The organism is Chryseobacterium bernardetii (assembly GCF_003815975.1).
GTDB lineage: Bacteria > Bacteroidota > Bacteroidia > Flavobacteriales > Weeksellaceae > Chryseobacterium > Chryseobacterium bernardetii.
In genome coordinates this window covers 3,260,247-3,375,589 of sequence record NZ_CP033932.1, presented here as the reverse complement: position 1 = coordinate 3,375,589, position 115,343 = coordinate 3,260,247, and the positions used below count along the sequence as shown (strand labels likewise).

Sequence of the window (115,343 nt, the reverse complement as noted above, 5' to 3'; positions counted from 1 at the left end):
AAGTATCTTTAAGAAATACGAGAAAAATATGGGCGCTGTTACCATTATTGCTAGAAAAGAATGACAGGTTTTAATTCTTACTCTGAATTGCTTTGGAAAGCCATGAAAAAAATAATATTGATTGCCAGCCTTATTGCGAATAGTATCGCTTTTACACAGATCCCGACAGGAGTTAAATTTATCAGTGGACAAATTGGATATTCCAATATAAAAACTCATTCAGGGTCATCTGAAACAAAATCTTTAAAGATAATCCCGACTTTTGGATATTTCTTTGCACCCAATTGGGGAATTGCAGGAAGTTTTGGTTACAAAAAAGAAACAATCCATACAAAACAGGTGCTAAACTCATCAGCACAGCAGCATTTTGAGAATAGTTCAGCAATAGTTATCATTCCCTCTCTGCGCAAATTCTGGGTTATGGATGAGAGATTGAGTATATTCGGGCAGATGGATTTCCCTTTGGAATTCGGAAAAATAAAAAAAGAATCAGATCAGATACCTACTACTGGAGAAACTTCAGATAACTATTTCTCTTATGGCATCAGTGTAAAACCAGGAATTGATTATTTTTTAAACAGAACCTGGAAAATTGTTGCCACCATCGGAGAGATCAGTTATACATCCAATAAAAAAAATATTAATAAAGAAACAGACACAAACTTACGTCTTGGGTTCACTTTTTCATCTGTTAACTTTGGAATAAAGTATATCCTTCCCCGTAAAATAAGGTGATATAAATCAGAATAAATAAAAGACTTAAAACTCCTTTATTTTAAAAATAGATTTTATCTTTGTATAAGAAAAAGAAAAAAGTACTCCAAAACATATCAGTTCAATGATATTATTTTGTTCATGATTCAAATTATTCCCGTTCATGAAATAGTACTTGGCATAATAGTATAAGTTTAAAAAAAGCTTCCTATTTATTGAATATATAAGATCATTTCATTTCTAAAACATTCAATTAAAAGATAAAAAGGTATTAATATCTTAAATAATAAAAAATGAATCTGAACAGTAAAAATCCTATCGTGCTAATGTTACTCTGTCTGATGGCAGGTATCTTTATCACCGTCAGTTTCCTGGAAACTCCCATGAAATTTCAGGTCTCAGAAATGACACTTCCGGTAGCCCTTGAGCTGGGAATGCTAATGTTTGGAATATCTACTAAAATACAATGCGTTTTGCTGATCCTTATTATCACAGGTATGATCATCAGCCGAAAAGCATATACAAAGATGGACTTTATCATCATAGTCATTGTGTCAGCAGTTTTATTAGTGGAAAAATTCTGGATGCTGCCTGTACTGGATGACCGGGCTCATCTTTTATCAGCAGGAAAATCTGTTGCTCCGTCAGAAATGCATAACTATTTCATCTATGCAGAATCTGCCAAAGCTTTGTTCCTGTGTGCCACCATTATCTTACAGTTTAAAAGATCTACAAAGCATACTGGCGTAATTTCACACAGTGTTTACTCCAGCAGAAAGATTTAAAACCTCTTAATTATCTCATCATGAAAAAAACACTATTATTCACTGCAGCCTTAGGAGTCGTACTGATGCTCAATGCCTGCAAACAAAGTACTTCAGCTGATATATCCAATACAGCGAATACAGAGAATATCAAAACAGACGGAACCACTGAAGAATTAAAAATGCTGGCCCCACCCAATGTTCCGACCCCTGTTGGAACCCGTGCCGCCAAAAAAATTATTGTAAAACTGGAAACAATAGAAAAAACAGGAGAGCTGGCAGACGGTACGCAATATAACTTCTGGACTTTTAACGGAACAGTTCCCGGAAGTTTTATCCGGGCAAGAGTTGGGGATGATATAGAACTTCATCTGAAAAACAATGAGAACAACACTTTTCCACATAATATTGACCTCCATGCCGTAAATGGACCTGGTGGTGGTGCGGAAGCTACTTTTGTAGCCCCTGGAAAGGAAGCAATTTTTAATTTCAAAGCATTAAATCCAGGATTATACGTATATCATTGTGCCACAGCTCCGGTAGGAATGCATATTGCCAACGGAATGTATGGTCTTATTCTCATTGAACCGGAAGGTGGTCTTCCCAAAGTAGACAAAGAATTCTACATCATGCAGGGAGACTTCTATACCAAAGGAAAATTTGGCGAAAAAGGATTACAGGAATTTGATATGGATAAAGCTATTGATGAACATCCTGAATATGTAGTCTTTAATGGAAATACAGCATCACTTTTAGGCGATAAGGAACTTCAGGTGAAAACTGGCGAAACAGTAAGGTTCTTTGTTGGGAACGGTGGACCTAATCTTACCTCATCATTCCATATTATAGGTGAAATCTTTGATAAAGTATATATAGAAGGCGGAAGTAAAATTAATGAGAATGTACAGACTACTGTAATTCCCCCCGGAGGTGCTTCTATTGTGGAGTTCAAGGCAACAGTACCCGGAGAATATGTAATTGTGGACCATGCTATTTTCAGGGCTTTCAATAAAGGAGCTTTAGGAAAAATTAAAGTGACCGGGCCTGAAAATCCGGAGGTGTATAAAAAGAACCCGTAATCCATCAGAATTGATGGATCGAATAAAGATCATGAAAGCTTTTACATTCATATTATTTTTGGCAGCCTGTACAGGAATCATTTCCTGCTCTGAACAGCAAAACAGAATGGATGCAGACATTGCTCCGGTTCAAAACCAGCTCAGGCCGCTTATAAGTTCAAAGAAAATGGTTAAAATAGAAGGCGGAACCTATAAAGCTTTTATAGGAAAAGATTCCGGAAGAATTGTAAAAGTACAGACTTTTTATCTTGATGACAGCCCGGTTACGAACCGGGAATACCTTGAATTTCTTAAAACCAATCCTCAATGGACAAGAAGTAAAGTCTTACAGCTATATGCAGATAACAATTACCTGAAACACTGGAAAAGTGACTATAAAATTCCGGAAGGAATAAGCCCGGAGGCTCCTGTAACTAACGTTTCATGGTTTGCTGCTGAAGCTTATGCTAGAAGTGTAGGAAAAAGATTACCCGGAATTGATGAATGGGAATATGCGGCGCTGGCAGATGAGCATACAAAGAATGCCTCAGACAGCCCTGTTTTTACTGACTACATTCTGAAGTCTTATCAAAAAAAAGATAAAAACAAACAACCCATAAAGCAGGAACCAGCCAACTATTACGGAGTTTATAATATGTATGGAATGGTTTGGGAATGGACTCATGATTTCAATTCAGTCATGATGAGCGGAGAATCCAGGAAAGATAATACTGTTAACGACAATCTTTTCTGTGCAGGAGCTGCAGTAACTTCTTCGGACCTAAGAAATTATGCAGCATTTATCCGGTACGCATTAAGAGGAAGCATCAAAGCGAATTACTGTCTCAACAATCTGGGATTCAGATGTGCTAAAAATTAAAAATTAACCCCTTATGAAAAATATAACCCTGATCTTACTGTCTATCATGATTATCTCATGCAGTAAGAAAAATGAAGCAATAAGTCCTGATTCTATTTATAATGTACCAACAAAATGGGAAAAACAAAACGGGGAAAACATTACTTTTTCAGATCTTAAAGACAAGGTGCTGGTAACAGCAATGATCTTTACTTCCTGTAAAACCGCCTGTCCGAGACTGACTGCTGAAATGAGAACCATTTCTGAAAAAGTAGGAAAAACAGATCCGGATAAAATCCAATACCTATTAATCTCTATTGATCCGGAAAATGATACTCCGGAAGTTATGAAACGATATCTGAGTGTTAACAGGTTCAATGAAAACCAATGGACTTTCATCCGCGGAAATGAAGAAAGTACCCGGGAACTGGCCAATATTATGGCTGTGAAATATAAGGAAATCTCCCCCATAGAATTCTCTCACTCCAATATCATCACAGTATATTCAAAAAAGGGAATTCTTTCTTTTCAAAAAGAAGGACTCGATGGTGATTACGATGCCATTGTGAATGACATAAAAAAACAAATAAAACTTTAAATGGATAGATTATGAAAAAATTAATTGCAACAGCTCTGCTGTTTTCAGTCGCAGTAACGTCATGTTCAGATAAAAAAGAAACAGACACCATTCCTCCTGTACAGGAATCCAATGTAATGCTGGATGAACCTAAACCGCAAGCCTCAACTCCTGCCGCAGCGCCAGCCACAGGACCTGAAGCAGATATTGCTGAAGGAAAATCCCTTGTAGAAGGCACAGACTGCCTGTCTTGTCATAAAATCGATGCTAAACTCGTAGGACCTGCCTATCAGGATATTGCTGCTAAATATACCGATGCAAATATTGATCAGCTTGCTCAAAAAGTGATTGACGGCGGAAAAGGAAACTGGGGCGATATCCCAATGACACCCCATGCCGGATTAAGTAAAGACAATGCTAAACTTATGGTGAAGTACATCCTTTCACTAAAGAAATAAAAAATTTAAAATAATAAAAGATAAAAAGGTATTATATTATGAATATACAGACAGATTTCATAGGAAATATGGTTGCTGAAGACTTCAGAACCGCAGCTATTTTTAAAAGACACGGAATCGATTTCTGCTGTAAAGGCGGAAGAACCATAAAAGAAGCTTGCAATAATAAAAAGCTTGACCCGGAGAAAATTTATGAAGAACTGGAAGCCCTTCCTGAAAATGAGGGTGCTTCCATTGACTTCAAGAGCTGGTCACTGGATCTTCTGGCTGACTATATCGAGAAAACACACCATCGTTATGTGGAAGAAAAAACCCCTGTTTTACAAGCATTCCTTGATAAGCTATGCAAAGTTCACGGTGACAGACATCCCGAACTGTTTGAGATCAACACCATATTTAATGAATCTGCCCATGATCTGGCCGCTCACATGAAGAAAGAAGAGCTTATCCTGTTTCCTTTTGTAAGAAATATGATAAAAGCAAAAATATCAGGGGAAAGCCTGTTGCAGCCTCCATTCGGAACCGTGGAAAATCCTGTGAATATGATGCAGCATGAACATACAGTAGAAGGAGACCGCTTCAGAAAAATTGCAGAGATTACCAGTGAATATACTCCTCCTGCAGATGCCTGCAATACATACAAAGTAGCCTTTGCCATGCTTCAGGACTTTGAAAATGATCTTCACAAGCATATTCATCTTGAAAATAATATTCTTTTCCCAAAAGCAATTCAACTGGAAAAAGAATTTAGTGTTGAATTTTAAAAACTGATACCGGATGACACATAAAAAACTTTGGAGATGGCTTGCTGTAGTAATAGTTGCTTCATTTGCCGTCCTTATATTTTACGGAACTGAAATTTATAGAAAAATTCCTCCTATTCCCAATCAGGTAGTAAGCACAGATGGTACTGTGCTTGCTACGGGACAGGACATCAAAGACGGGCAGAATGTATGGCAGTCTATTGGCGGGCAAACCGTGGGAAGCATCTGGGGACACGGTGCCTATATTGCTCCGGACTGGACAGCAGACTATCTTCACAGGGAATCTCTTCTCCTGCTTGATGAGCTGGCTGAAAAAGATGGTAAAATCTATAAAGAGCTCCCAGATGATGAACAGGCAAAATATCAGGTACTGCTGAAAAAGGAACTTCGGACCAATACTTTTGATGAGAAGAAAAATGCAATTGTATTCTCCCAGGAAAGAGCAAAAGTACAGAAACAGCTTTCGCAATATTACTCAAAATTATTCATGAATGATCCTTCTATGGCTCAACTTCGTGATCAGTATGCGATTCCCAAAAATACGGTGAAAGACAGTGGAAGAATGTCGCAAATGAATGCTTTTTTTGCCTGGAGCACATGGGTATGCATTACAGAACGTCCCGGAGATAATGTTACCTATACCAATAACTGGCCTCACGATGAATCTGTAGGTAATGTTCCGCCTCCTTCCTTACACTTATGGTCAGGATTCAGTGTATTGTTACTATTGGCCTGCGTAGGATTACTGGTATTTTATCATGCCAGAAATAAAGAAGAAGAGATCAGTGGGGCTCTTCCTCTTGAGGACCCGTTGCGAAACATGAAACCTACCCCATCCATGAAAGCGACACTGAAATATATCTGGGTAGTTGCATTACTGATTCTGGTGCAGATGCTTGCAGGGGTAATTACCGCCCATTACGGCGTGGAAGGAAGCGGATTTTACGGAATTCCTCTGGATGAATTTCTTCCACAGTCAGTTTCCAGAAGCTGGCACGTTCAGCTCGCCATATTCTGGATTGCTACCTCATGGCTGGCAACAGGTCTTTATATTGCCCCGGCAGTATCCGGATACGAGCCTAAATATCAGAAACTGGGTGTCAATATATTGTTTGGAGCACTATTAATTGTTGTTTTAGGCTCATTAACAGGACAATGGCTTGGAGTAATGCAAAAGCTTGGTCTGGTAGATAACTTCCTATGGGGCCACCAGGGATACGAATATGTAGAATTGGGAAGAATTTGGCAGATTTTACTGCTTATCGGACTTATTCTCTGGCTGATTTTAATGGTAAGAGCACTTCTTCCCGCCTTAAGACGTAAAGATGGCGACCGTCATTTACTGCTTCTATTCACACTTTCTTCCGTGGCTATTGCTATGTTCTATGGGGCCGGGCTTATGTATGGAAGACAAACACATATGGCGATTGCCGAATATTGGAGATGGTGGGTGGTACACCTTTGGGTAGAAGGATTTTTTGAAGTTTTTGCAACTGTAGTTGCTGCTTTCCTGTTTACAAGATTAGGATTATTAAGATTAAAATCGGCCACCAATGCGGTATTATTTTCCACTATTATTTTCCTCGCAGGAGGTATTCTGGGAACATTCCACCACTTGTATTTCAGTGCGACACCTACAGCGGTACTTGCCTTAGGAGCTACTTTCAGTGCGTTGGAAATTGTACCTCTTGTATTGATTGGATATGAAGCTTACCAGAACTACCAGCTCAGTAAGTCGACAAAATGGATCAAAGCTTACAAATGGCCTATCTACTGCTTCATTGCTATGTGTTTCTGGAATTTTCTTGGAGCCGGTATTTTCGGATTTGCCATCAACCCTCCTATCGCTTTATATTATATTCAGGGATTAAACACAACGGCTGTTCACGGCCATGCTGCCCTGTTCGGAGTATATGGTATCTTGGGTATCGGGCTGATGATGTTTGTCCTAAGGGGACTTTATCCTGACCATGAATGGAATAATAAATTAATAGGCTGGGCTTTCTGGTTAACCAATATCGGATTGCTGGTTATGGTAACCATCAGTCTTCTCCCGATAGGAATTATGCAGTCTGTAGCCTCCATTAAAGAAGGATACTGGTATGCACGTTCCGCAGAGTTTATGCAGACGGATATTATGCATTTCTTGCGATGGATGCGGGTTCCGGGTGACATTTTATTAGCTGCCGGAGAACTGTTACTTGTTATTTTTATCATCGGGTTAAAGTTCGGATGGTCGTTGAAAGAAAAACGTTAGCAAATATTCATTAAACCTTATGGGCCTTAAGGTCTGTAAGGTTTAATATTTTAAAATTAAAAAGTCATGAAACGCAATGATAATATAGTCTGGCTTTCAAGAGATCATCATTCAGGGCTTCTTTGCAGCTGGAAGGTGAGACAGGGAGTAAAAAAAGAGATTGAACCCGGCAGAATTAAAAAGTATATACTTTATTTTTTTGAAAATCATCTTGAAGATCATTTCAAAGCGGAAGAAGAGGTTCTTTTCCCTTATCTTGAGGATGCCTATACGCTACGCATCCGGTCAGAACATCAACAGATAAAGATGTTAATATATCAAATTGAAGCCTCGGGAGATCCAAATTTATTTTCATATTTTGCAAGTTTACTTGAACTGCATATCCGTTTTGAGGAACGCCATTGTTTTCCTCATCTGGAAGAAAAATTCAATAATACTGATCTGAATAAGATTGGGCGAGACCTGAATTATATTCATACTGATAAAAAAGAAATCTATGATGATGAATTCTGGAAATAATTTATTTTAAAACAAAAAACTGCATCATAAGTCTAAAAACAATACTTTAGGAACAGTTTCTTAAAAAACCATTAAGTAGGCAGGGTTCAGCATGTACAAGGTAAAATCTAAGATTTTAAAACGAAACTATAAAAACAAAAATCCTTTATTTTGAAAGCCTTACCTGATCTTAATGGTTATATTTGCTATTATTGTACTGCCTTAATGATTGCCGTAGTAATCTGTTCTTCTTTTTTCTTTGAATAGGTAGAATCAAAAGGTTCCATTACATTAAATAGATATTGATAGAATGGGGTAATTTTCTGAATATTTTCAGATTCTTTCATCGCTTTCTCTTTATCCATCTGCTGAAGATTCTTCACGAAAGCATTAAACTTCTTATCAACCGGTTCTACAGATTTCAACAGATAGTTCTTAGCTTTATTATCCTGTCCCAATGTTCTGTAGGCTTCCGTTACTGCAGAAACCACAAGGGAATATTCCATAGGCTTGGACCTCATCTGTCTTCTGGCAGCTGCCCTGAACTCAGGGGAAAGACCCAAGTAATAATCATATTCATAAAAAACTTCTTTTTTAAGATTCTCAGCCAACTGAAGACCTTTCTGTTCCTCACCTGCAATAATAAAAGCCGTAACAATTGAACTTAATGAACGCGGATCATTGTACTTTTCTGCAGGAATTTCTTTCGAGACAAGGTTGAGTAATTCTAAAGCTTTTGCTTTTTCACCATTCCTGACCAGTGCAGACACCGCTCTGCTCACAGACATCCTGTAATTCATAATATCAGATATACCAGTATCATCGTAGTGGATACTAAGATCTTTAAAATTGCCCCATTTATAATTTTTCACTACATTATAGAGTGAGCGGGCATCTACCCTCCCTTTATCTCCATCCAGGCTTTGAGTGGTACGGATAGGAACCAGTTTATAGCTGAAGCCGTCAAACTGAAGATAGTCATCTAGATAAAAGATATTTTCACTGTCATACATTCCTCCGGACGAAAAACTGATCGGACGTTTCCAATCAAAATTAGCCAGTATGTCCAGCATTATAAGATGGCTTTTATAAAGAGTATTGGCTTCATAATTAATGGCTATCTGATTTACAGTATTCGGAAGATCGGCCTGATTAATAATTCCAGACTTCACAGCATTTTCTTTATTGACAGGTAATACAAATTTATGTACCGGAATAATATTATATTTTTCATATTCTTTTTCCCCGAAATACATTTTCAGCAACTCGTCTTTTGCCGGAGATTTATATTTCAGGAAACTGAGAGCTTCTTTTAAAGTCATTGAATCCTGGATCAGAAATTTTCTGAATTCCTGAAACTTTGTATCAGGAGCGCCCTGATCCTTTAACATGGCAAACAGGCCTTCCCAGTCTTCTTTTTTCATCAGATACACCTGGTCATTTATGCCGTCCCTGTAATCTTCATGGGTTAATTCACCCGGAACTCTCATGGCATTGTAAGTTCTTCTTTTTACCTGATCAATGTTCCACGGAGTCGCCAGCAGGGTAAAATTTACTGTTTTTACATCATCCCGGAATCTTTCCGTTTCCTGTAATCCCCAAACCGGATAAGTATCATTATCGGCATAAGTAAAAACTATATCATTTTTAGGCAGGGAAGCCAGGAAGGAATAAGCTGAATCATAAGCAGCGGATTTATTGCTACGGTCATGCGGAACATAATTCTGGAAGCCCATCATGAAAGGAATTCCCAATAAAATGATCCCGGATATAATGTTGGCAACGTTAGATTTTATTCTGGACTGAATAAACCATAGAATACATCCTGCTCCCAACCCGATCCAGATCGCAAAAGCATAAAATGAACCTACCATAGCATAATCTCTTTCTCTTGGTTCAAAAGGCTTCACACCTGTATAAAAAACAATTCCGATACTTGTAAGAATAAATAATGACAGAAGTGCATAAAATCTTCCAAAATCCCTGTTTAATTGGAAAAAGAAACCAATCAGACCTAATATTAATGGCAGGAAAAAGAATTTTACGGTACTTTCATTTTTAAATTGAGCCGGTAAATTATCTTGGTTTCCCAATAGAGCATTATCGATAAAAGAAAATCCGGAAATCCAGTTCCCGTGGGTATTTTCCATATGCCCTTGCAGATCATTCTGTCTTCCAACAAAATTCCACATCAGGTATCTTACAAAATAATAGCCGTTCTGAAAGGAGAAGAAATAGTCCATATTCTGAGCAAATGAAGGTTTTTGCACATTGATAAGATCATAGGGCTTTACTTTCATATAATCTTCAACCGTGATGGAATCATCTTCATATTTGGCTCTTAAATCATCAAAGATCTGCTTGGCCTGCGGATTATCTGCCACATCTTCATTATCATAATTAAATGTAAAATCGGGAGCACCGTACATCGATATATAATTAGCCATCACCTCTTTATCTTCACTGAACATTCTGGGCATAAAGCTTAGGTGCGATTTATTATAGACATAATTAAACCTTTCACCTGTTTTTCTGTAGGTCCCGGTTTTTTCATCCTTTTCATAAATATCTCCTGTAATTTCCCTTTTATAACTTCCATCTTCATTCTTTTCCAACCCTTTTCTGTCAAGAGCAGCGGTATAATTTTGTCCATAAGCCGTAGGCCAGTCTCCATATTGCACTCTGTTGTAGTAATCCTTCATCCCAATAGCTGTATCAGGATTATTAAGATTCATAGGTGGATTGGCATTTGCTCTGATCGGGATTACCATCCAGCATGAAAAACCTATGATCATATATACAACCGATAAAACGATAGTCTGATAAATATTTCTTTTTGTTTTTCTGGCATATTTAATCATGAAATAACAAACAGCAACCATCAGAACAAAGGCTGCAACGGTTCCGGAATGGAAAGGAAGGTCTAAGCCGTTTACAAAGAAGATTTCCAATTGCCCGAACATCGTCATAATCAACGGGAAAATAATTTTAAAGACAAGGGCAAGAACACCCAATGTGATAAAATTGGCGATCATAAAACTCTTCCAGGTAAATGTATACTTTCTTGCATAATAAACCAGACATACTGCTGGAATGGCCAGCATACACATCATATGAACTCCAACAGAAAGCCCAACAATAAAGAAAATAAAAATGATCCACCTTTCGCTATCTGCTGCCCTATATTCATCTTCCCATTTGGTAATTAACCACACCAGAAGGGCAATAAACAGGGAGGCCATAGAATATACTTCTCCTTCTACCGCTGAAAACCAAAATGTATCTGAAAACGTAAAGCATAAAGCTCCCACAGCTCCAGCAAACAAGACTGAAATCGCCTGAGATCTCGTAAGGTCTTCGAAATTTTTATTTAAAAGTCTTCTTAAAAAATGAGTAATGGTCCAGAACAGGAACAAAATGGTTAACGCGCTGAATAGTGCTGACATGGCATTAATCACGATAGAATAATTGCTGCTGTTTCCCAATGCAAATATACTGGCCACTGCTCCTACAATCTGAAATAAAGCTGCTCCCGGAGCATGTGTTACTTCAAGCTTGGCTGCTGAAGAAATATACTCCCCACAATCCCAGAAGCTCAAAAAATGCTCCATAGTGGAGAAATAGGTGATGAATGCAATAATGAAAAGGAACCCTCCCAATACGGTGTTCCATTTTTTAAAAGACCAGTTTTTCATATTATATTTTCCAATAGTAATATGACAACTGGTGAAAAAAGAATATTACATCAATCTGTGACTTTTTTTTTGATAAAATTGGCTGGAAGCTGGAAAAGATAGGCTGGAATTACTGTTAAGCTAAATAATAATGAAGTTTATATTTAGAAAATTTCAATAACTAAATTACAGCTATTCTCCGGACACTTTCCTCTTCCAGCTTCCCTTCTTATACTTTAATACGTATTATTCAGCCCGCCATCCAGAGGAATATTGGCTCCGGTGAGATAAGACGCATATTCTGAAGCAAGAAAAGCTACCAGATGTCCATATTCTTCAGGCTTTCCGAACCTTTTCATCGGAATTTTATTTTCTCTCGTTTGTCTGATCTCATCTTCAGGTATACCTGTTTTTTGAGCATCATGATGGATCAGGTTCTGAATGCGTGCGGTATCAAAATATCCTGTTAAAATGTTATTCACTGTAATATGATGCTGAGCAACTTCATTGGATAATGTTTTTGCCCATGCCATTACGGCCGAACGGATAGTATTGGAAAGAGTCAGATTGCCTATAGGTTCTTTCACAGAAAGTGAAGACACATTGATGATACGCCCGTTTTTCTGATCTATCATATGAGGTAAGGCCAATAAGGTGGTTTCACAAACCGTTTTGAACAAAAGGTCGAATGCATTCTGATAATCTGCTGCACTTTTATCAACAGCAGGCCCAGGTTCCGGACCATTGGTATTATTCACCAGGATATCTATGGAATGGGTATTAAAATACTCTGTAATGATTTGTTTATAGCTCTCAAAATCGGAAAAGTCAGCAACAAGATATTCATGTTTCTGACCTGGATCCACTATTGGTAATGCAGCCATGAAACCCTTAAGTTTTGTCTCGTTTCGGGCCATTACCGTAACATTAGCTCCACATTTTGCCAGTTCAATGGCAATTCCTGCCCCAATTCCCTGTGTAGCACCACCTACCAGTGCATTTTTTGAAAAAAGTTGAATATTCATACACTCTATATGATTACAGATTAGTTATATAAAGGTAAGAAAAAAGGAACAGCCATCTTGAGTGCAGGCTCAAAGTCCGCGAACATGGTTCAGAAAAGCAGTGAAGAGCCCTGTTTATTTTATTTTGAAGGTTCTTCACTGCTCTCTGAATGACAGATTTCATCTCGAAGATTGGGCTGATCTGGCAGATCATTAAGGTTAAAAAATCTGCGTAATCAGTGAGATCTGCAGGAAACTTTACTCTTTTGAGATAATTTCTTAGTTTACCAGATTATTTCACAACTGTGGCTTCCAACTCTACTTTCAGTGTTTCAAATAAACCATTTACTTCAAGCATGGTAACAGCCTGCTCAATATGGTGCACTGCAATCCAGTTCTGAAGAATAGGAAAATGAGGCCATAATTCCTGTGCCGAAGTGGTATAAATATTTAATCTTACAATTCCTTTACACTCATATCCTGCTGTTTTAATAACTTCTTCAAGATTTGCGATTGCCTGTTTCAACTGGCTTTTCATATCCTTATTACTTGAAGTTCCATCCGGATCAATTGCTGCCTGTCCTGAACAATATAAAGTAGCTTCTGCATTTCTTACTTCTACAGCCTGTGAGTAGCTTCTTTCTTCCTGCCATTTCCATGGGTTTACGGTTCTTTTTTCCATTGTTGAATTTTGTTTGTTATTACCTTACAAAATTGCAGAACCGATATTGCAAAACCCTGTGACCGCGATCACGATTATCGGGTGATCGGGATCACAGTTTACAATGGTAAACGGCTCAGTGTTTCTCTGGAAACTCCCAGATAAGCAGCCAGTAATGATTTGGGAACACGCTGTACCAGAGACGGGTATTTTTCCAACAGCTGCTCATACCGCTCTTTTATTCCTGTTGTCATGGTAGAAATAATGCGTTGTTGTGCAGAAATAAAGCCCATATAGGCTTTTTCCAGAAAGAAATGCTCCATTTTAGGATGAATACTGCATATTTTTCTATAGTCTGCAAGAGTCAGGCACAGTACCTCTGTATCTTCTATGCATTCTAATGACATTGTTGCTTTTTGGTTCTGGTAATAAGCAGAAAAATCGGTCTCCCACCAATCTTCCATAGCAAATCCTACAATATGTTCCTTTCCGGCTTCATCGGTATATACTAATTTCAGAAGGCCTTTCAGTACAAAGTAATTATAGGGTACAGCTTCTCCTTCCTGTATTAAAAACTGATGTTTCTTATATTTTTTATAAGTAAAACAGGAAGATATGTATTCAAACTCTTCATCACTGAGAGGAAGTATTTTTTCGATATGGGTTCTCAACCGATCCGGCATATTCTAGTTCTTAGTGTATAAAAATAATGCTTTTTTCATGAAGGAAAGCACACCTGCTATTTCATATATATAATTGCTCAATTCAATATTTTCGTTGTATCTTGAAGAAGCAAACGATCTTAATTTACTGTTTTGACTAAAATTAAACAGTAAAGGGGTAAATCTCATTTAATCCGGGATGAATGGTATGTAATGCTTCATAAAACTTTTGTCTCAGGGGTTCTGATATATCATAATGTTCTTCAAGATACAGATCCAATTGCCGGATAACCGATGCCATCTGCAGCCATTGCTCAAAGCTGATATTCATAGGTTCAGGTTTTTCATCATAATCATGGTCATAAAAGAAGACTTTATTATTTTTATTCAGAAACCACCGGTCTCCCTGTCCGTTTCCTGCAAAACACCAATAATCCGGCAGTATAAACTCTTTATTTTCATTCACTGCTTCAGCAGCATTGTATAAAACAGCTTCAGAAGCTATCTCGGTTGATTTTATGACAGTAACCAGCTTTTTATAACCTTCAGAAAACGGAAAGTCTATAGTTTTAGGGAAATTCTGTACATTTTCTTTTTCTTTTAAAACCTCAGCTTCTATTTCTTCAATGGATGGTATTTTAAATGAAATCATGTTCAAGCTTTATCTTGGGTTTGCGGTTTACATTCAATTTTCAGATCGTATTTTTTCACAAGGTCTACAAAAGCCGGGGTAACAAATTTAACTCCTTTATTTTTATCCTGAACGGCATACTTCACATCTAATACAGAGGGATCTTCAAATGTAAACCCCATTCCTTCAAAGTCTTTTACAATAGAAGCTGTTTTCATGAATAATGCAGCATAGACAGGTATTGGCTGACCTTTCAGCATGCAGGGAATAAATTCAACTTCTTCCTGAGTTTCTGTCTTCAGGGCTATAACTGCCCTCTCCGAAAACAAATCCCCTACGCCACCTGTATAGCAGGTATAGAGATCATAATCTTCTAAAAAATCATTAAGATTCAGGGAATATTCTTTGGTAAATTCTTCTTTAATGGGAATGATATTGTTTCTGATTGGGATCTGCCTACATTCAGGAAGTTGAAATTTATCAAAAATAGTTCCCTGTTTATCAATGACTGAGAAATAATAATCTTCTTTCGGATGAAAGGAAAATAAGGTATACCAATTCATATTTCCGGTTACTCAAAGTATTTATGTATAGTTGTTTTTTTATTTCAATAATGCATCAATCTCCTTATAAAAAGAATCTTTACTGTAATCTGCCACTCCGGTGTGATGAAGCCGGATTGCTCCTTTTCTATCCAGTACAACGGTAGTTGGCAATGAGCCGTTATAAAGATCCTCCGGGATATTGCCTGCTGGAGTTATAAAAGGAACAGTAAAACCTTTTTCTTTTAAATAGGTCTTTCCCAGACCAGGATTATCATCAAGGTTTACCGTAAGGAATACTATATCAGGATTGGTTTTGTATTTTTTATAAAGCTTTTCAACAGATGGAAATTCTGCCCGGCATGGAGGGCACCATGACGCCCAGAAGTTAATAAATACAACTTTATTTTTCAGATACGAGGGATCAATAAGGGCTCCGTATTCGTTTTTCAGTATCAAACCTGTATAAGCAGCTGTAGAGCCAGGTTTCACCTTCGCTTCGGAAATGCTGGAATTGAGAATTCCTGTAGAAGCAACCTGCCTCATGAGCCATGCCTTAGCGTCCGGATTAACCAATATGATGATAAACAAAACCGTTAATACTATCGTGGAAAGATTACTCATAACCCACTTTCTAAGATTTTCCATAGTCTTCTAAACATTCTTCCGGGAAAGATAGCTTTAATATTTGAATTGGAAAGTTTTAAAAAAGGAAAAACATGTATCTCAAATAGACATCCCGAACCATTCAATATGAAATTATTAAGCAATTTATCCTATTTTCAAATAAAAATTAAATCGACAGATAAAAAAACACGGATTTTATTCATTTTTGTTTTTTACCGTCATGATCGCTTTTAATCCAACAAAAACATAACATTCTAAAAGCCAATGAAATTCCCACAGCAACTTTCCTATAATTTTTAATATTACAATTCCGAAAACATTGATTAACAATAGAAAAAGTAATAATTTTTCAAAAATACAGGGATTTTGTGTGTAACTAATTCCTTATTCGTTCAACTAATCAACTGGAAACAATAAACTCCGGTTCAATATAGAAGAGATTTACTACTTTAAAAAAAACTAATGCAAACATCTTTTTTCAAAATTACCGCAGCCACTGCTGCGCTCTGTTTCAGCACACTGATGATGGCCCAACAGCAATCCCGTTCCGTAAGCGGAACAGTAAAGGATAAAAAAAACGGCGAATTGCTGATTGGTGTAGCGGTAAAAGTAAGCGATGATCCTTCAATTAACGTGGTAGCAAATGAATATGGATTTTACTCCCTGTCACTGCCGGAAGGAAACCATACTATTATTATCTCTTATCCGGGGTACAAGGATTTTGAACAACAAATTAATGTTGACCAGAACATGAAGCTGGATCTTTTTCTTAGCCAGGAAGAGCAAAAATCCAATACCATAGATGAGGTAGTTGTATCCGGAGTTAAAAAAGATAAAAATCTTTCCAGTGCCCAAATGGGAACGGAAACATTAAGTATTAAAAATATAGAGAAGCTTCCTGTATTATTTGGTGAAAAGGATGTTATGAAAACCATACAGCTTCTGCCGGGCATTAAAAGTAACGGAGAAGGAAGCAGTGGGTTCAGTGTCCGCGGCGGCGCTACAGACCAAAACCTGATTCTTCTGGATGAGGCACCGGTTTATAATGCTTCGCATTTACTTGGGTTTTTCAGTACGTTCAACAGTGATGCCTTAAAGGATGCCAGTATTATCAAAGGAAACAGCCCCGCCCAATATGGAGGCCGCCTTTCTTCTGTGATGGATGTAAAAATGAAGGACGGAAACAATAAAAACTATAACATCAACGGGGGAATCGGGCTGATCAGCAGCAGATTGAGTGTAGAAGGTCCTCTGCAGAAAGAAAAATCTTCTTTTATTGTATCCGGAAGACGAACGTATGCAGATCTATTTCTTAAGTCTTCTAAAGACTACAAAGACAACAAATTATATTTCTATGATCTCAACCTGAAGGCTAATTACCAGATCAATGAAAATAACCGTATTTATCTTTCAGGATATTTCGGAAGAGATGTTTTGGGACTGGGTGACACTTTCAATACAGATTGGGGGAATACTACCGCGACATTACGATGGAACAGTATCATCAATAGCAAGCTGTTCTCCAATACTTCCCTTATCTACAGTAATTATGACTATAAAATCGGTCTAAAAAACAATGGCAGTGAATTCAATTTAAATTCGAAGATACAGGACTGGAATCTTAAGCAGGACTTTACCTGGTTTGCAGGAAACAAGCATTCTGTACGTTTTGGCCTACAGTCTATTTATCATACACTGACACCTAGCAGCGCTTCGGGAACAATCGTTAATTCCTTCCCAAGAAATCCAAGATATTCATGGGAAAATGCATTGTATATTAATGATGATTTTAAGGCTACCGATAAGCTTACCATTAATTACGGAGCAAGACTTTCCCTGTTCAGTATATTGGGTGGAGATACGTTCAACACTTATGAAAATGGAGTGCTTACAGAAAGTCGGTATTTAGAAAAAGGAAAATTCGGGAAAACGTATACCAACCTTGAACCGCGTATTACAGCAAACTACCGCATCAATGAAGTGAGCAGCGTAAAAGGGGGCTATTCCAGAAATACTCAGAATCTTCATCTTCTAAGCAACAGCAGCAGCGGAAATCCCACAGACCAGTGGATTGGAAGCAGCTATTCAGTGAAGCCTGAAATTGCAGATCAGATCAGTGTAGGATACAGCAGAAACTTCAATAACAATAATTATGAACTGAATGCTGAGATCTACTATAAATCCATGCAAAATCAGATCGATTTCAAGAATGGAGCCCAGATAGGTTTCAGTACTGCGGCAGATGTAGAAAGTGAATTGCTGTTCGGTAAAGGAAGGGCGTACGGGTTGGAACTTATCGCTAAAAAGAAAAGCGGAAAGCTGACAGGCTGGATCTCCTATACCCTATCCAAAACAGAAAGAAAGATCAACGGAATTAATGATAACCAATGGTACAATGCAAGAATGGACAAAACCCACGACCTTTCTGTAGTGGCCACTTACCAGCTTAATCCCAAATGGACTCTTTCAGGGTTATTCCTTTACAGTACCGGGAATGCGGTAACCTTCCCAATTGGAAAATATGAACTGAACGGGCAGACCATATTCCAATACAACAGCAGAAATGCAGACAGAATGCCTGCTTATCACAGAATGGACCTTAGCGCTACCTATGAACCGGAATCCAATAAACGTTTCCGTGGATCATGGACTTTTGGAATTTATAATCTTTATGGCCGTCAAAATGCGTATACCATTACCTTCGAAGACAATCCAAACAATCCTGGAACAACCCGCGCCATGCAAACCTCCCTATTCCGTTGGGTACCTAACATCACTTACAATTTCAAATTTTAAATCATGAAAAAAGTATTTTTTATCATATTATCTGTATTTGCATTACACTCTTGCCAAAAGGAAATAGACCTGGATCTTGCCGACCAGAGCGGAAATATTGTTATTGAAGGCAATGTTACAGATGTTCAGGGCCCATACACTGTAAAAATTACCAAATCTGTTGGTTTTGCTCAACCCAATCAGTATCCGGCTGTTACAGGTGCTCAGGTTATTTTAAGCGATAACACAGGACAAACGGAAACCCTGCAATATACAGGAAGTGGGGAATATATTACAAGTACCTTTCAGGGAATCCCTGGAAGAACCTATACCCTTAAAGTTCTTGCAGAAGGAAAACAGTATAACGCTCAAAGCACCATGCCTCAAGCTGTTGAACTGGAAGGCCTCGCACAGGACTCTTTTAAAATAGGAAATAAAACAACCTATACCCTGCTCCCGATCTTTACAGATCCTGCTGAACTGGGAAATCGTTATCTGTTTAGTTTTACCATCAATGATCTATCAAAAAAATACATCAGCGTACTTTCTGATAATTTAAATAACGGCCAGCCGAATCAATGGAGCTTAGGTCTTCCTAATGATGACAATAAAGGAAGAGACCATGAGGTTGTACCGGGAGATGTCATCCATGTTAAAATGCAATCTATTGACACTAATATATTTACATATTACAGTGCGCTTCTTCAGATCTCTGACGGTTATGGCAGCGTTACTCCTGCTAATCCGCCAAGTAATATCAGTAACGGTGCATTAGGATATTTCTCTGCACATACTATAAGATCGCTTGATTTTCAGATTCAATAAGCTTTCTTCTACGATAATAAAAACGGTTATTCCAAAACTATAGGAATAACCGTTTATTTTTATAAATTAAAAGACAGTGCACATTATCTCAGTTTTCGTTTCAAAGCATAATATCTATATAAAAGCTTATCATACCGGATGATTCCGAAAAGAAGTGCTGCGGCCAGCAATAGTGTCCTTAGGTCTAAAATTTTATACAGAAAGCCGCCCATGATACATCCTGAAAAAAAACAGGCAATAATAGCAAGCTTCAGGGCAATATTCTTTTTAAGCTGTCTGTATTCACTTTCTCTCTTCTGGAAAAACATTTTAGACAATTCTATTCCCAGGTCTGTAAAAATTCCGGTCAGGTGGGTAGTTCTTACTACAGACTGGGAAACCCTGGTTACCAGGGAATTCTGAGCACCCATCGCAAACAGTAAAAGCCCGGCAATCGTATAGTCTGATATTGAGATATTCAATGACCGGATACCGGATAATCCTACCAATCCTAATATAAGGATCTCCAACAGCAAAGGAATAAGATGGGGCCTCAGCCTCTTATCCCGGGAAGAAAATTCAACAATAAAGCTTGAGCAAAAAGCACCTGCCAGAAAACAGATGATAAAAACGAGATATACAAACGCTTCACTATACTTTTTAAGGAATATCTCTTCTGAAAAAAAAGCAAAGTGCCCGGTTATATTGGTAGTAAGGATCTTTACTGCTAAAACCCCGACAATATTCACTACTCCGGCAACAAAAGAGAGCGCTGAAGCCAATTTTAAATTATGGAAATAAGTCCTGTTCTTTCCTCTGTGTCTGAACATATCAATTAATCCTTTTTTAAATGCACATTCAAAATATTTTACCTTCGAATTCGGTTACAAGATGTCATCTTATTCCTAAATATTATTCATAAATGTCTGGATTAAATGATTCTGGTTTTGCATATGCCCAGCAGAATTTTTAATGCTGGCAGGTGTAAAAACAACTGGATAAAATAAATAAGTAAAAAAAAATAATTTAGAACGTCAGCAACCGCTGTGAAAAACATATCGACTTAAATTTTTATCCAGTACTGTCTTACATTATTAGGAGTACAATTTCATACTCTTATCATATTATTAAAGCCAGTTGCATAAATATCATCTTTTTAAAATAATCATCATCCTTTATTTATCGGCATTTACGGCTTGTCTATAAGAATCAGAATCATCATGTACTACAATTCAGAATCTATTTTATTACTTTTGTAAAATTAATTCGTTCAGGCAGAAAATCTGGTGATTTATATTGGTTTAAAATGTGATTTAAGTTACAAACTGAACGTTTATTCAATAGCCTGCATAGAAAAATTATGATCTCAAAATTTATTTTCAATAATCAGTATCTTTTTGATGAACTTCCTGAATATGACAAGGATTTGCTTCTAAAAGCCATGAAAACCAAAAACTACCGTAAAAATGAGGCTATATTTACTGACGGTACAAAGCCCAACGGCATTTACTACCTTAATGCAGGGAAAATAAAAAAATATAAGGTAGATAATGATGGCCGGGAACAGATCATCTATATCTACAGTTCCGGAGAATTTTTCGGATATTCGGCTATTTTGAGCCAGGAATCTTATGGAGATACCACCTCCACACTTGAAAATTCTGTGATCTCTTTTATTTCAAAAGACAATTTTCTTGAAATCCTTAGCCAGTCTTCTGTTTTTTCAGGACTTTTATTGAAATCTTTGAGTCATGAATTTAGTGTAATGGCCAATCTTATTGCTGTTTTATCACACCGCACCGTAAGAGAGCGGGCAGCATTGAGTTTACTGATCCTTCACAGCAAGTATAAATCTAATGACATCCCCGGAGAAGAAGTATTAATTTCTCTATCCCGCGTAGATCTTGCCAATATGGTAGGAACAGCCAGGGAAACCCTGACCCGTATTCTCAATGATTTTAAGCAGGAAAAATTAATTAAATCGGAAGGACGAAAAATACAAATCCTCGACTTTAAGGAGTTAATGAATATTGCTAACTTTTATTAAAAAACAGCTCCCATTTCAAAAATCTCCTGACATCCTGTTGTCATCAACTGCTCTTAATTTTGTATCAAATTATTTTAATACAGAATTATATGAAATTAACATCACTAAGAATCATTGCAAATGATATCAGGCAGTCTGTTGAGTTTTATGAAAAAACAATGGAAGTCGCGGCTCAATGGTATACTGAAGATTTTGCAGAACTTGGCACCAACTCCATTACTATAGCTATCGGCAGTACCCGTACCATGAAAATGTTCGGTAATGAACATCCTACAGAATTCCAAAGCCCTGGTAATATCATCATCGAATTTATGGTTTCTGATGTAGACCGTGAATATGAGAGAATTAAAAACCTGACAGATCATATCGTACAAGAGCCTACAACAATGCCATGGGGAAACCGTTCTCTTCTGTTCTGTGATCCGGATGGGAACCTGATTAACTTTTTTACTCCGGTAAGTCCGGAAGCTGTTCAAAAGTTTAAATAAAATCAAGAGTCCGGGTAAATAACCCAATATAAAAAAATAGGCCGCAAAAGGTAGAATTGACTTATAATAATAGGATTTATATCAATTTAGAACATAAAAAAAGGAGGCTTTATTGCCTCCCTTTTCTTTTGTACTATAACCAGACCTTGAATTTCTTTATATTAATTTGTGTTTTTTTTCTTATCATTTGGTTTTTTAAGAAATCCACGTTTAAGGTTAATCATACACTTCTATTAATTTCATCACTTGTTTTAATTCTTTCTCATCATTTGTGTTTTGCACAACTATAAATTATTATTTTTATAGTTATTTCATTTACCTGTTTTGATGAATTGAAAAACTAAAAAAAGCATTAGCAATTCATTCGGTAAATTTTATACTACAAAGTAACGACATTGAAGGATAATATCATCTATAAATACCATCGATACATATCAGATCCGATATAGATATTTATCGATAAAACAAATGAAATAATAAAGAAGTGTAGAACAGCCGGCAGGAATTCTATATTTTATGATGTGTTTTGATAAGATCAATTAATTCTACAAGGTTTTCTATTTTCAGCTTTTCAAAGATATTTTTTTTGATTGTACTTACTGTATTTTGCTTTATATTTAAATTATTCGCAATTTCCAGATTTCCAAGTCCGTCTGCATAGAGTTCTGCAATCTGCAGTTCTCTCTTGGTTAAGCTGCTCAATGGGCTTATTACATTGGGATCGTAAATGAACTGTACCAATAAATTCCTTGTGAGGTCAGAAAAATATTCTCCTTTTTCAATAAATTGGGTAATAGCTTCTCTAACTTCTTCTTCTTCACTTAGTTTGCTAAGATATCCGTTGGCTCCCGCTTTTATAAACTTAAGAGCATACAAATCCTCTTCAAGCCCTGTAAAGACGAGAATCTTAATATCAGGGTTTGCACTTTTCATTTGTGGTAAAATGTGCAAACTGTTTCCTTCTGGGAAGTGAGCATCAATAATGGCTATTTCAATTCCTTTGGTCTCTACGAGTTCTACAGCCTGCTGTAAAGACGAGGTATGATATACTATTGCATTGGGAACAATATCGCTAATAACAATTTCCATTCCCTGTCTTACAATACTGTGGTCATCTGCTAAAAGGAAAATGATTTCCCTGTTTTCAATTGGCATTTCCATTATTTATTATTGATATTTAAGTTGATCCTGAATGTTACCTGCGTTCCTTTGTGAAGCTTACTGGAAACTGAAATTTCTCCATCAAACAGTTCCACAATTTCCTTTACAAGGTTCAGTCCTAATCCTACTCCCAGATTATCCACCTCATCAGAAACAGTTCCCTGATAATAAGGATCGAAAATCTTTTTCAGATCAGATTCCGAGATTCCAACTCCGGTGTCTCCTACAGTCGTAATCAGAGTGATCTTATCTTTTCCTAATGGCTCCGTTGCCATCACAAGATCAATTTTCCCATTTTCCGTATACTTATTGGCATTCCCCAGAATGTTCATAAAGATCTGATTGATTCTGATATTATCTGAGAAGACTTCAATTCCTTCAGGAATTCTATCCGTTACTGCAAATTTATTGTTTCTGGTCTCAAGATAAGGGGAAATCACTTTTACAATAGAGCCTATTTCATCTTTAAGATTAAAAACAGACTTTATCAGCTTCTTCTCAGCATCCTGGTTTTTTGTATATTCCAAAATCTGGTTAGATTGTAAAAGAAGGGTACTGTTAGTAAACTTAATAGATTTCAGATAATCTTTAATAGTCTCATCTCCTGTTGATCTGTAAATCTTATCAATAAAGATATTGATGATCTTCAGCGGAGACCTCAGATCGTGGCTCAGCATTCCCAGAATTCTGTTTTTAAAATTCAGGTTATTCTTAATCTCTTTATTCGCTGCATTAAGCTTTCTCTCATAAATAAAGGCCACTCTTGTAAAATACATGATAAGAATGGATACGATGAACATCAGGACCATAAGCCCCAATACCAGATATCTTCTGATTTTATTATTGTCGGAGCTTTGTTTGTTATATTCTTTTTCCAGTTCGGTTTTAAAATCTTTAATTGCATTTTCATATACATCAATTAAACCGTTACTGTATACCAACAGTTTACTGAAGTTACTGTAGAACTGCATATTTTCACGCTGATTTTTGATAGCATATTGCTGTGCTTTCTTTACTTCAGCGGCATAATGCTTATCCATAGACTTCAAAGCCTTATCCATTTCAGTCTTTACATTGGAAATGTCTATGGTTTTATTATTTGTTAAAGTAATTACAGTACTTTCTTTCTGAACATTTACTTTACCTGTGATGGCATCTTTCAGACGTCCCATGAAGCCTTTCTTCTTGATGGTGTCTGCATAGGTACGAGTCTGTATATTGAAATTCTCAAAGTCATTCTTATACTTTTCAGGCTCGTATTGCTTATCCTCAATCTTTGCCGGCGGCTTCAGAGAGGTTTCGTACACAGAATCTATAAGGGTTTTCAGCTTGGTGACCTTAAGAGTATCCATTTTATGCTGTGCCAGGCTGTTTTTAAGCCTGGGACTCGTATTTTCATACTCCCCGATCTTGTCAAAATTCTTTTTAAGTTTTCTCAGAGACTCAAAATAAAGCTGCAGATCTTTATTATCCTGGGTCACCATATACCGTTGAAGATGCTCCTGAGCATCAATGAAATCTTTTCTTGAATTGTCTGTAAGCCCTCCCAAGGCCCTGCTCTCCTCCAGTTGCGTTTTAATAAACTGCAACTTTTTCTCATTCACAACCTCATTGTAAAAAAACACACCTATGATTACCTGTATCAATAAGATACACATAATCAACGAGTAATGAACAAGCTTCCTCAATTTAAAATTTAAGAATTTATATTTCATATCTACTGCCAGGTAAATTAACCTTCTGTTTTCCTAGTCTCTTTTATTAGTCTTAAACAATATAATATTATCAATAAAAATTCAATAATTACCAATATATTATTCAATTAGCAAAGTTAAATTAATTTTTATCTACTTAATAATATAAAATTTCTGACAAAAAGAAGCAAATTCAGATCTAATTTACATTAAAAAGCCTATAAAACCTAAGCTTTTAATTAGTGTAACTCGCTTTTTTTAGAATAGATGTAAAAAAATGACCCTTATCAAAAATATTTAAAGATATGCTTTTATAGGGATTGGGATATGTAAATTTATGAAAGAATTATTTATAATTAATGATTATGAATGTTCAGGCTCCTTCTTTCCATACATTATTTTTTCCACTCCAATTTCTGTAAATTTCTAACGTTCGTCTGTTTTGAATGCCTGGCAGTTAAGAAAATGGCTCCGGCAAGTGCTGTAAAAGCAAATGTTCTTAAAAAACTATTACGGCTACAATTCCTGTTCAATGGAAAAACAAGGGATCAAGGAAATAAAGAGATGAATCAGGAAATGTTGAAAACAAATAATTAATGGTTTATAAATGGCTCTGACTTATCCTTATAAATCAGAGCCATGTATTTATAGTTATAGACTAAAGTTATCTAAAAGACTTTTCATTTCTTCAAGAGAGATATTATTTCCGGAGGCTACCACTCCATATCTGTTTCCTTCCAAATACTGGATACTGGTCATTTTATCACTCTCATACATACTGTGATCAAAGTAAACAAACCAACCTTTATAATTTTTAATATTGGTTTTATCACCCGGCTCCTCTATTGCTTTCAGCTCCAGATAATTTAAAAGGCTTCCTTTCACCTGCTCCGCACCCGCTCCGGCACCATCCGTTACCATTAAATATACATTCTGAGATCCTTTTGTATAATTTGCAGTAGCTGATGAGCCTGTTTCTTTATCTTCAAAAGCATTTACTTCCGTAAGCTTAAAACCATTAATTTCTTTCTTGAATTTGCTTTTAAAATCATTCGGACTTATAGGCTTTAATTTTTTCAGTTCTTTAGCCAGATTCTCAACTTTTGTGGAATCAGAATCATTCTGTACATATTCTGTAGCTGTTCCTACGGGCTGATTAGCAAAAACAACATTAGATCCTAAAATAAATGTTAAAACACCTGCTCCCAGATAAGATAATTTCATAAATAATTAATTTTTTAGTCTCACAGGCATTGCAAAAAATGCACCAAATGAAAAAACAGAGATTCTTTTCTCGTTCTTACTTCTTCTTTCCTGAAAAAAGCAAGCGTTTTCCATTCAAAAGACCGATGAACAGGAATAAATAAAAAGAAGTCATCATCATTTTACAGCAGCCAATAAAAATAATCAATCTGATTTTTAGCCGATTATTAAGTCTTGTTAAAATTTATAGAAAAAAAGTTTTGCAGAAACTAAAAATCATTCTATATTTGCACCACTGAAAACAACGATAACATCGGAGTTCAGGGAGAGTTGGCAGAGTGGTCGATTGCGGCAGTCTTGAAAACTGTTGACTGTAACAGGTCCGGGGGTTCGAATCCCTCACTCTCCGCTTAGGGAGACGTTTATTTTTTAACGTCTCCTTTTTTATATTTATTATTCGCTGATTTTCAGGGATCAAGGATCAAGCGCAAAAGTTGGGGACTAGACAAAAAGTTTAGCTAATCTGAAGATAAAAAAGGTTCTGTCTTTTACTCCTCTGAGCTGCATTCTGAAGTTTTTTATTTTCGCATTGAAAGATTCTGCTGTAGCATTAGTTCCATAAATGCCTTCAAGAGAGTTACCTTTTATTTATAGGTTCAATGGTTATGAACGCCCGTAAGCGGATATCATCTTCAACATCAATAGATTTAAACAAATCATACCATCCCGTACGAAAGCCGCCAGCACCATAATTAATATGAACATAAAAAGTATTTTTCCTTTCAAAATATCCATCTATTACTGTGGAATGCCCATAGCTGGTAAAATTTCCCATGTGAAAATAAACTGGTCTTCTATGCCCTATCTCATTTTTTATCAACAACTTAACTTGCGCTTTATCAATAACATGCTGTATTTGTTCTTTTTCAGCAATAAGCTTCATTTGCTCCTCTGAGAAGGGAATATTTCCTGTAAAGCTCGCATAAAAAGTAGCTTTGCAGTCGAAATGCCGGGCTATTAAAGGAGCAGGGTTAATCATTTCCAGATATTTTGAAGTACCAAAATCTTTCCGAATGGCAAGAGCCGTAAGATAGGAATAACGGGCCACTGCATCTATAGCCTTTGGAGCACTGTTGTCTTCTATACTTGTCCTAAAATCATTCCAGGAAAGTTGATAGGCAGATAAAGTATCTTTAATAATATATCCTTTGGAACAAGTATACGAAACAGTCCCAAACGGTTTCAAACGGTGGTAATAAAGGATTTGTGATAAGGCAGTACTCCAGCATCCTAACACTTGATTATCGGGAGTATATCGGGCATAAGTTCCCCACTGATCCCAATTGGTTTTAAGTAAGAAGGCTGCTTTCAATCTGGCTGGCTGCTGTGCCGGAATTTGCTTTGCACTAATCTGAGAATACGTAATCTGAAATGTCAGCAGTAAGAAAAAGGAAAATAATGATATTGATTTCATAGATAAATTGTTTGGTGCAAATAAACAATTCTCATAGGAGTACGCCCACTCAAAACATGTTTTGAGAGTTCTTTTAATGCTTACGATGGATCAGCTGAAGATAAGATTTGGGAGAATATCCTGTCTGTTGTCTAAAAATACGGTAAAAGCTGGCTTCAGAATTAAATCCACAATCAAAAGCAATTCCTGTTAAACTTAAATGCTCATACTTAGGGTTGCCCAGTCTCTTTTTTACTTCCTCCACGCGGTAACTGTTCACCCAGCTTCGAAAGTTTATCCCAAACTCAGCATTGATGGCAGCTGATACTTGTGCTGTTGGAAAATTAATTTTTCCGGCAAGCTCTTTAAGGCTAAGTTCCGGTTCCATAAAAAGCATTTGTTTTTCCATCACCTCCGTCAAAGCCAGCTTAATATCTGAAAAGTCCTGTATGTTTGTGGATGGCTTGTTTATGGTATTTACAGATTCAATGAGTTCTGCAGGCTCTGAAATTATTGCCTCAGGAAAACGTACCATATGTACTTCAGTAGTAAGTATTGTTTTATAGCCCTGGAATGAAAGATAATATATGAGCATGGTGAGATAACAATAAAAAAGCTGTAAATAAAGAAAAGAATTTTTAAGCTGGAAAATATTGGCTGGTATTGAAGATATCGTCAGTGCAGCTGCCAATATTCCGGTTACAATAAGCAGATTTCGTAACCAGGTTAATTCAGAATACTGTGTAGCAGACTGGCTGGTAAACAACCAATGACGATACGCCTGGATTTTTTTCAGACTCAATATCCAATAAATAACTGCAGAAATGATGGCTACAAGATCTTCTACCCACTTAAAATTATTATAAAAGAAATACCTTTCAGCAAAAACATCTTTTATGAGAATGTCTGGCTTGAAAAGAGTGAAAATATATACCAATACAGCATGAGACTGGAAAAGGAATACCGGTAAGAAATGCCATAAATTCTTACGATTAAATCTATATTCTTTCTGCGTCAAAGAGCAGATATATAAGTAAATTAAAGGCTGGATCAATGTGTCAATGGCTAATGGTAGATAATGCAAAGCTGGAAACTTCCACAGGCCTAAGGTGTGCAGCAAAATTTTAAAATTGAGCAAAACCAGAGTGACTAATATTGCAGACAATATTTTTTTGCCGGCTGATTCAGAAGGATAGCTGCTTATAACTATTGCGGCAACTATTCCTTGAATAATGCCGACAATAATTACTATATCAAAAACACTAAAGCTGCCTCCCATTGATTGAAAGAATATGAAATAACTTACAAAATTAAAATATGCCAAAATAAGCAATTAAATCCAACTCTTTTTCAGAAAGATAGAGAAAACCCGACAAGAGCTTTAACATTTTATCAAATTCTTACACTGAGTTACAGAAGATTGGCTGTTTTCTGAGTCTGGGACGTTCAGCGTTTCCCGGAAACTATCAAAGTAATAATGATTCTGAAACTCCTGTATGTTTTTTTTCTCAATTTTCCTATCTTTAAACTTTCAAGTAAGAATTTCTATGAGTAAGCCTTCTGATCCCAATGCAGAAATGATGAAACGCCTGCAGGAAATGCAGAAAGAACAGCTTATGATTTCCCGTTTAACCAAAGAGTTTGCTACCATTTTAGATAAGAAACAGCTTCAGCTTGTTATCAACAAATCTTTCAAAACTGAACTGGGATTCAATGATTGTATGATGATCAGGGATGTAAAAGGAAATATTGAAATACTCAGCAGCGGGACTGAAAATCAGAATCATATCGCAGATCATCAGCTTGACAGGTATTTAAAAAAATGTCTTGATTCCGCAGAACCGCTGCTTTTTGATCTTAAAGAATGGTCACCGCTTCCTTCCTGTTTTACCGAAGCTAAAAGTTCGGGAATGCGGATGGCTGTCGGATTGGGACTGCCGGCTGTCAGTGAAAGTAAAAATGTACTTTTCCTTTTCTACAAAAGCTTTGTTTCAAGAGATACAATTCCGGAAAGGATTTTAAACGGCATTTCTACCCAGCTTTCCATTACCCTCCATAATATGGATGTTCAGGAACAGTTGAAAACATTTCAGGGAAATATCCGGGACTTTCCGAAAGAAGTTGAAGAAGAAAAGAAAAGCGAACACGGCTTTCAGGGAATTGTGGGGCAAAGCGAAGCCATGCAGCTCATTTTCGAAAAGATATCGCAGGTAGCTCCATCACAATCCAATGTGATTATCTTTGGAGAAACGGGCACGGGAAAAGAGCTTATAGCACAAGCAGTTCATGAACTTTCAGAATTTTCGGGAAAGAAGATGGTCAGGATAAACTGTGCAGCTATTCCTGCCAATTTAATAGAATCTGAACTTTTCGGACACGAAAAAGGAAGCTTCACGGGAGCAACAGAGCAGCGGAAAGGAAAGTTTGAACAGGCCCACAACAGCACTATTTTTCTGGATGAAATTGGTGAACTTCCCCTGGAATTACAAGCCAGGCTTCTGAGAGTTCTCCAGGAAAAAGAAATTGAAAGAATCGGGGGAAACAAAAGAATAAAAGTGAACGTAAGGATCATTACAGCCACCAACAGGAATCTTGAAAAAGAAGTGGCGGAAGGCCGGTTCAGAAGTGATCTTTTTTACAGACTGAATGTTTTTCCCATCCATCTTCCTGCCTTGCGGGAAAGAAAAGAGGATATTCCTTTGCTGGCAGACTATTTCCTTGAAAAACTCTATCCTAAGACAGGCAAAAAGATTAATGGTTTTTCTCGGAACGTGATAAAAATGATGATCGACAATCCATGGCTGGGTAATATCCGTGAACTTGAAAATATGATTGAAAGAAGCATACTGACGGCAAAAGGAAATATCATCAGAGAAATGGATTTTCCGAAAGTTATTAACGCTCAAAACACGGATCAGGATTTTCAGGTTAAAACACTGCAGGAATTTGAAAAGGAATATATTTTAAAAATAATCAAAAAATGTAACGCCCGTATTTTCGGGGAAACAGGTGCGGCGAAACTGCTAGGATTACCACCAACCACGCTGATCTCAAAGATGCAGAAACTCGGAATAGAGAAGGAACATTATTATAAGAAATAATCAATATGGAAATAGAGCTTTTAAAATATTTACAGAGTAATCCAGCAGCATATCCCAATAATCAGGAATACGAAGGAAGGATAAAACCAATTTCACCTATAGAAATACAACAGCTTGAAGTAAAATATAACAATGGACATGCTTTTCCAAAAGTTTTAAAAGAGCTTTTATTTCTTGCAGGAAACTATTGTTATGTTCTTGATTATAATATTTTTGAAACTCAGGAAGAACTTCAGGAGGCTGCCAGGTCGTGGTTATTGTTCTATAATAGAAATATCAACAGAAACTTTTTTGTTGTTGATACCTATAATGCAGGTGATCAATTTTTATTTATATATCTGGATGAAGCAGATGATCCAATAATAAGACAAGCCTATTTACCGTCAAGGAGCGATATTCAATTTATTACGTCCCTTTTAAACAGGACTCTCTCTCAATATATAGAAGATCAGATTGATGATGTAAAACAGGGACATAATCCTTTTTAATCAACCATTTCTATTTTCCCGGAAGACAATGCCCAGAAAATCCAAAGTCCTAAAATGATCATCAAAGAAACTGCCGGTATCCAGAATGACAGGATTAATGCGATAACATAGATGGGAAGCCCATATAAATAATTATTACGGATCTTTTTTATAGCAGTATCGGTAATACCGGGACGCAAAAGTTTTTTATTCCGTGTGGCCAGAAACCATAATAAATTGTAAGCAAGATTGATCAGGACAAAAATACCGGTATAAAGTGCCACAACAACAGAAGAGGCTTCACCGTCAAAATACCTTGCCAGCAAAGCGGTAGGATAAGAAACTGCCGAAACCAGAAAAAGGATCAGTCCGTTGGCAAACATAATTGCTGAATTCCTGCTGTAGATCTGTTTGAAAATCTTATGATGATTCACCCACATGATAAAAATGCTGAAAAATGAAAGGATAAATGCCAGAAATGCCGGCCATTGATTCTTCAGAAAGACCAGCAGATCATTCCCGTTTTGTATTGAGTTCTCTTCAGGAAAGTGAAGATCCAGCACCAAAAGCGTAACGGCTATTGCAAAAACACCATCGCTGAACCCTTCTATTCTGAGTGTTTCTTTTTCCATAATTATCGATTGATTTAATATTGTAAAGACATAATGATTGTATCCTCCAATTATTTGAAGAATTATGATTAAAAAATTGAAAGGAAATATCGTCTCCGGCTAGCTTTGCCCGGGATTATTTATAACCTTTGTCAATTCCCAGTTTTTTCATTTTGGAATATAAAGTCTGAGCTTGGATCTTCAGCAGCTCTGCAGCACCGCCCGGCCCGGAAACTTTTCCGTTGGAAGTCTGAAGTGCACTCATGATATGATCTCTTTCCATATCTTCCAATGATTTCAGCTGACCTGGCGTTTCAGAAGATTTTTCAATGTTTTCAGGAAGGTCAAAACGTTCTATTTCCGTAGTTTTGGCCAGAAGAACACTTCTTTCAATAAGATGTTCCAGTTCGCGGATATTTCCCGCCCAGTGATAATTCAGCAGCTGTTCCAGTGCTTTTTCACTGATGGATGTGATATTTCTTCTTGAGGCAGCTGCATATTTATTCAGGAAAAAATGGGCCAGCAATACGATATCTTCCTTTCGCTCTCTCAGCGGAGGCAGCTCAATAGGGAAAACATTCAAACGGTAATACAGATCCAGCCTGAATCTTCCTTCGGCCACTTCTTTTTCAAGAGAACGGTTGGTAGCTGCCACAATTCTTACGTTTACTTTAATCGTGTTATTTCCTCCCAGCCTCTCGATTTCTTTTTCCTGGAGAACTCTCAGCAGTTTAACCTGTGAATCCAGTGGCAGCTCCCCTATTTCATCCAGGAAGACCGTTCCTCCGCTGGCCTGCTCAAACTTTCCGATTCTCAATGTATTGGCTCCGGTAAAGCTTCCTTTTTCATGTCCGAAAAGCTCGGATTCGATAAGGGCATGCGGCAGTGCAGCACAGTTGACCACAACAATAGGGTGAGCTTTACGCTCTGAAAGCTCATGAACGGAATGGGCCACTTTTTCTTTTCCTGTTCCGCTTTCCCCAACCACCAGAACAGACGTATCTGTAGGAGCTACCACCCTTATTTTTTCAACCACATCCTGAAGAACCTTGCTTTTCCCGATAATTCCTTCAATGACTTCATGATTTCCGGTATCAGTGCACAATTCACAGCCTCTTTCCATGTCATAACGGTATCTGGCAATATCAAGCATAACAATCATATCACGCTCCCGGAAGGGTTTTACCATAAATCCGTAAGGCTGTGTTTCTTTCACTGCTTCCAGAGTAGACTGGTTGGTATTGGCTGAAATATAAAGAAAAGGCAGGTGCATTTCACGCAGTTCCCAGGCAAGATCGATTCCTGTGAGGTCACCTTTTAAGATGATATCAAGAAGCACCCAATCCGGCTTATTATCTGCAATCAGTTTTCTGGCCTGAACCACTGAAGATGCAATTCCTGTAACCTGGTAACCGGCTTTCATCAGCATCAGTTTCAGATCATTGGCTACAATAAATTCATCTTCTACAATTAATATTTTTTCTTTCATAATAATCAGCCTTTAATTTGAAGGAGTTATTTCTGTATTTTTTCTGAAGGTAATCGTGACTTTTAAGCCCCCTTTGTTTTCGAGATGGAAAGTTCCGTCCAGCTGATCGGTAAGTCCGCGCATCAGATTCATCCCCAAAGATTCAGTTTCCTCGATATTGAAATCTTCGGGAAGTCCTACTCCATTATCTGAAATCCTCAGTTCACAAAGATCATCGCCGATATTTTTAAATGAAACGAAAACTTCCCCTTTCCGGTCATCCGGAAATGCATATTTTACGGTATTATTGACTGCTTCATTGACGATCAATCCCATCGGAACAGCCTGTGCCACATCAAGAAATACTTTATCCGTATCCACTGTAAAATTAATTTTTCTGTCGGATGAATAACATTCCTTGATATAAGTAATCAATTCATAAATATACCACGACATGTCAATCATTGAAAGATTATCAGATTGATAAAGTTTCTGGTGGATCAGGGACATCGCGTGCATTCTGTGCTGGCTGTTCTGGATGGCCATCAGGGCATCTTCATTGTCCAGATAAGCCGACTGCGTATTCAGCAGGCTGATCACAATCTGCAGGTTATTTTTAACCCTGTGATGGATTTCCTTTAAAAGCCATTCTTTCTCAGAAAGTAATTTCTTCAGCTGTTCGTTCTGTTCATCAATCTGCTTACGTTTCAGTTCCAGGTTTTTATTGGCATTGCTTTTTAATCTTGAGCGGTTATACAGCAAGGCTGCAAAAAGTATCAGCGCCAGAATGCTTCCGATAAAAACATATCTGATAAAAGTATCATTCGCAATTTTAATATCCTGCAGTTTGGCTTTCTGGGTCAGCAGCTGAATGTTTTTATCCTTCTGCTCCGTTTCAAACTGAATTTTAAGGCTGTTGATCTGCTTGCTTTTTTCACCGTTAAAAACAGAATCGGAAAGCTTTTTGTACAGCTGATAATGCTGTATGGCATCAAGGTATTTTCCCTGTATGGAATCTGCTTTGAACCACATCAAATGATTTTCCGAACGAAGCATATCATTTCCGTTATTTTTGGCTATTGAATCAAAAAGTCTGGCTTCACGGTACATTTTATCAAAGTTCCGGGTCTGATAATGGTAAAAAACAAAGCTTCGCAGCAATGAGGCCTGCTGGTTATTTTTCTCTGCATTTTCACCATAATAGGCTACCAGTTTTTTGTAGTAGGCTTCCGCTTCGTTAAACTGCTTTAGAATAGTGTAGGTACTGAAAAGGATATAGTTTTCCGACATTTCAAAATTCTGATCAACAATGGGATACCTTTCCCTGTACTCCTGAATCATGGTAATAGCCTGCTTAAACTTTTTCTGCCTGATCAGCATGGTAGAAATATTATTGGCCACCGTTCTGATATAGGTGTTATCTTTGTTTTTCTTTGCTGTGGCCAGTGATTTTTCCCAATACTTCATGGCATCATCATTCTTACGGAGATAATAATACACCATTCCGATATTGCTATAAATAGAGCACATCTGCAAAGAATAATCATTCACACTTTCGGCTGTTTTTTCTGCCAGAAGGCCATAACGGAGCGCTTCCTCATAATCCGCCTTCTGAATTTCAACCTGCGAAATAAGATTGTACACACTCTGTAATTCTCTGAATTTCACAGACTGATAAATAGACAGGGATTCTTTAAGTAATCCCAGAGCCTTATCCGGATTTTCCTTGATGTAATAAAGCTCACCAAGATCTTTTAAAACGCCTGCCTGATTCAGTTTTGATCCTGAATTCTTAAACAATTCCAATGCTTTTTCTTTCAGTTTAATTTTAGTATCAAAATATTCGGGTTTATTGTCATACATATATGATAATTCATTGTATGCTTCTCCGGCCTGCTCCTTAAAATGATGGTTTTCAAAATAAGAAAGCGCTTGTTTCATGTTGGAAAAAGCAATCGTTTTACGGCCTCTTTCTTTATCTATTTTGGCATCCAGAAATATGAGTTTTCCGGCAGACATCGGATCCCCGGATTTCATATTGAGTGCTTTTGCCTGTCTGTTCAGAATAGCGGCACTGTCGAGGTCAGCTTTCAGCTCTCCTTTTTTAGTAATGTAATAGTTACTCAGCCGCAGCAATAAAGCGATTTTCTGAGTCGTATTGCCGGAAGAAGAAATCTGTTTTCTCAACAGTGCAGGATTTTCCTGGGTCTGTGCTTTTACACTGCATGAAAACATCAAAACCAACGAAAAAAATACTATCCTTAGTAGATTTTTAGATAAAAAATAAAGGCCGAAATTCATTTTTTAAAGGTAATCTATTATCCTGTAATCTGCCATATCCGAATACTAGTTTTTACGGTGGTAAAAATAGCAGATGATCATTGCCAGTCCGGGTAAAATCAGTGTTACCAGCCCATATTGTTTTCCTGCATAAGCTCCTAAAAAACAGCCTACCAGAAATCCAAGAATGGTAATCAGCTGTTTCTTCAGGCTTGCCCATGCATCAGGATGATGAAAGCCGCTCGACAGAAGCGTTCCGAAATCCAGGGAAGCCTGGGTTACATTTCCTGTCATCATAGTAGTCGGGCCATGAGTTTCCTTTGCATACAGCTTTCCGAAAGCATTCTGAAGTCCCATTGCAAAAACGGTAATCATAGCCACAGTATACATTACGACTTCTGAAAATGTTCCATAGTAACTGAAAACGGCAACAATAATTCCGGCCGACAAGAGCAGTGCTCCTTCCCAGAATAACAGCGTATAATGATTGATGACTTTCCCGGCAATCCTCCCTCCTGCCATAACCGCAAGAATAAATACCGGAAAAGTAAGCAGCTTTACCCAGGCATGAATATCCGATCCTTTCACAAACTGATAGGCAAATACAATAAAGTTTCCCGTAACATGCGCCGAAAAAAGTGCATCTGCCGATACAAAAGTCACGGTATCGCAATATCCGGCAATCATGGTTAACAATAAGGTGACAAAACCGATATTATGTTTTACTTCCATTTTTCTATTTTAAATGTGATCGAAGCATCCAGGCCATTTTCTCATGGGTTTCCAGCAATCCTGTGATATAATCGCTTGTCCCTGAATCACGGAATTCAACAGCAAAGTTTTCAATATTTTCACGAAGATGAATGATGATACTTTCGTGGTCGGAAAGAAGTGCTCTGATGTAAGTCAGGCTGTCATTCGATTCCAGATGATGCTCAGACAGATGCGTTAATGCAAGATATTCCCTTAAAGTAGCCGGCGCGTAATGTCCCAGCGTTCTGATTCTTTCTGCCAGATCATCGATGATGTCGTCCAGCTGTCCGTATTGTGCCTCGAAAAACAGGTGTTTATTGTAAAAATCCGATCCTTCCACATTCCAATGGGCTTTTCTTGTTTTGGTATACAATACAAATTCGTCTGCTAAAGTGCTAACCAGTACTTCAGCAACTTTTGCTAAATTTTCGTTTTTAATTCCGATTGAAGTTTTCATTTTATAATATATTTAATAAGTAATAATCAAGTGAATATCTTCCTGCTCCCAATGCAAGAATCAGTAACAGAGACAGCGTGTACATAAAAGGAACATCCCGTACTTCCAGTGAATCTTTTCTGTGAACCACAAAATATCCGATAGCCGTCACTCCTATGGTCGGTAAAACTGCAAGCCTTGTTCCCAGTCCTAAAATGATCAGAAACGGAACCACCAGATCAGCAAATGAAGCGACTATGGCATTGAGTTGATCAGGCAATCCCAGAGGATTGGGAATCACTTCCCTTTGTCCGTTTTCCAGCCTGAATTTCTTTAAACCATGCACTCTGAACAGCTGAATGGCAAGGAGTATCCGGAAAACCAGAATTGAAGCATCATTGAATGATGAACCTAAATCCGATGAAAGGATCTGTTTTAAAATTTCCATACGTATTGATGTTTAAAAAGCAAAGCACGAACAGCCTAAAGCTCCCCAGAATGTGTGGTAATTATTAACGGGCACATTGCTCATCCTTGCCTGGTTATGATTATGATGATGAATATCGCAGCTTCCTGCACAGCTATGAATTTGTGAAGCTAAAGGAGCTTTTAAATCCTGTTTTGCATTTTTCTCAATTTCTTTCTGAAAATGTCCGCCTGCAGGGTAATATCCGTTATAAAGATTCGTTGGAGACCAATCCGGAAGCACAGGAATGGATGGTGGTGCGTAGGATGAGAATGTTCCTTTGGCATAGACTATTTTCCCGTCAACAATGGTCATTTCCGCTTCAATATTTTTGATCTCTTCATCATCAACCGTGAAATAATCCTGATCAAGAACTGCCAGATCAGCAAACATTCCTACTCTGATATCACCTTTTTTCTGCTGTTCCTGAGAGAACCATGCGCTGCCTTTTGTGTACAATTCCAATGCGGTTGATCTGTCCAGCTTTGTTTCGTGATACAATTGAAGTCCGCCAACGGTTTTTCCCGCGGTCAACCAATACATGGAAACCCACGGATTGTAGCTGCTTACCCTTGTGGCATCCGAGCCTCCGCCTACAGGAACTCCCATTTCCAGCATTTTTTTCACGGGTGGTGTACTTTCTGCGGCTGCGGAACCATAGCGGTCTGCAAAATATTCTCCCTGGTAAGCCATTCTGCTCTGGATGGCGATTCCGCCGCCAAGCATTTTCACTCTTTCAATATTTTTTTCATCAATGGTTTCTGCATGATCAAAAATCCATGGAAGACCATTGAAGGGAATATCGCGGTTTACTTTTTCAAAAACATTTAAAAAACGGGTGATGCTTTCATTATAGGTGGCATGCAGCCTGAATGGCCAGCGGTTTTCTACCAGTAAACGGACTACTTTTTCGAGATCTGCTTCCATGTTTTCAGGCAGATCCGGTCTTGGCTGCAGAAAATCTTCAAAATCGGCCGCCGAAAATACGAGCATCTCTCCTGCCCCGTTGTGACGGTACATATCATCGCCCTGATATAATTTTACAGTATCGATCCAATCGCTGAAATCTTCAAATTCATGCTTGGGTTTCTGGGTAAAAAGATTATAGGCAATCCTTACCGTAAGCTGTTTTTTCTCATTCAGTTCGTTCACTACCTGATAATCATCCGGAAAGTTCTGGAATCCTCCGCCGGCATCAATAACGCTGGTAATTCCGAAGCGGTTCAGTTCTGTCATAAAATGCCTTGTGGAATTCAGCTGGTGTTCGTAGGAAAGCTTCGGGCCTTTTGCTAATGTTGAATATAAGATCATGGCATTAGGTGTAGCAATAATCAACCCTGTAGGTTCACCATTAGCATCTCTTTCAATATGTCCTCCTGCCGGAGCCGGGGTGTCTTTGGTAAATCCTACCGCTTTCAATGCTGCCCTGTTCATTAAGGCCCTGTCGTATAAATGCAGGATAAAAACAGGTGTTTCCGGAGCAATGGCATTAATTTCCTCCAGGGTTGGCATCCTTCTTTCTGCAAACTGGAATTCGGACCATCCTCCCACAACACGAACCCATTGCGGGGAAGGTGTGCGGTCTACCTGGTCTTTTAACATTCTGAGCGCATCGGCCAGTGACGGAACTCCGTCCCATCTTAATTCCAGGTTGTAGTTCAATCCGCCACGGATCAGATGGATGTGAGAATCATTGATTCCAGGCACCACTCTTTTCTTTCTAAGATCAATAAGTTCTGTGGATTCATCTGCGAACTGGTCTGCCAGTCCGTCATTTCCAACCGCGATAATTTTCCCGTCTTTAATGACCACGGCAGAAACTTCCGGAGTTTCTTTATTGAAAGTGTGTATTTTTCCGTTGTATACGATAAGATCTGCTTTCATTTGTAATTATTTGGTGTTCAACTTCGAAATAGCATCCTGAATTCCTCCTCCGGCAACGGTGAAAAATGACGGCCCGGCCAGCAGAATCAGTTTTTTTAATTTCATTTTGTCGGATAGGTGCTGACTATTTAAATATAACTGGGTACGATAGGCGTCAAAAGCGCCCAAAACCACATTTTCTGCCACTAAAGCGGTTGGAGAATCAATTCCTGCGTCTTTGATATCGCTGGCAAAGGATACGATATGTACCTGCAGTTTCAAAGCTTCTCTCATCGCAACACTTCCTACTTCTTTCATAAGCTCGGCATCGAAAGAGTTTCTGTTCCCCAGGCCGATCAACAGCAGTTTTCCGGAGGCAAGGCTTCCTTTTGGAGGATTAATTAATAAGGTTTCCAGGGCATGTCCTTTGAATTTTCCTTTTTTACGGACTTCTGTAATAATTCCTTTTAATGCTTCATCCAGATGAACCATTCCGTTCAGTTCTTTGGGAAGCGCCGGCGGATTGAAAATATCTCCTTCCGTATACTCGAAAACACAGGCAATCTGCAAATCTGCTTTGGCAGCAGAGGGTCCCTGTACCAGTCCTACAACAGAAATTCCGTCAACAGTTCCCCATGTTTTTGAGGTTCCGATTGCTGTTTTTTCTGTAGCAGCCTGTGCTGAAACGAAGTGGGTTCCCGCAGTTGCCAAAATCAATGCTGTAAAGAGTGTTTTTGACCAATTGATGTATTTTGAAATTGAATTTTGCATAATAAATGATTTAGTAATGATTAAAATTTGAATCCCAGCCGGATATTCCAGAAAACACCGCTTTTTGCATCCTGAATGATATCTTCAATAAAAGGTCCTTTGTGGAAATACTGAAGTCCGCTCACCAAAGAGAAATGTTTGTTGAAATTATAGGTAAAGCTGGTTAAATAAGCCGTTCCGATATACCTTTTATCTGAGTTGCTTCCGGGACGGTTCAATACTCCGCTCGGTCGGTAAACTCCGTCGTTCAGGGAATATCGCCAGTTGAAGACAACATCCATCTGCATTTTGAGTCTGGAAGTCAGATCAAGATTCATATACGGATGAATATCAATTAAATTGACAGGTCCTACCTGCGGGCTGAAGCCGAAATACCCACCTTTCGGATATAAAGGATTAAATGTATTGAGCTTGCCGTCACTTTTAGAATGATCTCCTGATATATAATCGTTTCTCAGATTGATGCTTGGACTGAATGTAAGATTTTCAAACAGATAACCGATATCTACAGATCCCGTCCAGGCACTGATCTTTTCGTTTCCAAAGCGTCCGAACTGATAGGCCGCTTCCAGGTTATAGATAAATCCGCCGCCATATTTCCACATCCTTCCGCCAACTGTATGGCGCTTTTCTCTTGCTGTTCCGGCTTCAAAAACAGATTCGTCTCTACGGATTCCGAGATAATACAGATCCAGATTCCCCGCTTCAGGAATAATGATTTTGGAATAAAGTCCCCAAAGATTAAGCTGCTTTGAAAGGGTATTATCAAAAACGCCAGTCTTGACAGAGTCTGCCATCATTGCAAAAGCATCTACGGAAACATTTTTATAGGAATACATGATTTTAGCTCCTGTAAAAGACAGCCTTGCATTCGGCCCTTCCCTTACAGAAATTAATCTTCCGGAACCGTAGTCCAGCTCCTGTCTTCCCAGCCTCACTATCAGCTTCTGATCTTCCTTATTCACCAAACCTGCATCCAGAAAGAGATTCTGAATACTCAGCTGGTCTTCATCAATGCCTCTTGAACCGTTTTTTCTTCCGTTCTGTAAAGCACTTCTGATCTGTGAAAATATTCTGAAGTTTTTCCCGAAATGCCAGTCTGCATGAAGGTCATAACGTTGGAGAAAAAAATCGTTGTGTCCTATCTTAAGCCGTCCCCAATCTTCATTGTTGAAATCCACATATTCATACCTTGCCTCGCCACCCAATGAGAGATAGATATCTTTCTTTTCATTGAGAGGGAGATATTTAATTTTGTCATAAAAGCTCTTTGTGGAATCTTTCAGATATTCATAATTTTCGTCATACCTCAGAAGTTTAAAACTCTGGGACGAGACCGTTTCAGAATATAAAAGAACTGTTATGATAAAAGCTTTTAAGAACAGTATTGAAGGTGCAGATTTCAACATTGAAATGGTATATGAATTTTAGTGATTCAGCATATGGTGAGCATAGTGGATCCCTAATCCGTAAGAAGCACCATATTTTTTCATAAGGTCAGTTACAGGACCATAGGTTTCCTGGCGTGCCCAGTCTCTCTGAAGTTCCAGGATATACTGAATGGAAGTCATAGGCTTTACTCCCGAATGGATCATTCTCTGTACGGCTCTTTCATGCGCTTCATCACTTACGTCTCCGCAGGCATCGGTAATGACATACACGTCATAGCCTTCCTCAAGTGCAGACAAAGCCGGTCCTACGATACATACACCTGTCCAAAGCCCTGCGAAAACCAGTTTTTGCTTCTGGGTTGCTGTAATTGCTTTATAAGCAGCTTCATCTTCCCATGTGTTCATGGTTGTTCTGTCGATATATCCTGAAGTTGCCATAGGAAATGCTTCTTCAATTTCAGGGAAAACGGGACCTGAAAAGCTTTGTTCGGCAACTGTGGTGACGATAGTCGGAACATTGAATATTTTAGAAGCACCACACAGTACCGCAACGTTATTACGCAGCTCATTCATGGAGATACTTTTGGTGGCAAATGCCATTTGTCCTTCAAAATCAATCAGTACCAGTGCATGATTTTCAGGGGAAAGGAGTTTTGATGATGGTTTCATAAAGTTTATTTTATTAAATAGTTGGGGTTACGTTAATTGGATGATAGTTTTCTGATGAGTTCTGTACTTACAGTATCGGCGTAGATTCCGTAAGCGCTCGTCAGGATGCCTTTTACAGAATACTTGTCGGAAGCGATGCCGTAGACTACTTCCTCATCTCCCTGATCGGTATCTCCTTCAAAGCGGAATGTATATCGTATTTTAAAATCTTCCGGAGAGACATCAAGGAAATTATTGAGCCTGATGCAATCATTTTTAAGGTTAAAATCTTCTGTATATCCGTTTTGATTAAGCCACTGAACGGCCTCAGTCAACGTATCAAAAGCTGGCTGTATCGTATTCATTTGTAAAGAATGCTGATTATTCTGTGATAAAAGCTAAAATATCTTTGTTGATGGTTGGATGCTCTGTAGTCGGCATACCGTGAGGGAATCCCGGATAGGTAATCAGTTTTCCGTTCTTCAGTAATTTGGCTGATTTTATCGCTGAATTTTCAATCGGTACAATCTGGTCATCTTCACCGTGAAGAACCAATACCGGAATATCAACAGCTTTTAAATCTTCGGTTAAATCTGTTTCAGAAAAGGCTTTGATCCCATCATAATGAGCAACAATTCCACCCATTAATCCCTGTCTCCACCAGTTTCTCTGTACGCCGTCTTTTACATCAGCACCTTCTCTGTTGTAGCCATAGAACGGAATAGTAAGATCATAATAAAACTGGTTTCTGTTGTTCAGGGTCTGCTCCCTGATGTTGTCGAAAACTTCCATAGGAACGCCGTCTGGATTGTTTTCACTTTTCACCATTACCGGTGGAATGGCGCTGATCAGAACCGCTTTCTTAGCTCTTCCGTTTGCATATTTGTTAACATAACGGATCACTTCACCACCGCCTGTTGAATGTCCAATGTGGACAACATCTTTCAGATCTAAAAATTCAACCAGTTCTGCAGCATCAGAAGCGTATTGTTCAATAGTGTGGTTGTAAATATTCTGGCTTGAACGTCCGTGGCCTCTTCTGTCGTGGGTAACCACTCTGTAGCCTTTTTGTAAAAAGAAAATCACCTGTGCATCCCAATCGTCAGATGATAAAGGCCATCCGTGGTGAAACATTAATACAGGTCCCTGCCCCTGATCTTTGTAAAAAATTTCTGTTCCGTCTTTTAATGTTAATGTGCTCATTGTTGTAATATTTTTTTGAATTAAACTTATGAGCATAATGCCAAAAAACAACCCAAAACAATAAAACAATTGGTTTTCAATATATTATTAAAAACAGCTCGCAAATTACACTACGAAATATCGTAGTTTTATGATTTACCCTTTAGTATTTATATAAAAAACATATAAAATTTAACAATAGAAATGTCAAATTGAAACTTGCCACGATGAATAACAAAAAAAATCAGACCTGAGTCTGATTTTGTATTTTTAATAAATAATATTAATATCTTAATCTGCTGAATGTTGCTATAACAAACGTTATTCTGCCTTTATTTGTGACAGATCAAGACCCAGTTTTGTAAATTCTTCCTGTCCTTTTTCTGTAATATAATAGTGACGGTCTGAAGGATTTTCCTTGGCAATCCAGCCTTTCTCAACGAACTGTTCCAAGAGAAGCTGTCCTAATTTTCCACCGATATGCTCATAGCAGGTTTTAGCGGGTTTTCTTCCGGTTGATGTATTCATATTATTAGTTTAATTGGTGTTATATGGATGCATTAATTCAGATGCAGATAATCCTTAATGGTTTTCAGAACTCCGAAGCTGTCATTGGTACATGCTTCAAAATTAGCCACCTGCTTTACGTTCGGATGGGCATTTTGCATGGCGTAAGAATATTTGGCATTCTTCAGCATTTCTATATCGTTCATATAATCCCCGAAAGCCATCGTATTTTCAGGAGAAATGCCCAACGATTTCTGAAGGATTTTCAAAGCATTTCCTTTATTGATATCTTTATTCATAACATCCAGCCAATACGCTCCCGAAACCACTACTTCCAGACCGAATTCCTCAAATTTTTTCAGCGCCGGATACAGATATTTTTCAGAGCCATCCGGATGGTATACTGCTATTTTGAAGGCGGTATCATCAATTTTCTCCGTCAGGTCATCCTTCTTCATGTTTTCAGTATAGTATTTGGAGAAAAAGTCTACAAACTGCTGATCTTCGGTTTCGTAATACGCCATCTTTTTGGCTGATAATACGGCTTTGGCACCCGGTATTTCACGGACAGCTTTAATAATTTCAACGATATATTTGTATTCCAGCGTATCAGCGAAAAGTTCCTGGTCTTTATAAATAACGTATCCTCCGTTTTCAGCAATAAAACCGATCTCACTTTCTATTTCTCCGAAATAATGGGTAATGCCCGGCATCTGTCTTCCGCTTGCCGGCACAAATACGATATTTCTTTTTTTCAGTTCTTTATAAACTTCTGAAAACTCAGGGCTCATTTCATGGCTGGAGTTGAGAAACGTCCCGTCCATGTCCGTCACAATTAATTTAATCTGTTCCATAATTTTATTGGGAAAAGCGAAATTCTGTACCTGGCAGAATCATAATTTGCTTATTCTTTTCAAAGATATTGATTTATTATTTTTTCTTGTAATGAATGGTGGAAAGGTTTCTTAATATTGTAGCACTTTGCTCCGGGGTAATGTCCCGTTGAGGCTCTGCAAGCATTTCATATCCTACCATAAATTTTTTTACTTCCGCACTTCTGAGCAACGGCGGATAAAAGTGCATATGAAAATGCCATTCCGGATGCTCTTTTCCGTCTGTTGGAGATTGATGAATTCCCGCAGAATAAGGAAATGAAGTTTCAAAAAGGTTGTCATATATTGTGGTCAGATCCTTGAGGACAGCAGCAAAAGATTCTTTTTCCGCTTCAGAAAATGCCGAAATATTTTCTCTTTTCTGTTTGCTGACAATCATTGTTTCGTAAGGCCAAGAAGCCCAAAACGGCACCAATGCGGCAAAGTGTTCATTTACTGTAACAATGCGCTCACCAGCTGCGATTTCCTGCTCAAGATAGTCTTCCAGTAATGTTCTTTTATTTTTTTCAAAATACGATTTCAGCTGATCCTGGGTTTTCTGAACCATTGCCGGAATGGACGACTGTGCCCATATCTGACCATGCGGATGAGGGTTGCTGCAGCCCATGATGCTTCCTTTATTTTCAAAAATCTGAACATAATTGATATGGTCCATAGTGGCCAGCTCATTGAACTGCTCCTGCCATACATCCACCACATTTTTGATGTGTTCCACAGACATTTCCGGCAAAGTAAGGCTGTGATTTTCAGAAAAACAAACCACCCTGTTGATTCCACGTTCCGGAAGAAGGGTAAAAAATCCTGACTGTTGCTCAGAAAAATCAACTTCTTGATTTAGTAATGCTCCAAAGTCATTGTTAAAGACATAGGTTCCTTTATATTCAGGGTTACGATCTCCGTTAGCACGTATATTTCCTGAGCAGAGATAGCAGTCCGGGTCATATTCAGGACGGTTTTCTGCTACTGTTTCTTCTCTCTGTCCCTGCCATGGACGGTTTGCCCGTTGTGGAGAAACCAGTAACCATTCATCCAAAAGAGGATTGTATCTTCTGTGGGGATGTTTTTTAGGGTCAAATGATGTATTCATTGGTATATTCTTTTATCCCGTCTGAAATTTTAACCTGGTAAACTTTCATCTGGATATTAAAATGTTCAAGATATTTTTCACTGATAGCCTGAATTACTTTTTCAGCTTTATCTTCCTGAATCAGGTTGATACTGCAGCCTCCGAAACCACCTCCCATCATTCTTGCTCCCAGCACACCTTCCTGCTGCAATGTGTTTTCAACCAAAAAATCAAGCTCATTACAGCTGACCTCAAATTCAGTGGACAGCCCGGCGTGAGTTTCCGCGAGAAGTCTTCCCAGGTATTCAATATTTCCTTCTGAAATTGCTTTTGCTGCCATTTCTACCCTCTTTATTTCTTTCAGTAAGTAGAGGCATCTTTTGTGTGAAACACTTCCCATTTCCTCTTTAGCACTGTCAAGCATAGTCGTGGTAAAATCCCGAAACTTCTCTACTTCGGGGAATTTTTCCCATAAAACTTTTTTTCCATGCTCAACATCTTTACGCCTTTCATTATAGCCGGATGTCAGATGACTATGTTTTACACAGCTGTCAAAAAGCAATAAGCTGTATCCTTTAAGGTCAGCATCAAAATATTGATGTTCCAGGGAATTACAATCGAGCATAATGACCTTATTTTCCTTCCCGAAAACGGAGGCAAACTGATCCATAATTCCGCACTGAACTCCTGCAAAAGTATGTTCGGATCTTTGCCCGATCACTGCGATTTCTTTCCTGGTAAGATGCAAATCAAAAAGTTCATTTAGGATATAGGCAAAACCGCATTCAAGAGCAGCTGAGGAAGAAAGTCCTGATCCCATCGGAATGGTGCTGCTGAAAACAATTTCCATTCCGCAAAATTGATTTTCCTGTTGCTGTAGCTGGCTGAAAACGCCTAAAATATAGTTCATCCACATCTGCTGAACCGGCTTTATCTCCTTTGTAACATCAAATGTATATTCTTCTCCAAGATCCTTAGCTATGATGGTACAAAGGTTTGTCTGAGGGAGTTTACGGACAGCAAAACAGATGTATTTATCTATGGCAGCCGGCAATACAAAGCCATCGCTATAGTCTACATGCTCGCCGATAATATTAATTCTGCCGGGAGAAAGGAAAATGTGTTCAGGCTCTTCTCTGAATTCGGCTCTAAACTTTTCTAGGGTTGGGTTGATTAACTGTTCATGCATATCAATCTTATCTGATCAAACAGATCCTGGGGATCTCAAGTATAAAACTACTGAATTTATAACAGAGAAATTTATACTTTTTAAAAATATTGTTTATAAGTGTTAAATATACACTTATATTTCAATACATCATAATGCTTCACAGAAATTTTAGATCAGCTTATCAACTACTCCATGAAATAATTAAATTCTTTACGGTATTGTGAAGGACTTTTTTGGATGTATTCTTTGAAAGTCCTGTTAAAATAGCTGAAGTTATTGAACCCCGATTCAAAGCAGACTTCCGTGATACTCAAAGGCTGCTCTGCCAGAAGTTTGAGAGCATGGGTAATTCTGTATTCATTAACAAACTGCGTAAAAGTTTTATTGGTAATTTTTTTAAAGTAACGGCAGAAAGACGGTACTTTCATATTGGCAAGATCAGCCATTTCTTCGAGGGTTATGGCTTCTTTGAAGTGATCTTTAACATAATTGAATATAAGATTGATCCTTTCATTGTCTTCAACCTGTGTCTGAAGGTAATATTTTCCTGCATTTAAAATCCTGTAATCCTGTGTAACAGACAGCTCATCCAATATTTTCAGAAATCTGCACAGCTTGTCCAGTGAGGAAGCTTCATGCATCTCAGTAATCTCTTTTCCGATTTTTCTCTTCACCTCTTCCCCGAAGACGATTCCTGCCTTTGATTTTTCAAGCAGAGCAGAAATCCTTTGCATTTCCGGTATATCCCAGATAGGTTCTCCTAAAAAATCAGGCTTAAACTGGATCACCATTTCATACTCATTATGCGTACTTTCATTGGTCAGTCCACAATGCGGAAGATTGCTTCCTATCAGCACAAGATCTCCCTCTGAAAAATAGGTAATGCTGCTTCCGATCTGTCTTTTCCCGGAACCTTTGCAGACAAAGATCAGCTCAATCTCTGGATGGTAATGCCAGACATGAGATTTTATATTCTCATTAGTCAGAAATTTAAGACTGGTAAAACTGCTTCCTATAGTAGGTCTTACGGCCTCAAAAGAAGGATTTACATGTTTCATAGGCCAAATACAAATAATTTCATATGCAAAATTAACAAATAATACATTAATATCATTAAACAAAGTTAATATAGTACATCAATATGAAAATTTAATTATAGCCTGAGAAGTATTGCTGCCATAGCTTTGCAGTATTAATCCTAAAAGCCTTAACCCATGAGCACATTATTAAAAGCCGTATTTTTTGCAGGAGCCTTATTGTTTTCAGCAAATGTAATGAGTAAGGACAGAGATTTTTCCCTTTCCTTTGGAAACGTACAAGACAAAACCTTGAATTTTGAGCTTTTAAATGCTAAAAGTGTTTCTGTTTTTGTCTATAACACTGCACATGACGAGCTATTTTCCGAACATCTCGCAGATGGAAACCATGTGATGAAGACTTATGATTTTCAAAACTTTACACCGGGAATCTATTATCTGGTAGCAGAATCGGAATTAAAGATAGAGAAATACAGGATAAAAATTAATGCTGATAATGTAATGGAGGTGGAAAAAACACCTGTAAGCGCTGTGCATAAGCCTGAATATACTATTTCCGGGCATATGGCCAAGCTTCACATGTCTGATGTAAAAGGACCTGTAAGCATTTCAGTTTATGATCTTTCCAATACAACATACTATACTTCGAATAAAAAATATGCTGACGGCAAGGTGGATATCACTTTTGATCTTGATCCTAAAACAGCAGACCAATACATCATCCAGGTTGAAGAAAACGGAAATGTTTTTAATAAGATAATTTCTCTCCGATAAAACGGAATATATACAGATAGATTGACCTATCGATCATTCCAATTATTTTGGATTAAAATTTTACTTACAGTTTATTGTTTTGAGGCAGCTCATTTCCAATCAGGAAAAAGAGCTGCCTCATTTTTTAATTATGGTGACCCATATTCAATTTAATTTTTTTCAGATCTTCCAGTTCGTGAATAGGCCGTTCAATGTCATAAGGAATCGGTTTTTTGGAAAAAGTCTGGAAATACAGCAGGCAGGCATCTTTCCACCATACCGCATCCTTAGATTGAATTTTAAGCTTTGACTGAACATCAGCAAACCTTTGTTTATCTATATAAGGTTCCATTCTATCCCAGGTTTTCTGATAATCCCTTACCTTTTTCACCCCGGAATCATACGTATAGCACAGTTCATCCCACAGCGATTTTCCATCTTTCATCGTATAATCCCAAGGAACATGATGAAACCACAGAATAAGATTTTCCGGGCAGGTTGAGATATTCCCGTACCTTTCATTCAATGGTGGAAAATACTGTGAAACAGCATTACTTCCTGTTTTTGTCCTGTTAAAACCCAATCCCTGGGCATCAGCCTGATGGTAGTAGACAGGTGACCAGTCCGGTCTTCCGCCTTTATAGTCACCCCATGGTTCAGGTCCATAGTGATGTCCTCCCGCAAAAATATGGTGTAACCCTAACGGCATCATATAATCCACAGCAGTTTCTCTGGATGAAAGCATGATTTCTTTTACCGGATTCAGGAAGTTCTGGTCATCTGTGAAGGTCATTTTAATCCATTCATCGGCAATCTGCTCTGAACTCAGCTGATGATTCCATGCTAATCTCCCGAATGCATACCAGTTGGCTTGAGCAAAATGATGCCCGGTCCAGTTGGTATCTTCCCCGATATTGGCAACGGCTGAAATGGCTGAAATTTTTGCGGGTCTTAAAGTCCCGTCTGTTATTTTAGCAATCGTAGAACCCTGGCCGTCAGAATAGGTGTCGCTATCCAGTGTTTCCTTGAATAAAGGAGCCAGGAAAACGAGATGGTTTGAAAAGCCCAGATATTCCTGGGTGATTTGAAATTCTACCATTTCGGAAGTCTTTCTTAAGGCACCGAAAAGAGGATTAAATGCTTCACGCGGCTGGAAATCAACCGGACCATTTTTGATCTGAATAATCACATTATCCCTGAATTTACCGTCCAAAGGAACAAACTCAAGATAAGCCTGTTTGGCTCTGTCGTCTTTGCTCGGACTGTAGACAAAGGCTCTCCACATCACGATCCCGTTGTAAGGTTTCAAGGCATCGGCCATCATATTGGCTCCGTCTGCATGGGTTCTTCCGTAATCCTGAGGACCCGGCTGCCCTTCGGAATTGGCTTTCACCAAAAACCCGCCGAAATCAGGAATTAATCTGTAAATTTCAGCTGCTTTATCTTTCCACCACTTTTGTACGTCTTTATTCAATGGATCTGAATTTTGTAATCCGCCCAGCACTTTAGGTGAAGAAAAATTCACGGAAAGATATACCTTGATGCCATAAGGCCTGAAAATATCGGCCAGAACCCTTACTTTTTTAAGATAGTCTTCCCTAAGCATATTGGGAGATGCATTCACATTATTCAAAACAACAGAATTGATTCCTACAGAAGCATTGGCTCTTGCATATTCTTCATAGCGCGGAGAAATTTTACCTGGCAGATCTTCCCATTTCCAAAGTGATCTTCCGGCATATCCTCTTTCAATACTTCCGTCGAGATTATCCCAATGATCCAGAACTCTTACATCGTATGATGGTTTTTCAACAGTATTTAAATGAGACAGATCTGCCTTTGTCTGCTGCAATCGTAAGATATGATAGACCCCGTACAACAATCCTATTTCTTTTCCTGCAGAAATAACAATTTTTTCAGGCGTGGAAACAATTTTGTAGCCGTCTTTCAGGTTTTTCTCTTTGTTTTCTGTACGAAGTTCCACCACCTGTCCCTGCCAGTGGCCGCTCAGCTCTTTTCTGGCAATGTTCAGCGTGGGACTGTTCCCTTTGGAAATAATTTTATCTGCCGATATTCCGTTTTTTGCAGGAAACCGAAGCCAAAGCTGACTTCCGTCCTCCGCAGAAACCAGTAACGGAAATATCAGAAAAAATAGAATGTTGAGTCTCAGATATCGCATTGAAAAATTTTAAATTATTAAAGATGACTATGACTGGTCTTCCAGACCTTCAATCGTCTTGATTTTACCTTCCTGATCGTATTCCAGCTCAATTACTTTCATACTTCTCAGCCATGTTTTACCGCCACTCGGAACAGAATCATGGAAAAACAGGTACCATTTTCCTTTAAACTCAACGATGCTGTGATGGGTTGTCCAACCTACTACCGGAGTAAGAATTTCACCCTGAAAAGTAAACGGTCCGTAAGGATTATCCCCGGTTGCATAGCAAATCAGGTGAGTGTCTCCTGTTGAATAAGAGAAATAATATGTACCGTTGTACTGATGCATCCATGACGCTTCAAAAAAACGGTGTTTATCACCATGAAGCAATGGTTTTCCGTTTTCATCAATGATGACAACGTCTTTAGGAGCTTCCGCAAATTGAAGCATATCATCGCTTAACAAAGCTACCTTTGAATGGATTGCAGGTTCATTATTTTCGGGAATTACAGCAGATTCAAGTGCTTTATTATCTCTGTAGCGCTGCAATTGTCCGCCCCAGATTCCTCCGAAATACATATAATATTTTCCTTTATCTTCAAAAATGCAGGGATCGATGCTATAGCTTCCCATCATCGGATGTTTTTCAGGTATGAAAGGCCCGTAAGGTTTGTCACTCACAGCAACACCGATTCTGAAGATATCATTCTGATCCTTAAGAGGAAAGTACATATAATATTTACCGTCTTTGAAGGCAACATCGCAATCCCAAAGCTGTCTTCCCGCCCATGGAATATCTTTTACCGAAAGGACTACGCCATGGTCTTTAATTTCTCCGCTGTCTACATCATCCATTGAGAAAACATGGTAATCATTCATGTCAAAATGATCTCCGTTATCGTTTTCTTCAATTCCGCTTTCGCGGTCGTGAGAAGGGTAGATATAGATTTTATCTTCAAAAACGTGAACGGAAGGGTCTGCCATATAATCTTCCGGAAATAAATATTTTGATTTTTTCATTAAGTAAAAATTCTATTGATTTTAATTTTTCTCTGCCAATTTTATTATTTTTTGTACTACAGGTTTCTCCTGATCTTTCCTGTCAAATAGTAACGGGTAATCTGTTCTTCCTTTTACCGGAAAATCATTTTTCCAGGACTGCTTATCAGTAACTCCCCATAAGGTCACCCTTCTTATTTTATCTTTATGTTTTAAAAACAAGCTAAAGAAATCGAGGTAACGGTTTTCCCATTTCATTTCTACTTCTTTGGGAAGTCCTTTGGTGTAAGGATTCACTTCTTTCTGATAGGCAACGGTATCTGAAACATTGGCAGAACTGCCCCATGGAGAAGGCAGTGCGCTAATTTCCAGCTCCGTAATATTAACTTTAACTCCGGCATTGGAATACGCCAGAATCGCTTTCTCATATTCATCGATAGAAGGGTTATCCATCCCGACATGGGCCTGCATTCCTACTCCATCAATACGGATTCTTCTTGATTTAAGTTTTTCAACCATTGCAATGACTGTTTTTACCTTTTCAGGATACCATTCATTATAATCGTTGTAATATAATTCTGCATTGGGATCGGCTTCCTGTGCATACTGAAATGCCAAAGGAATAAAATCTTCACCCAGGATTTCGTAAAATTTACTTTTTCTGTAAGTTCCGTCTTCAAGAATGGCCTCATTGACCACATCCCATCCTTTTACTTTTCCTTTGTAGCGGGAAACTACGGTTGTAATGTGGTTTTTCATGCGCTGTTTCAATACTTCCGGAGAAACATCTTTTCCATTTTTATCTGTAAAAAACCATTTTGGAAGCTGGGAATGCCAGATTAGCGTATGTCCGATAATGAACATATTGTTTTTCATCCCGAAATCAACAAATTTATCGGCGTCATCAAAGAAAAACTTTCCTTCCTGAGGCTGCAGGAACATAGATTTCATACAGTTTTCAGCAACAACAGAGCTGAATTGTTTTTTGATAATCGCTGCGGCTTTCTGATCTGTCCCGTCAATCTGGGGAAGGCTCATGGCAGTTCCTATGTAAAATTTATCTTGAAATGCTTTTTTTAAAGTACCATCAGACTTCTGTGCCGACAGCCCGGAAGCGGTAAGAGCCGCCAAACCAATTAAAATACGTTTCATAGTAATTGTTTTATTTTCTTCTTTCAGCCAGATCTTTTTCAATCTGAACTTCCATTTCTTTATTGATTTTGTAGAATAAAAGCAGCCCGCACGCAATGAAAAACGGTATGGACGGGAAAATACTCACAAGCATTTTGGCGCCTGCCGCCACTGTTTCAGGCTGAATAACCTGTTCGCTCCCGTGTACTGAAATGTATCCGTATTTTCCAATGATCAAAGCTACCAGAGAGCTTCCGATGCTGAGACCCACTTTCAATCCTACCATCATGGCAGAGAAAATAATAGCCGTTGCCCTGCGGTTGTTCTTCCATTCCGAATAATCGGCCACATCAGCAATCATAGCCCACAAAAGCGGAGTGCTGATCCCGTAAAAGAATCCGTGTAAAATCTGTGACAGGAACATAATTCCCACTGCTTTCGGAGGATAAAATATAAAGAACAGGATAAACAATGTAGAAATAAATAATGAGGCGATAAAAGTATCCCTTTTTCCAAACCGGTCTGCGAGTTTTTTAGAGAAAGTAATTCCTACAATCATCATTACAATTCCTCCTGCATTAAACAATCCGAATCCTGCAGACTTTGGATCTTCCCCGAAGAAATTCATACCGGCAGAATTAAAGAATGCTGTAATGGGTGAAATAAAGTTCTTCAGGGCATTCTCATCCACATAGTTGTTAAAATAATATACATAAGATCCTCCTTTCATGGCCAGCGTGATAAATATAAATGCTGTCACGGTAAGCATAATGATCCATGGCCTGTTCTGGAATAAATCTTTTAAATCTTCTTTCAGACTTGATTTCTGCTCCGGCTTGGGAATGATTCTTTCTTTGGTGGTAAAAAAGGTAATCAGTAACATTACGGATCCGATCACAGCCAGCCATGTCATAACGGTCTCGATTCCCTGTGCTTTGTCTCCGTGTCCTACATATAAAATGATAGGAAGCATGAATACCTGTACAAAAAACTGTGCAAACATCACGGCAACAAAACGGTACGAAGAAATACTGTTTCTTTCCCCCATATCTCCCGTGATAACACCGCTCAATGCAGCATATGGTAAATTATTGGAAGCATATAATAGCAATAATAATGAATAGGTAACTGCAGCATAAATCATTTTACCCTGGTAAGAAAAGTGAGGTGTGCTGAAGGCTAAAAGTGCTGCAATACCAAGTGGTACGGCGGTAAATAAAATCCATGGACGGAATTTTCCCCATCGTGAACTTGTACGGTCTGCCAGCGCTCCGATAAGCGGATTAAAACCAAACCCGGCAATTAAACCTACGGTAAGGGTGATGACAGAGGCATCTTCTGCTTTGAGTCCGTAAATATCCGTATAAAAATAGGTCAGGTAGGTCACTAAGGTCTGAAAAACAAGGTTGGCCGCCAAATCTCCCAAGCTATACCCTACTTTTTCTACTACCGATATTTTTTGTGGCTGATTATCCATTGATTTTAATAAGGTTTTCTATGTTAAATTAATTTTTTTCTGTTGTAAAAGATGAAGCAGGAAGTCCGCTTTTATTTTTAAGATTGCCGTCCGGGTTGTCTGCCCAGTCGTAGCGTACATTGACAGGGTTTGTGACCTGATCGTTCCATACTATCACTTTATTTCCTTTCGCTTCTGCTTTTGCCCACTGATAGCTGCCGTCTTTCTGCTGTATGGCAAAACCTGTAAGGCTTCCCTGTACCAGATCATCTGTACCGGGTTTAAAGGATATGATAATGGTATTTCCTTCTGTTTTCATCGACTGATAAACGGGTCCGTCAGCTATGATTTTTTTGCCTTCCCCGATTTTCAGGGCCTGTAAAGCAAGTCTGTCACCTACTGCTTTTTTATTGAGCGGATGGATGTCATTCCATTCTCCCACATCAATCGTTACCGCAAGTCCTGAATAAGGAACATTAAGAGAGACCTGCCTTTGCTGTTCTCTCAGCTCAGCCCAGTTGCTTTCCAGTGGCTCATCCTTTTTCTCCATAAAATTGGCCAGCTGTACAATGAAGAACGGCAGATCATTCTTATTCCATTTTGAGCGCCAGTCGGAGATCATTGTTGACAATAAATCTCCATATTCTTTTGGTTTTCCTGTATTGCTTTCACCCTGGTACCAGATAAATCCTTTGACTTTATAATTGATCAGCGGGTTAATCATCGCATTGTAAAGTCCTACCGGTTTCCAGCGGATAAATGTTTGTCCGGGAGCCATTTTTTCCATTTTTGCTCCTATCTTATATTTCCACTCGCCTTTAAGGTCTGTTTTTTGTCCGTCGATTTCCAGATAATACGGTTTATCAGCAATAAACTGTCCTTTTCCGCTGCCGTTGATGACCCTTACCGTAATGATATTCTTTCCTTCTTTTAAAACACCCTTCGGAATATCATACCATCTCGGCGGATATTCGTAGGTTACATTTCCTACTTTTACTCCATTGATGTAGGTAATATCAGCATCTTTTATTCTTCCCAGATTGAGAAATGCTGTTTTCTGATCCACTCCTTTTGGCAGGATAATTTCTTTACGGAACCATACCGAACCGTCAAACGAACCTTCCTGATCTTCCCATGATCCCGGAACCATCATGGTCTTCCATCCGGAATCATTGGCGTTATCTTTTTCCCAGTGCTGATTGAACCCAATATCACTCTGATCCAGCTCCGCATACCATGCTTTGCTTAATGATCTTTCCTGGGATTCGGTAGATTGTATCAGGCCATCATTTTTCCATTTTTCTGCTTCAGCAAGATATTCCGGGTATTTTTTCAGGGATTTTTCATCCATCCAGGCCTGAACCGGAGAGCCTCCCAGACTGGTATGAATGATTCCTACAGGCACTTTATTTTTTTCACTCAGCTCTTTGGCAAAGAAATAAGCGACTCCTGAAAAATCAAGAATAGTCTGAGGATTGGTACTTTCCCATTTTCCTCCGTCAAGATCATTTTGCGGAGCTTTAAAATTGTATTTCTGCGGAACCGTGAAGAATCTTATATTCTGATTATTCGCGTTTTTAATTTCATTTTCATAAAGAGGTGTGAGCCTCCGCATCGGAAGTTCCATATTGGATTGTCCTGAAGCTACCCACACATCACCAATAAGAATATCTTTAAGGGTGATCTCATTAATCATCATAGTATATGGACCTCCGGCATTAAACTTTGGAAGCATAAGAGACCAGTTTCCATTTTGGTCCGCTGTTGTATGAAACGCTTTATTGATAAATTTAACCGTAATTTTTTCTCCTGCATCTGCATATCCCCAGATCTTCAGATCCTGATTTCTCTGAAGAATCATTCCATCTGAAACCAAAGCAGGCAGCCTTACTTTTGCATCAAAACTGCAAATGGCTGCAAGAAAAAATAATACGTATAGGATTCTGTTTTTCATGGGAAAAATCTGTTTTTAAAATTGGTTCAGCTTTATTTCTTTTCGTAATTATCTGTCAGTAACCGCAATTCAATGACTTTAGCGGTCATCAATTTTTCTTCTGCCAGAAATTTCACCGTAAGAGTTTCTTTGTTCTTTTCTGAATCCGGTATCGGAATGACCAGATATTGAGGTGAAGCTCCGGACTTTCCTTCCAGGTTTTGAGCAATAATTTTTTTACCGTTGATCTCAATATTCAATGTACGGTTGTTATTGGCATCAAAATAAAGCAGATAAAGGTATGAAGCATTTTTTCCGTTATTTTTCATCTGGTAACTGAACCAGCCTTTGGCATCACGGAAATGGCGGTCTTCCATATATCCTGTACCGGAATCTTTGCTTTCTATAAAATGATCGGATTCCGGCTGCTGTTCGCCCAGCTGGATCTTATCTACCGTGATCATATCCAGTTTTCTGGTTTCTGCTTCTTCTTTTGCTCTTTGCTTCAATGTATTTTCTATTCCGTTTTTGTCAGCTTGTGGCCAGTACAGAATATATCTTTCTGCCTGAATACTGTAAAACGGAACAAGACTTAGTCCTTTTCCGAATTTTTCAGCCGGATAAAGCCCTGTAACGGTAAAGTTGAGCGGTTTATTGCTCGAAGGCGCAACATGACTGACAACATCTGAAGAATTTCCGAGGATAACGGGAATTTCATTTAAAGGGATCTGCGGACCATGAGCAATATGGCCGCCTCTGCTATCGTCAGCAAGAAGTCCCTGTTGGTTTTCGGTTCCGTATGTTGCGGCAAGCGCTACAGGCCCGTATTTAAATGCATAATAATTGGAATGGTCAGGCAGCTGTTCTGCAGATAGATGCATCGGTAAAATCATTTTTACAACATCTCCTTTTTTCCATTTTTTAGTCAGGGTAAAATAGCCGTCAGTACCACGCTGTACTTTTTCCTTTTTTCCGTTGATCAGAATTTGTACTTCTGAAGATGTCGTCCATTCCGGGCATCTTAATTTTACATCAAATTCTGACTTCCCTGCAGCATCAAAGATCAATGTTGTTTCAGGAACTTCCGGGAAGTTATTGACCTGACGGATCACTACTTTTTGCTCTTTCCATGTCAGTGTGGAAGGGATAAACAGATTCACATATAAATCCTTATCCGACTTTGCATAAATCATTTCCCCATATTTGGCATGGTTTTCCATTCCGGATCCTACACAGCACCAGAAACTGGTCTGAGGCTGTGAATACACACGATAGTGCCCGGGACGCATCGGGGTAAAGTATACGAAACCTCCATGATCATGATTTTCTGTGGAAAGGATATGATTGTATAATGCTTTTTCGTAATAATCGATATAGTAAGATTCAGGCTGCGTTGCATAAAGCTCTTTGGTCAGCTTCAGCATATTATAGGTATTGCAGGTTTCTGGACCTTCAATACTTTTTATCATGCTGCTGAAATCATTGACAGGGTTAAAATGCTCACTGACACTGTTACCTCCAATAACTGAAGATCTTTTCTCTGTAACGTTATGCCAGAAAAAATCAGCGGCATTACTCCAGGACGTATTGTTTTCAAGATCGGCAATACGCTTGTACCCGATTACTTTTGGAATCTGTGTATTGGCATGAAGTCCTGTAAGCTTATCTTCTCCTGATAAAAGAGGAGTCAGAATTGTCTGATGGGAAAAGCGGTGAGCCAGTTTCAGATATTTCCGGTCATGAGTGATATCGTAAACATCTGCAAAGACCTCGTTGAGCCCTCCATGTTCACTGCGCAGCATATCCTGTATCTGCTCATCGGAAAGGCCTGATACTTCATTCATCATCCAATCCGTAAGCCTGATAAGCATTGCTTTTGCTTTTTCATTTTTGGCATACCAATAGGCATCGCGTAATCCTGAGTACAGCTTATGAATATTATATAAAGGTACCCACCGGTCATTCAAACCGAAGCCTGAAGCCCGAATGTTTCCCTGTTTAATTTCTTTCCAGATTTTTTTTCCGTCGGGAATTCCTGAAATGTATCCGTCCGGAGAGGTATTCTGACAGCGTGCCAGTTCACTGATCATATAATCAATTCTCTGTTGTATTGCAGGATCTCCTGTAGAAGCATACATCAGGGATAATGCTGAAATGTAATGTCCTCCTATGTGGCCGTCCAGCCCTGTACTTTCCCAATTGGGATAATTATTTGCTTTGGGTTTCAATCCGGCTTCTTTAAGATAAGGAGCCAGTAATCTATCCGGTTCCAAAGCCATCAGGTACTTATAGTCTGTCTTCATAGCTTTGCTGAAAACGCTCTCTGATAATTTTACAGTTTTCAAAGGAAAATAATGGATTTTCTTATTCACCTGGGCCGAGGTAAATGAAGCAAAACATAATAAAATTACTGAAAGTTTTGGAGTCATGGATAAATGTTAATTCAACATTTCTAAAATAACAGAAAGAATTTATATACGAAACATTTCCAAGGTATGATTCAGTTATTTTTTCATTAAAAAACTTTCCGAAGCCCTTAAAAATAGCAAAAAACACTTTACCTTATCATAAAAAATAAGATATTAAAATTACATAAAGACAAAGCTGCAAAATCATACAATTCCCTGTAAAAATGAATTTAGGATGTATTTTGATAAAAACTTCAACAATACAGCAAATACCTTATCGTATTTTTAACGCTAAGTCCATTTTTTTAACTATTATTAATATCAATTTTGATTTTAACACAATTTTAACATTCAATTCATGTTTGATTAACCTCATTTCAGCTACATTTTTTGATTTTCATGACCTTTTTACCTCCCAAAATATCCTTTAGAAATAATTTTAATGAAATAAATCATTCATATTAAAAAGTGTATGAATCACATTTATATAATATTGTATCCATAAAAGCTTTACCTTTGTAGTAAAATATAAAAGATGACTGAGGATTACTCCCAATATCCCAAACACCTTGTTGCCGTTGACTGTATTATTTTCGGTTTTGATGGCGAAAATCTTAAAATCCTTTTGGTAAAAAGAAACTTTGAACCTCAGATGGGTGAATGGTCACTCATGGGTGGTTTCATTGGCAGTGACGAGACTTCTGATGAAGCGGCCAACAGAGTCTTACATACTCTGACAGGACTTGAAAACATTTATCTTGAGCAATTGAAATGTTATACAGAAATAAAACGTGAGCCAACAGCCAGAATCATGTCAATTTCCTATTATGCACTGATTAATATTGAGAAAAATATTCAGATCAATGAGCAGTACAGTGCAAAATGGGTTGAACTGCAGAAAGCGCCTGACCTTATTTTCGATCATAATGAAATGGTAAAGGATGCTGTAGCCAGACTGAGAAGAAGGGCTTCCACAGGTCCTATAGGTTTTGAGCTTCTTCCTGAAAAGTTCACGATGAAGGATCTTCAGAATCTTTATGAAGCAATTTTTGACGAAAAATTTGACAAACGGAATTTTACCAGCAAGATCAACAGTATGGATATCCTCGTCAATACCAATAAAAAAGACATGACTTCATCCAGAAAGGGATCTTTCCTCTACCGGTTTGATGAAAAAAAATATAACAAAAAGATCTCGCAGGGATTCATGTTTAAGATTTAGTTCCTAAAATCTGTTTTTTCAGAAAAATTATATTTTAAAATTGAAAAAATAAAACCAAAAACCCAGCCCATTTTACAGTCTCTTCACCTACTCCGTTACTTTAAAATAATAGTATAAAAATCTCGCTTCCGTGAGATTTTTTTTTGTGCTTATGGGGAAAATTCCGGGCAATCCAAACAGCCATTCCGTCTTTTTTCATGATCATCGTAAAAAAATTTTATGATAAGGTTTCTCTTTTTCCCCTACCACAAAAAGCATTATAATTATATAACGTACAATCTCATTTATGATATGTAATTTTTTGTTAATTTTTAATAAAATATTGATTTATATTTAATATTATATGTATTTTTATACAAAACTAATAACCATATTTAACAATATTGTAAGTTTTCATAAACCCACGCCTATATACATAGGAACCCAGAAAAAGAGAAGAAAAAATTTTCAAATCGGAAACTGAATACAAATGGTTCCATTGTTCTACCCGAAACAAGTGTTGAAGAATTAGTTAAGAAACCGGGAAACGAGCATGTCAGGTGGTTTAACAGAAAATATAACAGCAATTCTATTCAAATCCAGCATCAATAAAGATTAAGAAGCTTCATTTATCTGCACAATACTCTTGCACAGGTTAGAGAACCGAGATATTAATGGCTAAAAAACAAAACCAAACCCTTTAAATATATCAATTATGAAAACAAACAAAATGTGGCTACTTTTAGCCTTTCTGCTAACCATTCTTTTCAACTGCTCCCGGATAGAGGAAAAAACTTTACTGGAAGAATCCGAAAGGAGCCTGGGATCCAATGCTGCTACCTCAGCAGATGCATTGGCATTGGCAACAACACCTCCCCTGCATGTCGGTGGTAAATTTCTCAAAGATCCCTGTGGTAACAATGTTGTCTTACATGGGGTTGCCATAACACCCAGCCCATGGTTCAATGGCTGCCAGTATGGCTCCAGTTCAGGATACTGTACCTGGGACAATTACAATGTACAGGGAGCTCTGAACTATAACAAATCTGTCATGGACAAGCTCAGCAGCTCCGCCGATGGCTGGTATCTCAATTACATTCGTCTTCACATTGATCCATATTGGACGAATGATCCCGGTCCGGCTATTCCCGAGAACGATATCTCAAGATTCAATTATAACCGTCTGGTTACCTATACTGATCAGGTTATTATCCCTTTAATTAACCATGCACGAAGCCGCGGCATGTATGTAATCCTGCGTCCTCCTGGTGTATGCCCAAGCCGTATTGCAGTGAATGATGCATACCATAGCTACCTCAAGAGGGTATGGACGTTTCTTTCTCAACACCCCGGACTAAAGAATGCTGATAACGTAATGTTTGAACTAGCCAATGAACCTGTCGAGATTCTTGGGACAAACGGTACATGGGGAACAACCGGGAACGAGCATTTTGCAGCGCTTAAAAATTTCTTCCAGCCACTGGTTAATATCATCCGTAACAACGGGGCCAATAATGTTTGCTGGGTGCCGGGTACGGGCTGGCAATCGCATTACCAAGGTTATGTCAATAACCAGATTACAGGGGGGAATATTGGTTATGCTGTTCACATCTATCCAGGGTATTGGGGCGGTGTCAATAATTATCAATCCTTTCAGAATGCATGGAATATCAATGTTAAGCCGGTTGCAGATATTGCTCCGATCGCCATTACTGAGACTGACTGGGCACCGCAGGGATATGGTACCTTCGGCATCGGTACAACAGGTACGGCAGGCGGAAACGGATTTGGCGCCAATTTAAAATATATTGTGGATCAGGCCGGTAATGTAAGCTGGAATGTTCTTGCTCCGGATAACCTCCTCCATAAGGGCGATCCTAATGCAGGAACAGCCTACAACAATGATTGGGAAGCCTGCGCCGCCCCAGTTAAACAGTGGTTTCAGCAATATGCATCCTCCAATTATCCTGTTTCTAACTGTAATACAACCAGTAGCCTGGTTAATAATGGCATTTACGAAATTGAGTTTCAGACCGATGTCAATAAAGTACTTGATCTGAAATCCGGAGAGGATGCCAACGGTGCGGTGTTAAGACCATGGACGAGGAATGGTGCTGCTGCACAGCGCTGGGTTGCTATTGACGCTGGCAATGGCTACTGGCGTTTTGTATCCAAAGCGAGTGCATCCAACCGCTGTATTGATTTAGCCAGTAACAGCAATGCACTGGGAACCGCAATCCGGCTTTGGCAAAGCTATAGTAACGACGCACAGAGCTGGCAGGTAGTGGCTGCGTCTAATGGTTATTACAAAATTCTGTCAAAAGTGGACCCTACACGTGGCTGGGATATTCCCAACTGTACCATGGATGGTAATTCTAATTTACACCTTTGGGATTATTATGGTACGTCATGTCAATTGTTTAAATTCAAATATATTGGGATGAACTAGACGTATTAGAAGATACTAATAAAAAACAGGATGCTTTTTCAGCATCCTGTTTTTTTATTATTATAGGTGAAAAGTCAATTTTGCTTCGCAGTCAATGGTGAATTTTTAAAAATTGACAAGTGAAAACAAATTCACTATTGACTATTCACTTTTACCAGAACCTTACATACAAGGCAGTCAGTAAAAGCAGTGTCATCACGATCAAAACTAAAGTTCTGTTGTCCACTTTAAACATCGTTACATCAATGGCAAAAGCTTTAGGATTTACCTTCGGACCTGCAAGACTGATCAGGATCATGGCGATTATCGTGATAAAGAATGACCATCCCATATTGATCAGGAAAGGAATTTCGGTAATGGTATGCACTACTCCGTTCTCCAGTTTTTCATAAGTGAAAGCTGTATACATCCAGGTTTCTTTTCCGAAAATTTCTACGGCAAAACTGTTGAAGAAGATCGCCAGAACAAAACCTAAAATTACTCCTACCAAAGCCGCTGTACCTGTCGTTCTTTTCCAGAACATTCCCAGAAGGAACATGGCAAAAACTCCCGGACTGATAAATCCTGTGTATTTCTGGATAAATGTGAAGCCTCCTTCACCACCAATTCCCAGAACGTCTGTCCAGGTAAAGGCCAATGCTGCCATCATTGCGATAATGATAACCCAGCGGCCTGTTCTCACCATCTGAATTTCGGTGGCGTCTGTTTTAAGGTATTTTTTATAGATATCGAGGGTAAAAATGGTTGAGATACTGTTCACTTTCCCTGCCAGTGAGGCCACAATTGCTGCCGTTAACGCTGCAATTGCCAATCCCTTCAATCCTACTGGTAAGAATCCCAATATTGCAGAGTATGCTCCATCTTTCACCCCGTTGAATCCAGGAAGGTGTCCTTTTGAATATAAAACGTAAGCCGCGATTCCCGGAAGCATTACGATCACAGGCATGAATAGCTTCAGAAATCCTGCAAATAAAATTCCTGTTCTTGCTGTCTTCAAATCTGCCCCTAAAGCTCTCTGGGTGATGTACTGATTACAGCCCCAATAGTTCAGGTTAACAATCCATTGACCGGCAAAATACATGGCCAGACCCGGTAGCACCACATACTTCTGTACATCAAGGTTTTGAGGCATTGCCAACGTAGTTGTGGTAGTTGTTGGTTTTTGAAGAATCAGCTTAAAGTGTTGCGGAGCCTCATTGATCAGGGTATTGAATCCTGCCAGCGCATTTCCTACAGCCGCTCCATTGATTCTCTGGTCCACAATCTGCAACGCCATATACACCGTTGCAAAACCGCCGATAATAAGGACAGCCACCTGGATAACGTCTGTATATCCTATCACTTTCATCCCTCCAAGACCGATCAGAAGAGCCATAAGCAAAAGACCGATCATAATGCCGTGAAGATGTTCTCCTCCCAGTAAAGTATCGATGGCAAGAGCCCCAAGGTAAAGAATGGAAGTAAGATTCACGATAACATACAGAAACAGCCAGAATACGGCCATGATGAGTGAAACAGATTTGTTATACCTTCTTTCCAGAAACTGGGGCATGGTATAGATCTTATTTTTAAGATAGATTGGAATAAACCAGACCGCAATAATGATCAACGCAAGAGCAGCGATCCATTCGTAAGCGGCAACAGCGATTCCGACAAAGAAACCTTCACCACTCATTCCGATAAACTGTTCAGCAGAAATATTGGAAGCAATTAAGCTGGCTCCAATTGCCCACCAGGTCAAAGATCCTTCCGCAAGGAAATAGTCCTTACTTCCTGTGGATTCAGATTTTTTCTTTTTATAGATCCATAGTCCGTAGGAAGCTACCACTACGAAATAGATCAGAAATATGATAATATCAATAGTTGCTAATTTTCCCATAGTTTAGTTTTTAACGGAGAATTTATAGATGGTTGTCGAGTGGTATTTCTGTCCGGGCTTCAGTTCTGTGGAAGGAAAAGAAGGCTGGTTTGGTGAATCCGGGAAATGCTGTGTCTCTAAGCAGAATCCTGTTCTGAATTCATTTTTACCTCCGGTTTTGGTATCAAACTTTCCGTCAAGAAAATTTCCAGAATAAAACTGAACACCGGGTTCATCCGTGAAGACTTCCATCAGTCTTCCTGTTCCCTGGTGATATACCTTAGCGATACTTCTCATACCTTTCCCATTCAGGATCCAGTTGTGGTCATACCCTTTTCCTTTTTTCAGCTGATCATCTTCTGCACTGATATCTTTTCCGATGGCTTTTGAAACTGTGAAATCAAAAGGGGTTCCTTTTACTGCTTTCTGTTCACCTGTAGGAATCAAAGTTTCATTCACGGGAAGAAAATGATCTGCATTGATCTGCAGTTCATGATCGGTAATTGTTTTAGTGAAATTCCCTGAAAGGTTAAAATAAGAATGCTGGGTAAGATTTACCACTGTAGGCTTATCGGTTTCTGCTTCATAGGAGATTTCCAAAGCATTGTCGTCTGTAAGGGTGTAGAAAACAGTTGTTGTCAGTTTTCCCGGGTATCCTTCTTCACCGTCTGCACTGGTGTAGGACAATTTCAATGTAGGAAATTTTGCATCTTTTACTGCTTCAATATTCCAGAATCTGGTATGAAATCCTTCTTTTCCTCCGTGAAGGCTGTTGGGACCATCATTTTTATTGATTTCGTATGTTTTACCTTCCAGTGTGAATTGAGCGTTGGCAATTCTATTGCCATATCTTCCGATCAATGCCCCAAAATAATAAGGGTTGCCATCGAAATATCCTTCGGATTTGGTAAAGCCAAGCACTACATCTTCGTATTTCCCGTTTCTGTCCGGAGCGGTTAAAGAAGTGATAATTCCCCCGAAGTTGATGACCTCAACTTTCATCCCGTTTTTATTGGTCAGCGTGTATTTTTTAATAGAATCGCCTTTTGGCGTCACTCCATAGTCTGAAGTATGCACATTCTCCATTTTTCCTGAAATATCCTGTTTATTATTTTCTTTTTTACAGCCGAAAATAATTAAAAATAATAAAATAAAAATGCCATTATGTGTTGCTTTTTTCATAATTATTTACATATTTTTTAAAATTAATTAACGATAATACATTTCATTCCAACGAAGTGTATTTTTAAAGTCACGCATTCTGGTATCTTCATCAATGACTAATGATTCAATTCCTGCTATCTCAGCAAAATCTTCCAGCTGCTCTGCTGAAATATTTTCACTGTAACATGTGTGGTGTGCCCCTCCTGCCAGTATCCAGGCTTCTGCGGCCGTATATAAATCAGGAAGAGGTTTCCATAAAACTCTTGCTACCGGAAGTTTTGGCAGCTCTTCTGTAATTTCCAATGCTCTGGTTTTGTTGATCAGCAGTCTGAAATGGTTTCCAAAGTCCATTAGGGCAGCATTCAGAGAATCAATATTTCCTCTGGAGTTAAAAACAAGACGCACCGGATCTGCTTTTCCTCCGATTCCCAGCGGATGAATCTCACATGAAGGTTTTCTGGCTGCCAGAACCGGGTCTACTTCCAGCATGTGGGATCCCAAAATGGAAGGATTGGAAGGATCTAAATGATAGGTATAATCTTCCATAAAGGCATTTCCTCCTTCAAGGCCCTGCCCCATTGTTTTCATGGCACGTACGAGTGCTGCTGTTTTCCAATCTCCTTCGCCTGCAAATCCGTATCCTTTCTGCATCAGTCGCTGTACGGCAATTCCCGGCAGCTGCTCCAGCCCGTGAAGGTCTTCAAAGGTATCGGAAAATCCTTTAAATCCTCCATCTTTTAAAAATTTTTCAAGTCCTAATTCAATTTTTGCGGCGGTGTGCAGCGAACTTCTGTTGGCCCCTCCTTCCAAAAGGGAAGCTGCCATGTGATAAGAAGATTCATATTCTTCCATGAGGCTTTTTATTTCTCCTTCGCTTACAGAATTGATAACGCCTACAAGATCACCGATTCCCCAGGTATTGACTGAAAAGCCGAACTGGGTTTCAGCTTCCACCTTATCTCCATCCGTAACGGCTACAAATCTCATATTATCTCCGAAACGAGCAAATTTAGCTCCCTGCCAGTCGTCCCAACCTGCAGCAACACGGCTCCAGTCACCAATCTGCTTCTGAACTCTTTCTTCTGACCAGTGTCCTACCACTACTTTTCTGTTTTTTCGGAGTCTGCTTACCATGAAACCGAATTCACGGTCTCCGTGAGCTGCCTGGTTAAGATTCATAAAATCCATATCCATGGTAGACCACGGAATATCTCTGTTGAATTGGGTATGCAGATGCAGAAGAGGTTTCTGTAAAATTTTTAGTCCTCTGATCCACATTTTGGCGGGTGAAAAGGTATGCATCCAAGTAATTACTCCTATGCAGTTTTCTGCATGATTGGCTGCTGCAATGGTTTCAAATATTTCTTCGGTAGTTTTTACCGTTGGCTTTACAATGATTTTTACCGGAATGAAAGAAGATTTTTCAAGTTCTGCCACAATTTTCTTTGAGTGATCTGCCACCTGGGCAAGTGTTTCAGGTCCGTATAAATGCTGACTTCCTGTGATGAACCAGACTTCTTTGGTATTGAGAGGTGTTAACATAATTTTGTTGATCGTTAATAGTTGTTTATGTTGAAGTGTTTAGTGTTTAAATTCCTGTCCGTAGTAGGCGTTCTTGCCATGCTTACGTTCATAATGCTTTTTGATAAGTGAGTCTTTCAGACGTTCCGCATCAGGATTGATCTGTCTGGTGAGATAAGCCATTTCCGCAATGGTTTCCAGCACTTTGCTGTTGTAAACAGCCTTCTCTGCATTTTTACCCCAGGTAAACGGACCGTGATTCCCGATCAGAACCATTTCTACTTCTTCCGGAGAGAGCTGTTTTTCTTTAAAGCATTCCAGAATCTGTATTCCTGTATTGTATTCATAGTTTCCTTCAATCAGTTCATCCCGCATAGGTGGAGCGCAGGGAATATCTGTTGTTAAATGGTCTGCATGGGTGGTCCCGAAAACAGGAATATCCATTTGTGCCTGTGCCCACGCCACGGAATAGATCGCATGAGTGTGGGAAATTCCACCGATGTTTTCCCAGTTTTTATACAGATAAGCATGGGTCTTGGTATCGGAAGAAGGTCTGAGTCTGCCTTCAATGACATTGGCGTCAAAATCCAGAATCACCATATCTTCCGGCTTTAAAATGTCATAGGGAACACCGCTTGGTTTAATGGCAAAAATGCCTTTATCACGATCTACAGCACTTACATTTCCGAAAGTATAGACCACCAGCTTCAGGGCATCCAGCTGCATATTCGCTTCATAACATTCTCTTTGGAGTTCTTTATAGGTATTCATTTTGAGTATCATTCAAAAGGTTAAAATGGAAAATCAGGAGTTCTGAAGTTCTTTCCTGTTGTTTTTCAGTTTGGTATTGTATTCTACAAAATCAGCGAGCTTCTGGTATTGCTGCATTAATTCTCTGTAGTGCTGTACTTCTTCCGCTTTCGGCTGGTATTCCGCTTCAAATGCGGAGCCCATTTTCATGCTTGCTTCCTGAACGGTAGGATAAATTCCTGCTGACACGGCCGCATAAACAGCAGCTCCCAAAGCAGGAGTCTGGTCTGAAGCGGCAACAACAATCGGCATATCCAGAACATTAGCGAGGGTCTGCATGATAAATGGTGATTTCCTTGCGACTCCCCCGATTCCGATCACTTTATTGATTTTCACACCTTCCTCTTCAAAACGGTCTACGATCTTTTTAGCTCCGAAACAAATGGCATTCACCAAAGCTTTGAAAATATGGGGAGCTTTTGTTCCCAGAGAAAGCTGACTGATGGCTGCCTTAAGTTCCTGGTCTGCATCCGGTGTTCTTCTTCCGTTTACCCAGTCCAATGCAACCGGAACGGTATCTGAAAGAGAAATTTTTTCTGCTTCAAGGGTCAATTTTCTGATAAGTCCGTCCTCCATCTCTTCAGCGAGCTTTATTTTCTGCTCCTCTGAAATACTTTCGGAATGCATCATCACCTGATGAACCGGCCACATCAGAATATCTTTATACCATGCCAGCACATCTCCAAAGGCAGACTGCCCTGCTTCAAGTCCTATCAATCCGGGAATTACGGAACCATCAACCTGTCCGCAGATTCCTTTTACCGTTGTATTCCCGATAGCTTCTTGTGAGGCTACCATAATATCGCAGGTAGAAGTTCCCATGATCCTGATCAGGGTATTGTCTTCCACCCTGGCTCCTACAGCTCCTGAATGGGCATCAAAAGTTCCTACAGTAATAATGGTTTGGGTGGTAAGACCTGTTTTTGCGGCCCATACTTCATTCAGGTAGCCGGCAACTTCATCTGAAGTATATGTTTCCCTGTATAATCTTCCTCTGAGCGTTCCCAGAGAAGGATCTAGCCTGTTGAGGAATTCTTCGGAAGGCAAACCGCCCCATGACTCATGCCACATGGCTTTGTGTCCGGCAGCGCAACGGCTTCTTTTAAAGGTTGCCAGGTCTTTATGATCTGATAAAAGGAAAGTCAGATAATCACAGTGTTCCATCCAGCTATAAGCAGCATTTTTTACTTCTGCATCGGCTCTGCTGATGTGCAGTATTTTGGCCCAGAACCATTCTGAAGAATAAATACCACCTTCATATTTTGTATAATCTTCACCACCCCAGGTTCTTGCAAGGGTATTGATTTCTTCGGCTTCACGAATGGCGGTATGGTCTTTCCATAAAACCATCATGGCATTGGGGTTTTCTTCAAATCCCGGAACCAGTGCCAAGGCTGTTCCATCATTGGTTACTGGTAACGGTGAAGAGCCTGTAGTATCAATGCAGATACTAACGATCTGCTCTGCTGGTATCCCACTTTCTCTTACAACTTCTGAAATGGTTTTCTCCAGACCTTCAATATGATCTGAAGGATGCTGTCTGAAACTGTTGGTTGAGGGATTACAAAATTTACCTTCCTTCCATCTCTGGTAGTAGCTGACTGAAGAAGTTATTTCAGAACCGTTTTCAGTGTCAATAAGGACGGCCCGTACGGAATCTGTACCGTAGTCCAGCCCGATAACATATTTTTTCATGGTGGTGAAACGTTTTTGATTATTGAGATTTTAAATTCTCCTGATGAGATAAAAACAAATATAAGATTCTATTTTAAATAAATGTAAAAAACACACTTATTTTTTGTAAACATCTATTTTACAGTTAATTAATCTGTTTTTAGCTTTAAAACAACTAAAGAATTGGCAGGAATTTTCGTTGAAATTTCACCATTTTTGGCTTCAAAAATCTCTTCTTTAGGTTTTATGGGTTCAGCATCGAAATTATTTTCACTGGAAAGTTGTGGTGCAGACAGAAGGATTTTGGTTATATTTTTACCTGTCTTCAGAGTTCCTGGTTTGATATTTACTGTTTTAGCCTGAGTATCAGTATTGACTATTTTAATAATAATCTCATGAGTTTTGACATCTTTAACTGCTGTAGCGTATAATTTTTCCTGCCCGGATACCGCTTTTCCGTTTCTCTCTATTTTCAGTACATCCGTTCCTTTATTGTTGGAGAATAATTTCTGAACATAATAATTCGGGGTTGCATAAGATTTCAGATTATTGAACCAGATAAGGTCAGGCGTCCACTGCCAGCCATCAGCATGGGCAAAAAGCGGTGCGTAGGAAGTCATATAAACCACATCTGCATTTCTTTCAAGACCGGTCATAAAAGCGGCTTCTGAAAGGGCCGTCAGCCAGTTGTTTTTATTATCAGGTTTTAGCACACCTACAGATTGGGCTGCATATTCTCCGGCAAAAACTTTTGGTCCGGAACGGTCATATTCGTCATACCTTCCGGCATTTTTCATGAACCATTCAGGAGAGTTGTAATAATGTTCATCTACAATCTGTGCATTGAGCTGCTTCAATTCTTTCCATCCATACTCGAAAAATTCGCCGTCAGGTGACGGTCCGCTTCCGGAGATGATCTTAACGTCAGGATATTTTGCATGAATGGCTTTTTCAAATACTTTATAGCGTTCGATATAATCTGCTCCCCACTGCTCATTTCCAACTCCGATAAATTTTAGATTAAAAGGCTTTGGATGTCCCATTTCAGTACGGATTCTTCCCCTTTTTGTTCCGGAATCTCCGTTAGCAAATTCAATCAGGTCAAGGGCATCCTGAACGTAGGGATCAAGGTCTTCCATTTTCACCAGTTCTGCGGTATTGAACTGGCATGCCATTCCGCAGCTCAGAATAGGAACAGGTTCTGCACCCAGGTCTTCGGAAAGCTGGAAATATTCATAAAATCCCAGCCCGAAAGACTGTCCGTAATCCGGTGTAAGCCTGTGCGGAAATCCTGTACTCCATTTATTGATAAGGTATTCACGGTCTGCTATATTTCCTATTGTTTTTTTCCACTGATAGCGTTCTGCCAAGGTTCTTCCTTCTACGATACAACCTCCCGGAAATCTCAAAAATCCGGGCTGCAGATCATATAATTTCTGAACTAGGTCTTTTCGCAAACCTCCTTTTCTGCCTTTCCAGGTGTCTTGTGGGAAAAGTGAGATCATATCCATATTCACAATGCCGTTTCCGGTAAATGTAATTCGCAGTTTTGCTTTTTCTACAGTTTTCGGTGCTTTGAAAACTGCTGTATACTTCTGCCATCCGTTTCTTTTTATAAGTGTGGAAACTGAAGAAATTTCCTTCCCATTTTCATCAACAAGACTTGCATTTACCGCAGCAATATTTCCTGAAACATTCTCGAGATCAAAACTGAAATCATATTGTTCTCCCTGATGAAGGCCTATTCCCCTGAATCCTTCATTCTCAAGAATATAATTTTTATCGTTCAGAACGGTAATTCTTGCGTAATTTTTATTGGTTTTGGCAGGGTCAGAATAAATGGTCAGAAACCCGGAATCCAGGTTAGGAGAAAGTGTTTTTGTGTTTTGCTGTTTCCATCCTGTAAATGGTTCGTCAAATTCAAAACTGCGGTTTTTAATCAGTTCAGCATACAATCCGCCATCTGCTGCAAAATTGATGTCTTCAAAAAAAATCCCGTACATGGTGGGCTGTATTTTAATAGGTGTAGAGGTTTCTTTCAGATCCAGGTTAAAGGTACGGACCGTATTATTCTGAGCCGAAAAAAAAGCAGCACTGAGGGAAATCGCGATGGAAAATATTTTATTTTTGGTTGTCATAGATCGTTATTTTGAAAACTAAAGCATGTCTCAATTTATCCTGAATCAATTTTTATTTTACTGTTAATGGAATACTTTTTAACCCCGTATCATCAGAAGTTCCGCCATAAAAAATGGTATAATCGCCGGGTTTTGCAACCAGATCATCTGCTTTTTCATCGTAGAACGCAAATGAGTTTTTGGAGAGGATCAGTTGAATATTTTTTGTTTCTTTGGATTTAATCGGAGTTCTTTCAAAAGCCCTTAACGTTTTTACCGGTGCCTGGACATCATTATTTCTTTTGATGTAGACCTGAACGACTTCTTCGCCATCCCTTTCTGAAACATTGGTTACCGGAATGGTGATCGTCACATTTTCGCTGGTATTGATCGTATTTTTGCTCAGTTTTGAATCTCCGTAAACAAATTTGGAATAGCTCAGTCCATGCCCGAATGGATAAAGAGGCTTTTCCGTCATATAACGGTACGTTCTCCCCTGCATATCATAATTTTCAAATCCTTCGTGTTTACTTGTCTTTGAAAGAGCGTTGTCCAGCTGCTCAAGGTTTTTGTAAAAGGTAATGGGTAATTTTCCGGAAGGGTTATAATCTCCTGCCAAAACATCTGCCACTGCAGTTCCTCCTGATTGTCCGCCATACCAGGCGTTCAACAGGGCATCATAATTTTTCTCATCCTGTTCCAATCCCAGAGCACTTCCGGTACAAAGAACAAAAACAACAGGTTTGCCGGTTTTTCTAAGCTCCGCCAACAGGTCCCGCTGTACTTTAGGAAGGGCAATCGAAGTTTTGTCACCACCTTTGAAGCCTTCTGCATTCACCATCATCTCTTCACCTTCCAGACTTGGAGAAAGTCCGCCTGCAAAGACAATGACGTCTGCATTTTTCACCTTTTCCCTCACCGAAGCAAAATTAACAGGGTCTTTTCTGTAGACTTCAAAGCTGATGCTTACATATTTTCCTTTTTGTGTATGACGCAGTTCTATCTGGTATTCTTTTCCTTTTTCCATTTTTACAGGAAACTCTGAAGGATGTCTTGCATCAGGTCCTTTTCTTGTTGCGATTTCTTTTCCGTTCACGAAAAGTGTATAGATATCAGAAGTGGAAGCAGAAAACACAACCTCCCCTGTATAGGTACTTTTAAAAATCCCTGAAATGATCGCTGAGGTATTTTCTCTTCCTACATTGGGAGCAAGCTGGGTTCCTCCAAAGCTGTTGTAGCTGATGGCCGTTGAATTTACGGAAGTATTGGCCGGCTGCCCCTTGAATTCATTATTATTGAAGAACTCTACTTTCATTCCTTTCGCGCCGTTTTTCTGACTGATGAAATTCTGATAGAGTGACATTCTGGACGAAGGATCTGTTACTTCACTTCCTTTTTCGTAGATAATTTCAGCATTCGGGAATTTGGTTTTGATTCCGTCTAAAATCGTTACAATGGAAGAAGGAGTTCCGTTATAGTTTCCCAGCTGCATCAGTCCGTCATCAGCATTCGGACCTACAACGGCAATTTTTTTAATACTCCTGCTGAGAGGCAGAATATTCTTTTCGTTTTTCATCAGCACGATTGATTTTTGTGCCATTTTCAGTGCCTGCTTTTTATGTTCTTCAGAATCGACTACAGAATACGGAATGGTATTCCAGTGAACGGAAGATTTCGGATCAAGCATTCCCAGCTCAAACCAGCCTTTCAGGATTCTGCGCATTGATGCATCGATATCTTTTTCGGTAATCAGTCCGCTTGCCAGAGATTTATTCAGATTGTTATAGGTATCTCCGCATTCCAGATCGGTAGAATGTTTCAGGGCATCTGCTGCGGTTGTTTTTTCGTCAGGATGGGTGCCGTGGTATTTTTTCTGAAAGAAATCGGCCAGTGCCCAGCAGTCTGAGACCACCATTCCGTCATACTTCCATTTTCCACGGAGGATTTCAGTAAGTAAGGTATTGTTTGCACAACATGGCTGCCCGTCAAAAGCATTGTAGGCGCACATTACTTCTCTTACATTTCCTTCCTGAACCAATGCTTTGAAAGCGGGAAGATACGTCTCATACAGATCTCTTTTAGAAATTTCTGCGTTATAGGAATGACGGTTCCATTCCGGTCCGCTGTGTACCGCAAAATGTTTGGCACAGGCATGGGTTTTAAAATATTTCGGGTCGTTTCCCTGTAAACCTTTTACTGCTGCAACGCCCAGAACAGAGGTCAGATAAGGGTCTTCACCATAGGTTTCCTGGCCTCTTCCCCATCTTGGGTCACGGAAAATATTGATATTAGGGGTCCAGAAGGTTAATCCTTCGTACCGTCCTGTTTTTTGGGCCTCATCAAAAGATCTGTTGTATTTTGCCCGTGCTTCATCAGAGATCATTTCAAAAGTTCTAAAATGTTCCGGAACATCCCATGTTGCTGCCATCCCGATTGCCTGGGGAAAAACAGTAGCTGTACCTGCTCGTGCCACCCCGTGAAGTGCTTCATTCCACCATCCGTAGGCTGGAATTTCCAAACGGGGAACTGCCTTGGAGTTATCCATCATCATTCCTATCTTTTCTTCTGTTGTCAGTAAAGAAAGAAGGTTCTCAATTCTTTCATTAACCGAAAGGTCCGGGTTTCTGAATGGATATTTATAATGGCTCTGGGCAAAAAATAAAGGGGTTGCCAGGGTTGCACATAGGATTGATACAATTCTTTTCATAGGTATATGGTTTCAATAAAGTACTAAGACTTTGTGGATTCTGTAATTAATGATTTTCTAACCACTGATTTCACGGATTTTCACAGATGACTGCGCATATTTCTTTATAAGAATTAGGGGTCGGTAAAGTCCGGAAAATGCTGTTGATTTTGTGATTAATCATTTTCAAACCACTGATTTTAGATTTTCGCGGATAATTATGTTTTCATTCTTATTTTATACAAATTTCCGGCATCATTGAGCAGCAATGACTAAAAAACAAATATAACGCTCTATTTTAAATAAATGTAAATAATACACTTAAATTAGTGATAAATCCTACTTACTTTTGGTTTTCATCTACGAAATTGTAGAAATAAAGCCACCATAAGCAATGCTCATGATGGCTTTGGACTCAATTTACTCTTTGATAAATTTTTGTTTCAATATTGTATTATTTTTTTGAGTAACCTCAATAAAGTAAATACCAACCGGGAAATCTCCCACATTAATCTGGTTCTTTCCTGAATTTATTTTCAATCCGGCTCTGATGACACTTCCTCTTCCGTCAAAAATGGTGGCAGCTGCTTCTGACAAATCAGAATCAATGAAAAGATCTGCTTTTACCGGATTAGGATATATTTTTACCCCCTCTTTTTTAGTATCCGCAGAAATATTTCTGGTGCTTAACGATCCGAAGTTTAAAGGAAGAACGTTGGCAGAATAGGTATTTTCCTCAGTAAGATATGCTTTGAAAGATCCTATTGCAGGTTCACTTCCGGCTGTTACTTTATAGAAGCCTGTTACCCCGTTTTCTGTTTTCAGCACATAAGCATTGGCCGGAACTTTTATGCTCTGATAAACTCCGTTCATCTGGTTAACAGTAATTGCTTTGGGTGTGGAAACATTTCCTGAACCATTGAAAGTAATATTCCCTGTTGCATTGATGATTACCGGAGTGTTTGCAGGAATGATTCCGTTTGTAATTGCGGTACAACTGATATTACTGGCATTCGGAGACATCATATAAGCAGTAACCCCGGACGGTATATTCGCCTGGAACGGCAGGATCAGCACATCATAGCCATTAAATGTACGGCTGTAAGAAGCTGTATTGGCTGTAAAGTTAAATGGTACCTGAAAATCCATACCCTGACCGGAAAGGACAAGATTTGAACAAGCTGTACCTGAAATCACATTATTGGCAGATGAATTTACGTTTGAATTCACATAATAAATGCTGTTAGAGTTAGCACTCATAGGCTGCCAGTTATTGGAGGAAGTAACTCCTGCTGCATTTCTGAAGTCTACAGAAGTGTAGTAGCCATTTTCCAGCGCATCCATCAGATAGCTGTCGCTTGCGGAATAGGTTCCTCCGAATTTAGAAGCAATTTCATTACCTACATTGAAATAAACATCACCCAGATTAATCGTAAGCACAGAGCTGTAATTGGAATTTCTCAGTCCTAAAATCCCTTTGCAACCGTCTGTAAGAACCTGTCTTGAAATATCTAAGGTAATATCAAAATTTCCTCCCTGCGGAAAATTAATCTTACCGTAATTATATGATTTCGTTACTCCCTGGCTGTTGATGTAATATAAAGTCGTATTGTCCGAATAGCTTTGTCCCGCTGTTGTATAGCTGTTTACATGCAGGATCAGTTTATTGTACCGGTCATTAAGCTGAAGATATCCGTTAGCCGCAGTCATATTATTACTGATAAGAGGACTTGGATTGGAGAACGTCACCGTTGTATTGCTGATATTGAATCCTGTTCCAAAAGATGTACTGGTAGCCGTTTGTGTCTCAATTTTATTATAATGAATATCCCCGCCTGTCATCAGAGAAGCAGGCCTGTCGCCACTTTTATTGAAAACAAAAGTCATGACACTGGAAGGGCTGATATCAGCAGTAGGCCGGAATGTTGCCGTACTCAAAGAAATAGGTGTGGGGACCATATTGGATTGTGTATTGGTCAATACTTTTGTTCCTGAAGTCGTGTAGAAAGGCAGGTCAACCTTCAGGCTATACGTATTCTGAGAAGGATTAATGACCATAAGAACCACCTGATTACCATCCTGGGAAATATAGGAAGAACCTTGTAAGACTCCGGTTTTGTCATCCCATTTTGCTTCTATTCTCGTCTTTCCTGTTGTGTACTTCGCATAATGTGAAAGAATATAGCCTCTTTTCGTCATTACACCCGCAGGAGTTCCGTAAGTTCCGTCACCCATTAAGCCATAATAACGTTTGGCAGAATAATGGATCCATGCATTGACATTACCCAATAATGCATTGTTGACGCTGCCGGCAAAGGTAAATGCATCTGTATTCCAGCTGAAATCTCTTGCCGGCTGTGTGGATGAAGAGTTCCAGTTAATCAGATATTCTGTCTGCCAGATTTCTTTGTTGTAATTCTGGAATTGTTTGTAGGTAGACTGCATAAGCCCATATTGATGCCCGCCATACACTTCAAAATTAGCCATTGCCGCAGGATCCAGCAAAGCACTGGCAAAATTATCCGTAAATCCCACACTTTCCGGGGCAATCACTTTACAATTGATAAGCTGTCCGTAATTTTTGATAAAATTAGTGATCTGTGCAGGAGTCCAGATGCATCCCTGATACTGGGCCATCTCATCCGGTTCATTTTGAATGGAGATATAATCAAGATCAACTCCGTTGTTCTGAAGATAGGTAACAAAGCTGTTAAGATAAAGCGCATAATCCTGGTAATTTTCCGGCTTTAAATATCCTACCTGCTGTACACCATTGGCGTCAGTGTAAACAGCATTGACATGGTTATTGGTTTTCCAGGCCGCAGGCATTGTCCACGGTGAAGCAAAAATGGTAAGCCCCATAGATTTGGCAAGCTGTGCTGTAGCCAGTACAGAACTCCAGTTGCTGCTATTCTCGGGAATATATAATCTCATAATATTATATCCACCTTCACTGGAAGCTCCCCAAAGCGCCTGAATTTCTGAGGTAGACATATGGTTATACGCAAACTGAGGACTGCAGACAAATCCTCCGAACCCTTTTATTTTCTGATAAGATGTGTTCTTATCAATTTTTACAGTAGTAAGCTGCCCATACGCCAGACAGCTGAAAAACAAACATATAGAATGAATACTGAGAAGATTTAAAAGTTTTTTCATAATGGTTTAGTTTTAGATAGTCGTGATTTTGGTTTAAGACAATTAATGTAAGGGCAATAGATTCCCCATCAAGACGGTTAATTTTCAAAAACCGTCAGGAAAATACCCTGAATGATATCAGGCAGCGATCTGTTAAATAAAGTTGCTTACAAAATCATTCGCTGTTCTTTCTCTTCGTTCTCTGTGAGGGAACTGTATTTCAGATTGGAATGTAAATAAAATTAGTGTTTCATAATTAAAGTGTTGTTTGTGATGAGTATTGGAACATTCAGTGAAGCATTTCGCTTTCGGGAGCGCCCAGGTAAGAGGGTTTTAATCCTCCGGTGTTGATCAATATCTTTTCAAGGACAATGCCCGGTTCCAGCACTCTGAAACGTAAAGTGTGTTTTCCTTCCTGCTGAACCGAATGTTTTGTAACGGATTTAATAATATGTTCGGACTGCCATCTTCCCAATTCTCCTTTGTAATGACCATTGAAGTTAACAATTTGCGGAGTCTCGTTATCAAAAGAAATTTCGTAACGCAATCCTTTATTATGATTAAAGTTTAAAGTCGGTGCTAATAATAACTGGACTTCAAACTCCCCTTTTGATTCAAAATTGACATCATATTCAAGCCAGATATTTTCATCGCTTTTTGGATATACATTCTGTGGAAAGGTTGTCACACCGGATTTTGTTTTTCCGAAATCAGGAATCACTTCCCAATGGATTCGGTCAGAATTGCTTATTCTTGCAAAATTTTCTGCTTCAATGGAAACATAGCCGTTTTTCTCCTGAAATACCTTTTCTTTGGGAACCTCAGCGTCAGAAATATAGGTCACTTCAGGCATTATATTTTCTTTTCCGTCTGCCCAACTTTTATATCCTATCCTCATCTGATCCATCATATGCTTCCATTTTCCTCCGGCAATCACATTATTGTATTGATTATCCAGATAAGCGTTTCTTTCAAAACATGTCTTCACTTTATCTGCGTAGAAATTGGCTTCAGGATCTTTTTTTGCTGCCAGTTCCCTGTTTTTTGCCACCGCATAGTACATTTCGTATAAATTACTGCATGCATCAATTGGGTACAAAACCAACTGATAATACGCATCCTGATATTCTGCAGGAATCTGCTCTTTTAACCGTAAGGCGTCTACGGCCAATGCTCTGTAATCATTTAAAACCGTTTCAAATTCATGGTAATTCTCTAGGCTGTACGTTTTGCTGTCAAGCGTTTCAGGAGTTACTCTTCTGTTGTATTTGGAATACAGATTAATCATCCCGGCAATTTCTTTTGCATGTTTTTCACCAAACTGCTGAGCAGCCCATTTCTCAGTATATTCCAAAAGGTTTTTAGCATTAAACTGCTTCGGATTCCAGGCCATTTCCAGGAAAAAACTGATCGGAAACTCCATAGGTTTTAAATCTCCTACATTCACTACCCAAAGCTTATCTACTTTATGTTCATAGGAAAGGTTCATCTGTTCCCAGACTCTCTGGATAGGGCTTATGTTGATCCATTTGGAGTTTCTCGGGCCACCTACATAATCGAAGTGGTAATAGATTCCATATCCTCCTTTATGCAAAGGCTTTGAAAGGTCCGGAAGCTTTCTTACATTTCCCCAGTTATCATCACAGAAAAGCAGAATAACATCATCCGGAACCCTCATTCCTTTATCATAATAGTCCTGAACTTCTTTATACAATGCCCAGACTTGAGGTGTTTTCTCCGCTTTCTTTCCGGTAACATCAGCGATGATTTTACGTTGGTCTTTTACAATTTTTTCCAGCAGGGAAATATTGGTTCCCTCTCCCATCGCTTCATCACCATCACCCCGCATTCCTACTGTAACAAGTTTTTCCCAGTTTTTGCTTCTCTCCATTCCGGATTTCCAGAATTTCTGTAAAACCTCCGCATTTTTAGCATAATCCCAGACATTCGGGAGGTTATTTTTTTTGATATACCTGTGCCAGTCGGTTTGTGCCAAAGCCATAGGCTCATGGTGGGAAGTTCCCATGACAATACCCATTTCATTTGCTAACGGCCCGCTCAGAGGATCGTCGTCATAGAATGCTTTCCCCCACATTGCCGGCCAGATGTAATTTCCTTTAAGACGCAGAATCAGTTCAAAAACTTTTTCGTAAAATTTAGAATTAACTCCGCCAAAAGTTGCTCTTGCCCAGCCTCCAAGTGAAGGTTCTTCATCGTTAAGGAAAATACCGCGATACTCTACAGCAGGCTCACCATCAGTATATATTCCTTTTTTAAAGTATACATTTTCTTTTTTCTCAACCGGAACATCTGCCCAGTAATACCATGGTGAAACACCTATCTGCTGAGACATTTCATAGATCCCGTAAATGGTTCCCCTTTTATCACTTCCTGCAACCACAATGGCCTCAGAAACGCCCGGAAAAGGATTACTGACATTCTGAATGATATATTTTTCTCTTTTCCCTGTTAATGCTTTTCCATCCAGCTTTTTTTGTCTGATCAAAGCATCAATGGTTTTGCTTTTACCTGCTTCACCAATAATGATCATCATTCCATTCACTCCGGAACTTTGGGAAATAAGCTCAGGCTGAACACCGGTTACTTTTTGAAAATCAGATTGAAGATTCGCAACGGCACGTAGAATTCCTTTGTCCGAATCGCTGTCTGAAAACAGGATCAACCCTGAATTGCGCTCTTTCAATACCATCGAATTTTCTGTCTTAACAAAAGAAATAAATGGTTCGGTTGCTTTTACAAAAAATATAAACAACAACGTAAGAAACAGCGAAATGTTTTTTGTAAAATTCATACTATATCTTTTTGATTTTAATTTTTAAATAAGTTCAGATCCACAAATTCTCCCATTCTTCTGTAACCGGCTTCATTGGGATGAAGAAAATCATGATCGTGCATATTGTTCAAGATGACTTCCGGATTTTCACTCTGCATATGTTGGGCAAAATCGATGACGGCATCAAACTTCCCGCTGTTCCTGATCCAATCGTTTACTTTTTTCCAGGCCTCGATACGGAAAGGTTTGTCGTAGAACGACTTTCCGAAAGGAAGAATCGTTGCTCCGTATACTTTGATTCCGTTAGCATGTGCCTTATCAATCATCACCTGGTAAGCTGCAATCAGTTCTTCTGTTCTTTTGGAAGCGTCATCAGGATCTCCTGTTCCTCCCAGATCATTCACTCCTTCCAGAATGATCAGCCATTTTACGCCCTGCTGATTGAGGATGTTATAATCGAAACGGTCTAATGCTGTAGGACCCAAACCACCACGCACTACACAATTCCCACCAATCCCGAAATTAAGGACACTTATATTCCTGGTAGAAGGATTAGCCAATAACCGCTGAGAAAAAATATCCGGCCAGCGATTCTGTCTGTTGGTTCCCGATCCTCTTCCATCGGTAATGGAATTCCCCATAATAGCCACCGCATACGAAGGTTCACCGGTCTTTACATCGATGTTAAAAAGCGAATACCAATGATCTGTTTTTACAGGATTTTTAAACACTGTAGCATTGGCCTGCTCACCTTTAACAATAAAAGAGGTTGTTCTTGACCCCGGATGTCCGGTGACAGATTGGGTTACTTTTGTATAGGAAATTGTAATAGCCAGTAACGAATTAGGCTTCAGGTTAAAGTTCACTTCATCAGAATAAATATCGGATCCGGGAGCAATTTTAAAACTGTTTTTCTTCTCAAACGTTAATGATCTGATGCTGGTTGCATCCACATTACTGCTATCGGACGGCACGGCAATAGAAACGGCTTTTACCTCCAGGCTATCCATGGAATATTTGTTGGAGAAACGTAGCCGCAGTTTTTTCCCACCCACAGATACACGCACAACCTGACGCAGGGTGTTCCCCGAAAGCCCTGGTTCCGGCGCAAGGTTTTTAGGTTCCACCAATTGGGGAGCTGTTGCCCAGGTAGTGAGCCACTGGTCTTTGGAAGACTGCTTTTCCAGACTCTGTGAGGAAGAGCAGGAAACCAAAAATCCCGAAATGATAAAGATATATAAGTTTTTGAAGCGCATTTTTTCTGTTTTTTCGTTTTTTCTCAACTCTCCGGATATTGACCAATCCTTAATTTTTCAATACAAATCCTCCGTTCGGCTGAATTTCAATCGTAAAATCAACTTTTGCATTCACTTTCACTTCTTTTTCTGATGTATTTCCTTTTGCATCATCATTGATAAGTTTCAGGTTTTTCCCGGCGAACATCGGAAGTTTTATTTTCAGTTTTTGGGATTGCTTCTCAGCATTTACGCCAGCCACATACCACTGATCCGCATGTCTTCTCGCAACCACGACATATTTCCCGGGATAACCGTCTATGAAAACTGTCTCATCCCAAAGTGTCGGAACTTCTTTCATAAAGCTGAGCTGAAATTCCGGAGCATCGGTCAGGTTATTCGGCATTACACCAAACATTTGAACGGGATTCTGAAACAGGATTGCTGTAGCCAACTGAAAGCCGTCCGTAGTATGTCTTTTATTTTTATCCCTGTTGGATTTCGTTAAATATTTGTTGAGGAAAGTGCCGCCAAACTCCATACTTCCCACTGTATTTCTGATGAAAGGATGAAGTGTGGCAAAAAAAGCTTCCTGTTTCCGTACATCTTCTAAGAAATAAAGCATTTCTGAGGCAAGAACGGCCTCACTTCCGGCATAATTCGGGTACATTACTTCCCAGCCTCTCGGTAAAGTAGCTCCATGGAAAATAATGGTTAGTCCAAAATCATTGGCATCTGATAAAATATCTTCATAAAGACGCATGGTTTCCTGTTTGTCTCCTCCGAAGAAATCCACTTTCAGTCCTTTTACACCAACATCTTTAAGCCATTTCATTTCCTTTTTACGTTCAACGGATGAGCTCATTTTATTTCTCGGTCCCATCGGTGCATCATTCGCAGCACCGTTGGAATTGTACCAGAGTAATACTCCCACGTTTTTCGATTTTGCATATTGAATAAGCTCTTTCATGCGGTCTTTACCTATGTTTTTATCCCAAAGCGCATCCATAAGAATAAACTGATAATTCAGTGCAGTAGCAAGGTCTATGAATTTCACCTGATCATCATAATTCATACTGTTATCCTGCCACAGAATCCAGCTCCAGGTAGATTTTCCGAACTGATACTCCTGTGACGGCTCATACATCGGATCTACCACATCAAAAGGAATGGTAGTTTCTACGATGGGTTTCAGGGAGCTGCCTACTGTAATTGTTCTCCACGGTGTTTTTCCGGGAAGAGAAACAGCTGCTCCGGTACTTCCGAAACCGTTATTTTCAGCAATATTCGGATAAGCTACTTTGTAAAGATTTTTTTCTGCTGTGGTTTCAAGGTGTGAAGCACAATACGTACCGTTCACTCCTGTCTCAGAAAGTAATACCCAACCCTCATTTCCAATATGGAACAGGCCAGGGAAAACGTATCCGTAATCAGATGGCATTCCCAGCTCAGCATCAGCTTTATAACCGCTTTCATAACTTGGCGCTGTGCGGGCAAATCCCGTCATCGGCTTCATCATAGGTGAAAGAAAAGTAGTCGTCTGTGACGGGAATCTGTATCCTGTGGTTTCTGACTGTACCACAACACTCAGCCGTTCTTTCATCGGTGGAATATTATAACGGAAAGCAATATTGTTGTTGCTCACCTGAAATTCAATGCCTATTTCATGCTGATCTGCATTGATGAAATTAGCCGATAAAGTATTGGCTTTGTAATCAATCTCAGATTTTTTGATTTTTTCGTTCGTATATTTCTTAGAAACGATATCTTTTTTGCTGTCCACAAACTTCATATTCTTTGAGAAATCGGACTCATTGGTGACTAAGCCTAACGGGGATTTTTCAAGCATTATTTTTCCCTGAAGGATAACATCATAAAAGGCTTTCCCATCTTCTGAAAAAACCTGAAGTTTCAGATGTCCATCAGGGCTTGAAATTTCTGCTACCTGCGCAAAGCTTTTGCTGATAAGAAACAGGCTGAATACGATATATAAAACTTTTTTTCTCATAACTCAATTATTTTCAAGAAAGGTCCAGTAATCGAAATACATAATATCTGTTGAGGCTTTTCCATTGAATACAAAGTACAGATCATGAATACCGGTAATCTTTTCAGCCATCGGAACTTTTATTGTTTCCCAGCGGTCATCTCCACCCGTCATCGGAACCTTTACCGTTGCAGCAACCGGGCCGTTCACAGCATCCAGATGAACGGTCATTGTTACGTCACTGTTATGGGTAGTCCCTACTCTTGCAGAAAAAGAACTAGCTCCTTTTTTCTGGAAATCAACGTTCTTTACACTGGTATACGCTCCATTTTTCTTTGCTTTGATGAAAACACCAACCTCTTTATTCTGATAGGATTTTACATTTTCCGACCAGGCAATCATTTCTGCCTGATTGAATGAATAAGGATTAACTGTTGCGATAGCTTTTGTAATTCCGTTAGTCATTTTAAATGGCGAAATGGATCCATCTTTATTGAAGGTAAGCTCTTCCAGACTTACCGATCTTGTAAAACCGCTTCCGCCCGGCAATGCACCATTGTGATAAAAGAAATAGGTTTTCCCCCGGAAATCAATAACACCGGGATGATTGGTGAATGATTTCCCTTCAGTAGGCATTACAATTCCTCCATATTTCCAGGGTCCCTGTGCTGTTTTACCTGTAGAATATCCTATGAATTCAGGAAGCGGGCCACCCGGCCAGAAAAGATAATACAGGTTTTTCCTTTTGTACAGCCACGGGCCTTCCTCGTATTTTGTGGGTCTTTCCGGGTTAGGCTTTCCGTCTCTTTTGCCAAATGATTCTTCGGTCATCGGAACTTCTACAATATTTCCGGAATAGGAGATCATATCTTCATTCAGTTTTACGTATTTAAGCTTAGGATTTCCCCAGTACATGTGTGCCTGACCGTCATCATCTACAAAAACGGTGGGATCAATATCTCCCCATTCGCTCTGAACAAGAGGTTTTCCCAGCGGATCATGAAAAGGCCCCAACGGGCTGTCACCAACGGCAACCCCTATAGCGCCTTTGTTATTGGTTTTGGACCACATCGGAACGTACATAAAAAACTTTCCGTTTCTTTCTACACATTGTGCAGCCCAGGCATCCCGTTTTGCCCAGTCGAAATCTTTATATGAGAGGATTGTCCCGTGATCTGTCCAGTTGACCATATCGTTGGTGGAATACACTTTCCAGTCGTTCATGGTAAACCAGGTAGAATCGTCTTCATCGTGTGTGGTATATACATACAGCCTGTCATTGTACACCATTGGTGCCGGGTCTGCAGTATAATTGGTCTGAATAATAGGGTTCTGCGCTGATAAACTTTCGGAAAAACCTATCAAACAAAGCCCCAGTATATATTGTATTGTATTTTTCATAGTCATTTTTATTTTTTCTGAAAGCTCCAGTAATCGAAATTAAACAGCTTTCTCCCTGCCGTAATATTTTTTCCCTGGAACACAAAATACAGATCGTGAACACCGGAAACGGATTCTGAAATTTTTGAGGTCAGGGTTTTGAACTCTTCCCAGCCACCGGTTCTCGGAATCTCAATCTGAGCTATTTTCGGTCCTTTAACATCATCCAGATGAACTTCCAAAATTCCGCCATCAATTCCTGCGGCAACGGAAGCTGAAAATGCAGAAGCCCCTTTTTCAAAATCTACCGAACGGACCCTGATATATCCTCCTGCTCTGGCATCGGAGACATACACTCCGGTTTTCCTGTTTTCGGAAGTGCTGCATTTTTCCAACCATGCCATAGTTTCGGCTTCGGTTCTCTGATATGGATTTAAGATTCCAGCCGGAGCTACACCTTCTTTGGTCATTATAATCTTCGGAATAGTCCCGTCAGCATTATATCTGAATTCTTCTACAGCAGTTGAGCGTCCGTAGCTTCCTCCGGCCGGCAATAGTCCGGTATGGTAAAACAGATAGGACTTTCCTTTGAAATCGATAATTCCGCCATGGTTGGTAAAGCTGTTGGTCGGCTGGTCGGTCATTATTTTCCCCTGATATTTCCACGGCCCGGTTGGCGATGGGCTGGTTGAATAGGATAAACATTCTGTTCTTCCGGTCATTCCGGCGTACATCATATAGTATTGATTGTTACGCTTGTAAAGCCATGGCCCTTCTACATATACATCATCAAATTTTTCCTGTTTTTGCAGAACTTCATCACTTTTCCCGGGGCGTCTCAGCCCGCCAAAAGCTTCCACCGATTGCGGAATTTCTGTGATTTTCCCCTGATAGGAAGTCATATCTTTATTGAGTTTCACATAAAATAATTTACTGTTTCCCCAATACAGATAAGCCTGCCCGTCATCATCTATAAAAACCGTCGGGTCAATATTATCCCAGGTTCCGGTTGAAATCAGAGGTTTTCCCAAAGCATCTCTGAAAGGCCCGGTAGGACTGTCAGACACCGCAACCCCAATAGCCATATTGTTGTCAACGGTCTGTGCACAGATATACCAGTAGAATTTACCATTTCTTTCAATACACTGTGCTGCCCAGGCCCTATCCCGCGCCCAGCTGAAAGACTCTAAAGAAATAGGAGAACCATGGTCTGTATAATTGACCATATCTTTCGTGGAATACACCCGCCATTTGGTCATTGTATAAAAATCAAATCCCGGCTGATCATCCCCTGTATAAACATACATTTTTCCTTTATAGACCATGGGAGCCGGATCTGGCGTAAAGTGGTTCTGAATAACCGGATTCTGCGCAGAAATACCAATCCCTGCCAACAGAAAAGAAAGTGTGATATATTTTAAGTTTCGTTGATTCATATCTTAATCTTATTTATTTGAGTGAAATGAATTTATAATAGGCAACGCCATGTGCCGGAATGTCCAATGAAAGACCTTTTTTGTCCGTATTGATTTCTGCAATATCCTTCTGTCTCCAAAGGTCACGAACCGTCTGAACACCGGAAATCCCTAATTTTTTGAAATCTTTATATGGCAGCGTCACTTTTTCTCTTCCGAAATTGGTAAAAGCCACCGCTTTGCTTCCGTCCTCCAATTCTTTGACATAAATTCTGAGCTCACCAATGGTCTGCAAACAAACACCCTGTTTTCCCAAAGCATCCTGATTGACGGCAATAACTTCGTCATTCGTCAGAAGGTTTAAAGTGAAATCATCCAATTTCTCAAGATCACAGCCAATCAGCAACGGGGCTGAAAAAATGCTCCACAGACTCATATGAAGATACTGTTCATCAGGCTTCAACCGGCTCTGATGTGGATTTCCCCAGCCAACAACGCCAACAACCAGCATATCCGGATCGTTCCGGTTTCCGGGTTTCGCAAAAGGAGCTGCCTTGTCCTGAGCAAGGGCAATATTCTTTACGCTTGACCATGTATCTGTAATATCGTTGGTGGTACGCCAGGATTGTGCATTGACCTCATCACCCCACTTCCATACATCACCCATTCCATATTGGCAGAGGTTGTACACGATGTCTCTCGGCTGCTGCTTCAAAAGACTTCCCATCAGTTTGAACGGTTTCACGCCTTTATCCGGATCTCCGCCGCCCTGAAAGGCAAGAGAAGGAACTTTATTGGGATCATTATCCGGCAGCCCGTCAATTACACCGCCATAGCTGCACCAGTCATATTTCAGGTAATCAACGCCCCATTTGGTATAGCTTTCAGCATCCTGTTTTTCGTAACCATAGCTTCCGGCACATCCGCCACAGGTCCATGGACCGGGGGAAGAATAAATTCCCATTTTCAAGCCATTGTTATGCATGTAGTCTGCAAGACCTTTCATATCAGGAAATTTGGAATTGGTCAGGATATAACCGTTTTCATCGCGCATTTTTCCTTGGAATGAAGGGTCTTTTCCATCTCTGTTATACTGCCAGGAATCATCAATATTGATATAATTCCATCCATGATTGATTAGTCCCGACTTTATAAGGGCATCTGCTGTACGTTTCACTTTATCGGCAGAAACTTCATGTCCGAAGCAGTTCCAGCTATTCCAGCCCATTGTAGGCGTGAGAGCGATTCTGTCTCCGCTTTCTATTTTTAATTTTTTTGAAACTGAACCTTTCGCATTTTTAGCATTCAAAGTCACTTCATAACTTCCTTTAGAATCTATTTTTCCAGTGATGATTCCGGTCTGTGAATCTATTGTTAAACCTTTCGGAAGGTTTTTAGCCACAAAAGTCATTGGTCTGTCACCCGTTGCTGCAACCCTGAACAAAAAAGGTGAGCCAGGACGGACTCCGTAAACGCCTGCTGAATTAATTTTTGGAGCTGCCGCAGCTTTTGGCGTCAAAATATAAGGTACAGATGAAATCGGGTTAAATGTTGTCAGTTTTGCGCCTTCTGTTTCAAACTTAGCATCTGCCCAATCGGCGTGGTCATAATAAGGTCCGTTTCCGCCGTCTGTTACGACTAATTCTAATTGTTTTACACCTTCCAGCAAAACGGAAACAGGCTTTGCTTTATCGCCTAATTTCATGACCCCGCTTGACCAAAGTTTTTTGTTGTCGCCGTAAATTTCAAATTCGGCAGCGGGATTCTGCCCTTTGATTTCATCATCCATTCCCACCATTGCGGTAAAGCTTTTTGCTTTGCCATTTAATTTAATCAACAAAGAACTTTCAGCGTGGGTTCCGAAGCCTCTTTTGAAAACTTCGCCGGCAATGGTTATAGGTTTTCCGTCCACCGAAGTATTGATGCCCGGTTTTCCGTGCCCCTGTGTTACAACGCTCAAATCCAACTGGTCTAACCAAACGGTTGACTGCGCATTTAAACAGTATCCGGCAATGAGAAAGCTGAAAATAAAGAGTTTAAATCTGAACATTTTTAAAATTGTAACTGATATATTAATATAACTCATAACAATGACTAAAGTTTTGGCTAAAGCCAATTGTATTCTTTCTTTATAAAATGGGCTAAAGCCCATTCCTGTTGATATTCCTGAATTCAGTTTTAATTTTCATTAAATTTCCACCAATCGAAATAGAAAAGGTCTTTTTCTCCTTTAAAAACAAAATATAAATCGTGGATTCCTCTTACACTTTTCAGAGGTGTATTAATAGTCTTATATAAGTCGCCCTCACCTTTTCCTGTAACGTTAACAACGCCAAGCACAGGCCCGTTAAGAGCATCTGAACGTACTTCTATTTTTCCTCCATAGAGAGAAGCGACATTCACATCCAAAGATTTTACGCCTTTGGAAAAATCTACTCCCTGGATTTTAATATAATCACCATTGTTAATTGAGGTAACGATGATACGGTCTGTGATTTTTTTGCCTCTGTTATAGGGTTGATTGCGTTCCCATTCTGTGACCATTTCTGTTTTCAGGCCTTCGCTGTAAGCCATGGTTTCTGCTTCAACTTTTTTATAAGGATTCAGAGTACCCACTCTTTTTGCACCATCCGCAGTCCAGAAAGGAAGCTTCTGAATGGTTCCATCTGCATTGTAGGTAATTTCTGTGACACTGACAGACCGGCGTTCGTAATGCTTGCTCATGGTCTGCATCCTAAGCATATGGTTGAATCCGAAAACATAAGATCTGCCTTTGAAATCTATAATACCGGGATGATTTCCGCTGGATCTCTGGTCGCCATCCATAATCACGCCTCCATAATTCCAGGGTCCTGTAGGTGATTTTGCCATAGCGTAACCAATCCCTTCCGGGCAACATTTTGATGCGTAAGCCATATAATAATGGTTATTTCTTTTCCAAACCCAAGGTCCTTCCTGATACTTGAAAGGATCTGGCAGGTCTTTCACCTTCGCAAAAGAAGGGTCTTTGGTGATTGGTCCTGCAAGAGATATCATATCTTCATTTAGTTTAGCATACCAAAGATTCGGATTTCCCCAGTACAGATAAGCCTGCCCGTCGTCAATTAAAACTGTGGGATCGATGTCATCCAGAGAATTTTTGATCAAATGCTTGCCAATAGGATCGGTGAAAGGACCGTACGGACTGTCCGCCACTAAAACACCAATCCCCATATTGTTCGGCATTGGACAATACATATAGAATTTTCCTTTTCTTTCGATAACCTGTGGTGCCCAGGCACCGTTCTCGGTATTTACCCATTTAAAATCTTTGAGCGAAGCCACTACACCGTGGTCTGTCCAATTGACCATATCTGTGGAAGTGTAGAGTAACCAGTCTTTCATTTTGAATCCGAAAGCATCGTCCTCATCATGGCTCGTATAAAGATAAACCGTATCCTTATAAACCATCGGGGCCGGGTCTGCAGTATACTTGGTTTGGATAATCGGATTTTGAGCGAAAGAAATCTGGAAAAATCCCAATGCTAATATCAAACTTAAATTTTTCATACTCCTAATATTTTAAGTTTATTTAAAATGGATATCTGTTTTTCCCCCGGAATAATCCACTGTTTTCTGCTGACCATCAGGAAGAATCAGGTTGAAACTCCTTGTCTCAATCATTCCTTTGTATTTGCCTTTCCGGTCACCTATCGTTAGTGTTTTTGATTTTTCGTTCCAGTGAAAAGGTATTTCTGTATAGAATCCTTTTTCGTAATTATAGTTATCGAATTCATCTTCGTATACAATGAAATCGGTATCGCTTCCCGGATAAACTTTTATGGTAAGATGATCCCATTTTTTCTCCGTTGCATATTGTACATCGGGGCCTAACGGAATGATACTTCCTGCTTTTACATACAAAGGAATAGTCTGAAGATTAACAGATTTCTGAATTTCTTTCCCTCCACTGTATTTTTCATTGGTCCAGAAATCAAACCAATCTGTTCCTTCCGGAAGGTAAACTTTCACGCTTTTGTTTTGAGTAAAATCTATATTTGAAACCGAATTATCCTTATTGCTGTCGGTTTTATTCCAGCCTTCATTCTCATCGGTTTTAACTGTCTTTTCAGGAGTATATTGGGCATTGAGAACCGGCGCCACCAGCAATGATTTTCCAAAAAGATATTCGTTATTCATATCCCACGTTTTTCTGTCTGAAGGAAAGTCCATGGAAAGGGCTCTCATAAAGCTTGACCCGTTTTTTGAAACATCATGGGAAACAGAATAGATATAAGGTAACATACTGTAACGCAGTCTGATGAATTTTTCTATCGCATCATACACAATGTCTCCTTTATTTCCAAACTGATAAATTTCCCTCGCAACATCGGTTCCATGCGAGCGCATCATTGGTGTAAATGTTCCATACTGCAGCCATCGGACATACAGTTCCTGGAACATTGGATTTTTTGAACCTCCATTTCTTTTGTAAGTACCAGCAAAGAAACCGCCGATGTCAGAGTTGAAATTCGGATTTCCGGTAAGACTGAAGTTCAGTCCTGCAGGCACCTGTTTGCGCAATGTTTCCCAGGAAGAATTGACATCTCCGGACCAGGTATTAGCAGCATATCTCTGCTGGCCTGCAAAAGCCGACCTTGTTAAGATAAAAACCCTTTTATCACCGGTGGTTTCACGCTGATGGTCGTAAACACCGCCTACTGTCATCAGCGGATATGCGTTTCTTACTTTTCTGAATGAGCCAAGGTAGGTTTTAGTATCCAGGTCTTCCGCTTTCTGGCTGAGATGATCAGGTTCTGTTGAGTCCATCCACCAGGAATCTACTCCCAGGCTGAAAATGCCTTTGTTCAGGTATTTCCAGTATATATTTCTGGCTTCAGGATTGTACGCATCATAAACACGGACACCGGAAGGATAATTCATATCCGGAGGCCAGACATCACGGCCTGATTCAGGCCATGTACTGATATTGAAAAGCATTCCCTTTGAATCCATTTCACGGTATTGCCTGGTCATTGGCCCGAATGACGACCAGATAGAAACCGAAAGATGGGCATTCATATCATGGATCTCCTGTACCATTTTTTTAGCATCCGGAAAGTCGGGACTGATGAAGTCCATGGCATTCCACTGGTAATTATTTCCCCAGTATTGCCAGTCCTGTATAATTCCGTCTAAAGGGACTTTCAGATCACGGTATTTTTTAACAACGTTCACCAGTTCATCCTGGCTTTTGTAACGTTCTTTGCTTTGCCAGTAGCCATATGTCCATAAAGGAAGCATGGGCACATTTCCTGTAAGATCACGCATTCCGGCAATTACTCCATCAGCATTTTTTCCGTAGATAAAATAATAATCTATACCATCTCCCACTTCTGATGAGAAAGAGGTTTTCTGAGGTGTATCCGTAAATTGTGTTGGTGAATAGTTATCCCAAAAAACACCATATCCTTTTACAGACTGGAAAAAAGGCACAAAATCCCATGTATTATTCTGAATCATTTTCACATCGGTATTCCGCTGAGACATTTTTCCGTTTTGCAGAATTCCCAGACCGTAAATAGGTTCGTCTTTTTCAAGCTGAAAATCCTGCCTCACAGAATAGGTCTGCGTTCCGGCATCATTAAATGGTTTGAAATCATTTGCGGTTTCTTTCAGAAGTTCTTTTCCTGATGGAGACTTATAAGTTATCACTCCATTTTTAGTATTAATGGAAAGCAGGAGGTCATTTGTTTTTAATGAAATAACATTATTTTTTTCTGAAACTGAGAATTTGATTTTCTGCTCCTGTTTAATGACCGACAAACTATTTTTGACAAATGATTTTTCGGCGGGATATTTAATAACCCTGATCGTATTTTCTCCATAAAATTTCACTTCAACATTCATATGATCAGCAGAAAACTTCAATCCTGAATCTGTTTTCTGATAAGACTGTGCACTGACATTTACCATTCCGGAAAACATGATGATCGTAATAATGGAAGTTTTGATGTTCATCTTTGTAAAGCTCATTTTATTTCAGATTTGAATTATTTTCTTTATGTCATTAACTTAAAATCTTTATTTAAAAAGTACCTGGGCAAACTGATGCAGACTATTTCTCCAAACCGGCCATTTATGGCCTCCCGGATAATCTGTGTACGTATATTTAATGCCGGTTTTATCCAGTTCTTTCAGCATTTTCTGACCGTTTTCATAAGCAATATCATCTTTTCCACCCATTGAAATCCAGAAATTTCTGATGTTGGATGAAAAAGCAGATTTATTTTCATTTAAAAATTTGTACTGTTTATCGGCAACATCCTGAAGCATCGGCAACATATATCCTGAGCTGAAAACTCCCAAACCGGAAAACATCTCAGAATTCTGAATTCCGGCATACAGTGTATAAATTCCACCCATGGAAAGTCCTGCCAACGCACGGTTTTCTTTACCTTTTTTTATCCTGTAATTGGATTCTGCAAACGGAATGATGGATTCTTTCAGTTCTTTTTCAAACATCTGAAGATTGCGTTCTCCAAAGTTCCGGATTCCGCCTTGTCCGATATTGGCATCCGGCATAATGATGACCATTTTTTTTGCTTTTCCTTCTGCGATGAGATTATCCAGAATCAGATTAGTTTTGCCCTGGTTGGCCCAGCCGCTTTCATCTTCACCTCCACCATGTAAAATATATAGTACGGGATAAGATTCAGCAGGATTCTGGTCGTAACCCGGTGGCGTATAAATAAAAACTCTTCTCCAGGAATTGGTGACTTTGGAATAGAAATTTTTAATACGGATATCTCCATGAGGAACGTCTTTTAATGCATAGAAATCATCTCCTTCGAAAGGAATATCTATTCCACTGGCATACCTTCCCATTCCGTAGAATGTTTCGCTGGATGGGTCCGCAACAGCAACCCCATCAATCAGCAGGGAATAATAATGGAAGCTTCCGCTTTGCGGATCCGTTGTACCTGTCCAGAAGCCGTCAGCATCTTTTTTCAGGTCATATTTTTTCCCTAAATCGATCTGAACTTTTTGCGCTTCCGGAGCTTTTACCTTGAACATTACCCTTCCGTCGGGAAGGATCTGAGGATACTGGGCATTTCTGATATTGGTTGCTGCAGGAGTTCCCAAAACGGTAAATCCTTCAAACTTGGTTTTATCAACTGGTTTAAACAACAGCTGTGAAAAGATATATAAATCATTTTTCCAAACCTTAAAGTCATGGCCGCCTGGTTCTATATAAAAGATATGAGGGATTTTATTTTTTCTCAGATAATCGCTTGTTCTCTTGCTGAAAGGCATCAGCCCGTCTGCATCACCGCAGGAAATAAAAATCAGCTTCATCTTTAACGCATCCTGTGGATTGGGTAAAAGCTTATTGGGCTCTTTTGTATTGGGTGCAGAAGAAAATGCGCCCAGCCAGGCAAACTTATCAATGTTTCCGAAAGCAAAATTCTGTGTCTGTCCGCCTCCCATTGACAGTCCTGCCAAAGCACGGTTTTCACAGTCTTTTTTAACCGGATATTTTTTCTCTACAAACGGAATCAGGTCATTCAGTAAATCTTTTTCAAAAGTTGCAAAAGCTTCAACTTTATCTGGAGCCATTATATTTCCTGTCGCCCTGTCATCCTTCATCGCACGGCCGTTGGGCAGCACGACAATCATCGGCTGCAGTTTTCCCTGTGCATACAGATTGTCCAGAATAATATTGGGTTTTCCCTGATTGAACCACTCTTTTTCATCCCCGCCAATTCCGTGAAGAAGATAAAGCACAGGATATTTTTCATTTTTTTTGAAACCCGGCGGTGTGTAAACCAAAGCTTTTCTTGTTGTTCCAACGGTTTTCGATTGGTATTGAATCGTGTCAATTTTCCCGCGGGAAACAGCAGCATTTTCCACATCGAAACCCTGCGGCGCCTGTTGATCAAAAGTTTGTGCGGAAACGAACATTCCCGACAAAACAAGTCCTAAAGCCAATATAACTGATTTATTCATGATTTTTATTTGTATTTTTTACACTTATTATTTCAGATAAAAAAATAATAGCGTATATTTTACTTACTGTTTACACAGACTTTTATCTGCTTTTGATTTTATTTTGCAGCTTCACTGACTCTGAAAAAGTCCAAATCTACGAAGCCTCCGGTATTTTTAGTGGCATAATTAAAAACTGCGAATTTTGATCCCATAAAAAATCTACGGTAATCAAAAATCATTTTGTAGTCTTTTGCCATTTCCGTCCAGTTCTTCTGATCCGTACTGTAATAAAAGTCTGCAAGATCTTTCCCGAGGTTAAAATCAGCATCGATACGAAGAAAAACTTTATCAGAATTAAGAGGAATCCGTTTTTTTTCTTCTTTTTTAACCCCTGTAATAGCTTTTGTTTTATTATCCAGGCTCACTTCGTTGGTTGAAAAAACAATGAATTTTTCTTCACCTTCCTTTACTACTGACAAAATCCCGGAATCCCCGTTGAAGGCACTAAAACCTGCTACATCTCCATCTTTCATTCCTTTAAGATCCATTGCGACAACTGCTGAAGAAGTTGGGCCTTCCATTCTCTGGGTCAAGGTATTGGGTGCCGCGTATAGATTGTCTACCACTCTGCTGGTTTTCAGTCTCAGAAAGCCTTTTCTTTCAGATAAAGACCATGCTTCATTCACAGGATTATGATTCCATTGCCACTGGATTTTCATTGTTTTATCAGAGAATTCATCGCTTTCCACCAAATGATTTTTGGGTTTGAATGGCGGAAGCGGAACTTCTCCTTTCAAAGGAACTTTTCCGTTATCTCCCAATACCGGCCAGTCATTTTCCCATTGAACAGGCAGCAGCAGCGGAACGCGTCCCACTCCGTTTCTATCCTGGAAAATAAGGGAATACCAATTTCCGTTTTTATCATCAATCAAAGCGCCTTGCCCTGCATAGGAAAATCCTAAGAAATTATCTTCCAAGATTACTTTTTTCTCGTAAGGACCTGTCACTTTATCTGCCCTGTAGACGACCTGGCGGCGTTTCCCGTTTTTGGGCCAGGATATCATCATCATATAATATTTTCCGTTTCTTTTGATGATCTGATTACCTTCCAGAAGTCCGGTTTCCGAATCATCTTTCTGAAATACCTCAGTTCCATCCGGATTTCCGATAACCTCTTTAAAATCAGGACTTAGTTCAAAAACTTTGTTGGAAGTGAAAACATATACTTTGTCATCGTCATCAAAAAACAGCGAAGCATCATGAAAATGCCGTGTTCTTGTAATAAGTTTCCATTTTCCTTTTTCGGGATCATCAGTCACATAGAAATAGGATTTGAAAGGTTCATCATTCGGAGAGAATAAAACGTAATATTTCCCTTTATGATAACGGATTGAAGAAGCCCATTGACCTCTGCCGTAAACGGTTCCGTTCAATAAATCATATTTTGAGTTGTCATTCAAAGTATCGAAAACATAACCGGACATTTCCCAATGTACCAGATCTCTGGAATGCATCACCGGTGCTCCGGGCATCAGATGCATAGTGGTACTGATCAGGTAAAAATCATTTCCGTTTCTGGTAATGGATAAATCCGGTGCATCTGCCCATATAATTGGGTTTGTAAATGCCGTGCTTTGTTTTCCGGAAGGATTTACCTGGGCTGAAAGAAGATTCAGCCCGATAAATCCCAATAAAGAAACTATATAAGATTTTTTGATTTTCAAGGTTTTGATATTTTAGTTCGATTTAATTCTTTACAATCTTAAAAGGAACACTTCGACGAGCTCAGTGTGACATTGCTAATACTGACTTAATTCGGTATAATATCATTGGAAGAAGTGCTGTAGAGCCCAATAAGGCTACCTGTAAAACCTCCCGCTACATCCGTAGAAAGTATATCTCCTGAAACCGGTCCTCCCAGATTTTTATAGCTTTTGCCATCCAGCGAATAATTAAAGCTATGCTCATCTTTATCGGCAACAACCTGTAGTTTAACCGGTTTGGATAATGAAATCTTTTCGCTGGCGATCAGCTTTGATTGCCCTTTTTCTGTTCTTTCCAATACGATGTAGAAATCTTTATCTTTTTTCGTGATTCCGAAAACGTAATTGAATGTTTCGCTTTGGTAGAGGGTAATTCCAGCCAATTCTTTTTCCGATCTTGGTTTATAATCTAAAGTTACGGAAGTTTCGAAGTCTTCGTGCTGTAATCTATGGAACAAAGATGAAATCGGAGCTAACGCTTTGATATTCGTCTCCATTGGGTTTACTTTTACACCATTTTTTGTTGCAGTAATGAAGTTTTCACGAGGACCACGCATGGCAATCCAACGGAAATCGAGGTTTTTATCGGTTAGTTTATCGTTGTATGTAAAGTTGCCATTCGGGAAAAATCCGTTTTGCCCGGTTTGATTCTGAACTCCTGCAGGTAATTTCAGTTTTGGTTTCATCGGAACCAGTCCATTTTGGAAAACAGGATATGTTCCGCTCCAGTCTACAGGAAGAATGAAAGTTTCACGACCTTTGGTAACACGGTTGTTTACATTCGGACGAATTGCTAAAAATACGCCATACCATTGTCCGTTCGGACCTTCCACCAAATCTGCGTGACCTGCCCAATCTACTTTTTCTTTTCGGTCTCTCGGGAAATATCTTTGCGTAAGAATCGGATTATTTTTAGCGGGAACAAACGGTCCTTTCGGAGAATCTGCCATAAAAATCACTTCGCTATGGTTGCCTCCGGTTCCGCCTTCTGCACACATCAGATAGTATTTACCGTTCTTTTTGTAAATATGGGGACCTTCAATCCAGATGGGCTTTTGGGAAAGGTCCACACCACCGTTTACGATAATTCTGTCTGAACCTGCAACAACCTGATCTTTTTCAAGGTCGTAATCCCACATTTTAATAACACGGTGACCTTGATACTGCTCGGTTCCTTGTGGTGGCGCGTCGTTGTGAACGATGTAAGCTTTTCCGTCATCATCAAAGAAAATGGCAGGATCAATACCGTCAAAATTCAGTTTCTGAACTTCGCTCCATCCTTTTGCCGGATCTTTGGTTTTTACGACCATATTTCCGATACCGCCCGCAATCTGGGTAGTGATCATATAAAATGTATCGTTGTGTTTATTGTATTTGATATCAGGCGCATAAATTCCATGAGAAACACCTCCTTTTTCCACCTTAAGCTGAGAAGGTCTGTCGAGAACGTGCCCAACCTGCTTCCAGTTTACCAGATCTTTAGAAGTGAAGATCGGAACGCCCGGAAACATTGAGAAAGAAGAGTTTACCAGATAATAATCTTCGCCTTTTTTGGTGATGCTTGGGTCGGGATAACAGCCCTGTAAAATCGGGGAATAAAACTCGTCCGGTTTAAGAGGGTTGTCATTATATATTTTATCGTTTCCACGGTAGCTGAAGTCGGAAAAAGTCTGTGCAGAGAGGTTACTGATGGAAAGTAAGGCAGCCACTGCAATGACATGGGTTTTATTTCTTAAAAAAACAGGATTCATTAGACTCTTTTTCATATATAGATTTTTTAGTTTTTATTGTAAATAGATTTAGTTTCAGATTGTCCTTCAGAGCTTTTATCACTCCATGTTAATGTATACACCTTTCCTACTTCAGTAGGGAAATCATAGATAAGACCAGTTTTAATTTCAACAGGATTTAATGTTGCTTTGTCAGAAATCAACGGTTTTGGAATCTCCGGAATTTCAAAAAAGGAGTTCGGATTTTTACCTTCTGCATTTTTCAGTTTTGTGTTTCCGGAAAGTTTCATTTCGTTCGGAAGTCTTATTCTGCAGTTTCCTCCCGATCCTGATTTTATAGTGACTTCTTTAGCTTTATTGTTTTCCCAGATCATGCTGACTTCGAAACCGCCATAGGCTTTCAGCCCTGAAATACTGCCGTTTTTCCACTCAACCGGAAGTGCGGGAAGGATGTCTATAAAACCGTTTTGAGTCTGCAGGAGCATTTCTGTAATCCCGGAGGTGCAGCCGAAATTTCCATCAATCTGGAATGGCGGATGGGCATCGAAAAGATTCGGATATGTTCCGCCTTTGCTGCCCCAACTGTCTTTTTCTACCAGCGTTAACTGATCTTTGATTAATTTGTCAGCATGATTTCCATCTAATAATTTAGCCCAAAGATTAACTTTCCATCCCATTGACCAGCCTGTGGATACGTCTCCGCGGTGAATGAGTACGGTTCTGGAGGCGTCCAGCAATTCCGGTGTGGTAAACGGACTGATCTGGTTGGAAGGAAATAATCCGTACAAATGAGAAACATGTCTGTGGTTGTCTTTAGGATCGTCCAGGTCTTCCATCCATTCCTGCAATTGTCCGTAGCTTCCGATTTTCATCGGTGGTAATTTTGAAATAATAGTGTTCCAGACCTGAATTTTGTCTGAATCTATACTGAGAATCTGTGCCGCCTTTTTTGTTTTGGTGAAAAGGTCGAACATCAACTGATTGTCCATTGTATTTCCTGCTGCCAGAGCACTTCCCTGGTGTCCCTGCGGAATATTTTCGGGAGACATTGACGGGTTTGCCACCAGCCAATGATGTGCAGGCTCTTCAATCAGAAAATCTTCATAGAACTGTGCTGCAGATTTCAGAACAGGATAAATTGATCTCAGGTAGTTTTTGTCTCCACTGTATAAATATTTTTCCCACAAATGCTGTGAAAGCCAGGCTCCGCCCATCGGCCACATTCCGGCATTGGCAAAATCCACCACCCCTGTTATTCTCCAGATATCAGTGTTATGATGTGCTACCCAGCCACGGCTGTTGTACATTGTTTTTGCCGTTTCTTTTCCTGTTTCGCTCAAATCTTTTATCATCCGGATCAATGGTTCATGCATTTCAGGAAGATTGGTTTTTTCTGCCGGCCAGTAATTCATTTCCATATTAATGTTAATCGTATACTTGCTGTCCCAGGCCGGTTTGTTGGAATTGTTCCAGATCCCCTGCAGGTTGGCAGGCTGCCCGCCAGGCTGAGAGGAAGAAATCAGGAGATAACGCCCGAACTGATAATATAATGAAATAAGCTCAGGATCATAACCATTAGCAAAATTTTTAATCCTGATATCCGTTGGATTTTTCGAAGCTTCAGAAGTTCCTAAATCCAGATCTACTCTTTTGAAATAATTCTGATAAGCATTCAGATGATTTTGAACCAAAGTTTTGAAACTTTTATTTGCTGCTGTTTCAATATACTTTCTGGCTTTTGCAACTTCGTCTGTATTTAAATTTTTGTAGTCTGTAAAATTAGTAGCCATGGAAATAAGAATCATGACCTCATGAGCATTGCTTACTGAAATTCCGGCCTCTGAGACCTGAGTTTTGCCACCTTTGGTAATGAGTTTTGCCAGTGCATTGAATTTCACCTGCCCCTGAATGCCGTCTAATGTGGAAGAAACTCCATCCATCTGTAAAGTAGTAGCATCAATGGTTTTGACGTTCTTTTTAAGCTCGCTATTGAACTTCGCTGTAAAGTTCAGTGCATTATTGTGATCTGAACTTAATTTAATAACGATCACATGATCTGGAATTGAAGCAAAAACTTCTCTTTTAAACTTAATGCCACCAGAGGTAAATGTAGTGGTTGCGATTGCTTTTTCAATGTCCAGTTCTCTGTAATAATTTCTGATCTCTTTAAGGTTATTCAGATCCAGTGTAAAATCACCAATATTCTGGAATGCCGAGCCGTGAACTGTTTTAGCTGTTAATCCCTTATCCGCAAGAATCTGGGCTCTTTTATAGTTTCCATTAAATAAATAATAGCGGATTGAATCCAGAACTTTTGGAGCATCCGGATTATCATTTCGGGAAGGCCCTCCGGACCAGAATGTCCCTTCGTTCAGCTGAAGCTTTTCATGGTAAGGGTCTCCATAGACCATAGCTGCAATGTTTCCGTTTCCTATCGGTAGAGCTTCCACCCATTGTTTTGCGGGCTTGTCATACCAAAGCTTATACTTTCCTCCTTTCTGGGCAAAGGAAAATATACTGATCAGAAGACCTATGGTCATGTAAAGCCCGGATTTCATTTTTACTTTTTAAACTTCAAACTATTTTATTGTTATACTAAACTGTTTTCTTTCTGTTAATCAACAAAATGAGTCCCCAGGCTGCAACATATGAAATTCCTGCGATAAAGAAAATAATATTGTAACCGCCATTGACGTTTCCTGCCTTTTTGAATGTGTCCAAAACGATCCCGATGAACAACGGAAAAATAATTCCTGCCGCTGAACCGAGCATGCCGCCAAAACCAATAACTGAACTTACATAGCTGTTAGGTAACTGATCTCCAACCGTTGTCATAAGATTGGCTCCCCAACCTTGATGCGCAGCTGTTGCAAAGGCAATGATGATCGTGATCATCCACATATTATCTACATATTTTGAGAACATGACCGGAACCACCATCAATGCAAACAATAACATGGTAATGCTTCTGGCTCTTCCGATGGCCCAGCCTTTTTTGATCAGAAACGATGAGAGATATCCTCCGCCGATACTTCCGATCGTAGTTCCGCTGTAAATAATAATCAACGGAAGGGATGGTTTTGTTAAATCCATTTTGAATACATCCGAAAAATACGCCGGCAGCCAGAACATGAAGAAATACCAGATAGGATCGGTTAACATTTTACCGATGGCAAACGACCATGTTACTTTATATTTGAGTAATTCCGATAAAGGAATTTTGGTTTTTTCCTCTGTTTTTTCGGCCTGATCGCTTTTTATGTACTGCAGTTCTTCCTTACTGAGATTTTTGGCTTTTCCCGGAACGGCATAGAATTTCCACCAAAGGATAATCCAAACCATGCCCAAAGCACCAATCCACACAAAAGTCTGCCTCCAGCCGTAATGCCCGAGAATGAAAGGAACCAGCAGCGGCGCTAAAATAGCTCCCACCGTTGCTCCGGAGTTAAAAATTCCTGTTGCCAGTGCTCTTTCTTTTTTGGGAAACCATTCAGCCACCGATTTGATGGCAGCAGGAAAGTTTCCTGCCTCACTGATTCCCAAAGTACTTCTCGCAATGATAAACCCGATGGTACTTTTCACAAAACCATGTCCTATAGAAGCAAGACTCCATACAATAAGAGAAACCGCATACCCGATTTTGGTTCCCACTTTGTCTATAAACCTTCCCATCGCCATATAACCGATGGCATAAGTCGTGGTAAAGGCCATAACGATATAACTGTAATCTTTTTCGTCCCAGCTGAATTCCTTTTCCAGTACAGGTTTCAGTAAACCCATTACCTGGCGGTCAAGGTAATTGATCGTAGTGGCGAGAAAGACAAGGGACAGCATCCACCATCTTATATTGCGGTTTTGAGGAGCCTGCATTTAATTATGATTAAGTTGTTGTAATAAATTCTGTGTTTTCTGGGTCAATTCTTCTTCATTACAATCTTTTCCTATAAGTGAACTTCCCAATCCTGCTGCTACAGCACCACCATTGAGCCATTCCATAATATCTTCAAATTCCGCATCGATCCCTCCGGTGGGCATGAAATTCATTCCGGGGAAAACAGGTTGTACCGATTTAATATAGTTCTTTCCTAAAGCATCTGCCGGAAATATTTTAACCAGTTTTAAACCGTTCTGATACGCGATATTGATATCAGAAGGGGTGAAACAGCCAGGAATCAGAAGGATATTCTTTTCGAGGGCATATTTTACCAATGCTTCACTGATCAATGGTGTAATGATGAAATCTGCTTTTACGTTAGTATAATATTCCATTTCCTCTATGTTTTTCACCGTTCCGATTCCTAACAGAAGATCAGGAAATTCTGTATGGGAAATTTCTTTCAGCTTAGTGAAATTTTCCAATGCCTGATGGCCGCGGTTGGTATATTCTACCACACGGATTCCTGCTTCGTATAAAGCCTTTATGATATTTTTTGAGACTTCAAACGATTCGTTATAAAACAACGGAACGATTTTCTGGTCTTTTATTTTTTGTACTATTTCACTCATAATGTTTCGATATTAATGCTTTCATCAATGGTATCTCCTTTTACAAAAAGCTTTTTAAAAGCAACTTTTGTCGCATCTTCCAGGATCTGCTGATCAGGATTCCCTTTTAAAATTCCATGAATCAAAGCGGCCATGAAAGAATCACCGCTTCCTACCCTTTCTTCAATTGTATCTGAATTATATTTTTCTGAAATCAAAAGTTTCCCATCAGTAAATAAGGTGGCAAAATAATTAACCTGTTCGCCGTTTGTAAAGCGGAAGGTATTCGCAATTTTTTCCACAGCCGGGAATTCTCTCCTAATTTCCAATGCTGTTTTTTCAGCTTGTTTCAGAAGGTTTTCATCATCGAAATTTCCGTTAAACTCATATTCAATAGGAATATTCAGGAACTGTTCAACAGACCAGATATTTCCCATGAGAACGTTGACAAAAGGCATCAATTCCTTAATTTTATGAGGATTCTGGTTTTGCCAAAGTAACGCTCTGTAATTCAGATCAAGAGAAACCGTAATATTTCTTGTTCCGGCTTCTTTCATGATCTGTAAACATTTGCGGAATGCATGGTCACTCAAAGCAGGTGTAATGGTACTGATATGCAGCCATTTTACTCCTGAAAATATTTCTTCATCACTGAAAGTTTCAAAATCCGATTGGGTAAAAACAGACGGAAAGCGGTCGTAAACCACTGAAGCATTCTGCATATCGCCATTGGAGGAAAGATAAAATGTTCCTATTCTTCCCTTGTTCTTTTCTGCAAGGACTTCTATTCCTTTATTTTTAAGCTGAGATTCCAATTGGTTCCCTACGAAATTTTCAGGCAAAGCTGATAGGAGCTTTACAGCATTCTTCCACTGGGAAAGTGCCGCTGCTACATTGTATTCAGCTCCTCCTATGTATATCTTAAGAGACTGCTCATTCAACCAGTTCCCTTCGGAATCCGGGGCAAAGTGGAGAAGCAGCTCCCCGAAACATAGTATTTTAGCTGAATTCTGCATGGTATTAGATTTCAAAATAGTTTTTTGTATTGTGATAACAGATATCCTGAATGATCTTTCCGACCCATTTTTCGTCATCGGGAAGAAGGCCTCTTTCCATTTCACTTCCGAACAGGTTGCACAGAAGCCTTCTGAAATAATCGTGTCTTGAGAATGACAGCAGGCTTCGGGAATCAGTCAACATGCCGACAAAAGTGCTGATCAGGCCGATATTGGAAAGTGTATTCATCTGTTTGGTCATCCCGTCAAGCTGATCGAGAAACCACCAGGCTGCTCCAAACTGTACCCTGGATTTTATTCCTCCTTCGTTGAAGTTTCCGGCAAGAGCTGCCAGAACTTCATTAAATGCCGGATTCAGATTGTAAATAATGGTTTTGGCGAGCTTTCCTTCTGTATTCAGTGCATCCAGCAAAACACTCAGTCTCTGTGCATAATACGGTTCTCCAATGGCATCATATCCTGCATTGGCACCCATTTTTCTGAACATTTCTGAATTGTTATTCCGGGTTGCCCCTACATGAAACTGCTGTACCCAGCCTTTTTCTGCGTACATTTTGCAAAGCTCTTTCAGCAAATAGCCGCATAATGCATCCGGATCTGAAAATGTTGAAATATCACCCTTCAGGAATCCGGAAAACTCTTTTTCAAGGTTTTGATTCCATTTTGTTGTATCCGGGAAATATTCAAAGCCATGATCGGCCACTTTTGCTCCTGCTTCCACAAAATAATTGATTCTGGACTGAAGTGCATTCAACAAATCAGAAGCTGATGTGATTAAAAACCCACAGACTTTTTCAAGCTTTTTAATTCCTGAAATATACTGTTCGGGATTGATTATATTGATATAGGCATCAGGGCGGAAAGCCGGAAGAACAGCTGTTTTAAATCCATTGTTTTTTAATGCTTTATGATGAACCAGATCATCAGCAGGATCATCTGTAGTACATAAGGCTTCTACTTTAAAATTTTCAATAATGGATTGTGGTAAAAAACCAGGTGTCTGCAGACTTTCATTCATCTGATGATACACAGTATCTGCATTTTTGGGTGATAAATACTCGCTGATTCCAAAAGGATTTTTGAGCTCCAGATGAGTCCAGTGAAACAAGGGATTGCGAAGAGTATAAGGCACCACTTCGGCCCATTTCATGAATTTTTCCTGATCTGAAGCATTTCCGGAAATAAACTGTTCATCAATGCCAAAATTTCTCATGGCTCTCCACTTGTAATGGTCGCCATCCAGCCAGATAGCGTTTGGAGAACGGAAATTCTGATTAGCGGAAATAACATCCGGTTCCAGATGATTGTGATAATCGATCACCGGCATGTCTTTGGCATATCCGAAATACAAATTTTCTGCCTTTGCTGATTCAAGCAAAAACAATTCTCCGAAAACATCTTTATTTTTAGTGGAATTACTCATGATTTATTTTTACAATCCTGGATTTTAATTGTCTTTTAGTTCTGACTTCATGAAAGCCAGCATTTTAAAAACAGAACCCTTAATGAAACCACTAAGGTCCTGTTTGATGATATGAAGAAATTAGTTTTTATACTCCGCTGAATGCGCTGAAGCCTCCGTCAACAGGGATCAGAGCTCCTGTAATAAAACTTGCGGCATCGGAACACAGAAACTGTACAACCCCGTTCAGTTCTTCTACTTCTCCAAACCTCTGCATGGGTGTTTTGGCCATTACTTTTTTACTTCTCTCGGTTAAACTTCCATCTGGGTTCAATAGAATAGCACGGTTCTGATCTCCAATGAAAAAACCTGGCGCCACGGCATTTACCCGTATCTTATCTCCGAATTTCAAAGCCAGATCAGAGGCCAGCCATTGGGTAAAATTGGTAATTGCCGATTTGGCGGCAGAATATCCAGCTACCCTTGTAATCGCTGAGTAAGCAGCCATGGAAGAAATATTGATAATGTTGCCGCTTCCCTGCTCAGCCATTACTTTTCCGAAAACATAGCTCGGGTAAACGGTTCCGTTGATATTAAGATCTGTAACCTCTGCCCATCCTTTCATATTCATATCGAAAAATGACTGTTCGGGTGATAAGGTTGCTGACGGTATATTTCCACCGGCTATATTGAGCAGAATGTCAATGCTTCCATACTTTTCTTTTATTTTTACAGAAGCAGCTTCAAGGTTTTCAATATCCATCACATTGGCTTCTACAGCAAGTGCATCCCCACCCAAATCTGTCAGTTCTTTTACCCGGGCATCCAATGTTTCCTGGTTTCTTCCCAGTGCGACAACTTTTGCTCCGGCCTCTATAAAACTTTTGGCAAGGCTGCCTCCCAAAACGCCCGAAGCCCCTGTGATGACTGCTACTTTGTTTTTAATACTAAACAGGTCTTTCATTTACTTTTTATTATTTATTACAAACGCAGATTAATTTTTTTGTAATTCTGACTGAACGGCAGCCATTACTCCTTCGATCTGACCCAATGCCAGCATTCTTCCTAAAAATGAATAGCCAGGATTATATCCTTTGTCAATATCTTCTGTTAAAAGTCTTCCGTGGTCAATTCTCATCGGAAGATCAGGATTTTCTTTTTCGAATACACGGATTACTTCAATGAGCTTTCCTCTTCCTCCCAGGTGATGAGCCTCGATAAAATCACCGTTTTCAAAGACATTCGTGCTTCTCAGGTGAACGAATTTGGTCCTGTGGGCAAATTTCTGCGCCAACTTGGCAACATCATTCTGAAGGTTAGCACTTAAAGATCCTGCACAAAACGTTAATCCGTTGTGAGGATTATCAACAGCCTGCATAAGCCAGTCAATATCCTCTTCATTGGTCACTATTCTTGGTAAACCCAATAGTGAAAACGGAGGATCATCAGGATGTACACACATCTGGATATTCCATTTTTCACAGACAGGCATTATTTTTTCAAGGAAATATTTCATGTTCTGATGAAGTCTGTCTTTATCGATCCCGTCATACAATGCTAATAAACTTTTGAACTTTTCTACAGGATTCAATTCGCCTTCTTTGATATTTCCGTTCACGAATCCCTGTGTTTTTACAATGACTGAATCTATCAGGTCGTTGTTATCTTTCTCCGTTAAGGTATTTTTTAATTCTTCTACTTTTTGAAGGATTTCTGAAGTATAATCGTTTTCGGCACCTTCTCTTTGAAGGATATGAATTTCAAAGTAGGCAAACTTGGCTTTGTCAAAATAAAGTGATGACGAACCGTCTTCCCATTCATGAAAGAGGTCGGTGCGTGCCCAGTCGAGAACGGGCATAAAGTTGTAGCAAACTGTTGTAACTCCTGCTTTACCCAGATTTTCAAGGCTCGTAATATAATTTTCTATTAGAGAGTCACGGTCTTCACCGCCGTATTTGATAGCTTCACTTACGGGAAGACTTTCCACAACAGACCAGCGAAGTCCGTGGCTTTCTATATAGTTTTTATAATCATTAATGGCCTCCAAGTTCCAGATTTCTCCGTTTGGGATATCATGCAGTGCAGAAACAATTCCTTCTACTCCTATTTGACGAAGCGTGTTCAGTGCTATTTTGTCTTTTTTTCCAAACCAACGCCAGGTTTTTTCCATAATGTAAAGTTTTAATTCAGATAAACAAAGCAGGTGCTTACACACCTACTCTGTTGCTGATATGAATGTAGAATGAAATTAGTTGTATCCGGGATTTTGGTATTTTGCTTTAATATCTGCCGATACTTCCATCGCATCAATCTGACTCTGAGGAATTGGTCTCAGGTAGTGAAATGGTTTTATCGTTCTTGTAACCGTCTGCGGTGTGTGATCTCCATAAGAAGCTCCTCCGATCTGATAGCTTGCCGCATAATCTCCCCACTTCTGTGTACGTACCAGATCATACCATCTGTAGAACTCTCCGTAATATTCACGGGATCTTTCTGCAAGAATATAATCAATGGTAATTACGGCAGGTGTGGCCGCTGTCATTGCAGCACTGTTATCTGCTACATAAGCGGTATTCTGGGCATTATTGAACTTCCATTTTCCGGCACGGGCACGGATTACGTTGATAAGGTCTCTGGCTGTCATAGCGCCTGCAGCTCCTTTTACGGCTGCTTCTGCTGCGATAAAATAGAATTCCGAGAATTTGGCAACGCTGAAAGGACGGGTTAATCCGGCATTCGGATATCCTAAACCGTTCGGATCATCGGTACGGTAAGTTCCTATTTTCCATAAGCCAGGGTATACAATTCTGCTGATACCGTTCGGTGCAATCACCCAGTCTGCTCTTCCCGGAAGAGTTCCGGCTCCTACACCGCTTTGTCCGGATCCTGTAGGATAAGAAGGAGTCTGGCTGTCATCATTCAGGAAGCTTAAAATAGCTCCTCCCGGCTGTACAGGTAAATTATTGGCGTTATAAAGTACAGGAACTGTTGTTAATCCTGTTCCATTTTTGTTCCAGTTTCCTCTGTAGGTGGTTACAAAAGTTCCATCATAACGGGAATCATTGGTTTTATCTGCAAAAGTATTTTTAATAACACCTAAAGTAGGACACATACGAACCCAAGGACGTCCCAATGACTGTGCCGCTTCTCTCTGTACTGAACTTACAACGTCTGCTCCATCCCATGCTGTTGTTTTACTACTTTTGATGGCAGTATAGTTCCAGGTCTGCATCCAGGCTGCAAAATTGTCCGGAGCCCAGCCTGATCCAAATCCTACAGGGTCACTTTCGTTATAATAAGTACTTGACTGTGTATGGTCTGCATACAACATAGATTCGGTATTCCTGTCATTTGAACCTACATTGACATCATAGAAGGTAGGCTGAAGCGCGTAAGGCCCTGGATTGTTGATTCCTTCCAAAGCGATATCATAAGCCTGCTGGAAATACCACTGGGCATTGTGCCCGTCCGGGTCAGTTCTTGCTGCTTCAGGGTAGGTTGGAATCCCGTTTGGATTCTGCAGCCACCATCCATAAGTAAGATAAGCTTTGGCAAGCATCAGTCTTGCTACATTTTTAGTGACACCTCCGGTTACCCTTGGTGATGCAGGCAGATTTTCTATTGCTTTTTTAAGGTCAGCAAAAACAGTTTTTGTATATACTTCCGGCACGGTATTTCTTGCAGAAGTTGTGGATGGCAAAGTGTTATATTTCAATTCTCCTGCTCCCAGATCCAGAGGGACTCCTCCATAGGTCTGAACGAGCATGAAGTAGTAAAATCCACGGAAGAAACGGGCTTCAGAGATCATAGATTCTGCAATTCCGAATCCCGGTCCTTTTTCAATAATTCCGTTGGCTGTATTGATATATGGGAATACAGAGTTCCAAACCATACTTGTAGGAAAAGTATTGGAATTGATGTTACCGTTTCCGGACATATCCAATTCTTTAAAGTTACCGTCTGCACTTTGTGCCCAGGTAGATTCGTCAGTTCCGTTCTGACAGTTACTCATAAAGTATCCGTTACCGTACAATAATCTCAGCTGTCTGTATAAAGCTGTAAATCCCTGATTAACCCCATCGGGTGTATTAAAATAATCTGCTGTATATATTGATCTTGGCTGCTCATCAAGAATTTCATTACAACCTGTAAATGTTAAGGATAAGAAGATGGCTCCCAATAGCAGTTTTTTGTTAAAATTTATCATGACAGTACAGTTTTAAAAGGTTAAGTTAAGTCCCATTAAGTAATTTCTTGTAGAAGGATTATTGGTTCCTATAACAAGCTGACGGCTTTGATATCCGCTTACTGCCTGGTTTTCATTTCCGAAAGAGTTTGGTTCCGGATCCATTCCTGAGAACTTATGATAAGGAGAGAATAATACCACAGGATTGGTTACAGTAAAGTAAATCCTTAGGCTGGTGATTTTCAAATCCTTTAAAAAATCTTTATTAACATTATAGCCTAATGTAATGGTACGAAGTTTAAGATAAGAGGCATCAAACATTGCTAAAGTAGAAGAATACTTTGGGTTATCACCACTCAAATGTCGCCCCGGACGCGGAAAATAGGCTCCTGTATTGTTTTCTGTCCAGTAATCCACATCTACGTTATTTCCTCTTCCCGTTAATCTGTTAAGATAACTAGCAGAGCCGTAAATAGTACTTACCAGGATTCCTCCATGCTGGAAAGCCCCTACTGTGCTTAGTTCAAAGTTTTTGTAGGCAAAGCGCATATTAAATCCTCCCTGAAATTTTGGGGCTGTATCAAAAATCTGTCTGTCGTCTGGTCCTATTGCTCTTACCGGGGTTCCGTCAGCATTATAGCCTCCGGTATAAAGTACTTTGATAGATCCTATAACATCTGCTGCTGTTCCCGGTTCCAGAATATTCTGATAAGGGTCGCCCGCCTGCCAAAGGCCTATGTACTGATAATCGTACAATGAATTAATATTATGCCCTACAAACCATGAGTTATTGATGTCACGTTCTGTTCCGGATGCCAGGGATAAAATTTTGTTTTTATTGGTATAGAAATTAACTCCTGCCTCCCATGTAAAGCCATCCGGGTTATCAAAAATAACACCGTTCAAGGAAACTTCAAGCCCTTTATTTTCTGTTTCTGCTACATTGGAAACAATTGATGACCAGCCGCTTGATGCCGGAAGGCTTTTCTGTGTCAACAGGTCATATGTATGGGTTTTGTAATATTCTACACTACCTGTAAGGCGGTTGTTCAATATCCCGAAATCTATCCCGTAGTTTTGTGTTTTTGAATATTCCCATCCTAAGTTCGGGTTAGGTGGCTGGCTTCCATATATCCCTGTACTTCCGGTTCCTCCAAAATTGTAAGGTGCTACGTTGAATCTTCCCATCGTAGAATATGGGTCTACAGCCTGGTTGGAAGTCTGGCCCCATCCTGCTCTGAATTTCAGGAGATTAATAACCTTAATATTCTGCATGAAGGATTCGTTGGTAACATTCCATCCTAATGATAATGCAGGATAGGTATGCCACTTATTGCCCGGAGCCAGCCTGGAAGATCCGTCAGCACGAAGTGTTGCTGTAAGCATATACTTATTATCATAGGTATACATGATTCTTCCCATAGCAGACAGCAAACCGGTTTTCCAATACACCTGGTCTTCTGGTCTTACTGTAATATCTGCCTGTGGTGACTGTCCAAGATTATAATACTGGAAAAAATCTGCAGGAACATTCTTTGCACTCATGTATGAACTTGTATACTTATTCTGTTCTGCAGAGTATAATGCTACGGCATTAATCTTATGCTTGCCAAATGTACGGTCGTATGTTAAAAGGTTTTCCAATACCCAGTGATAGGTCTGGTTATTCCCTTTTCCTGCAGCCGACGGCCCAAGAGGATTTGTATTAAAGACTCCTACCCCTGTATAGTTTCCACTGTTTGAGGTACGGAAGTCTAAACCGATATTTAATCTGTATTTTAATCCTTTGATTGGAAGATTGGCCTCTCCATATAAATTGTTATAGGATGCAAAAGCTTTGGTTTCATCAATATACTTTTCTCCCAACCCATCTAAACTTTTTCTGGTATAAATCCATGTCTGATCAATACCTCCTGCCGTACTCATTACTCTCTTCGGGCTACCATCTGCATTATAAGGATTGGCAATTGGAGAATAGCCCAGAACTGCTCCCGGATTTACCCCGTTACCTTCCGAAATGGAATAGTTTGTATTGGTTGTAAAACCGAACTTGAAAACAGGCCCCACCTGCTGGTCAATTGCCATTCTCAGAGCAAATCTTTCATAACTTTGAATAGGAATTAATGCATTTTGCTTGAAATATGACAAGCCTACATTATAATTTCCGCCTTCAGTTCCGCCTGCAACACCAATATCGTGACTGGTCATCATTGCAGGTTTATAGTAAAGACTTTGCCAGTCTGTATTGACACTGTTATTTTCATCAACCCCATTTGAATAAAGAGGTGTTTTATTTCCTGCAGGAATGGCGTAAGCACGCAACTGGGCAAACTTAGGCCCATCCATCATAGGATATTTTGAAAATAAGGTCTGAACTCCTGTAAAGGTGTTGTAAGTGAATCTTGGCTTCTGTCCTTTTGCCCCTCTGTTGGTTGTAACGAGAATAACACCATTTGCGCCTCTGGATCCGTAGATAGCTGTAGCGGAAGCATCTTTAAGGATATCAATACTTTTGATATCACTTGAGCTTATATCTCCCAGTGATCCCACAAAAGGAATACCATCCAATACAATCAACGGGTTATTATCTCCTGTAAGCGATCTTGTTCCCCTGATACGGATCTGCATGGCAGCACCCGGTTTGGTGGATGTTTGCGAGATATCTACCCCTGCCGTTCTTCCCTGCAATGCCTGGGTAATGTTGGCAGAAGGCACTTCGCGCAAAGCATCTCCTTTTACAGTGGCTACAGAACCTGTTACAGCTTCTTTTCTCTGGGTTCCATATCCTATCACAACAACTTCATCTATTTTATTTTCTTTAGCTACTGTATCTTTCTTAACCTGTGAATATGCTATGCCGGAAGGCAATAAAGTCATTGCAAAGAATAATGCGGCTCTATTGCTTTTATTGAAATAAAATCGGTTCATAATTATTATTTTAGTATTAGTTGTTGAATAAAAGGCTGTTTAATAATTATAATTTCTAAAATCCTTAGTGTTTATAAGCCTTTTATCTTTTGATTATATATACATATTCACGATAGCTTCAAACAATTCCTGCTTTCCGCTTTTTGGCTGTGGTTCACCGATTTCGTGAGCAATTCTCTGCAGATCTTCCAGTGTAAGTGAACCTTCTTCAAATGCTTTTCCGTTTCCGTTATCAAAAGAAGCATAGCGGTCTGTTCTCAGTTTTTTATAGTCCGAATTTTCAAGGATATCAGCTGCAGCAAGAAGGCCTTTTGCGAAAACATCCATTCCTGAAATGTGGGAAATGAACAAATCTTCAGCATCAATAGAATTTCTTCTGATTTTGGCATCAAAATTTACTCCTCCTGTTCCCAGTCCTCCTGCCGGAAGCAGCACCAGCCAAGCCTGAACCATGTCATAATAATCGATCGGGAACTGATCTGTATCCCATCCGTTCTGATAATCTCCTCTGTTGGCATCAATACTTCCTAAAAGTCCTGCATCAACAGCTACCTGAAGTTCATGCTCGAATGTGTGACCTGCCAATGTAGCATGATTCACTTCTATATTCAGTTTAAAGTCTTTATCCAATCCGTAATGTCTCAGGAATCCGATTACTGTTTCAGAATCATAATCGTACTGATGCTTGGTAGGCTCCATTGGTTTTGGTTCGATCAGGAAAGTTCCTTTAAAGCCTTGCTGGCGTGCATAGTCTCTTGACATGGAAAGGAAACGTGCCAAATGGTCTTTTTCACGCTTCATATCGGTATTTAAAAGGCTCATATATCCTTCTCTTCCACCCCAGAAAACATAATTTTCACCACCAAGCGCTATGGTTGCATCTATTGAATTTTTCACCTGCGTTCCTGCGCAAGCAACAACATCAAAATTTGGGTTTGTAGAAGCACCGTTCATGTATCTTTCATGCGTGAAAACATTGGCTGTTCCCCATAAAAGCTTAATTCCTGTTTCCTGCTGTTTTTGTTTGGCGTATTCCACAATAGTCTGCATATTTTTCTCGTAGTCCTTCCAATTGTTGGCAGGATCTACCAGATCAATATCATGGAAGCAGTAATAATTGAAGCCCATCTTAGACATGAATTCAAAACCTGCATCCATTTTATGCATAGCCCTTATCACAGGATCGTTTCCGATATCCCATGGGTGGTGGATGGTAGGTCCCCCGAACGGATCACTTCCGTTGGCACATAGAGTGTGCCACCATGCCATTGCAAATTTGGTCCAGTCTTTCATAGGTTTTCCCATCACGATCTTTTCCGCATCATAATAGCGGAATGCCAACGGGTTCTTGCTTTCTTTCCCTTCAAACTTAATTTTTTCAATACCCGTAAAAAACTCTTTTGTACCTGTTAAAGTGTTCATATTTATTTGATTTTTTTTTAATTTGTTTTTTAATTTTTTGCGTAGAGATACCCTTCTCACTGGTTCTTAAGAGGCAGTAAGAGGATGAAAAATACTGTTGTAATTATCCTAGATTATTTCGTTAAGATGATGTTTCCATCTGGCATAGGCTTCTAAATATTGTTCTTGTTTTTCGTGTTCAGGCTCTATCACCGCTATCTGCTCAAGTGAAGAAAATGCTTCTCTGGAATCTGAATAAAATCCTATTCCCATTCCGGCAGCTCTTGCTGCTCCTACCGCCCCATCAGTATCGTAAAGTTCAATAACCGCATTACTGACACTGGAAAGTGACTGGCGAAAAATTGAACTTAAAAACATATTGGCATTTCCTGCACGGATGACCTGGATATCCATTCCGATATTTCTCATGATATCCATTCCGTATTCATAAGAGAATACAATACCTTCCTGCGCCGCACGCAGTATATCTCCTTTTGTATGTATATTGAAATTAATTCCGTGAATAGAACAGCTTGTATCTTTATTTTCCAGCACTCTTTCGGCTCCGTTTCCAAAAGGAATAATGCTTAACCCTTTTGAACCGATAGGTGAAAGTGAAGCCATATCATTCATATCCCCGTAAGAGGAAAGTGAGGTTGCAAAATTGTGCTTTAACCATGAATTTAAAATTCCGGTTCCGTTGATACACAGCAAAACTCCCAGCCTGATCTGTTCCGGTGTATAATTGACATGGGCAAAGGTATTTACCCTTGATAGTTTATCATATTCCAGCTGATCCAGAACTCCGTATACCACTCCGGAAGTACCTGCTGTAGAGGCAATTTCTCCAGGGTTAAAGACATTCAGGGAAAGAGCATTGTTGGGCTGGTCTCCTGCCCTGTAGGAAATAGGTGTGCCTTCTTTTAAGCCTAATTCTTCCGCTGCTGCTCTTGAAACTGTTGCCTGAATACCAAATGTAGGAACAATTTCAGGGAAAAAACTTTTTGGAATCCCATAATAGTTAATGATATCTTCTGAGATACAGTTGTTTTTAAAATCCCAGAAAATTCCTTCTGATAATCCTTCAATGGTCATTCCTATCTGCCCGGAGAGTCTCATCGCAATATAGTCTCCCGGAAGCATTATTTTATCTATTTTTTCAAAGATTTCAGGTTCGTTTTCTTTTACCCACGCAAGTTTTGATGCGGTAAAGTTTCCCGGTGAATTCAACAGATGAGAAAGGCATTTTTCTTCACCAATGGTTTTAAAAGCCTGCTCACCATAAGGCACAGCACGGCTGTCACACCAAATAATTGACGGCCTTAAAAGGTTTTGGTCTTTATCTACCAGGATCAGACCATGCATCTGCCAGGTAATTCCGATTCCTTTAATATCTTCACCATGTACCCCAGATTCATGCATAACAGCTTCGTGTGCCAATTTCAGATTGGTCCACCAGTCAACTGGATTTTGCTCTGCCCATCCCGGATTTATAGCAGTGATTTTCATTTCTTTTTTGGGAGAAAATTCAGAAGCAATCACTTTTCCACTGGAAGCCTCGATGAGACAAACTTTCACAGAAGAACTGCCAATGTCATAGCCTAGTAAGTACATAATTTTTTAAAAAGGTTATTTTATAAGTTTTGTATTGTTTTTCTTGTAAATTTTAGCATCAAACCTGTAATATCTTGCGGCACGGTGTGATACATCTTTTTGAATTTCGTCCAGAGGAACGATATAGGGAAATGAAGATATCTTTTTATGGAAATTCTTAATATCAATATTTTTTTCACTTAAAGCGCTGTATAGCTGATAAAGCTGTCTTATGGTAAATCTTTTCGGCAGCAGCTCGAAGATAATGGAGAAATCGGATTCAATCCATTTTCTGATCTCGATAAGAGATTCGTTGATGATTTTGTTATGATCAAACGGCAGTGCCGGAACCTCATCAATAGGATACCAGTCTACTGTATCATATTTTGTACTGTTGATCTTATGATCTATTTTGCAAAGGGAAAGATAAGCTACCGTAATGATTCTGTCTATATGATGTTTATATTCTTTATCCATCCATTTAATATCATGCACATTACTTGCCCTCATAGGGTCTGCAAAGCATCTGAACTGTTTAAGAACCATTTTTTTTATCCCTGTAAGTTCGTGAAGTACCCTTTGTGCAGCATCATCTACATCTTCATCGCTGAAAATTAAGCTGCCTGGAAGTTTAATTTGCTTTTCCAATGGTACATCATCAACATGGCGTTGTACTAATAAGATATTCAACCGGTTTTCATGGTCAAATCCAAAGACAACACAGTCTACAGAGACATAAGTATGAATAAAGTTCTGATTCATTAGTTTGTTAACATTTTGGTAACATTACAAATATAAAAATTCATCTGAATAAAAAAAATAATTCTACCATTATCTACTGCTTATCAACACCTTACATATCGAATTTTTATGATATCAATTGTATAAAAAATATGATAAGGTTATCATTAATTTTACACTTACTATTTTCATAAGATATATGTTCACAATTAATTGCAGCGCAACAATATTAAAAAATCAGTTATTTTTTTTGGAATATTTTTTATGATAAGAAGAATCGTATTTTTTTTATTTTATCTGCATAAAAAAATGTAAAAAACACACTTTTTATTATTAAAAAGCCACCAAAAGCATACTTTCTGTTACCAATT

At 39.3% G+C, this 115,343-nt stretch carries 86 protein-coding genes and 1 tRNA gene (1 of these 87 only partly in view); 20 read left to right on the top strand and 67 right to left on the bottom strand.

Annotated elements, in window-relative coordinates:
• The 10 genes from EG339_RS15375 to EG339_RS15330 form a co-directional block, all read left to right on the top strand.
• Positions 1-64, top strand: partial view of a class I SAM-dependent methyltransferase gene (locus tag EG339_RS15375; RefSeq protein ID WP_123870849.1) — the 3' end only. The gene continues 713 nt to the left of window position 1, outside the view; only the last 64 of its 777 coding nucleotides appear in the window; its start codon lies off the left edge, out of view; the stop codon is at positions 62-64.
• A gap of 38 nt (positions 65-102) precedes the next feature.
• Positions 103-735 (top strand): outer membrane beta-barrel protein, encoded by a 633-nt coding sequence (locus EG339_RS15370; RefSeq protein WP_164466445.1) that lies wholly within the window; start codon positions 103-105, stop codon positions 733-735.
• Positions 736-1,007: 272 nt separating this feature from the next.
• On the top strand, positions 1,008-1,499 hold the full coding sequence (locus tag EG339_RS15365; protein WP_228459626.1) for a hypothetical protein: 492 nt from the start codon (positions 1,008-1,010) through the stop codon (positions 1,497-1,499).
• A 20-nt stretch (positions 1,500-1,519) separates the two neighbouring features.
• Positions 1,520-2,557 carry a copper-containing nitrite reductase gene (gene nirK, locus EG339_RS15360; protein ID WP_123870847.1) on the top strand — a complete coding sequence of 346 codons (1,038 nt, stop codon included), beginning with the start codon at positions 1,520-1,522 and terminating at the stop codon, positions 2,555-2,557.
• Positions 2,558-2,588: 31 nt separating this feature from the next.
• Positions 2,589-3,416 carry a formylglycine-generating enzyme family protein gene (locus EG339_RS15355; RefSeq protein ID WP_225717966.1) on the top strand — a complete coding sequence of 276 codons (828 nt, stop codon included), beginning with the start codon at positions 2,589-2,591 and terminating at the stop codon, positions 3,414-3,416.
• A gap of 13 nt (positions 3,417-3,429) precedes the next feature.
• The gene (locus EG339_RS15350) at positions 3,430-3,993 is read left to right on the top strand and encodes an SCO family protein (RefSeq protein WP_123870846.1); all 564 of its coding nucleotides are present in this window, start codon (positions 3,430-3,432) and stop codon (positions 3,991-3,993) included.
• 11 nt (positions 3,994-4,004) lie between these two features.
• Positions 4,005-4,430, top strand: coding sequence for a c-type cytochrome (locus EG339_RS15345; RefSeq protein WP_123870845.1), 426 nt, complete (start codon positions 4,005-4,007; stop codon positions 4,428-4,430).
• A gap of 38 nt (positions 4,431-4,468) precedes the next feature.
• Positions 4,469-5,194 (top strand): iron-sulfur cluster repair di-iron protein, encoded by a 726-nt coding sequence (gene ric / locus EG339_RS15340; protein WP_123870844.1) that lies wholly within the window; start codon positions 4,469-4,471, stop codon positions 5,192-5,194.
• A 13-nt stretch (positions 5,195-5,207) separates the two neighbouring features.
• Complete coding sequence (locus EG339_RS15335) at positions 5,208-7,451, top strand: nitric-oxide reductase large subunit (RefSeq protein ID WP_123870843.1); 2,244 nt, start codon at positions 5,208-5,210, stop codon at positions 7,449-7,451.
• A 66-nt stretch (positions 7,452-7,517) separates the two neighbouring features.
• Positions 7,518-7,970 (top strand): hemerythrin domain-containing protein, encoded by a 453-nt coding sequence (locus EG339_RS15330; protein WP_123870842.1) that lies wholly within the window; start codon positions 7,518-7,520, stop codon positions 7,968-7,970.
• Between the two features lie 188 nt (positions 7,971-8,158).
• On the opposite strand, the gene EG339_RS15325 is transcribed toward EG339_RS15330, so the two are convergent.
• The 7 genes from EG339_RS15325 to EG339_RS15295 form a co-directional block, all read right to left on the bottom strand.
• Entirely contained in the window at positions 8,159-11,644 is a 3,486-nt protein-coding gene (locus tag EG339_RS15325) for a glycosyltransferase family 117 protein (protein ID WP_123870841.1), read from the bottom strand.
• Between the two features lie 215 nt (positions 11,645-11,859).
• Entirely contained in the window at positions 11,860-12,648 is a 789-nt protein-coding gene (locus EG339_RS15320) for an SDR family oxidoreductase (RefSeq protein WP_123870840.1), read from the bottom strand.
• Between the two features lie 271 nt (positions 12,649-12,919).
• Positions 12,920-13,309 carry a RidA family protein gene (locus EG339_RS15315; protein ID WP_123870839.1) on the bottom strand — a complete coding sequence of 130 codons (390 nt, stop codon included), beginning with the start codon at positions 13,307-13,309 and terminating at the stop codon, positions 12,920-12,922.
• Positions 13,310-13,407: 98 nt separating this feature from the next.
• On the bottom strand, positions 13,408-13,971 hold the full coding sequence (locus tag EG339_RS15310; RefSeq protein WP_123870838.1) for a Crp/Fnr family transcriptional regulator: 564 nt from the start codon (positions 13,969-13,971) through the stop codon (positions 13,408-13,410).
• Between the two features lie 142 nt (positions 13,972-14,113).
• Positions 14,114-14,602, bottom strand: a complete 489-nt coding sequence (locus EG339_RS15305; protein WP_123870837.1) for an SMI1/KNR4 family protein — start codon at positions 14,600-14,602, stop codon at positions 14,114-14,116.
• A gap of 2 nt (positions 14,603-14,604) precedes the next feature.
• Entirely contained in the window at positions 14,605-15,144 is a 540-nt protein-coding gene (locus EG339_RS15300; RefSeq protein WP_123870836.1) for a hypothetical protein, read from the bottom strand.
• Positions 15,145-15,183: 39 nt separating this feature from the next.
• On the bottom strand, positions 15,184-15,747 hold the full coding sequence (locus EG339_RS15295) for a TlpA family protein disulfide reductase (RefSeq protein WP_228459625.1): 564 nt from the start codon (positions 15,745-15,747) through the stop codon (positions 15,184-15,186).
• Positions 15,748-16,212: 465 nt separating this feature from the next.
• Between EG339_RS15295 and EG339_RS15290 the strand changes: the two genes are divergently transcribed.
• Complete coding sequence (locus EG339_RS15290) at positions 16,213-18,546, top strand: TonB-dependent receptor (RefSeq protein WP_123870834.1); 2,334 nt, start codon at positions 16,213-16,215, stop codon at positions 18,544-18,546.
• Positions 18,547-18,549: 3 nt separating this feature from the next.
• Positions 18,550-19,350 (top strand): DUF4249 domain-containing protein, encoded by an 801-nt coding sequence (locus EG339_RS15285; protein ID WP_123870833.1) that lies wholly within the window; start codon positions 18,550-18,552, stop codon positions 19,348-19,350.
• A gap of 83 nt (positions 19,351-19,433) precedes the next feature.
• On the opposite strand, the gene EG339_RS15280 is transcribed toward EG339_RS15285, so the two are convergent.
• Entirely contained in the window at positions 19,434-20,159 is a 726-nt protein-coding gene (locus tag EG339_RS15280; RefSeq protein ID WP_123870832.1) for a YoaK family protein, read from the bottom strand.
• Positions 20,160-20,689: 530 nt separating this feature from the next.
• Between EG339_RS15280 and EG339_RS15275 the strand changes: the two genes are divergently transcribed.
• Together EG339_RS15275 and EG339_RS15270 are read left to right on the top strand one after the other, a co-directional pair.
• A complete protein-coding gene (locus EG339_RS15275; protein ID WP_123870831.1) occupies positions 20,690-21,376 on the top strand; it encodes a Crp/Fnr family transcriptional regulator in 687 nt (228 codons plus the stop codon).
• An 89-nt stretch (positions 21,377-21,465) separates the two neighbouring features.
• Complete coding sequence (locus tag EG339_RS15270; protein WP_123870830.1) at positions 21,466-21,864, top strand: VOC family protein; 399 nt, start codon at positions 21,466-21,468, stop codon at positions 21,862-21,864.
• Between the two features lie 507 nt (positions 21,865-22,371).
• Here the strand turns inward: EG339_RS15270 and EG339_RS15265 are convergent.
• The 3 genes from EG339_RS15265 to EG339_RS15255 all read right to left on the bottom strand — a co-directional run bounded on the left by EG339_RS15265 (position 22,372) and on the right by EG339_RS15255 (position 25,943).
• The gene (locus EG339_RS15265; RefSeq protein WP_123870829.1) at positions 22,372-23,025 is read right to left on the bottom strand and encodes a response regulator; all 654 of its coding nucleotides are present in this window, start codon (positions 23,023-23,025) and stop codon (positions 22,372-22,374) included.
• Complete coding sequence (locus EG339_RS15260) at positions 23,025-24,629, bottom strand: sensor histidine kinase (RefSeq protein ID WP_225717956.1); 1,605 nt, start codon at positions 24,627-24,629, stop codon at positions 23,025-23,027. The genes EG339_RS15265 and EG339_RS15260 overlap by 1 nt, the downstream gene beginning before the upstream one ends.
• A 741-nt stretch (positions 24,630-25,370) precedes the next feature.
• Positions 25,371-25,943, bottom strand: coding sequence for a hypothetical protein (locus tag EG339_RS15255; RefSeq protein ID WP_123870827.1), 573 nt, complete (start codon positions 25,941-25,943; stop codon positions 25,371-25,373).
• Positions 25,944-26,246: 303 nt separating this feature from the next.
• Between EG339_RS15255 and EG339_RS15250 the strand changes: the two genes are divergently transcribed.
• Positions 26,247-26,331 (top strand) — tRNA-Ser (locus tag EG339_RS15250).
• Positions 26,332-26,559: 228 nt separating this feature from the next.
• On the opposite strand, the gene EG339_RS15240 is transcribed toward EG339_RS15250, so the two are convergent.
• Together EG339_RS15240 and EG339_RS15235 are read right to left on the bottom strand one after the other, a co-directional pair.
• On the bottom strand, positions 26,560-27,396 hold the full coding sequence (locus EG339_RS15240) for a C10 family peptidase (RefSeq protein WP_123870826.1): 837 nt from the start codon (positions 27,394-27,396) through the stop codon (positions 26,560-26,562).
• A 73-nt stretch (positions 27,397-27,469) separates the two neighbouring features.
• A complete protein-coding gene (locus EG339_RS15235) occupies positions 27,470-28,393 on the bottom strand; it encodes a helix-turn-helix domain-containing protein (RefSeq protein WP_228459624.1) in 924 nt (307 codons plus the stop codon).
• 529 nt (positions 28,394-28,922) lie between these two features.
• Here EG339_RS15235 and EG339_RS15230 point away from each other — a divergent pair.
• Positions 28,923-30,476, top strand: coding sequence for a sigma-54 interaction domain-containing protein (locus EG339_RS15230; protein WP_164466444.1), 1,554 nt, complete (start codon positions 28,923-28,925; stop codon positions 30,474-30,476).
• A gap of 5 nt (positions 30,477-30,481) precedes the next feature.
• On the top strand, positions 30,482-30,964 hold the full coding sequence (locus EG339_RS15225; protein WP_123870824.1) for a hypothetical protein: 483 nt from the start codon (positions 30,482-30,484) through the stop codon (positions 30,962-30,964).
• On the opposite strand, the gene EG339_RS15220 is transcribed toward EG339_RS15225, so the two are convergent.
• The 17 genes from EG339_RS15220 to EG339_RS15140 form a co-directional block, all read right to left on the bottom strand.
• Positions 30,961-31,575: a TMEM175 family protein gene (locus EG339_RS15220; protein WP_123870823.1), complete on the bottom strand. Its 615-nt coding sequence runs from the start codon at positions 31,573-31,575 to the stop codon at positions 30,961-30,963. The two genes, EG339_RS15225 and EG339_RS15220, sit on opposite strands and share 4 nt — an antisense overlap.
• A 115-nt stretch (positions 31,576-31,690) precedes the next feature.
• A complete protein-coding gene (locus EG339_RS15215) occupies positions 31,691-33,043 on the bottom strand; it encodes a sigma-54-dependent transcriptional regulator (protein WP_123870822.1) in 1,353 nt (450 codons plus the stop codon).
• Between the two features lie 12 nt (positions 33,044-33,055).
• A complete protein-coding gene (locus tag EG339_RS15210; protein WP_123870821.1) occupies positions 33,056-35,323 on the bottom strand; it encodes a tetratricopeptide repeat-containing sensor histidine kinase in 2,268 nt (755 codons plus the stop codon).
• A 45-nt stretch (positions 35,324-35,368) separates the two neighbouring features.
• Entirely contained in the window at positions 35,369-36,034 is a 666-nt protein-coding gene (locus EG339_RS15205) for a YoaK family protein (protein ID WP_123870820.1), read from the bottom strand.
• Between the two features lie 4 nt (positions 36,035-36,038).
• Positions 36,039-36,512: a Dps family protein gene (locus EG339_RS15200; RefSeq protein WP_123870819.1), complete on the bottom strand. Its 474-nt coding sequence runs from the start codon at positions 36,510-36,512 to the stop codon at positions 36,039-36,041.
• Position 36,513: 1 nt separating this feature from the next.
• On the bottom strand, positions 36,514-36,939 hold the full coding sequence (locus EG339_RS15195) for a DoxX family protein (protein WP_123870818.1): 426 nt from the start codon (positions 36,937-36,939) through the stop codon (positions 36,514-36,516).
• Between the two features lie 12 nt (positions 36,940-36,951).
• The gene (locus EG339_RS15190) at positions 36,952-38,841 is read right to left on the bottom strand and encodes an amidohydrolase (RefSeq protein WP_123870817.1); all 1,890 of its coding nucleotides are present in this window, start codon (positions 38,839-38,841) and stop codon (positions 36,952-36,954) included.
• A 6-nt stretch (positions 38,842-38,847) separates the two neighbouring features.
• Positions 38,848-39,591 carry a M17 family peptidase N-terminal domain-containing protein gene (locus EG339_RS15185; RefSeq protein WP_123870816.1) on the bottom strand — a complete coding sequence of 248 codons (744 nt, stop codon included), beginning with the start codon at positions 39,589-39,591 and terminating at the stop codon, positions 38,848-38,850.
• A gap of 20 nt (positions 39,592-39,611) precedes the next feature.
• Entirely contained in the window at positions 39,612-41,000 is a 1,389-nt protein-coding gene (locus tag EG339_RS15180; RefSeq protein WP_123870815.1) for an alginate export family protein, read from the bottom strand.
• An 18-nt stretch (positions 41,001-41,018) separates the two neighbouring features.
• A complete protein-coding gene (locus EG339_RS15175; protein WP_123870814.1) occupies positions 41,019-41,651 on the bottom strand; it encodes a hydrolase in 633 nt (210 codons plus the stop codon).
• A gap of 32 nt (positions 41,652-41,683) precedes the next feature.
• On the bottom strand, positions 41,684-41,995 hold the full coding sequence (locus EG339_RS15170) for a hypothetical protein (RefSeq protein WP_002978753.1): 312 nt from the start codon (positions 41,993-41,995) through the stop codon (positions 41,684-41,686).
• Positions 41,996-42,011: 16 nt separating this feature from the next.
• Positions 42,012-42,833, bottom strand: a complete 822-nt coding sequence (locus EG339_RS15165) for an alpha/beta fold hydrolase (RefSeq protein ID WP_123870813.1) — start codon at positions 42,831-42,833, stop codon at positions 42,012-42,014.
• Positions 42,834-43,133: 300 nt separating this feature from the next.
• Positions 43,134-43,340, bottom strand: a complete 207-nt coding sequence (locus EG339_RS15160) for an ArsR family transcriptional regulator (protein WP_123870812.1) — start codon at positions 43,338-43,340, stop codon at positions 43,134-43,136.
• Between the two features lie 32 nt (positions 43,341-43,372).
• Positions 43,373-44,173: an HAD family hydrolase gene (locus EG339_RS15155; RefSeq protein WP_123870811.1), complete on the bottom strand. Its 801-nt coding sequence runs from the start codon at positions 44,171-44,173 to the stop codon at positions 43,373-43,375.
• A gap of 76 nt (positions 44,174-44,249) precedes the next feature.
• Positions 44,250-45,299: a UDP-glucose--hexose-1-phosphate uridylyltransferase gene (locus EG339_RS15150; RefSeq protein ID WP_123870810.1), complete on the bottom strand. Its 1,050-nt coding sequence runs from the start codon at positions 45,297-45,299 to the stop codon at positions 44,250-44,252.
• Positions 45,283-46,467, bottom strand: a complete 1,185-nt coding sequence (gene galK / locus EG339_RS15145) for a galactokinase (protein ID WP_123870809.1) — start codon at positions 46,465-46,467, stop codon at positions 45,283-45,285. Before galK ends, EG339_RS15150 begins: the two co-directional genes overlap by 17 nt.
• A 167-nt stretch (positions 46,468-46,634) precedes the next feature.
• Positions 46,635-47,507, bottom strand: coding sequence for an AraC family transcriptional regulator (locus tag EG339_RS15140; protein ID WP_123870808.1), 873 nt, complete (start codon positions 47,505-47,507; stop codon positions 46,635-46,637).
• Between the two features lie 156 nt (positions 47,508-47,663).
• Between EG339_RS15140 and EG339_RS15135 the strand changes: the two genes are divergently transcribed.
• Positions 47,664-48,260, top strand: coding sequence for a hypothetical protein (locus EG339_RS15135; RefSeq protein WP_123870807.1), 597 nt, complete (start codon positions 47,664-47,666; stop codon positions 48,258-48,260).
• A gap of 124 nt (positions 48,261-48,384) precedes the next feature.
• Here EG339_RS15135 and EG339_RS15130 read toward each other — a convergent pair whose 3' ends face one another.
• Genes EG339_RS15130 through EG339_RS15105 form a run of 6 tightly spaced genes read right to left on the bottom strand, consistent with a single transcriptional unit; the run spans position 48,385 to position 58,348 of the window.
• On the bottom strand, positions 48,385-50,418 hold the full coding sequence (locus EG339_RS15130) for an alpha-glucuronidase (protein WP_123870806.1): 2,034 nt from the start codon (positions 50,416-50,418) through the stop codon (positions 48,385-48,387).
• Between the two features lie 27 nt (positions 50,419-50,445).
• Entirely contained in the window at positions 50,446-51,420 is a 975-nt protein-coding gene (locus EG339_RS15125; protein ID WP_123870805.1) for a glycoside hydrolase family 43 protein, read from the bottom strand.
• Between the two features lie 21 nt (positions 51,421-51,441).
• Positions 51,442-52,551: an endo-1,4-beta-xylanase gene (locus EG339_RS15120; RefSeq protein WP_123870804.1), complete on the bottom strand. Its 1,110-nt coding sequence runs from the start codon at positions 52,549-52,551 to the stop codon at positions 51,442-51,444.
• A 10-nt stretch (positions 52,552-52,561) separates the two neighbouring features.
• Positions 52,562-54,007 (bottom strand): MFS transporter, encoded by a 1,446-nt coding sequence (locus tag EG339_RS15115; protein WP_123870803.1) that lies wholly within the window; start codon positions 54,005-54,007, stop codon positions 52,562-52,564.
• Positions 54,008-54,035: 28 nt separating this feature from the next.
• Positions 54,036-55,940: a sialate O-acetylesterase gene (locus tag EG339_RS15110; RefSeq protein WP_123870802.1), complete on the bottom strand. Its 1,905-nt coding sequence runs from the start codon at positions 55,938-55,940 to the stop codon at positions 54,036-54,038.
• A 32-nt stretch (positions 55,941-55,972) separates the two neighbouring features.
• The gene (locus EG339_RS15105) at positions 55,973-58,348 is read right to left on the bottom strand and encodes a glycoside hydrolase family 127 protein (RefSeq protein ID WP_123870801.1); all 2,376 of its coding nucleotides are present in this window, start codon (positions 58,346-58,348) and stop codon (positions 55,973-55,975) included.
• A gap of 514 nt (positions 58,349-58,862) precedes the next feature.
• On the opposite strand from EG339_RS15105, the gene EG339_RS15100 reads away from it, so the two are divergent.
• Positions 58,863-59,549, top strand: coding sequence for an NUDIX hydrolase (locus EG339_RS15100; protein WP_123870800.1), 687 nt, complete (start codon positions 58,863-58,865; stop codon positions 59,547-59,549).
• Between the two features lie 694 nt (positions 59,550-60,243).
• Complete coding sequence (locus tag EG339_RS15095; protein ID WP_123870799.1) at positions 60,244-61,977, top strand: RICIN domain-containing protein; 1,734 nt, start codon at positions 60,244-60,246, stop codon at positions 61,975-61,977.
• A gap of 151 nt (positions 61,978-62,128) precedes the next feature.
• Here the strand turns inward: EG339_RS15095 and EG339_RS15090 are convergent, their stop codons facing one another.
• From EG339_RS15090 to EG339_RS14940, 31 genes are all read right to left on the bottom strand, one after another.
• Entirely contained in the window at positions 62,129-63,856 is a 1,728-nt protein-coding gene (locus EG339_RS15090; protein WP_123870798.1) for a sodium:solute symporter family transporter, read from the bottom strand.
• 3 nt (positions 63,857-63,859) lie between these two features.
• A complete protein-coding gene (locus EG339_RS15085) occupies positions 63,860-65,017 on the bottom strand; it encodes an aldose epimerase family protein (protein ID WP_123870797.1) in 1,158 nt (385 codons plus the stop codon).
• 27 nt (positions 65,018-65,044) lie between these two features.
• The gene (araA, locus tag EG339_RS15080; protein ID WP_123870796.1) at positions 65,045-66,541 is read right to left on the bottom strand and encodes an L-arabinose isomerase; all 1,497 of its coding nucleotides are present in this window, start codon (positions 66,539-66,541) and stop codon (positions 65,045-65,047) included.
• Between the two features lie 39 nt (positions 66,542-66,580).
• Positions 66,581-67,291 (bottom strand): L-ribulose-5-phosphate 4-epimerase, encoded by a 711-nt coding sequence (locus EG339_RS15075; RefSeq protein ID WP_002978734.1) that lies wholly within the window; start codon positions 67,289-67,291, stop codon positions 66,581-66,583.
• 33 nt (positions 67,292-67,324) lie between these two features.
• Entirely contained in the window at positions 67,325-69,025 is a 1,701-nt protein-coding gene (locus EG339_RS15070) for a ribulokinase (RefSeq protein ID WP_123870795.1), read from the bottom strand.
• A 128-nt stretch (positions 69,026-69,153) separates the two neighbouring features.
• Positions 69,154-71,142: an alpha-L-arabinofuranosidase C-terminal domain-containing protein gene (locus EG339_RS15065; protein WP_123870794.1), complete on the bottom strand. Its 1,989-nt coding sequence runs from the start codon at positions 71,140-71,142 to the stop codon at positions 69,154-69,156.
• 52 nt (positions 71,143-71,194) lie between these two features.
• Entirely contained in the window at positions 71,195-73,828 is a 2,634-nt protein-coding gene (locus EG339_RS15060; protein WP_123870793.1) for a glycoside hydrolase family 3 C-terminal domain-containing protein, read from the bottom strand.
• A gap of 399 nt (positions 73,829-74,227) precedes the next feature.
• Positions 74,228-76,966 carry a T9SS type A sorting domain-containing protein gene (locus EG339_RS15055; protein ID WP_123870792.1) on the bottom strand — a complete coding sequence of 913 codons (2,739 nt, stop codon included), beginning with the start codon at positions 76,964-76,966 and terminating at the stop codon, positions 74,228-74,230.
• 268 nt (positions 76,967-77,234) lie between these two features.
• Positions 77,235-79,757, bottom strand: a complete 2,523-nt coding sequence (locus tag EG339_RS15050; RefSeq protein WP_123870791.1) for a glycosyl hydrolase 115 family protein — start codon at positions 79,755-79,757, stop codon at positions 77,235-77,237.
• A gap of 17 nt (positions 79,758-79,774) precedes the next feature.
• Positions 79,775-80,995 (bottom strand): SGNH/GDSL hydrolase family protein, encoded by a 1,221-nt coding sequence (locus tag EG339_RS15045; RefSeq protein WP_123870790.1) that lies wholly within the window; start codon positions 80,993-80,995, stop codon positions 79,775-79,777.
• 49 nt (positions 80,996-81,044) lie between these two features.
• Positions 81,045-82,982: a glycoside hydrolase family 97 protein gene (locus tag EG339_RS15040; protein WP_123870789.1), complete on the bottom strand. Its 1,938-nt coding sequence runs from the start codon at positions 82,980-82,982 to the stop codon at positions 81,045-81,047.
• Between the two features lie 3 nt (positions 82,983-82,985).
• Positions 82,986-84,362, bottom strand: coding sequence for a glycoside hydrolase family 43 protein (locus EG339_RS15035; protein ID WP_185147653.1), 1,377 nt, complete (start codon positions 84,360-84,362; stop codon positions 82,986-82,988).
• An 8-nt stretch (positions 84,363-84,370) separates the two neighbouring features.
• Positions 84,371-85,777 (bottom strand): glycoside hydrolase family 43 protein, encoded by a 1,407-nt coding sequence (locus EG339_RS15030; protein ID WP_123870788.1) that lies wholly within the window; start codon positions 85,775-85,777, stop codon positions 84,371-84,373.
• Between the two features lie 13 nt (positions 85,778-85,790).
• Positions 85,791-87,806, bottom strand: a complete 2,016-nt coding sequence (locus EG339_RS15025) for an NPCBM/NEW2 domain-containing protein (protein ID WP_123870787.1) — start codon at positions 87,804-87,806, stop codon at positions 85,791-85,793.
• Between the two features lie 128 nt (positions 87,807-87,934).
• Positions 87,935-89,305 carry a glycoside hydrolase family 43 protein gene (locus EG339_RS15020; RefSeq protein WP_123870786.1) on the bottom strand — a complete coding sequence of 457 codons (1,371 nt, stop codon included), beginning with the start codon at positions 89,303-89,305 and terminating at the stop codon, positions 87,935-87,937.
• A gap of 18 nt (positions 89,306-89,323) precedes the next feature.
• On the bottom strand, positions 89,324-91,771 hold the full coding sequence (locus EG339_RS15015) for a glycoside hydrolase family 31 protein (protein WP_228459623.1): 2,448 nt from the start codon (positions 91,769-91,771) through the stop codon (positions 89,324-89,326).
• A 48-nt stretch (positions 91,772-91,819) separates the two neighbouring features.
• Positions 91,820-93,745, bottom strand: a complete 1,926-nt coding sequence (locus EG339_RS15010; protein WP_123870785.1) for an alpha/beta hydrolase-fold protein — start codon at positions 93,743-93,745, stop codon at positions 91,820-91,822.
• 98 nt (positions 93,746-93,843) lie between these two features.
• The gene (locus EG339_RS15005; RefSeq protein ID WP_185147652.1) at positions 93,844-95,451 is read right to left on the bottom strand and encodes a glycoside hydrolase family 43 protein; all 1,608 of its coding nucleotides are present in this window, start codon (positions 95,449-95,451) and stop codon (positions 93,844-93,846) included.
• An 86-nt stretch (positions 95,452-95,537) separates the two neighbouring features.
• Positions 95,538-97,256 (bottom strand): glycoside hydrolase family 43 protein, encoded by a 1,719-nt coding sequence (locus EG339_RS15000; protein ID WP_123870784.1) that lies wholly within the window; start codon positions 97,254-97,256, stop codon positions 95,538-95,540.
• Positions 97,257-97,267: 11 nt separating this feature from the next.
• Complete coding sequence (locus EG339_RS14995) at positions 97,268-99,760, bottom strand: glycoside hydrolase family 95 protein (protein WP_228459622.1); 2,493 nt, start codon at positions 99,758-99,760, stop codon at positions 97,268-97,270.
• Between the two features lie 55 nt (positions 99,761-99,815).
• The gene (locus EG339_RS14990; RefSeq protein WP_123870782.1) at positions 99,816-101,090 is read right to left on the bottom strand and encodes an MFS transporter; all 1,275 of its coding nucleotides are present in this window, start codon (positions 101,088-101,090) and stop codon (positions 99,816-99,818) included.
• Entirely contained in the window at positions 101,091-101,726 is a 636-nt protein-coding gene (locus tag EG339_RS14985) for a bifunctional 4-hydroxy-2-oxoglutarate aldolase/2-dehydro-3-deoxy-phosphogluconate aldolase (protein WP_123870781.1), read from the bottom strand.
• Complete coding sequence (locus tag EG339_RS14980; RefSeq protein ID WP_123870780.1) at positions 101,723-102,721, bottom strand: sugar kinase; 999 nt, start codon at positions 102,719-102,721, stop codon at positions 101,723-101,725. Before EG339_RS14980 ends, EG339_RS14985 begins: the two co-directional genes overlap by 4 nt.
• A 4-nt stretch (positions 102,722-102,725) precedes the next feature.
• Complete coding sequence (gene uxaC, locus EG339_RS14975) at positions 102,726-104,144, bottom strand: glucuronate isomerase (protein ID WP_123870779.1); 1,419 nt, start codon at positions 104,142-104,144, stop codon at positions 102,726-102,728.
• A gap of 127 nt (positions 104,145-104,271) precedes the next feature.
• Positions 104,272-105,087: an SDR family oxidoreductase gene (locus EG339_RS14970; RefSeq protein WP_123870778.1), complete on the bottom strand. Its 816-nt coding sequence runs from the start codon at positions 105,085-105,087 to the stop codon at positions 104,272-104,274.
• Between the two features lie 30 nt (positions 105,088-105,117).
• Positions 105,118-106,293: a mannonate dehydratase gene (uxuA, locus tag EG339_RS14965; RefSeq protein ID WP_123870777.1), complete on the bottom strand. Its 1,176-nt coding sequence runs from the start codon at positions 106,291-106,293 to the stop codon at positions 105,118-105,120.
• 78 nt (positions 106,294-106,371) lie between these two features.
• Positions 106,372-108,330, bottom strand: coding sequence for a RagB/SusD family nutrient uptake outer membrane protein (locus tag EG339_RS14960; RefSeq protein ID WP_123870776.1), 1,959 nt, complete (start codon positions 108,328-108,330; stop codon positions 106,372-106,374).
• Between the two features lie 12 nt (positions 108,331-108,342).
• Complete coding sequence (locus EG339_RS14955) at positions 108,343-111,237, bottom strand: SusC/RagA family TonB-linked outer membrane protein (RefSeq protein WP_123870775.1); 2,895 nt, start codon at positions 111,235-111,237, stop codon at positions 108,343-108,345.
• A gap of 93 nt (positions 111,238-111,330) precedes the next feature.
• Positions 111,331-112,659, bottom strand: a complete 1,329-nt coding sequence (xylA, locus tag EG339_RS14950) for a xylose isomerase (protein ID WP_123870774.1) — start codon at positions 112,657-112,659, stop codon at positions 111,331-111,333.
• Positions 112,660-112,767: 108 nt separating this feature from the next.
• A complete protein-coding gene (locus tag EG339_RS14945) occupies positions 112,768-114,252 on the bottom strand; it encodes a xylulokinase (protein ID WP_123870773.1) in 1,485 nt (494 codons plus the stop codon).
• A gap of 15 nt (positions 114,253-114,267) precedes the next feature.
• The gene (locus EG339_RS14940; protein ID WP_123870772.1) at positions 114,268-114,993 is read right to left on the bottom strand and encodes an NUDIX hydrolase; all 726 of its coding nucleotides are present in this window, start codon (positions 114,991-114,993) and stop codon (positions 114,268-114,270) included.
• Positions 114,994-115,343 lie beyond the last annotated feature (350 nt).

Bases quoted from the DNA above. Each gene is read 5' to 3' on its own strand.
- EG339_RS15085 (WP_123870797.1), bottom strand. From the start codon at position 65,017: ATGAAAAAAGCAACACATAATGGCATTTTTATTTTATTATTTTTAATT.
- EG339_RS15205 (WP_123870820.1), bottom strand. From the start codon at position 36,034: ATGGAAGTAAAACATAATATCGGTTTTGTCACCTTATTGTTAACCATG.
- EG339_RS15130 (WP_123870806.1), bottom strand. From the start codon at position 50,418: ATGCGATATCTGAGACTCAACATTCTATTTTTTCTGATATTTCCGTTA.
- EG339_RS15120 (WP_123870804.1), bottom strand. From the start codon at position 52,551: ATGAAACGTATTTTAATTGGTTTGGCGGCTCTTACCGCTTCCGGGCTG.
- EG339_RS15015 (WP_228459623.1), bottom strand. From the start codon at position 91,771: ATGAGCTTTACAAAGATGAACATCAAAACTTCCATTATTACGATCATC.
- EG339_RS15040 (WP_123870789.1), bottom strand. From the start codon at position 82,982: ATGAGAAAAAAAGTTTTATATATCGTATTCAGCCTGTTTCTTATCAGC.
- EG339_RS15065 (WP_123870794.1), bottom strand. From the start codon at position 71,142: ATGACAACCAAAAATAAAATATTTTCCATCGCGATTTCCCTCAGTGCT.
- nirK (WP_123870847.1), top strand. From the start codon at position 1,520: ATGAAAAAAACACTATTATTCACTGCAGCCTTAGGAGTCGTACTGATG.
- EG339_RS15335 (WP_123870843.1), top strand. From the start codon at position 5,208: ATGACACATAAAAAACTTTGGAGATGGCTTGCTGTAGTAATAGTTGCT.
- EG339_RS14995 (WP_228459622.1), bottom strand. From the start codon at position 99,760: ATGACCATAGGTCTTCTGATCAGTATATTTTCCTTTGCCCAGAAAGGA.
- galK (WP_123870809.1), bottom strand. From the start codon at position 46,467: ATGCATGAACAGTTAATCAACCCAACCCTAGAAAAGTTTAGAGCCGAA.
- EG339_RS15300 (WP_123870836.1), bottom strand. From the start codon at position 15,144: ATGAATTGGTATACCTTATTTTCCTTTCATCCGAAAGAAGATTATTAT.
- EG339_RS15000 (WP_123870784.1), bottom strand. From the start codon at position 97,256: ATGAAAAAGAGTCTAATGAATCCTGTTTTTTTAAGAAATAAAACCCAT.
- EG339_RS15035 (WP_185147653.1), bottom strand. From the start codon at position 84,362: ATGAAAAATACAATACAATATATACTGGGGCTTTGTTTGATAGGTTTT.
- EG339_RS15345 (WP_123870845.1), top strand. From the start codon at position 4,005: ATGAAAAAATTAATTGCAACAGCTCTGCTGTTTTCAGTCGCAGTAACG.
- EG339_RS15255 (WP_123870827.1), bottom strand. From the start codon at position 25,943: ATGAAATTATCTTATCTGGGAGCAGGTGTTTTAACATTTATTTTAGGA.
- EG339_RS15105 (WP_123870801.1), bottom strand. From the start codon at position 58,348: ATGACTCCAAAACTTTCAGTAATTTTATTATGTTTTGCTTCATTTACC.
- EG339_RS15275 (WP_123870831.1), top strand. From the start codon at position 20,690: ATGATCTCAAAATTTATTTTCAATAATCAGTATCTTTTTGATGAACTT.
- EG339_RS15240 (WP_123870826.1), bottom strand. From the start codon at position 27,396: ATGAAATCAATATCATTATTTTCCTTTTTCTTACTGCTGACATTTCAG.
- EG339_RS15170 (WP_002978753.1), bottom strand. From the start codon at position 41,995: ATGAATACGATACAGCCAGCTTTTGATACGTTGACTGAGGCCGTTCAG.
- EG339_RS15290 (WP_123870834.1), top strand. From the start codon at position 16,213: ATGCAAACATCTTTTTTCAAAATTACCGCAGCCACTGCTGCGCTCTGT.
- EG339_RS15140 (WP_123870808.1), bottom strand. From the start codon at position 47,507: ATGAAACATGTAAATCCTTCTTTTGAGGCCGTAAGACCTACTATAGGA.
- EG339_RS15215 (WP_123870822.1), bottom strand. From the start codon at position 33,043: ATGAAAGAAAAAATATTAATTGTAGAAGATGAATTTATTGTAGCCAAT.
- EG339_RS15370 (WP_164466445.1), top strand. From the start codon at position 103: ATGAAAAAAATAATATTGATTGCCAGCCTTATTGCGAATAGTATCGCT.
- EG339_RS15070 (WP_123870795.1), bottom strand. From the start codon at position 69,025: ATGAAAAAATATGTTATCGGGCTGGACTACGGTACAGATTCCGTACGG.
- EG339_RS15025 (WP_123870787.1), bottom strand. From the start codon at position 87,806: ATGTTCAGATTTAAACTCTTTATTTTCAGCTTTCTCATTGCCGGATAC.
- EG339_RS15150 (WP_123870810.1), bottom strand. From the start codon at position 45,299: ATGAATACATCATTTGACCCTAAAAAACATCCCCACAGAAGATACAAT.
- EG339_RS15230 (WP_164466444.1), top strand. From the start codon at position 28,923: ATGAGTAAGCCTTCTGATCCCAATGCAGAAATGATGAAACGCCTGCAG.
- EG339_RS14960 (WP_123870776.1), bottom strand. From the start codon at position 108,330: ATGATAAATTTTAACAAAAAACTGCTATTGGGAGCCATCTTCTTATCC.
- EG339_RS15125 (WP_123870805.1), bottom strand. From the start codon at position 51,420: ATGAAAAAATCAAAATATTTATTTCCGGAAGATTATATGGCAGACCCT.
- EG339_RS15325 (WP_123870841.1), bottom strand. From the start codon at position 11,644: ATGAAAAACTGGTCTTTTAAAAAATGGAACACCGTATTGGGAGGGTTC.
- EG339_RS15135 (WP_123870807.1), top strand. From the start codon at position 47,664: ATGAGCACATTATTAAAAGCCGTATTTTTTGCAGGAGCCTTATTGTTT.
- EG339_RS15010 (WP_123870785.1), bottom strand. From the start codon at position 93,745: ATGAATAAATCAGTTATATTGGCTTTAGGACTTGTTTTGTCGGGAATG.
- EG339_RS14940 (WP_123870772.1), bottom strand. From the start codon at position 114,993: ATGAATCAGAACTTTATTCATACTTATGTCTCTGTAGACTGTGTTGTC.
- EG339_RS15210 (WP_123870821.1), bottom strand. From the start codon at position 35,323: ATGAATTTCGGCCTTTATTTTTTATCTAAAAATCTACTAAGGATAGTA.
- EG339_RS15315 (WP_123870839.1), bottom strand. From the start codon at position 13,309: ATGGAAAAAAGAACCGTAAACCCATGGAAATGGCAGGAAGAAAGAAGC.
- EG339_RS15305 (WP_123870837.1), bottom strand. From the start codon at position 14,602: ATGATTTCATTTAAAATACCATCCATTGAAGAAATAGAAGCTGAGGTT.
- EG339_RS15310 (WP_123870838.1), bottom strand. From the start codon at position 13,971: ATGCCGGATCGGTTGAGAACCCATATCGAAAAAATACTTCCTCTCAGT.
- EG339_RS15265 (WP_123870829.1), bottom strand. From the start codon at position 23,025: ATGGAAATGCCAATTGAAAACAGGGAAATCATTTTCCTTTTAGCAGAT.
- EG339_RS15090 (WP_123870798.1), bottom strand. From the start codon at position 63,856: ATGGGAAAATTAGCAACTATTGATATTATCATATTTCTGATCTATTTC.
- EG339_RS15095 (WP_123870799.1), top strand. From the start codon at position 60,244: ATGAAAACAAACAAAATGTGGCTACTTTTAGCCTTTCTGCTAACCATT.
- EG339_RS15220 (WP_123870823.1), bottom strand. From the start codon at position 31,575: ATGGAAAAAGAAACACTCAGAATAGAAGGGTTCAGCGATGGTGTTTTT.
- EG339_RS15320 (WP_123870840.1), bottom strand. From the start codon at position 12,648: ATGAATATTCAACTTTTTTCAAAAAATGCACTGGTAGGTGGTGCTACA.
- EG339_RS15030 (WP_123870788.1), bottom strand. From the start codon at position 85,777: ATGAATCAACGAAACTTAAAATATATCACACTTTCTTTTCTGTTGGCA.
- EG339_RS14945 (WP_123870773.1), bottom strand. From the start codon at position 114,252: ATGTACTTACTAGGCTATGACATTGGCAGTTCTTCTGTGAAAGTTTGT.
- EG339_RS15100 (WP_123870800.1), top strand. From the start codon at position 58,863: ATGACTGAGGATTACTCCCAATATCCCAAACACCTTGTTGCCGTTGAC.
- EG339_RS15115 (WP_123870803.1), bottom strand. From the start codon at position 54,007: ATGGATAATCAGCCACAAAAAATATCGGTAGTAGAAAAAGTAGGGTAT.
- EG339_RS15350 (WP_123870846.1), top strand. From the start codon at position 3,430: ATGAAAAATATAACCCTGATCTTACTGTCTATCATGATTATCTCATGC.
- EG339_RS15280 (WP_123870832.1), bottom strand. From the start codon at position 20,159: ATGTTCAGACACAGAGGAAAGAACAGGACTTATTTCCATAATTTAAAA.
- EG339_RS15055 (WP_123870792.1), bottom strand. From the start codon at position 76,966: ATGAAAAAACTTTTAAATCTTCTCAGTATTCATTCTATATGTTTGTTT.
- EG339_RS15180 (WP_123870815.1), bottom strand. From the start codon at position 41,000: ATGTTGAAATCTGCACCTTCAATACTGTTCTTAAAAGCTTTTATCATA.
- EG339_RS14985 (WP_123870781.1), bottom strand. From the start codon at position 101,726: ATGAGTGAAATAGTACAAAAAATAAAAGACCAGAAAATCGTTCCGTTG.
- EG339_RS15175 (WP_123870814.1), bottom strand. From the start codon at position 41,651: ATGAAACCATCATCAAAACTCCTTTCCCCTGAAAATCATGCACTGGTA.
- EG339_RS15060 (WP_123870793.1), bottom strand. From the start codon at position 73,828: ATGAAAAGAATTGTATCAATCCTATGTGCAACCCTGGCAACCCCTTTA.
- EG339_RS15050 (WP_123870791.1), bottom strand. From the start codon at position 79,757: ATGAATTTTACAAAAAACATTTCGCTGTTTCTTACGTTGTTGTTTATA.
- EG339_RS15165 (WP_123870813.1), bottom strand. From the start codon at position 42,833: ATGAGCACATTAACATTAAAAGACGGAACAGAAATTTTTTACAAAGAT.
- EG339_RS15160 (WP_123870812.1), bottom strand. From the start codon at position 43,340: ATGAATACATCAACCGGAAGAAAACCCGCTAAAACCTGCTATGAGCAT.
- araA (WP_123870796.1), bottom strand. From the start codon at position 66,541: ATGTTAACACCTCTCAATACCAAAGAAGTCTGGTTCATCACAGGAAGT.
- EG339_RS14970 (WP_123870778.1), bottom strand. From the start codon at position 105,087: ATGAAAGACCTGTTTAGTATTAAAAACAAAGTAGCAGTCATCACAGGG.
- EG339_RS15270 (WP_123870830.1), top strand. From the start codon at position 21,466: ATGAAATTAACATCACTAAGAATCATTGCAAATGATATCAGGCAGTCT.
- EG339_RS15075 (WP_002978734.1), bottom strand. From the start codon at position 67,291: ATGAATACCTATAAAGAACTCCAAAGAGAATGTTATGAAGCGAATATG.
- ric (WP_123870844.1), top strand. From the start codon at position 4,469: ATGAATATACAGACAGATTTCATAGGAAATATGGTTGCTGAAGACTTC.
- EG339_RS15330 (WP_123870842.1), top strand. From the start codon at position 7,518: ATGAAACGCAATGATAATATAGTCTGGCTTTCAAGAGATCATCATTCA.
- EG339_RS15365 (WP_228459626.1), top strand. From the start codon at position 1,008: ATGAATCTGAACAGTAAAAATCCTATCGTGCTAATGTTACTCTGTCTG.
- EG339_RS15225 (WP_123870824.1), top strand. From the start codon at position 30,482: ATGGAAATAGAGCTTTTAAAATATTTACAGAGTAATCCAGCAGCATAT.
- EG339_RS15020 (WP_123870786.1), bottom strand. From the start codon at position 89,305: ATGAAAAATTTAAGTTTGATATTAGCATTGGGATTTTTCCAGATTTCT.
- EG339_RS15295 (WP_228459625.1), bottom strand. From the start codon at position 15,747: ATGAGTAATCTTTCCACGATAGTATTAACGGTTTTGTTTATCATCATA.
- EG339_RS15155 (WP_123870811.1), bottom strand. From the start codon at position 44,173: ATGGAACAGATTAAATTAATTGTGACGGACATGGACGGGACGTTTCTC.
- EG339_RS15190 (WP_123870817.1), bottom strand. From the start codon at position 38,841: ATGAAAGCAGATCTTATCGTATACAACGGAAAAATACACACTTTCAAT.
- EG339_RS15285 (WP_123870833.1), top strand. From the start codon at position 18,550: ATGAAAAAAGTATTTTTTATCATATTATCTGTATTTGCATTACACTCT.
- EG339_RS14990 (WP_123870782.1), bottom strand. From the start codon at position 101,090: ATGCAGGCTCCTCAAAACCGCAATATAAGATGGTGGATGCTGTCCCTT.
- EG339_RS14980 (WP_123870780.1), bottom strand. From the start codon at position 102,721: ATGCAGAATTCAGCTAAAATACTATGTTTCGGGGAGCTGCTTCTCCAC.
- EG339_RS15355 (WP_225717966.1), top strand. From the start codon at position 2,589: ATGAAAGCTTTTACATTCATATTATTTTTGGCAGCCTGTACAGGAATC.
- EG339_RS15110 (WP_123870802.1), bottom strand. From the start codon at position 55,940: ATGAAAAACAGAATCCTATACGTATTATTTTTTCTTGCAGCCATTTGC.
- EG339_RS15045 (WP_123870790.1), bottom strand. From the start codon at position 80,995: ATGCGCTTCAAAAACTTATATATCTTTATCATTTCGGGATTTTTGGTT.
- xylA (WP_123870774.1), bottom strand. From the start codon at position 112,659: ATGAACACTTTAACAGGTACAAAAGAGTTTTTTACGGGTATTGAAAAA.
- EG339_RS15195 (WP_123870818.1), bottom strand. From the start codon at position 36,939: ATGGAAATTTTAAAACAGATCCTTTCATCGGATTTAGGTTCATCATTC.
- EG339_RS14955 (WP_123870775.1), bottom strand. From the start codon at position 111,237: ATGAACCGATTTTATTTCAATAAAAGCAATAGAGCCGCATTATTCTTT.
- EG339_RS15185 (WP_123870816.1), bottom strand. From the start codon at position 39,591: ATGCAAAATTCAATTTCAAAATACATCAATTGGTCAAAAACACTCTTT.
- uxuA (WP_123870777.1), bottom strand. From the start codon at position 106,293: ATGGAAAAAACCTGGCGTTGGTTTGGAAAAAAAGACAAAATAGCACTG.
- EG339_RS15200 (WP_123870819.1), bottom strand. From the start codon at position 36,512: ATGAAAACTTCAATCGGAATTAAAAACGAAAATTTAGCAAAAGTTGCT.
- uxaC (WP_123870779.1), bottom strand. From the start codon at position 104,144: ATGAGTAATTCCACTAAAAATAAAGATGTTTTCGGAGAATTGTTTTTG.